A 115,343-nucleotide genomic window follows, 5' to 3' on the forward strand; every position below is an offset into this window, starting at 1 on the left:
GTGCCGCAGGCCGGGGCTAAAGCACCGCCGGCCCAATCACAGCCATCTATCAGGCGTCGGACGCAGCGTCCAGACAGCCTGCCAGCTGGAGTATCAGTGCAGCGTCTCGTCCAGATCGGGAGCCTGCCACATCTTTTCGATGTTGTAGAACTCACGAATTTCGGGACGGAAGACATGCACGATAACATCGCCGGTATCGATCAGGATCCAATCGCCGGCATCCTGGCCTTCGACCCGGGCGGAGCCGAAGCCCTCGTCCTTGAGGTCGCTGAGCAGGTGGTCGGCAATTGCCATGACATGGCGGCTCGAGCGGCCCGATACCACGACCATGAAGTCGCCGAGCGCCGATTTTCCGGCAATGTCGATGGAAACGATATCTTCAGCTTTGGAGTCCTCGAGGCTGACGAGGACGGTGTGCAGGGCGCGGGCAGCGGCATCAACGCCACGTTCCGGGCTCTTCGGGACAACGACTTTCGTGCTTCCCTTTGCGTGTACTGTTGTCAGTGCTTTCCCTTTCTCGGAATGACAAAGCATGCACATCACTGATTTGGCGAACCAAATCACGGTTAAGATAGGCACCGAACCATAAATGTTTCAAGACGCCCGCGATCACAAAGCATGAATGCCGGATTTGGCGCGGCAGCAACGGATGGCTCAGCCTCAAGTGCATCCTGCCGGGCTGTGTACAGTTGCCGTTGCCCTCAGTAAAGTGATGCTTCGTCCCAGTGCGAAGATTGCAAATGAAAAACACCTTAGAAAACACGCTTGTCCCGGTCCTTCGCATCAGCTTTCCGCATGAGGATCGCCTTGGGCACGGCAAGATGGAACTGCTGGAGCATATCAGAGAGACCGGCTCGATCTCCGCCGGCGGCCGCGCGATGGACATGTCCTACCGGCGCGCCTGGCTGCTAGTCAGCGAAATGAACCGGATGTTCAAGCATCCCGTCGTCGAATCCCAGCGCGGCGGCCAAAAGGGCGGCGGCGCGGCGCTCACGGCGTTCGGCGAGGAACTGCTCGCGCGTTTTCGGCAGATGGAGCAAACGATCCGGGTGACCCTGGCTGACGACCTCGCCTGGCTGGAGAGCAACCGCTTGCTCGATGGCACCGAGCCAACCGCTTAGGGCTCCAAAGCAACCGTCTTGATGATTGCGAACACCGGCATGCCCTCGCGCAGCGCCATGCGTTCCGCCGAGAAACTGGTGATCCGCGACAGGATCGCGTCACCAGCGCAATCGACCGTGACGTCTACGGTCGCATCGTCGGAAGGCGTCACTGCCAGGATCGTACCTTCAAGCACGTTGAGCGCGCTGAGACCGTTTGGCCGTTCAGTGGCAAGCATCACGTCGCGCGAGGGAATACGGACACGCACTGCCTTTCCCGGCGCAAGACCGGCATCTGGCACATGCAGTCGCACGGTCGTCATCGCAACGGTGGCCAGGCGATGCCGCTCGTCCACGGCCTCCACACGCCCCTGCAGCAAGGCACCCGCCTCGCGCCGATCAAGCGACGCAGCGGGCAGGCTGAGCACCTCGGTTGCCGCGCCCACGGCCTTCACCCGGCCGTCCTGCATGACGACGACCTGATCGGCAAGCCGCGCCACTTCGGCCACCGAATGGCTGACATAGACGATCGGAATATCCATCTCGTCGCGCAGACGCTCGAGGAACGGCATCACCTCCGCCTTGCGCGCTTCGTCGAGCGCGGCAAGCGGCTCATCCATCAAAAGCAGACGCGGCGACGACAAGAGCGCGCGGCCGATCGCCACCCGCTGCTTTTCACCGCCGGATAGATGCTCGGGGCTGCGGCCGAGCAGCCTCTCTATATCGAGCAGGCCGACGATCCGCTCAAAGCTCTCCCGTGGCGCCCCCTTCGGCGCGAACCAGCGACCATAGGTCAGGTTCTGCCGAACGGTCATATGCGGGAAGAGCCGTGCTTCCTGAAACACATAGCCGAACCGCCGCCGATGCTTGGCGACGAAAATGCGCTTGGCGGTATCCGTCAGTATCTCGCCATCGAGACTGATCCGTCCCTCGTCGGGCCGCGTCAGCCCGGCGATCATCCGGATCATCGAGGTCTTTCCCGAGCCCGAACGGCCGAACAGCGCGGTAATCCCACGCTCCGACGTGAACCCCGCCTCAAGCGAGAAGGCGTCAAACCGATGCTTTGCCTGAACAACGAGCGTCATTGTGGATCGATCCTCCGCCCGATGAGACGTGACAGAAACTCTGATGCCAGCAACGCAGCCATGGAAATAACCACGGCCACCAAGGTCAGCCGCAACGCACCCGCATCCCCGCCCGGAACCTGTGTAAAGGAATAAATCGCAGCCGACAGCGTCTGCGTCTCGCCGGGAATATTGGAAACGAAGGTGATCGTCGCACCGAACTCGCCCATCGCCTTGGCGAAGGCCAGGATCATGCCGGCGATGATGCCGGGTAGGGTGAGGGGAAGCGTCACCGTCAGGAAAACCCAGAATGGACTGGCGCCGAGCGTGCCGGCAGCCTCTTCAAGCTTTCGGTCGATCGCCTCAATCGAGAGCCTGATGCTACGCACCATCAACGGAAATGCCATCACGGCGCAGGCAAGAGCCGCGCCCGTCCACCGGAAGGAGAAGACGATGCCGAAGTATTCATCGAGAAAAGCGCCAATCACCCCGCGCCGACCAAAGAGCACCAGCAGGATGAAACCGGTAACGACGGGCGGCAGGATGAGCGGCAAATGCACGATGCCGTTGAGAATGGATTTGCCCCAGAAGCGTCCCCGCGCCAGAAGCAGCGCGACACCGATGCCGAAGGGCAGGCTTGCCAGCATCGCGACGACAGACACCCGCAGGCTGAGCATGATCGCCGTCCATTCGTCACTGCTCAGACCAAGTGCTTCCAAATGCGATGCTCCTGAAAAAACGAAGGCCCACCGTGGCGGGCCTTCAGACTAGGCAGCTGCGTATAAAACCGCAATTATTTCAGGATGGTGAAGCCCTGTTCGGTAAAGAAGTGCGCGGCCTTCTCCGACTTCAGGAAGTCGAGATAAGCGGCCGTATCGGCATTCTTGCTCCCGGAGAGGATCGCGATCGGGTAGGTGATCGCCGGGTGCGAGTCAGCGGGGAAGGTGCCGGCAACGGCAACGCCTGGATCCGCGTTCACGTCGGTCTGGTAGACGATGCCGAACGGCGCTTCGCCGCGCGAGACCAGCGCCAGCGCCGCACGTACGCTTTCTGCGCCTGCGACCTTGCCTTCGACCGACGACCAGACGCCGAGCTTTTCAAGCGCCGCCTTGCCGTACTTGCCTGCCGGTACCGACTTGACTTCGCCCATCGCGAGCTTCCCGTCGCCGAGCAGGCCGGCCAGATCGAAGCCCTGCTTGATGTCGACAGGCTTAACCTTGTCCTTGGCGGCGACGAGCACGATGCTGTTGCCGAGCAGGTTGGAGCGGGTGTCCGCCTTGATCAGGTTCTTCTTGGCGAGATAATCCATCCAGTCGAGGTCGGCCGAGATGAACACATCCGCCGGCGCGCCGCCTTCGATCTGCTTCGCAAGCGCGGAGCTCGCCGCATAGGAGACAACGGCTTCCTTGCCGCTTTCCTTGGCCCATTCGGCATTGGCCGCATCCAGCGCGTTCTTCATGCTCGCGGCTGCGAACACCGTAACCTTTTCAGCGGCGACGGCAGTGCCGGCGGTCGCGCCAAGCCAGATAGCGGAGACCGCGACGGCTGCGAATTTCACCCATTGACGACGATTCTGCATATTGCTTCCCCAACACTTCGAGATGTTTGGAGAGATATAACGGAAAGCTGCTCATTGGCCAGCGCTATATTCGTTGGAACGCATCGCGCGACATGGCGCCCGGCCAAAGCGACTTCACGTGTTGGTGAATGACCACATGGATGCCGTTACGGCACAGCATAGGTCAACGACACCCGCTGGTAACGATCGGCTAAGTGATGGACGAGGCAAGTGAATCTCCGGGTCGTTGCCAAGAAATTGAGCATCAGCGAGGGTGCGACACTTAAACACATGCTGAAAATGCATTGCTGCGATGCACCAATTCCTCTTTCCTTTCTGTGATACTCATCATACAACCTACCCATCGAACAGCGATCTCCTCCTCCCAAAGCTGTTCGATAACGGATCGGCAACACTCCTCCTCCCAGTTGCCGGTCGAGTTTTAAGCCCGACGGATCCTCCCCCGTCGGGCTTTTCATTTTCCAGCGTATTCTTGAGAGAAATGAGCTAGGCGCCGTTTTGCGCGCGGATCGCCGTCGAGCTCAGTCGCGATCTCGGACCATGGATGAATGTCCAGGCCGGCGCCGGCTTCTTCCAGAGCGACCTCGAATCGTCCTCATCGACACGTGCGAAATCGAAGGTCTTGGCCATCTTCGACGACAGGAATGACAGCGTCGCGCCCGGCCGGTCGATGACCGCGATCGGGAACATGCGCGCGATATCCTGCCACCGCTGCCAGCGATGAAACGTCTTCAGACTATCGGCGCCCATGATCCAGATGAAATGCACATGGGGATTGCTGATCTTGATTCGCGCCAGTGTTTCTGCGGTGAAGGTCGTACCGAATTTCTTTTCGAATGCGGTGACCTTGATCGCCGGATGCTTGGCAAGCTTTTCGCTGAGCCGCACCCGCTCCGCCAGAGGCAAAAGCTGGCTCGGATCCTTCAAGGGATTGCCGGGAGTGACCATCCACCACAGCTGATCGAGACCAAGCCGCTTGATGGCGATCTCCGCCACAAGGGCATGCCCCTGGTGCGGCGGATTGAAGGAACCGCCGAACAGACCGACCACCATGCCCCGCTCGGCATGCGGCACGCGAAGATAGCGTCGGTCCAATTCGTCGTTGATCACATCAGGTCCGGACTTGGCCGGTGCCATGCACGCGGTATTTGAACGAGGTCAACTGCTCGACGCCAACGGGGCCTCGCGCATGCATCTTGCCGGTCGCGATGCCGATCTCCGCACCCATGCCGAATTCACCACCGTCGGCAAACTGCGTCGATGCGTTGTGGAGCAGAATGGCGGAATCGACCTCGGTGAAGAAGCGCTCCACGACAGCTGGGTCTTCGGCGATCACGGCTTCGGTATGGTTCGACGAATAGGTCTGGATATGCTTGATCGCACCATCGATGCCATCGACGACAGCGACCGAAACGATCGCGTCGAGATATTCCGTCGACCAGTCTTCCTCGGTCGCCGCCTTCGTTCCCGGCGCCGCCTTCACGACGCTCGAGGAGCCGCGAACTTCGCAACCAGCATCCGAGAGAACCCCGAGCAACGGCACGAGATGCGTGTCGCTGACAGCACTATCGACCAGGATGGTCTCGACCGCACCGCAAATGCCCGTCCGGCGCATCTTCGCGTTGACGACGATCTCCTTCGCCATGTCGAGATCGGCGGATGCATCGACATAGATATGGCAGAGCCCTTCCAGATGCGCGAAGACGGGCACCCTGGCCTCGTTCTGCACTCGCGCGACAAGGCTTTTGCCGCCGCGCGGGATGATCACGTCGATCGCTCCATCCAAGCCGCGCAACATGGCGCCGACGGCCGCGCGATCCGTGGTCGGAACGAGCTGGATAGCATGCTCTGGGAGCCCGGCCGCCTTCAGGCCGCGTATCATGCATTCATAGATAGCCTGCGATGAACGGCGCGAATCCGAACCGCAGCGCAGGATGACGGCATTGCCCGCCTTGACGCAAAGTGCCCCGGCATCCGCCGTCACATTCGGTCGGCTTTCGAAGATCACGCCGATCACACCAAGCGGCGTGCGCACGCGCTCGATCTTCAGGCCGTTGGGCCGATCCCAGGCGCTGACCACCTCGCCGACAGGATCTTTCAAGGCAGCGATCGCGCGGATGCCATCGGCCATCTCCGCGACGCGCTTGTCTGTGAGCGTCAGCCGGTCGATGAAGGAGGGCAGCATGTCCGAGCCCGCGGCATCCTCGAGATCCCGCGCGTTCTCAGCGAGGATATGGTCCTTGTCCGCCAGGATCGCATCAGCCATGGCATTCAGGGCGGCGTTCTTGGCGTCGGTCGAGGCGAAGCCCAACGGTCGCGCGGCTGCCTTGGCCTTGCGGCCGATGTCATTCATCAGCGCGTCAATGTCAGGGCTTTGCACGACTGTATCAAGCATGGGCGGCGTCCTTCTTCTGCCTTTCCGATTTCGAATTGATTTGCGAGGTCATGACCATGTCGTCGCGATGGATCATCGCCGCACGCCCGGCATAGCCGAGAATGGCCTCGATCTCGCTCGACTTGCGGCCGGTGATCTGGCGCGCTTCCTCGGCGTCATAGCCCGCCAATCCGCGCGCGATTTCCCGGCCATTGGGCCCGATGATCGCCACCGTATCACCACGGCTGAACACGCCGACAACCTTGCGCACACCGGCGGGCAGCAGGCTCTTGCCACCGCCGAGCGCCATCACTGCGCCGTCATCGACATGAAGCTCACCGGCCGGCTGCAGCTGACCGGCAATCCAGGTCTTGCGCGCAGTCACGGGCGTACCCGAAGGCGCAAACCAGGAAGACCGCGCGCCGTTTTCGATCGCAGACAGCGGGCTGTCGGTCTTGCCGGATGCGATGATCATCGCGCAGCCAGAAGTCGTCGCGATCTTGCCGGCATCGATCTTGGTGCGCATGCCGCCACGCGACAGCTCGGACGCAGCGCCGCCGGCCATCGCCTCGATCTCAGGCGTTATCTCTGCGATCGTCTCCAGGAACTGTGCATCTGGATCGAGATGCGGCGGAGCGGTGTAGAGGCCGTCGATATCCGACAATAGGATCAAAAGATCCGCGCCCGCCATCGTCGCGACGCGCGCTGCCAGACGGTCATTGTCCCCATATCGGATTTCGCTGGTAGCAACCGTGTCGTTCTCGTTGATGATGGGAACAGCGCCTATCTTCAGGAGCTGGTTGATCGTCGCGCGCGCATTGAGATAGCGCCGGCGCTCTTCCGTATCGCCAAGCGTCAGCAGGATCTGGCCTGCAACAATCTTGTCCCGCGAGAGGCTCTCGGACCAATCGCGCGCAAGCGCGATCTGGCCAACAGCGGCCGCCGCCTGGCTCTCCTCGAGCTTCAACGCGCCCGAGGGCAGATCGAGAACCGAGCGTCCAAGCGCGATGGCGCCCGAAGACACCACGAGCACATCGACGCCCTTGTTTTTCAACTTCGCGATATCGGCGCACATCGCGTCCAGCCAGCTCTTCTTCAAGCCGGTTTTCCGATCGACGAGCAGCGCGGAGCCGATCTTGATAACGATGCGCCGGTAGCTACCAAGCGCCTTCTGCCTAGTCATTGGCCTCGTCCTCGTCGGCGATCACATCGCGATGACGCACCTTCAAAGCTTTGGCCGGCTTCTCGGCAATGTTGGCCTCTGCATTGGCCTCGACGATGATGTCGCGCAGCGCACGCAACACCTCGGTCATGCCCATGCCTGTTGCCGCCGAGATCTGGTAGGGCGTGCTGCCGCAGGCCTTGGCCAGTTCCTTGGTCTTCTTCGTCAGCGTCGCCTTGTCGAGAACATCAATCTGCGACAGCGCCACGATCTCCGGCTTGTCGCCGATCTCGTCGCTATAGGCCCTGAGCTCGTGCTTGACCGTCTTGTAGGCCTTGCCGACATTCTCTTCCTGCGCGGAAACGAGATGCAGGAGAACGCGCGTACGCTCGACATGGCCGAGGAACCGGTCGCCGATGCCGACGCCCTCATGCGCGCCTTCGATCAGGCCGGGAATGTCGGCGAGAATGAATTCGCGCTCATCGATCGTCGCAACACCGAGATTGGGGTGCAGCGTCGTGAACGGATAATTGGCGATCTTCGGGCGTGCGCGGGTAACCGCCGCGAGGAACGTCGACTTGCCGGCATTCGGCAGACCGACCAGACCGGCATCGGCGATCAGCTTCAGGCGTAGCCAGATCGTCTTTTCCTCGCCCTCAAGGCCAGGATTGGCCCAATCCGGCGCTTGGTTGACCGAGGTCTTGAAGTGCGCATTGCCGAAGCCGCCATTGCCACCGCGGGCGAGGCAATAGCGCTGCCCCTCTTCCGTCAGGTCGCAGATCAGCGTTTCCTGGTCTTCCTCGAAGATCTGGGTGCCGACGGGCACCTTCAGCGTCACGTGCTCGCCATTGGCGCCGGTACGGTTGCGGCCCATGCCGTGCGTGCCGATCGTCGCCTTGAAGTGCTGCTGGAAGCGGAAATCGATCAGCGTGTTAAGACCGTTGACGGTCTCCACCCACACGTCACCACCGCGTCCGCCGTCACCGCCGTCAGGCCCGCCGAACTCGATGAACTTCTCGCGCCGGAATGATACGGCACCCGCGCCGCCGCTACCGGATTTGATATAGACCTTTGCTTCGTCGAGAAATTTCATTTTACTTCCATCATTCGGTGTCATTGGACGCCCGTCTTGGCCTGATCGATATAGGCCGTTCAGCCGGAGGTCAAAGATTATCGTTAGGTTTGCGAGCTATAACATACAGTACGGCTTCGGTCTCGACGGCACGTACGATCTGAAACGAATCGCCGACAGCCTTGCCGGCGCCGACATCATCGCGCTCCAGGAAGTCACCCGCGGCTTCGCGCGAAACCGATATGCCGACATGGTGGCTGATCTCAGTGCCCTGTTTCCCGACCATTTCTGGGTCTACGGACCGGGCTGCGACCTGCATGTCGCCGAAATTGACGGCCGTCCGGCGCCGCGCGGCATGCGCATGCAGTTCGGCAACATGGTCTTGTCGCGCTGGCCGATCCTGTCGACTCGCACGCTGCTTCTGCCACGCAGCAGGACGCTGACCAAGCTCAACCTGCAACGCGGCGCCACCGAGGCCGTCATCGACCTTCCCGGCGGCGCGGTGCGCGTCTATTCCGTCCATCTCGATCACGTCTCCAGCGACGAGCGCATCCGCCAACTCGCTCACCTCAATGAGCGCATCAACACCTTCACCCACGAAGGCGGATCGCTGACAGGCGCCCGCGAGTTCGAGATCGAGGACCTGCCGCTGCCTGAAGACTACCTCGTCATGGGCGACTTCAACATGCTGCCGGAATCGCCCGAATACTGCGCTTTCGCGGGCCGAAAGGACGGATATTACGGACGTACGGCGCGCATCGGCACGCCTGTTGACGCCTTCGAAGCGCTCCGCGCCTATCAGCCCGACAGCTACAGCTGGATGGATCCTGCAAATCATGGCAAGCGCATGCATCTCGATTACGTCTTCGTCAGTTCTGGCCTCGAAAGCCGGCTAAGATCCGCACGGATCGACACCTCGGCCATGGGGTCCGATCACTTCCCCGTCTGGGTCGAGATCGACAATTGAAGAAGGCGCCCCGACGAGTGTGGGGCGCCTCCATGTTTCATCAGGCGCTCTTGCTCTGCTGCAACGCGCCGGGCTTCAGCATGGTTTCGACATACGTGACCATCGTGTTGCGGGCGAAGCTGAAGACCTCGCTGCAACCGGTCATGCGGAAGCCAATCTTTTCCTGCAGCCTCAGCGACGCCGGATTGTCGGCGAAGACACCGGAATGCACGACGGTCTCGGGCATGCGCCGCGAGAAACGCTCGAGCGTGGCGTAAACCGCCTCGCTCATATAGCCGCGCCGCCAGTAGTAGCGGTTCAGCCAGTAGCCGAGATGCCAGCGGCCGTGCCGGAGCTCGATCGACACCACGCCGATATGCGCGTCGTCGCCATTGGTGATCGCCATCTGCCAGTCCGGCAACCGGCCCGCCGTGACCGGCACCAGCCAGTCGAGCGCATCCTGCCGGTCATAGGGCGCGGGCACTCGTGCCAGCATCCGCGTTACCGCGAAATCGGATAGCGATTCCGCGATCGCATCGGCATCGCTCAGCCGGTGCGCCCGCAGCAAAAGCCGCTCGGTCTTGATGTCGGGCTGCGAGCCGGCGGTGGCAACCTGCGGTCTTGGCCTTTCGAGGCTGAGCGCGCTCATAATACGCTCCCCCAGCTTCTCAGCGACATCCAGGTCTTGCGGTCGAGCCTGTACCATTCGACCGGCACGTTGCTTCCAAGCGCCAGCGAGGCGGCAAGCCCCGATCCCTGGAACTGGAAACCGCACTTCTGGATGACCCGCCGCGAAGCGACGTTCATCACCCGGCAACGGGCGTCGATCTGGTCGACATCCTCACGGGTGCGGAACACCATGTCCACGAGCGCATGGCAGGCCTCGGTCATGAAGCCCTGGTTCCAGTAAGGCTCGCCCAGCCAGTAACCGATCTCGACGGTGCGACCGTCAAGATGCGGTTCGACACCGCAGCAACCGATAAAGGCGCCATTTTCGGCTTTGGTAATCGCATAGACGCACTTGCCAATCTCGCCATTTTTCGTGCGTCGCACGAAGTCGGCGGCATCATTGGCCGTATACGGGTGCGGCATGCGCGACACCATTGTGGCGACTTTGGCGTTGTTGGCGAGATGGGCAAGGGCGTCGATGTCTTCTTCGTGGGGCGCGCGCATGACGAGCCTTTCCGACAGTAAGACAGGGCAATCGGTCCTTAACCGCTCCGGCCGCAGCCGCTCTTCGGGAGACCTTTGGTCTCTCCGTAATAATTCGCCTTGCATGGTTCAGTCCTCCTTGAGGGTAAAGAAAAAGGGGAGATGGGTGGTGCCCCATCTCCCCTTTTTTCTTGACTGAACCTGATACGCTCAGCCGGGTCGATGAGACACCGGCTGCTATAAAGCGCTACCGGCTTATTCCGCTGCTTCCGCTTTCGGCATCACGGATACGTATACGCGGCCGTTGGCCTTCGTACGGTAGTTCACATTGCCGGCGGTGAGAGCAAAGATCGTGTGATCCTTGCCGAGGCCGACGTTGGAACCCGGGTGCCACTGCGTACCGCGCTGACGCACGATAATGTTGCCTGCGATGACGGCTTCGCCGCCGAACTTCTTCACGCCAAGGCGCTTGGATTCAGAATCGCGACCGTTGCGCGACGAACCGCCAGCTTTTTTGTGTGCCATTGGAGTTCTCCTTTAAACCTTAAGTCCCGTGATCTTACTTAGCAGCCACGATGTCCGTGATACGGACAACAGTGTGGTGCTGGCGATGGCCGCGCGAGCGCTTCGAGTTCTGACGACGGCGCTTCTTGAAGGCGATGACCTTCTTGCCGCGGTTGTGCTCGACGACTTCGGCCTTGACGGACGCGCCCTTGACGAAGGGAGCACCGATCGCGGCATCGGCGCCTTCGCCGATTACGAGGACTTCGGTGAATTCGATCGATTCGCCAGCGGTGACTTCAAGCTTCTCGATGGTCAGCACGTCGTTTGCTGCCACACGGTACTGCTTACCGCCGGTCTTGATGACTGCGAACATTTTTTATCCTTTCATGTTCGTTCCGGCTCGACCCGCATCAAACAGGTGGCCGTCTTTTTATCAGTCGATGTTAAGCAGGGATTTCAGGGCTTTTGCCCAGGAACTCTGGCTGCCGGTGATGCCCCACGCGGGCGCGGGGCGGACAAGGCGCGGACTTATCCACACCTATTGGGTTGCGCAGATACGCGAGCATAAAAAAACTGTCAAGGTAAAAGGATGACAAAAGGATGAAATGGCTTGAGATTACGACTTGCCAGCCCGCCAAACTCTCGCTATGAGACAGCCCGCGCCGAACAAGCGCCGACCAACGAAGCGGAGAGGTGGCTGAGTGGTCGAAAGCACCGCACTCGAAATGCGGCATACGGGCAACCGTATCGTGGGTTCGAATCCCACCCTCTCCGCCATATTCTCTTTTGTCCGACCCGGACACAAAGGTAACAATCCGTACCTAAGACATAGGTGACACCCTCGCGCCGAACGGGTTGTCCGTTGTTCGCAATGCCCTCTGTTCGAGGTCAATATTTCCAGAATCAAATCACAGGAAGCTGGCGATCCAAAGTCGACGTCATCGACCCCGCGTGCTTCATCAGCTCGTCGAGACCCTCGTCAAACTTCCAGCCTACGCTGTGCGGCGCTTGTCACCGAGCAACAAGCTCGATGCCCAGCGGCGCAGCGCCGCCGATGATATCAAGCAAGCGGTCGATGTTGGGATGGGCGCCGGGGCGGGTTTTGGCGTCGGCGGTGTGCTCGGCGAAGAGATCGAGGGCGTAGGTTGCGGCTTGCTTGTCGAGCATGCCGAAAGATTGCTGCAGATATTGATAGACTGCGAGCGATCCCTGTTTGCCCGGCTGGTTTTCGATCGTTGCGACAATGGCGCCGGCCGGGTCGGTCAGGTCTATGCGAGCAAGGCCTTCGACTGACGGCAGCAGTTGCAGATTGTCCTTGAACGAAGCCGTGGGCTGGATCATCGCGTATTCCTTTTCGCGTGGCGGATTGGCCTTGCGTCTAGCAGCTTCGGTTCCATGCCGCCATGCCCTCGGAGAGGCCCATGCCCCGCCCGCTTAACGCTTCAGCGCGCGTCCGCTGCGGCTTTGCGAGATCGCCCGCGACTGCGAGCGCTGCACGAGGGCCTGCTGCACCTCGGCCTGGAAAACCATCACCTGATGGCGAACTTCCGCCTCTGGCAGGCCGAGCGATTCGAGTTCGCTCGCCAGGCGCCGGCACTCGGTCTTCCAGTATTGAACGGCATCGGCACCATGCAGGCGCTCGAGTTCGGCGGCGCTGCGATCGATGTCGCCGGCGCGCGAGGCCACAGGAAAAAGGACGATTTCACTTGTGGTCATGGCCTTCAAACTCTTGCTTGTGTTTACCGACATCGATTCGTTCCGTTGTGTTCGACACCATTCCTACCGAAGCATGGTTAACGCTTTCCTCCACCATCTGGCGCGTTGTGCCGGGATGGTCGCGACTTGCTAGCGGTTGCGCGAAACCGGGGGCTTTTGATCCGCCTTAAACACGGCTACACATCTTATATGTGTCAGGTGGATGGGGGATCGATTTGGTACGGAAGATGATCGCGAGGCCGGTGGCGACGGCCATCGTTCTGTTTGCGCGCGCCATAACAGCCGTGCGCGCCATTTGGACAAGCGACGGCCCGACAACGGACACGTGCATCTATTTCGCCAATCATTCGAGCCATGGCGACTTCATTCTGGTCTGGGCCATTCTGCCGCCCCGCATGCGCCGGTCCACGCGCCCGGTGGCGGGCGCCGAATACTGGCTGAAATCAGCGATCACGCGCTTCATCGGCAGCGATGTGTTCGACGCCGTGCTGATCGAGCGCGAGCGCGACAAGCGGACAAGCGATCCGATCGAGGTGATGGCTAATGCGCTGGATGCCGGCTCGTCGCTCATTCTCTTTCCCGAGGGAACCCGCAATCTGACGGACGCATCGCTGCTGCCGTTCAAGAGCGGGCTTTTCCATCTCGCTTCAGCGCGTCCGGATATCCGCCTCGTTCCCGTCTGGATCAACAATCTCAACCGCGTCATGCCGAAGGGCGAGATCGTACCGATCCCGCTGATCTGCACCGTGACCTTCGGAGAGCCGATGCAGATGCTTGCAGGCGAAGACAAGCAGGCCTTTCTTGATCGGGCGCGGACAGCCCTTCTCGATCTCTCTCCAAAACAGCCAGGCGGTAGCGAATGAACACGGCCAATTCCGACCTCCTCACGCTCGTGCTCGGCATCCTCGCGGTGCTCGTCGTCGCATCCGCTGTCGGCTATGTGCTGCAGCGCCGCCTCTCGCCCGATGGCGCAAATGCCTCAATCGAGAACCTCAACGCGCGCATCAAGGCCTGGTGGGTGATGGCGATCCTGATCGGCATCGCCTTCATGATCGGCCGGGTCGGCATACTCATCCTCTTCGGCTTCTGCTCGTTTGCGGCGCTCCGCGAGTTCATCACGCTGACGCACACCAAGCGTGCCGATCACTGGGCGCTGGCGACCGCCTTCTTCGTCGTGCTGCCGCTGCAGTATTTCCTGCTCTGGACCAAGCAATACGGCATCTTCGCGATCTTCATTCCCGTCTATGCCTTCCTGCTGATGCCGATCATCTCGGTGCTGCGTGGCGATACCGAGCGCTTTCTCGACCGGATCGCGGAGGTGCAATGGGCGCTGATGATCTGTGTGTTCTGCGCCTCTCACGTGCCGGCGCTGCTGACGCTCGACATTCCGGGCTATGAGGGCCGCAATGTGCTGCTCATCGCCTTTCTCGTCATCATCGTGCAGCTGAGCGATGTGCTCCAATATGTCTGGGGCAAGCTCTTCGGCCGCACCAAGATCGCCCCCAAGCTCTCACCCTCCAAGACCGTCGAGGGCTTTGTCGGCGGCGTTGCCAGCGCCACGTTGATCGGCGCCGGTCTCTGGTGGATCACGCCGTTCACGCCCTTCCAGGCCGGGCTGCTGGCTTTCGTCATCACCATGATGGGCTTCTTCGGCGGATTGGTGATGTCGGCGATCAAGCGAGACCGCGGCGTCAAGGATTGGGGCAACCTGATCGAAGGCCATGGCGGCCTGATCGACCGACTTGATTCCGTCGTCTTTTCCGCACCGATCTTCTTCCATCTCGTCCGCTACTGGTGGTCGGCCACATGACGACCCGACTGCGGCGCATCGCGGGCAACAGCATCACCCATGTTGCGTTCGCCTTCTGCGCCATGGGCGGATGGGCGATGTTTGCAAACCGGGATTACCAGCCCGGCCGCTTTCTGCTTGCCGGCCTCGTCCAGGGCGCATTGTCCGCCTGCCTGACGCTGTTTCTCAAGACCGCGGTCGAGCAGCTGTCACGCCGGATGAATGGAACGCAGGCCCTCTGGGCGCCGCCGCTGATCGCCTGCCTAGCATCCAGCGCCATTCTGGCAACCATCCACGCGTTGAGCGGCACGCCCGAAATTCTGAAAACGATCGCGCTGCCGCTGGCGGTCTCGACCAGCTATGCGGCGATCTACAACTATTCACTGTACCGGAAGGGAGAGCGGGCATGACCGAAACAGGTGACCGCAGGCCGCTGGCGAGCCGCGACACACACTGGGCGCGCTCGACGGCGCAATGGCTGGCGTCGAAATCCGTCACGCCCAACCAGATCTCGCAGGCAAGCATGATCGCAGCCGCACTCGCCGGCGGCGCCTTCTTTTTGTCGGGACGGCAGGCGGGCTGGGCACAGGCTCCCTTTTTTGTCGCCGCCGCGCTCTTTTGCCAGCTGCGGCTGCTCTGCAATCTCTTCGATGGAATGGTCGCGGTCGAAGGCGGGAAGGGGGCGGCCGATGGGCCGTTCTGGAACGAGTTCCCGGACCGGGTTGCCGACATCCTGATCCTTGTTGGCGCAGGGACGGGCATCGGGGCGCCGGGGCTGGGCTGGGCGGCGGCGGCGTTTGCGGTGCTCACTGCCTATGTCCGCGAGCTCGGCCGCGCCACTGGCCAGCCGAGCGATTTCTCCGGCCCCATGGCCAAGCAGCATCGCATGGCAACGATAACGGGCGCCGCTATTCTATCGGTGTTTCAGCCGCTCTGGGGTGGCACCAATGAAATCTTGCTTGCCGCGCTATGGCTGATCGCAGTCGGCGCCGCATTCACCGCTTTCCGTCGCGGCCGCCGGCTTGTCACGGGTTTGAAGAGCGGCAGCAGCCGGTCCTGACACTCCCCCGCGACCATTTCGCCGGGCGTACCGAAATTCGCGAAACTGCGCTTGCGGAAAGTTAGCGCAGCAATAAAACAGCCGCGTCGCTTCTGTTTTCCCCGAAGCGACCTTGGACTAGCCTCGCTTCGGCGAGGCATTTTTCTTTCTATCGCCCACTGCCGCAAAGCCGGCTATCGATAGGCTCGCTCCGAAAACACGCTCATGCCGCTGCGCACCAAAAGCTGGTGCACGAGACGCCGGCGCATAGGGTTTTCAAGCCGCGCCGCCTTGGAGCCAAGAAACTCGGTTTCGACATGTTCGAACGCCGCGAGATCGGGAGAGGCGGCGATCGCTCTCGAATACTCGGCGTGAAATGCCCGGCGGCACACATAGGTCTTGTATTTGGTGATGCAGAAGACCGCGAACTCGCCCTGCTGCTCGCGCAGGAAATCGGCGACGCCAACCGTCACCTCGGGCCATGTCGGGTTGAACGTGTCGTCGAAGGCGATGATGCCATGATCGGCCAGCGTATCCGCCGCCAGATGCGTGTCGGACATCACGTGATGCAGCATGTGCCCGCCATCGATGCTGAAGAAGCGGACCGGCCCCACTTTCGCGAAGATATCGGCAGGCTTTAGAAGCGTGCTGTCACCCTTGATCACCAAATCTTCCAGGACAGGAAGGCCGAGCCGTCGGCCGTTCTCGACAAACTGCAGATATTGCGCGCTGCCCTTCGTTGTACTGTCGAGATCGAAAAGATCGATGGCGACGATTCGCTGCTCGTCACCGCATATGCGCCGAAAGAGGAAATAAGATCGGCCGTAATAGACGCCAATCTCCGCAATCGCCCCTTCAAAACCGGCCAGAGCCTGATGCTGGAGGATCGCCAGAAACACCAGCGCATCCGGAGGATCGATGTAACCCTCGATCGTTTGAAGATCATGAAAGATAAACTTGCGAATAGCTGAATCCATGCGCGATGTTTTTCCAGATATCTTTGAAGTCTAGTGAAACAGACATAACAAGACACAAAACATAGACCATGCATGAAAGCTAAAATAAGGCAGTATCATAGGTAGCAGTATTTTCTGTCGCTACCAGTAATTCCAGTGATATTGTCGGTCAGGCATGCGTTGATCATGCATCGCAGGCGAATAATCCTCATTCGACCGGTCTTGGATCTCGGCTAACGAAATTCGCTAATCGCGTTGGCCATAAGATGCGGCGAAAGCGGCGTGCAGCCCACTTCGTTCTTTTTATCGCCATGTCGTTGGCCTAACTCTGGTGCTGTCCGATTCCAAATCACAGAAGGTGGTGCATGGCAGGTGAAACAGTTCTGGTCGTTGGTGGTGCAGGCTATATCGGCTCCCACACATGTCTCGATCTCGCCAACAAGGGTTTCAAGCCCGTCGTTTACGACAACTTCTCCAACGGGCACCGCGAGTTCGTCAAATGGGGCCCGGCCGAAGAGGGCGATATCAGGGATCGCGCGCGCCTCGACGAGGTTCTGGCCAAGCACAAGCCCGCAGCCATCCTGCACTTCGCGGCCCTGATCGAGGTCGGCGAATCCGTCAAGGACCCGGTCGCCTTCTACGAAAACAACGTAATCGGCACGCTGACCTTGCTGGCGGCGGCCCAGGCGGCCGGCATCAAGGCTTTCGTTTTCTCCTCCACCTGCGCGACCTATGGCCTGCCGCAGAGCGTGCCGCTGGATGAAACCCACCGCCAGGTGCCGATCAATCCCTACGGCCAGACGAAATACATCGTCGAGCAGGCGCTTGCCGATTACGACAGGTACACCGGCTTCCGCTCGGTCGTGCTGCGTTACTTCAACGCCGCCGGCGCCGATTTCGAAGGCCGTATCGGCGAATGGCATCAGCCGGAAACCCACGCGATCCCGCTCGCGATTGACGCAGCACTCGGACGGCGCGACGGCTTCAAGGTGTTCGGCAGCGATTACGAGACCCGCGACGGCACCTGCGTGCGAGACTACATCCACGTGCTCGATCTTGCCGATGCGCATGTCCGCGCCGTCGAGCATCTGCTGCGCGGTGGTGAATCGGTTGCGCTCAATCTCGGCACCGGCACCGGCACGACGGTCAAGGAACTGCTCGGCGCGATCGAAGACGTCTCCGCCAAGCCGTTCCCCGTCGAATATGTCGGCCGCCGCGAAGGCGATTCGCATACGCTGGTCGCCAACAACGACAAGGCGCGCGAAGTGCTCGGCTGGGTGCCGCAGCATGATCTATCCCAGATCATTCGCTCGGCCTGGAACTGGCATTCGAAATCCAACCATCACTGAATGGCCGCATCAATGACGGGCAAACCGAACATTCTGCTGATCACCGCGGACCAGTGGCGCGGTGATTGCCTCTCGGCACGCAATCACGCCTGCATCAGGACACCGAATGTCGATGCGCTGGCGGCCGAAGGCACGCTGTTTGCCCGTCATTTTGCTGGTGCCGCGCCGTGTTCGCCGGCGCGCGCCACGCTCTATACCGGCCTCTACCAGATGAACCATCGGGTTTGCCGAAACGGCTCGCCGCTCGATGGCAGGTTCGACAATCTGGCGCTGGCAGCCCGGCGCGCCGGCTATGAGCCGACCTTGTTCGGCTACACGGATACGGCACCCGACCCTCGCGGCGTCGATGCCAACGACCCGCACCTGACGACGTATGAAGGACTGCTGCCCGGCTTCACCGCGCGGCAACTGCTCCCGGAACATGAGAGACAATGGCTATCCTGGCTGCGATCGCGCGGGCATGCGGAGGCGACGAGCCGCGATATTCATATCCCCTTGGGGGCCCACCCCGGCGAAATCTCCAACGCGCCGACTGCCTATTCGAAAGACGAGACGCAGACGGCCTTCCTAACCGGTGAGTTCATTCGCTGGCTGGGCGAACAGGATAGTCCGTGGTTCGCGCACATATCCTTCCTGCGCCCGCATCCGCCATTTTCCGCACCGGCGCCTTACAACGACATGTTTTCGCCTGGGGACGGGCCCGCCTTTTCCCGCGCGGCCGATCTAAAAAGCGAGCAGGCGTCCCACCCCTATCTCACCTACGCGATGCCGCGGAGCGACAAGGGCAGCTTCATCCACGGCGCGACCGGCCCGGTCGATGACTGGAACGCCGAGGACATCGCGGCCATTCGCGCCATCTACTATGGCATGATTGCCGAGGTGGACGCGCAGCTGGGCCGTATCTGGGCCGCGCTCAAGGATGTCGGCGCCTGGGAAAACACGGTGATCGTCTTCACGTCGGATCATGCGGAGATGGCCGGCGATCACTGGACCTTCGGCAAGGGCGGCTTCTTTGACGGGAGCTATCACATCCCTTTGGTCATTCGCGATCCGCGATCGACCAATCGCAGCGGAACGGTCGAGCACTTCACCAGCGCCGCCGATATCTTTCCGACGCTTTGCGAGCGCCTGGACGTCGAGCCGGAAAACGGACTGGACGGGCAGTCGCTGCTACCCTTTACCGAAGGGAAGGGCGTCGCGAACTGGCGGGATGCGGCCTTCTGGGAGTTCGATTTCCGCGACATCGCCCACCAACATGCCGAGCGGCACTTCGGCCTGCGATCGAACGAATGCAATCTCGCCGTCGTCAGGGACGAGAACTTCAAATATGTGCATTTCGCCGGCCTGGCGCCGTTGCTCTTCGATCTCAGGAACGACCCGATGGAGCTGCGAAATATCGCGGCCGATCCGGCGCACGCTTCGACACGGCTCGCCTACGCGGAAAAACTGCTGTCGCTGCGCGCCCGCCACCTCGACCAGACCCTGGCCTACACCGAGCTGACGGAGAAAGGGCCGGTTCGACACCGGCCCTGATTGATCGTCAAGAAAAGCGTCCGAGATAATCGAGCTTGCCGACCTGAGCGCCCTTGTTGCGCAGGATCGCGTGCGCCATCGAGATGTGGAAATAGAAGTTCGGCAGCGCGAAGCTCAAGACGTAGTCGTCGCCGCGGAAAACCGTTCTGTGGCCACCCGGAGAAATGACCACCTCGCGGGTTTCAGCACCATCGAGCGTATCCGGCGAAACGGTCGCGAGATAGGCTTCCGTTTTCGCAACACGCGCCCTGAGCTCGGCGATCGTCGTCTCGTTGTCCTCGAATTTCGGCGCGTCCGTACCCGTTAGCCGTGCAATCGCAAGCTTGGCGCTATCGGTGGCCCGCTGGTACTGACCAGAAAACGGCAGCATGTCCGGCGCCAGCCGCGTCGCGACCAGCTCCACGGGATCGATGCCCTTCTCGCTGGCGAAGGCCTCCGCCTTGTCGAGATAGTTGGTCAAGGTTGTCAGGCCGCGCTGAAATACAGGCACTGTCAGGCGATAGATTGAAATAGACATTGCGCTCTCCACCGGGGCCGACGACCGGCCACCGTTTCCGCGATAGGATATAGTCAGGCGGCATCTGATTTTCATCGGCCGGTGCAGCATTCTCCGCGTTTTTGCAGTGTCCTCTCGCGACGGCAATGCTGCACCTAACCATGGGTTGTCGCTCCAAAATAATCTCAAAAAAGGGGTGGCGTATTCCGCCAGCTTTTCTATTCTGCGCGCTTCGCATCGCCCACCCTGCCTCAGGGGAGCAGGGCTTACAGGAACTGACATGCAATTCGTATTCGACGGCCACAACGACGTTCTCCTCCGCCTTTGGACGCATGAGCGGGAGGGCGGCGACCCCGTCGCCGAGTTTGCGAACGGAACGGACACCGGCCACATCGACGCGCCGCGCGCCAAGGCAGGCGGCCTGGCCGGTGGCCTTTGCGCCATCTACATTCCCTCGGGCGATCTGGTCTTCGCCGATCCCGACAAGGACGGCCACTACGTCACCCCGCTCGCAGCGCCTCTCGATCCATTGCCATCGCTGCGGATCGCCAATGAAATGGCCGCGATCGCCCTGCGCCTCGATCGCGCCGGCGCCTGGCGTCTGTGCCGCACGGTCAAGGATATCCGCAAATCCATCGACGACGGTGTTTTCGCCGCTGTCATGCACATGGAAGGCTGTGAGGCGATCGGGTCGGATCTGGCCGCGCTGGAAGTCTTCTACGCCGCGGGCCTTCGCTCGCTGGGTCCCGTCTGGAGCCGGCACAACATCTTCGGCCACGGCGTTCCGTTTGCCTTCCCGATGTCGCCGGATACCGGCCTCGGCCTGACCGACGCCGGCTTCGAACTGGTTCGCGAGTGCAACCGCCTGGGCATCATGATCGATCTCGCCCACATTACAGAAAAGGGCTTCTGGGATGTCGCGAAGACGACGGACCAGCCGCTCGTTGCCAGCCACTCGAACGTCCATGCGCTTACACCGGTCGCCCGCAACCTGACGGACAGGCAGCTTGACGCGATCAAGGAAAGCCGCGGCCTCGTCGGCCTCAACTATGCAACCGCCATGCTGCGCGACGACGCCCGCTCGGACGGTGATACGCCGCTCAGCGACATGGTTCGCCATATCGACTACCTCGTCGAGCGTATCGGCATCGATTGCGTTGCGCTCGGATCGGACTTCGACGGCGCAACCATACCGGATGAAATCGGCGACGCCTCGGGCAACCAGAAGCTGATTGATGCGCTTCAGCGTGCTGGATATGGTGGCGAGGATTTGAAGAAAATGGCCAGCGAAAACTGGCTTCGGATTTTGTCTTCGGCATGGGGAGAAGAGGCTGCCTGAGACTGCTAACGTGCTTTGACTAAATTCAAAAATGAACAGGGGACGAAAATTATGATGATGACCAGATTGAACCGCAGCTTCCGTGTGCTTTCCGCCGGCGCCGCCCTCTCTATCCTGATGATGGCCGCGCCCGCCGCCTTCGCTGAGACCCCGAAGGATACCCTCGTCGAGGGCTTCGCGATCGACGACATCATCACCATGGATCCGGGCGAAGCATTCGAGCTTTCGACCGCCGAGATGACCAGCAACACCTACAGCCTGCTCGTGCGCCTCGACATGGCCGACACGTCCAAGGTCAAGGGCGACCTCGCCGAGAGCTGGACCGTTTCGGATGACGGCCTGACCTATACGTTCAAGCTGAAGCCCGGCATGAAGTTCGCCTCCGGCAACCCGATCACCGCCGAAGACGTTGCATGGTCCTTCGAGCGCGCCGTCAAGCTCGACAAGAGCCCCGCCTTCATCATCACCCAGTTCGGCATCACGGGTGACAACGTCACCGAGAAAGCCAAGGCGACCGACGAAAACACCTTCACCTTCACGGTCGACAAGCCCTACGCGCCGAGCTTCGTCCTGAACTGCCTCACGGCAACGGTTGCTTCCGTCGTCGACAAGAAGCTGGTTCTCGACCACGTCAAGCCGGTTACCCCGTCGGCCGACTACAAGTACGACAACGACTTCGGCAATGAGTGGCTGAAGACCGGCTATGCTGGCTCCGGCGCCTTCAAGCTGCGCGAATGGCGCGCCAACGAAGTGGTCGTGCTCGAGCGCAACGACAACTACTATGGCGAAAAGGCCAAGCTCGCCCGCGTCATCTATCGCTTCATGAAGGAAAGCTCGGCGCAGCGCCTGGCGCTCGAGGCCGGTGACATCGACATCGCCCGCAACCTGGAGCCCGGCGACCTCGACGCTGTTGCAAAGAACACCGATCTCGCCAGCGAAAGCGCGCCCAAGGGCACCGTCTACTTCATCAGCCTCAACTCCAAGAACGAGAACCTGAAGAAGCCGGAAGTCCAGGAAGCCTTCAAGTACCTGGTCGACTACGACGCGATTGGCGCCACCCTGATCAAGGGCATCGGCGAAATCCACCAGACCTTCCTGCCGAAGGGCCAGCTCGGCGCGCTTGACGAGAACCCATACAAGTTCGACGTCGCCAAGGCCAAGGAACTGCTCGCCAAGGCAGGCCTGAAGGACGGCTTCTCGGTCACCATCGACGTGCGCAATACGCAGCCGGTAACCGGTATCGCCGAATCCATCCAGCAGTCGGTCGCCCAGGCCGGCATCAAGATGGAAATCATCCCGGGTGACGGCAAGCAGACGCTGACCAAGTTCCGCGCCCGCACGCACGACATCTACATCGGCCAGTGGGGCTCGGATTACTTCGACCCGAACTCCAACGCCGATACCTTCACCAGCAACCCGGATAACTCCGACGCCGGCACCGTGAAGACGCTCGCTTGGCGCAACACGTTTGAAGCGCCTGAACTGGACAAGGAAGCCAAGGCTGCCCTGCTCGAACGCGACAACGACAAGCGCGCGGCGATGTATCAGGACATCCAGAAGAAGTACCTGGCCAACAGCCCGTTCGTCTTCATCTTCCAGCAGACCGAAGTCGCGGGTTACCGCAGGGGCGTGACGAACTTCAAACTCGGCCCGAGCTTCGACACCAACTATGTCGGCATGATCGGCAAGGAATGATCCGGCAGGATTGATAGATTGAGCATCGTCGAAACAAAGACGGAAGCACGGCCGAAACCCGGCCGTGCTCTTCCTTTTGCGAAGGCTGTGGGCCGTTTTCTGGTCGCCGCCGTCACCACCTATCTCGGCCTTCTGGCCGTGACCTTCTTCATCGGCCGCGTCGTGCCCATCGATCCGGTGCTCGCCATTCTCGGCGACCGCGCGCCCGCCCATGTGGTTGAGCGCGTACGGCGCGAAATGGGCTTCGACCTGCCGCTCTACCAGCAGTTCTATATCTACCTCAAAGGGATCCTGGCCGGCGATTTCGGCACTTCGGTGCTGACGACCAATCCCGTCATGGTCGATATCAAGCGCGTTTTCCCGGCGACGATCGAACTCGCCACGCTCGGCACCATCATCGGCTCGGTGATCGGCGTCCCGCTCGGCGTCCTCGCCGCCGTCAAGCGCGGCAGCTTCGCCGACCAGATCGTTCGCGTCATCGGCCTGATCGGCTATTCCGTGCCGATCTTCTGGCTGTCGCTGATCTCGCTGGTGATCTTCTACGCCAAGCTGCGCTGGGTCGCTTTCCCCGGCCGCATCGATATCGTCTTCGAATACAGCTTCACGCCGGTCACCGGCTTCTATCTGCTCGACAGCGCCATGCAGGGACAGTGGGATGTCTTCTACGACGTCTTCCGCCACATCATCCTGCCAGCCTCGCTGCTCGGCTATTTCTCGCTCGCCTATATCAGCCGCATGACCCGAAGCTTCATGCTGAACGAACTCAGCCAGGAATATGTCGTTGCCGCGCGCGCCAAGGGCCTGTCGGAAACCCGGGTGATCTGGGGCCACGCGTTGCGGAACGCCGCGGTGCCGCTCGTCACCGTCATCGCGCTCTCCTATGCCGGACTGCTCGAAGGTTCGGTCCTGACCGAGACGGTCTTCTCCTGGCCCGGCATCGGCCTCTACATCACCAATTCGCTGCAGAATGCCGACATGAACGCCGTGCTTGGCGGCACCATCGTCATCGGCACCGTCTTCATCGGCATCAACCTCTTGTCTGATCTTCTTTATCGGACCCTCGATCCCAGGACCCGAACCCGATGAGCATGCAAGCAAACAACACCGCAACCAATGTCAGACCGATGACCCGCCGCGAGTGGCTGCTCTCCGACCGGCCGCAATCGCGCACCCAGGCCCGTCTCGGCCGCGCTTACGTCACCTGGCGGCAGTTTACCGCCAACCGCCTGGCGGTTGTTGGCCTCTTCATCATCATCGCGCTGCTCGTGATGGCCGCCTTTGCCGATGTGCTGGCCACGCACTCGCCCGTCGTCGGCGATCTCCGCAACGCTCGCCTTCTGCCGCCCGGCGCCGAGGGCTATCTTCTCGGTACCGACGACCAGGGTCGCGATATCTATTCGCGCCTGATCTACGGTTCCCGCCTGACGCTGATGGTCGTCGTCCTCGTCGCCATCATCTCGGCGCCGATCGGCCTCCTGGTCGGCACCGTGTCCGGCTATGCCGGCGGCTGGGTCGATGCCATCCTGATGCGCATCACCGACATCTTCCTTGCCTTCCCGAAGCTTGTCTTGGCGCTCGCCTTCGTCGCAGCGCTCGGTCCGGGCATCCAGAACGCCATCATCGCCATCGCCATCACCTCCTGGCCGCCGTACGCCCGTATCGCGCGCGCGGAGACCCTGACGGTACGGCGCTCCGATTACATCTCGGCTGTCCGCCTCATGGGCGCGTCGCCGCTGCGTATCGTCGTGCGCCATGTGATGCCGCTCTGCATCTCCTCGCTGATCGTGCGCGTCACGCTCGATATGGCGGGCATCATCCTTACGGCAGCCGGCCTCGGCTTCCTCGGCCTCGGCGCCCAGCCGCCGCTGCCGGAGTGGGGCGCGATGATCGCCTCGGGCCGCCGCTTCATCCTCGACCAATGGTGGGTCGCCGCCATGCCGGGGATCGCCATCCTCGTTGTCAGCCTCGGCTTCAACCTGCTTGGAGACGGCCTGCGCGACGCGCTGGATCCGAAGGAGAGCGGCCAATGAGTACGCTCCTCACCGTCAAGAACCTCAAGGTCAGCTACCCCACGCGCACCGGCGTCATCGAGGCCGTGCGCGGCGTCTCCTTCACACTCGGCAAGGAACGCCTGGGCATCGTCGGCGAATCCGGCTCTGGCAAGTCGCAGACGGGCCGCGCCATCATGGGGCTGACGCCGCCGCATGGTATCGTCACGGCCGATACGCTCGACTTCAACGGCATCGACCTTCTGTCGGCCTCAGCCAAGGAGCGTCGGCAACTGCGCGGCAAGCGTATCGCCATGGTGCTGCAGGATCCGAAATATTCGCTCGATCCGGTCATGACGATAGGCAAGCAGATCTGCGAGACGCTGAGAACACACGAGAAGATTGGCAAGGGCGAAGCACGCGATCGCGCAATTGCCATGCTGGAAGCCGTGCAGATCCGCGAACCGCAGCGCGTCTTCAATCTCTATCCGCATGAAGTATCCGGCGGCATGGGCCAGCGCGCCATGATCGCCATGATGCTGATCGCCGACCCCGAACTGCTGATCGCCGACGAGCCGACGTCGGCGCTCGACGTAACCGTGCAGCTCGATGTCCTCAGGATCATGGACCGCCTGGTGTCCGAGCGCGGTATGGGTCTGATCTTCGTGTCCCACGACCTGCGCCTCGTCTCCTCCTTCTGCGACCGCGTCATCGTCATGTACGCCGGCAAGGTGGTCGAGGAGCTGAAGGCCTCCGAGCTCAAGAACGCCCACCATCCCTATACGCAAGGACTTTTGAACTGCATGCCCCAGATCGGCGAAAACAGGCATCCTCTGCCGGTGCTGGACCGCAAGCCGGAGTGGGCCGCATGACAGCAGCCCTTTCCGTCGACAATGTCACCGTCATCTACGACCATTTCCATGCGCTGAAGGATGTCAGCGTCGAGATCGCCGAAGGTCAGTCCTTCGGTCTCGTCGGTGAATCCGGCTCTGGAAAATCCACCCTGCTACGCGCCGTCGCGGGCCTTGCTCCCGTCAAGAACGGAACGATCAGGATCCACGGCGAGCAGCTCTCGGGTTCCAAGCGCAGCAAGGCCTTCTATCGCAAGGTCCAGATGGTGTTCCAGGACCCCTACGGTTCGCTGCATCCGCGCCAGACGATCGATCGGCTGCTGCTCGAGCCGCTGGCGATCCATGGCATCTCGGACAGCGATATGCGCATCGCTCGCGCGCTCGATGAAGTCGGCCTCGGCAACGGCTTCCGGTTCCGCTATCCGCATCAGCTCTCCGGCGGCCAACGCCAGCGCGTCGCCATCGCCCGCGCCCTGATCGTCGAACCGTCGATCCTGCTGCTCGACGAGCCGACTTCGGCGCTGGACGCCTCCGTGCAGGCCGAAGTGCTGAACCTTCTGGAGCAGGTCAGGCGCGACCGGAAACTGACCTTCGTCATGGTCAGCCACGATCTCGGCGTCATCACCCACATGTGCGAAAACCTCGCCGTGATGCGCGGTGGCACCGTGGTCGAACGTCTGACGGCCGATCAGCTCGCCAAGGCCGAAGTTCACGAAGACTACACGAAAAGTTTGATGGTCGCGAGCAAGGGCTTCGTGAAAGTCTGAAGCCCAATCTTTTCAAGTAATTGAAATTTTTAACAATCGGCGGACCGTTAAGAATAACGGTCCGTTAAAACACGACCAATCGACTAGACTATTGACAGCTGCCTTGCTTCTGTCATGATTGCGTTAACGGCTGTTAGCTTTCGTGATCATGGAGATAAAGATGTTCTTTCTCGGCGGCATGACCATGGGTTACTTCGCACCTCCAGCCAAGGCTGCCAAGCGGGCGGCTCCGCTGTTCAAGACGGCAAAGCGGGATCGAAAGATTGTTGCGAAGAAGAAGAGCTCCTACAAGGACAGCGCGGTGGAGCGCTCCCTGATCTGGGCCTGGCACACCATCTGTTAGACCGTCCCTTTTAGGCCGTCCAAGACAAGACGGATTTTCTCAGCAAGCGACATCTGGTGGAATTTTATCTCTACCATTCAGATAGACTATATAAGAAACTGAGCTCTCAATAAGAGCTAGAAACAGGCGGAGGCAACACATGGCAAACTTGGGTATGTCGCATACTCACGCGGACCACTATCGTTCCGGACGCTCCAAGAAGCCGGCAACGGCGCGTGGTCGTTTGCATCTGGCAGCCAATGCGGCGCTGGTCGTGGCCGCATTCACCTTTCTCGCAGCCGTGGTCTGCGGCGTTATCGGTTAGAGCACCGAAAACAAACCCTTTTTCACCAAGCAGGGAACCAAAAAGGCACACCATCGTTATCTGGTCAGCAACGACTAAATGGAGATGGCAATGCTTTACTACGCACTCGTATTTCTTGTTGTAGCCCTGATCGCCGGCGTTCTGGGGTTCGGCGGCATCGCAGGCGCGTCAGCATCGATTGCCCAGGTACTGTTCTTCATATTCCTGGTGCTGTTTGTTGTATCGCTTGTCGCGCGGCTCATGCGCCGCGTCTAAATCCAGCATAATCAACGAAATCCGGCGTCCAAAAGGCGCCGGATTTTTCGTGCGTTCGCCACTTGCCGAAACCTCTTGACTTGAATTGTCGCAATAGTGTCCAACTTTCCCGATTGGCTTGGCGGGGAGGCGTCGTTCAATCTCACCCACCTCTTTGCCCGGCTGGTCGCAAGATCAAATCTAAATCGATTCGCATTGCCGTTCGATTGCACCTGCCAATGTTTTCAGTGTGGCCGCAAAAGACCGGTATTGTTCATGCGGCAGTCATATTTGGCAGTGCACAAGGCAAACCCTACCGACCATAACTTTGTTTGGATCCAGAACCGAACCCATGTCTATTTCCCCCACGTCTCCGAGCCCGTCCCGCGAGTCCGAAACCAAGCAGATCGATCACAACGACTCGATCCGCGCGACCTATATGTCGATCGAAGACATCAGGGCGATGGGTGCATCCGCAGCCACCTCAGGTGTCAATTCGCTGGTCGCTTTCGCACCCTTCGACTTCTTCGCCCGGCATAAGGAGAACGAGAAGGAAATCCTGCGCGTCTACCGCACGACGGCAGCGGATGTGGAGGCCGGCGAGACGATTACCCCGGCCGCAGAGTGGCTTCTGGACAACCACTACATCGTCGAGGAAGCAATCCAGGAAGTCCGCCGCGACTTCCCCAAGCGCTTCTACCGCGAACTGCCGACGATCGATGTGAATGGCACCAAGATCCCGCGCACACTGGCGCTGGCCTGGCTCTATGTAGCGCACACGCACAGCACCATTTCGCAGGAAAGCCTCACCGCTCTGGTCGATGGCTTCCAGGAACATGAAACACTGCGGATCGGCGAGCTCTGGGCGCTGCCTTCGCTGGTGCGCTACGTTCTGGTCGAAAACCTGCGCCGCATCTCGATCCGCGTTGAGCGCAGCCGCCGCATGCGCCGCCGCGCCAATGAGGCCGCCGACGAATTGGTGCGCCTGACCGATCCGGCAAAGGCAGCCGAGTATCTGAAGACGCTTGAGCCGCTTGCCGAGGACAATACGTTCTCGACGCAGTTCCTCTACCGCATGCGCGACGGCTCGCAGACCTCGAGCCTTGCCATCACCTGGCTGGATGAGCGCCTCGAGGCACTCGGCCGCGACACCGAAGCGACGACGATGGCCGAACACAGCCGTCTCTCCTCCGGCAACGTCACCATGGGCAACATCATTCGCAGCCTGCGCGAGATCGACGACACCGAATGGTCCGTCTGGGTCGAGCAGGTCAGCCACGTCGACAAGCTGCTCTGGGACAACTCCGACTACGGCCTTCTCGATTCCGGCTCGCGCAACAAGTACCGCAAGCAGATCGAAAAGCTCGCCAAGCGCTCCACCATGACCGAAATGGAGATCGCGCAACTCGCGCTCGACATGACGACGGAGGCGAAGGAATCGGGCGAAGACGATCCGCACGAGCCCAATGTCGGCAGCTTCCTCGCCGGCGCGCAGCGTCCGAAGCTGGAAGCGAGAGCGACCTACAGCCCGACGCTGGTGCAGCATTTCGTTCGCGCAGTACGCCGGTTCAACTGGCTGTCGATCGCGGTACCGGTGCTGCTCCTGACCATTCTTGCGATGGTCATCGTCGGCCATTTCATGGCAAGCGCCGGCATGGCGCCGGTGGCCATCATCCTGCTCCTGATCATGTTCTCGCTGCCGGCATCGGAAGGCGCAACGGGTCTCTTCAACACCGTGCTCTCCTTCTTCGTCACGCCGGCGCGCCTCGTCGGCTATGAGTTCAAGGAAGGCATTCCGGAAGACGCACGCACGCTTCTGGTCGTGCCCTGCCTGATCTCCAACCGCGACAGCGTCGACGAACTCGTCCGCAACATCGAGGTTCACTATCTCGCCAACCCGCGTGGCGAAATCTACTTCGCACTGCTGAGCGACTGGCCAGACAGCCAGGTCGAGGAGACGGCCGCCGATCTCGAAGTTCTCGACTACGCTCGCCGCGAAGTCGCAAACCTCTCTGCACGCTATGCCTATGACGGCAAGACCCGCTTCTATCTCCTGCACCGCCGCCGCCTCTACAATCCGTCGGAAGGCGCGTGGATGGGCTGGGAGCGCAAGCGTGGCAAGCTGCATGAGCTGAACCTGCTCCTGCGCGGTGACCGTGACACGACCTATCTGCCGGGCGCCAATATCGTCCCTGAAAACGTACAGTACGTGATGACGCTCGACGCCGATACGCGTCTGATGCGCGACGCCGTCACCAAGCTCGTCGGCAAGCTGTATCACCCGACCAACCGCCCAGTGATCAACCCGGAAACCGGCCGCGTCGAGAGCGGCTATGGCGTCCTGCAGCCGCGCGTGACGCCGTCTCTGACGACTGGCAAGGACGCATCCGTCTTCCAGCGCGTCTTCTCGATCAACCGCGGTCTGGACCCCTATGTCTTCACCGTCTCCGACGTCTATCAGGACCTCGCGGGCGAGGGCACCTTCACCGGCAAGGGCCTCTACCACGTCGATGCCTTCGAAGCTGCCCTGAAGGGACGCATCGAGGAAAACTCGGTTCTCAGCCACGACCTGCTCGAGGGCTCGATGGCGCGTTGCGCGCTCGTGACCGACCTCGAACTCGTCGAGGACTTCCCGACCCGTTACGAAGTCGAGACGTCGCGCCAGCATCGCTGGGCGCGTGGCGACTGGCAGCTGCTGCCTTACATGTTCAGCACCAAGCACGGCGTCACCGCGCTCGGCCGCTGGAAAATGTTCGACAACCTGCGTCGCTCGCTGACCCCGATCGCCTGGTTCTTCGCCTCCGTGCTCGGCTGGTACTTCATGGATCCGCTCGGCGCCCTGATCTGGCAGATCGTCCTGATCTTCTGCCTGTTCGTCGCTCCGACGCTGTCGCTTATCAACGGCATCATTCCGCGCACCAGCGATATCGTCGCGCGCGCCCACCTCTATACCGTCTGGTCCGATATCCGCGCCGCCAACGCGCAGGTGGCGCTCCGCATCGTATTCATCGCAGACGGCGCCTGCATGATGGCTGACGCCATCGGCCGCTCGCTCTACCGCCTCTTCGTCAGCCACAAGCTGATGCTGCAATGGAAAACCGCGGCAAGCGTCCAGGCTGGCAAGCAGGGCACGATCTGGTCCTATTACAAGGCCATGTGGCATGCACCGGTGCTTGCACTGCTCGGCCTCGCCTTCGCCGTCGTCTCCGGCGACAAGGCCTACCTCGTCGGTATCCCCTTCGTTGCGCTCTGGATTCTCTCCCCGCTGGTCGCCTATTACGTCAGCCAGTCGGCGGAAACCGAAGATCGCCTCGAAGTCGCCGAATCTGTCTCCAACGATCTGCGCAAGATCGCACGCCGCACCTGGCGCTATTTCGACACCTTCACGACGGCAGAACAGAACTACCTGCCGCCGGACAACGTCCAGGAGACGCCGCACGTCATCGTCGCGACCCGCACGTCTCCGACCAACATCGGCGTCTACCTCCTGTCCGTGGTCTCCGGCCGCCAGTTCGGCTGGTTCTCCTTCGAGGAAACGATCGAGCGCCTCGAGCAGACGATCGCCACCATCGACAGGATGGAGAAATTCCGCGGCCACCTGTTCAACTGGTACCACACCGATACGCTGGAAACGCTTGGACCGCGCTACGTCTCGGCCGTCGACAGCGGCAACCTCGCCGGTCACCTGATCGCGATCTCGTCCGCCTGCCGCAACTGGGCCGAAGCCCCGTCCGCGCACATGCAGGGCAGCCTCGATGGCGTCGGCGACACGGCGGGCATCCTGGCCGAAGTGCTGGCCGACCTGCCGGATGACCGCAAGACCGTGCGTCCGCTGCGCCGCCGTCTGGAGGAACGTATCATCGGCTTCCAGAACGCGCTCGCCGCCGTCAAGCGCGAGCACGAATTCGCGTCGATCCGCATCATCAACCTCTCGGTTCTTGCCCGCGACATCCAGAAGCTCGCGGCCAACCTCGATCACGAAGTGAAGTCGGCGCTGAGCGCCGAGGTCACCCAGTGGGCCGAGGCGCTGGTAAAGGTCTGCGAAGCCCATATCTCCGACAGCACCTTCGACCTCGCCAACATCGACGCTCTGCGTCCGCGCCTGATTGCGCTGCGCGACAAGGCCCGCGATCTGGCATTCTCGATGGACTTCGGCTTCCTCTTCCGTCCGGAGCGTCGTCTTCTGTCTATCGGTTACCGCGTCGAAAGCGGCGAGCTCGATCAGGCCTGCTACGACCTTCTGGCATCGGAATGCCGCCTCACCAGTCTCTTCGGCATCGCCAAGGGCGACCTGCCAACCGAACACTGGTACCGCCTCGGCCGCCAGGTCGTGCCGGTCGGCTCGCGCGGCGCGCTGGTCTCCTGGTCCGGCTCTATGTTCGAATATCTGATGCCGCCTCTCGTCATGCAGGAGCGTGGCGGCGGTATCCTCAACCAGACCAACAATCTGGTCGTGGTCGAGCAGATGAATTACGCCCGCAAGCTGGGCATTCCGTGGGGCATCTCGGAAGCGGCCTTCAACGCCCGCGACCATAACCTCAACTACCAGTACACGAACTTCGGCGTGCCGACGCTCGGCCTGAAGCGTGGTCTCGGCCACAACGCGGTCATCGCCCCTTACGCCTCGATCCTCGCCAGCCAGTACAATCCGCCGGCGGCCATCGAGAACCTCGAACGCCTGCGCAAGCTCGGCGCGCTCGGCAAATACGGCTTCCACGATGCCGTGGACTTCACGCCGACCCGCGTACCTGAGGGCAAGACCTGCGCTGTCGTCTACAACTACTATGCCCACCACCATGGCATGTCGATCGCGGCCGTCGCCAACGTCGCCTTCAACGGCCATCTGCGCGAACTCTTCCACTCCGATCCCGTCATCGAAGCGGCTGAGCTGATGCTGCAGGAAAAGGCGCCGCGCGACATTCCCGTCATGAGCGGCAAGCACGAGTCCGACACCCCCGCCAGCATCCAGGACGACCTGCTGCGTCCGGAAATCCGCAAGATCTACGATCCTGCGGCCCGTGATCGCGAACTGGTCTTCCTCTCCAACGGCCACTACTCGATGATGCTGACCGCCACTGGCGCCGGCTACTCGCGCTGGAACGGCCAGTCCGTATCCCGCTGGAAGCCCGATCCGACCGAGGATCGCTGGGGCACCTTCATCTTCCTGCGCGACACCGCTACCAACGAATGGTGGTCGGCGACCGCGGAACCGAAGAGCATCGAAGGCGAACAGGTCAAGGTTCTCTTCGCGGATGAAAAGGCCGAGTTCACCAAAACCGTCGGCGAGCTCACCAGCGAAGTCGAGGTGATCGTTGCCACCGAGCACGATGCCGAAGGCCGCCGCCTTACGCTGCTCAACACCAGCACGGAAGATCGCTTCATCGAAGTGACATCCTATCTCGAACCGGTCTTGACCAACGACGACACCGACAACGCTCATCCGGCCTTCGCCCGCATGTTCGTGAAGACGGAGATCGGCAAGCGCGGCGACGTCATTCGCGTCGAGCGCAACAAGCGCGACGGCAACGAGCCGAATATCGCGGTCGCGCATCTGATCGTCGATAACGCCGGCGCGACGCGCCACACCGAGTTCGAAACCGACCGCCGCAAGTTCCTCGGCCGCGGCCGCAGCCTCGCAAACGCTGCCGCCTTCGACCAGGGTGCGACGCTCTCGGGTACCGACGGTTTCACGCTCGATCCGGTGCTCTCGCTGCGCCGCACAGTCCGTGTTCCTGCCGGCAAGAAGGTCAGCGTCATTTTCTGGACCATCGCGGCGCCATCGCGCAACGAAGTGGACCAGGCAGTCGATCGCTACCGCCACGCCGATGCCTTCAACCACGAGCTCGTACAGGCATGGACGCGCACGCAGGTGCAGATGCGCCATGTCGGCGTCACCTCGCAGCAGGCATCCGCCTTCCAGCATCTCGGCCGCCACCTCGTCTACCCCGACATGTATCTGCGTGCGGATACCGCAGCGGTGCAGGCGGGCATGCAGTCGCAGTCCTCGCTATGGCCGCTGGCGATTTCGGGCGATTTCCCGATCTTCACCCTGCGCATCAACGACGACATGGATCTGGATATCGCAAGGGAAGCCCTGCTGGCACAGGAATACCTGCGCTCGCGCGGCGTCACCGCAGATCTGGTGATCATGAACGAGCGTGCCTCTTCGTATGCGCAGGACATGCAGCACGCCGTCGACCAGATGGCCGAGAACGTTCGTCGTCTCGGCCAGGCAGACGGCCTGCGCCAGCACATCTTCACGGTCCGCAAGGATCTGATGGAGGAGGCGACCTACCACGCGCTGATCTCGGCATCCCGCGTCACCTTCCATGCCAAGAACGGCAAGATCATCGATCAGATCAATCGTGCCGTGGCGCTGTTTGCGCCGACCAAGGAAGAGCAGCAGGAACTCGAGAAGGTCAACGCCACGAAGTCGCGCGCCAAGCGCACGGCACCGGCCGCCAAGGCACAGGTCCCGGCGCTGGTTGTCGAAGAGCATGGCGATCTGAACTTCTGGAACGGTATCGGCGGCTTCTCCGGCGACGGACGCGAATATGTCGTCCGCATCCCGGGCGGCCATGCCACCCCTCAGCCGTGGATCAACGTGATCTCGAACGAGAAGTTCGGTTTCCACGTCGCGGCCGAAGGCGCTGGTTTCACCTGGAGCACCAATTCGCGTGACTACCAGCTGACCCCTTGGACCAACGACGCGGTCATCAACCGTCCGGGCGAAGCGATCTATGTGATGGATCGGGACAGCGGAACCGTGATGACACCGTTTGCCGCCTTGTCCGACCGTCAGGATATCCAGTTCGAAGCCCGTCATGGCCTCGGCTACTCGGTCTTCTCCAGCGTCCAGAACGACGTTTCTTTGGAGCTGACGCAGACGGTCGATCGCGAGCGGCCGGTGAAGCTGCAGCGCTTGCGCCTGCGCAACAACGGCAGCAGCCAGCGCAAGCTGCGTCTCTACGGCTATGTCGAGTGGGTGCTCGGCAACAATCCACAGAAGACGGCACCGTTCATTCTCTCCGAACACGACGCCGAGACCGGCGCCCTGTTTGCGAGCAACAACTACAGCATCGACTACTCCTCACGTGTGGCCTTCTTTGCCGCCAGCGAGCAACTGTCGGGCTACACGGCAAGCCGCCGCGAGTTCATCGGCAAGGCGGGCACCATCAAGGCTCCAGCAGCCTTGAATCCGGCTACCGTTTTGTCGAGCAACATCGATCTGGATGGTGATCCGGCAGCGGCTCTCGCAATCGACATCGATCTCGCCGCCGGCGAAGAGCGTGACGTCATCCTTTATCTCGGCGATACCGCGACGAAGGAAGAAGCCCGCGCACTGATCGCCGATATCCGCAAGGCATCCTTCGACGGCGCGGTTCAGGCAAATCGGGACTTCTGGCACGCCTTCACTGGCAAGCTGCAGATCTCGACCCCCGATCAGGGCATGAACACCCTGATCAACACATGGCTCCCCTACCAGAGCCTCGGCTGCCGCATCATGGCACGCACGGCCTTCTATCAGGCCAGCGGCGCCTTCGGCTTCCGCGACCAGCTGCAGGATACGCTGGCCTTCGTGCTGCACGAGCCATCGATCGCCCGCAAGCAGATCGTCAACGCCGCCTCGCGCCAGTTCCGCGAGGGCGACGTCCAGCATTGGTGGTTGCCTGGAACGGGTGCAGGCGTTCGTACGCTGATCTCCGACGACGTGGTCTGGCTGGCCTATGCAATTCACCACTATTGCACGGTGACTGGCGACAAGAGCGTTCTCGACGACGAGCTTGCCTTCATCGAAGGCCCGGCGCTTCTGCAGGGACAGCACGATTCGTTCTACCGCCCGGAAAAATCCGAGGACAAGGTGAGCGTCTACGAGCATGCCGCCATCGCGCTCGATCTCGCCATTGCCCGCAAGGGAGCCAACGGCCTGCCGCTCTTCCTCGGCGGCGACTGGAACGACGGCATGAACCGCGTCGGCATCGGCGGCAAGGGCACGAGCGTATGGCTCGGCTGGTTCCTCGCAGGCGCGCTGCGCTCCTTCAGCGCCTTCGCAGCCGAACGTGGCGACACCGCCCGCGTCGAACGCTGGGGCAAGCATCTCACCGAACTCAAGGCAGCGCTTGAAACCGCCGCCTGGGATGGCGCCCACTACCGCCGAGGCACTTTCGATGACGGCAGCCTGCTTGGTTCGAAGGAAAGCCTGGAATGCCAGATCGATTCGATCGCGCAGTCCTGGAGCGTTCTGTCAGGTGAGGGCGATCCGGCCCATGCCGCCAAGGCCATGGATTCGGTACTCGCCAAGCTCGTCGACATGGACGCGCGCATCATCCGCCTGTTCACGCCGCCCTTTGCCAACTCGGCCAAGGATCCCGGTTACATCAAGGCCTATCCGCCCGGCGTTCGCGAAAACGGCGGCCAGTACACCCACGCGGCTACCTGGGTCGTCATGGCGCTGGCCGAACTCAATCGCGGCGACGACGCACTGCGTTGCTTCGACCTCCTGAACCCGATCAGCCACACCAAGGACCCAGCCTCCGCTGAGCACTACCGAGTGGAACCCTATGTCATTGCCGCCGACGTCTATGGCGACGGCGCCTTGACCGGTCGTGGTGGCTGGACCTGGTACACCGGTTCCGCCGGTTGGCTCTACCGCGCTGCCGTCGAGGGCATCCTCGGAATCCGGCTTAAGAACGGCCGTATCCATGTGAAGCCGTCGCTGCCGACAACGTGGGAAGGCTTCTCTGCGGAAATCGAGCACGCAGGAGCTAAATACCTCATTTCGGTCTCAAAATCGTCCCATCCAAGGGGCTACGATTTGACCATCAACGGACGTCAAGTCACCGATCCCGATGAGGGATATCCGGTCGGATAACCGCACTTTTCATGCAAACCATCCGGCGATTCGTTGAGGCCAAAAGGGAAACCTTTTGGCCTCAACCGCGTTTGCAAAATGGAAGCATGGAGAGGTCAATGGTAACGACGCCCGAAAACACGTTCGGTGCAGGACGCAGAATCGCGACCGCGGCGCCATCGAAACGAGACACGCGCTTGGACGTTCTGCGCGGCCTCGCGCTGATCACGATCTTTATCAATCACGTGCCCGGCCAGATCTTCGAACATCTGACCACCAAGAATTACGGCTTCTCGGATGCCGCCGAAGCATTCGTGCTGATCTCGGGCATCGCCGTGGGCATTGCCTACGGCTCACGCTTCAAGGTGGGTGCCTGGTTCGAAACGGCCAAGAAGTCGACGAAGCGCGCCTTCACGCTTTACCTCGCCCACATGATCACGACATTCATGACACTCGCGCTGTTCATCGCGGGCGCCTGGCTATTCCACCGTCCGGGCCTTCTTTGCGAAATCAATATCCTTCCCGTGCTCACCAATCCGCAGGCCGGCATTCCGTCGCTGATGGGGCTTGGCCACCAGATCGGCTACAACAACATCCTGCCGATGTATGGCGCGCTGATGTTGATGATCCCCCTCATCCTCCTGCTGGAAAGCAAGAGCCCCCTGCTCGCGTTGACGGTTTCTGGTTCGGTCTGGCTTTTCTCCGGGATTTACGAAATAGCGCCGCACAACACGCTGCTTGAGGGCTACTGGTTCCTCAATCCGCTGTCCTGGCAGTTCCTGTTCACGATCGGCATCGTCGGCATGATGCACGTGCGCCGTGGTGGCAAGCTACCGCACCACCCGATGCTGATGGCCCTGGCCGCCGGCTATGTCGCCTTGTCCTTCGTGTGGGTCGTCGGCCAGCTCTGGGGCATCGGCAACGCGCTGGCCTCGCTTGGCCTGCCGCCAGTCATCACCGGCTTCGACAAGACCTTCCTGTCCCTGCCGCGCCTGCTGCACGTTCTCGCGCTCACCTATCTGGTGCTCAACATTAGCGCACTCTCCAACCTGCTGCGCCGCCCCGAGGACAATCCGCTGGTCATCTTCGGCCGCCATTCGCTGAACATCTTCGTCGCCGGCACGATCCTGGCGATGATCGGCCAGGTACTGCTTTACATCAACAACGGTGACCAGGTCGTCGGCCCGATCTTCGTGGTTCTCGGTATCGTGATCCAGTTCGTCTACGCCTATCATCTGGAGCGCAAGAGAAAGCTGGGTCGCGCCGCTTCCGCCAAGCTGAAGGCGCCCCAGGGCCGGTCACTCCAGACAGTCTCCGTACGCTCCGATAACGGCCGTGGCATCAATCGGAAGTGACACCGCAAGGGCCGCGCCAGCGCTATCAGCACAGCGCGGCCCCTAGCAAAAACCTTGACTCCTGTGGAAAACCTTTTAAGAGCAGCGGTGGAAAAGGAATATCCATGGTTCGCCAAGAACACGCCATTGCTGCACGCAGTGACCGGGCACGAGTTGCCGGGATGGTTATGATTTTTCCGGTTTCTTCCAAAACCAAGGCCAAAACGACGACGAAAACCGTCTGACGTCTCTGGCCTGCCGCTCTCTCCCCGGCTCGGCTGGGGACAGAAAGCCGCAATCGTTGCGCGCTTTCCCCCTCACCGAACAAGAGGAGAGATGAGAAAGAGAGCTTGAAAATGGGTTTTAAAGTTGCAGTTGCGGGAGCCACCGGAAATGTCGGCCGGGAGATGCTCAACATCCTTTCCGAACGCGGTTTTCCCGCTGACGAAGTCGTAGCGCTCGCCTCCGCGCGCTCGCAGGGTCTTGAAGTGTCTTACGGCGACAAGACGCTGAAGGTCATGAACCTCGAAAACTACGATTTTTCCGACACCGATATCTGCCTGATGTCTGCCGGCGGCGACGTCTCGAAGAAGTGGTCGCCGAAGATCGGCGCGCAGGGCTGCGTCGTCATCGACAACTCGTCGGCATGGCGCTACGACCAGGACGTTCCGCTGATCGTGCCGGAAGTGAACCCTGACGCCATCGAGCAGTTCACCAAGCGCAACATCATCGCCAACCCGAATTGCTCGACCGCCCAGCTCGTCGTGGCTCTGAAGCCGCTTCACGAAGCCGCCACCATCAAGCGCGTCGTCGTCTCGACCTACCAGTCCGTTTCCGGCGCCGGCAAGGACGGCATGGACGAACTCTTCAATCAGACGCGCGCGGTCTTCGTCGCCGATCCGATCGAGAACAAGAAGTTCACCAAGCGCATCGCCTTCAACGTCATTCCGCACATCGATAGCTTCATGGAAGATGGCTACACGAAGGAAGAGTGGAAGGTTCTGGCTGAAACCAAGAAGATGCTCGACCCGAAGATCAAGGTGACCTGCACGGCCGTGCGCGTTCCGGTCTTCATCGGCCACTCGGAATCGGTCAACATCGAGTTCGAGAAGGAAATCACTGCCGATCAGGCTCGCGATATCCTGCGCGATGCGCCGGGCTGCCAGGTGATCGACAAGCACGAGAACGGCGGCTACATCACGCCTTACGAATCCGCTGGTGAAGACGCGACCTTCATCTCGCGCATCCGCGAGGACGCAACCGTCGAGAACGGCCTCAACATGTGGGTGGTTTCCGACAACCTGCGCAAGGGCGCAGCACTGAACGCGATCCAGATCGCCGAGCTGCTGGTCAATCGCGGACTTGTGAAGCCGCGCAAGCAGGCCGCTTGAATATTTTCTTAACCATGTCTTGTTAAGCCCGTTACTTAAGTTAAGGCTTATTCTCAAAGGCGCGGGGTGCCGAAAGGCTTCCCGCGCTTAATCAACGGATGGTCGGGACAATATCGCCGATAGCGGGCTGCAGCCCGGCTGAAGGCTAGGCTGATCGGGATCGGGGTATTCGATGCGCAAGACAAGACTTTTGCTGGCAGCGGCGGCAGTGTTCGCCATGTTCCAGGCACTTCCGGCAACGGCTGAAGCGGCACCACAGTGCAGCAACACCAGCGCGGGCTTCGACCAGTGGGTAGTTGCCTTCAAGCAGGAAGCAGCGGCCAACGGCGTCAGCCGTTCCGTTCTCGACAAGGCATTCGCCAACGTCGTCTACAACAGACCCACCATCTCCGCCGACCGTGGCCAGAAGAGCTTCAAGCTCTCCTTCGACGCCTTCATGCAGAAGCGCGGCGGCCAGGCCATCATCTCGCGCGGCAAGGGCATGAAGCGCTCCAACGCAGCGCTCTTTGCCAACATCGAACGCAAGTACGGCGTTCCGGCCGGCCCGCTGATCGCGATCTGGGGTATGGAAACAGGCTTCGGCAGCTACATGGGCACCCAGCACACCATGTCCGCCGTCTCCACGCTCGCCTTCGATTGCCGCCGCACCGCCTATTTTACTGACCAGCTCTACGCCGCGCTTCAGCTCGTCGGCGAAGGTTTCCTCAGCCCGCAGGCGCGCGGCGCCGCCCACGGCGAAATCGGTCAGACACAGTTTCTCCCGCGCAACGTCGTGCTCTACGGTGCGGATGGCGATGGTGACGGCCGGGTCGACATGGTCGGCTCACGCGCCGATGCGCTGGCCTCGACCGCAAACTTCCTGAAGGGCCACGGCTGGCGTCCGGGCGCCGGCTACCAGCCCGGAGAGCCGAACTTCGCAGCCATCTCCGGCTGGAACGCGGCAACGGTCTACCAGCAGGCAATCGCCTACATCGGTCAGCAGATCGACGCGAACTGATTCAGACCTGATGATGAAACGAAAAAGGCGCCGCGGGAAACCGCGGCGCCTTTTTCTTGTCTCGGATTATGGTGTCAGACGTCAGGGCGAATGAAGTCGCGTGTCTCTGCGTCCATAACCCAGAGCTCGCCGGTCGAAATATCGAACCAGGCGCCATGAAGCTGTATGTCACCAGCCTCTTCGCGCGCCTTGATCTCCGGAAATGTGCGGAGATTGTCGATCGAGTTGCGGATCGACACGCGCTCCAGCGCCGTCTGGCGTTCGCCGGGTGTCATCACGTCGTTGCTCTGGATCTGCTCTGCCGCCGGCCGCACCAGCGACATCCAGCGACCGATGAAGTCACCGGGCGACAATGGCTCGGCATCGGGATCGAGCGCCGCGCGGATACCGCCGCAGCGACCATGCCCCATGACGACGATATCGGTAACCTTCAGGGCCAGAACCGCGAACTCGAGCGCAGCCGAGGTCGCATGGAAATTGCTGTCAGGCTCGTAGGGCGGCACCATGTTGGCGACGTTGCGGACGACGAAGAGCTCGCCGGGCCCGGAATCGAAGATGAGTTCCGGCGCTGCGCGAGAGTCCGAACAGGCGATGACCAGCGTGCTCGGGCTCTGCCCGTGCTCCGCCAACGTCCTGTACCGGTCACGTGCGTCGGCATAACGCCCGCTCATGAAGTTGCGATAGCCGTCGAGAAGTGTATCTGGAAAACGCTGCATGATCTTCGATTACAGCGTGAGCGATGCAAGATCAATATCGCAGCGCCAAATGCGTTAACGGCGCGGCCGCTAGCTCTTTCGCCGCTGCGCCGGGTGCATCAGATGCCGCATCTGCACCATCGCCATCGGCGTCGACAGGCTGGAGGCGTCGTTTGCGAGCGTCAGCTCGTCGCTGCCGCGCTTCACCGCCCGTGCCAGCACCTCGTAGACGCTGGCCGTCGCCAGCTGCAGCGCCTTCTCATCTTCCATGTCGGACTGTAGTCGCGACAGGAAAAGCGCGGCAAGAAGATCGCCCAACCCGTTTGGCGGATTGTCGATCAGCCGGTGCTCGGCAAGCAGCGCGTGGCGCCCGGAGAGATAGAGGTTGCCCGTTCCACCAGCCATCATCGGCACCGCCGAGGTCACCAGCATGCGCGCGGGACCGAGCGCGAGCGCCGCCTCCATGATCTCGGTGTTGCTCTCCAGCGGCGCGCCGGAGAGCCAGGCAAGTTCATAACGATTTGGGGTTGCCAACGATGCCAGCGGGATCAGATTGTCCCGGATAGCTTCAGCGGTCGCCTCGGGAACATAGAGCCCACCGAGATCACCCATGACGGGATCGCAAACGTAAAACAGATCGGGATTCTGCTCCCTGAGCGCGGTGATCAGCCGGCCGACGGAGCGGGCCTGCGCTGCATTGCCGAAATAGCCCGAAAGCACCGCCTTGACCTCGCCGATCCACGGCGCGCGAATGAGATCGTCGATCGCCGCGTCGAAATCGGCCTCCGCGAAGGTCAGCCGCGTCGAACGACCGTGGCCCGGATGCCAGGGCAGAACGATGGTCGGCAGCGCCCATACCTGGTGGCCGAGCGTCTCGAGCGCGAAAACCGCCGCCCGATTGCCGACCGATCCACGAACGACGTGGCTCGATATGACGATGACCGTGCCTGCTGCATTCTGCGACATGTTTATCCGATCCGGGTTCCGATCCTCAGTTGATCGTCTTTTTGCTGCGCGACTGTCAACAACTCTTCATTCGGACGTGATCAAAGTTCTGGCGAAGAAAATCATATTCGGATCACTTTTTACAGAATTGACGACATGCCGGCTAAATTCGCACGAAAACTGCGATCGACGTCCCTATTTTAGCAATTTTTCTGTCAAACCTTCTGCTAACCTGCGCGCAATCGAGAAAATGGGGGACACAGTCAATGGCTGCTCGAAACAATCCGAAACGGGAAAAGCAGATCGAGAGCGCGAACAAGATCGCGACGGCGATGGGCGAGCACTATCTCGCGCCGGATATCCTCTTCGGACGCGCCAGCGGCGACGACCTCGAATCCTACACGCCTGAAATGCTGGCGATTTCCGCCGTCCACTGCGCGGCCGAGCTCGCCGCCTGGACCGGCAACGCGCCGCGCGTCACCATCACCTCGCTCGACAACGTCGAGCCGGATGGCGTGGCGGTATCGGTCCTGTCGGTGACCGATCACAACATGCCTTTCCTCTACGAATCGGTCATGGGAGAGGTGACGAGCAGCTACCGCGATCTCTTCATGGCGGTTCATCCCATTCTCGTCATGCAGCCAGGTCGCCCGCCGGAACTCTATTCGCCGGATATGCCGGGCGAGCCGGCAAACCGCGTCAGCCACATTCAGCTTCACCTCGCGCCGCTCACCCCGGCGCAGTCCGCAGACCTGATCGAGCGGATCGAGATCGTCCTCGAACAGGTGCGCCTGTCAGTCTCCGACTGGAAGCCGATGCTGGACAAGCTCGGCACCGCCATCGACGAACTGTCGTCGCGCAATGTCGGCCGCCGCAAGGCGGATCGCGACGAAGCGGTCGCGTTCCTCACATGGCTGCGCGATGCCAATTTCACCCTTCTGGGGATGCGCGAATATGTCTATTCCGGCAAGGGCTCGGATGCGAAGGTCGAGCGCGACAAGGGCACGGGGCTCGGCATCCTTTCCAACCCGGATGTCCTGGTGCTCCGGACCGGCCGCGATGCCGTCACCACGACGCCGGAAATCCTCGCCTTCCTCGACGGCCCGGAGTTCCTGATCGTCACCAAGGCCAACGTCAAATCGGTCGTCCACCGCCGCGCCTACATGGACTATGTCGGCGTGAAACGCTTCGACGAGAACGGCAATGTCACCGGCGAGCTGCGCATCGTCGGCCTCTTCACCTCGACCGCCTACACGTCGCTCGCAACGGATATTCCGCTGCTGCGTTCGAAGGTGGAGAAGGTGAAGGAGCATTTCGGCTTCGATCCGATGAGCCATTCCGGCCGCATGCTCGACAATACGCTTGAATCCTACCCGCGCGACGATCTCTTCCAGATCGACACCGCCCTGCTTGCCACCTTCGCCGAGCAGATCAACGATCTGACCGACAGGCCCCGCGTACGGGTGCTGCCGCGCATCGATCACTTCGATCGTTTCGTCTCCGTTATCGTCTATGTGCCGCGCGAGGAATATGATTCGATCGTCCGCGAGAAGATCGGCACCTATCTCAAGACCATCTATGATGGCCGCGTCTCGGCCTATTACCCGGCTTTCCCCGAAGGCGGCGTCGCCCGCGTCCATTTCATCATCGGCCGCTCCGGCGGAAAGACCCCGCGTATCCCTCAGGCAAAGCTCGAAGAAGCAATCCGAGCGATCACGGCCCGCTGGGACGACCGCTTCGAAATGCTTGCCGGTCCGAAGGCGCCCAAGATCAAGGTCAGCAACGCCTACCAGGATCTCTTCCCGCCGGAAGAAACCTTCGCCGACTTCGCCGACATCGTCGCCTGCGCGACGGGCGAGCAGATCCGCATCGAATTCTACACACGCATTAAGGATGGCGTGTCGCTGCTCTGCCTGAAAATCTTCCACTTCAATGGCCAGCTCGCGCTCTCCCGCCGCGTGCCTCTGCTAGAGAATCTCGGCTTCAGCGTCATCAGCGAAGGTACCTTCGACATCAACGTGACGCTGGCTGACGGCAGCGAGAAGCTGGTGGTACTGCATGACATGGAACTCGAAGCCCAAAGCGGCGCCGAGATCGATCTGCAGCAGCATGGAGCCGCACTTGAAGAAGCTTTCCTTTTCGCCTTTGCCGGTGTCATCGACAACGACAACTTCAACCGCCTGATCATTTCGGCCGGGCTGTCGGCCCGCGAGACGAGCGTGTTGCGCGCCTACTCGCGCTATCTGCGCCAAGCCGGCATCGCCTATTCGCAGGATTACATCGCGACGACGCTGGATAAATACCCGGCTATCTCGTCGCTCATCTTCCGCCTGTTCCACGATGGCCTCGACCCGAAGCTGACGGAGAAGAACAGGATCAAGAAGGCGACCGATCTTCACGCCAAGATCGAGACCGCGCTGTCGGACGTTCCAAGCCTTGATGACGACCGTATCCTGCGCCGTTACGTCAACGTGGTCGACTCGACGCTGCGCACCAACTACTTCCAGCGCAATCCCGATGGTTCCGCAAAGGCGATGCTGGCCTTCAAGCTCGATCCGCATCTGATCGACGGCCTGCCGGCGCCGAAGCCGTTCCGCGAGATGTTCGTCTATGGCGTCGAGGTCGAGGGCGTCCACCTGCGCTTCGGCCGGGTGGCGCGCGGCGGGCTTCGCTGGTCGGATCGCGCCGAGGATTATCGCACCGAGGTGCTGGGTCTGGTGAAGGCACAACAGGTCAAGAACGCCGTGATCGTACCCGTCGGCGCCAAGGGCGGCTTCTATCCGAAGAAGCTTCCTGTCGGCGGCAATCGCGACGAGATCTTCAATGCCGGACGCGAAGCCTACAAGACCTACATCCGCACGCTGCTCTCGATCACCGACAACATTTCCGGCACCGAAATCATTCCCCCTGAAAACACCGTGCGGCTTGATGGCGACGACCCCTATTTCGTTGTCGCCGCCGACAAGGGGACGGCAACCTTCTCCGACACCGCAAATGCGCTGGCGCAGGAAGCCGGCTTCTGGCTCGACGACGCCTTCGCATCGGGCGGCTCCGCCGGCTACGATCACAAGAAGATGGGCATCACCGCACGCGGCGCCTGGGAGACGGTGAAGCGCCATTTCCGCGAAATGGACATCGACATCCAGACGACACCGTTCACGGTCGCGGGCGTTGGCGATATGTCGGGCGACGTCTTCGGCAATGGCATGCTCTTGTCACCGAAGATCCGGCTTTTGGCCGCCTTCGACCACCGCGACATCTTCATCGATCCCGACCCTGACATGGCCAAGACCCTGGCGGAACGTCAGCGGCTGTTCAATCTGCCGCGCTCAAGCTGGCAGGACTTCGACAAGAATCTGCTTTCGAAGGGCGGCATGATCATCTCGCGCTCGGCGAAATCGGTGACGCTGACCGCGCAAGCCGCAGCCGCGATCGGCATGGACAAGACGGTCGCGACACCGTTCGAAGTCATAACCGCGATCCTGAAAAGCCCTGTCGACCTGCTCTGGTTCGGCGGCATCGGCACCTATGTGAAGGCGACATCGGAAACCGATACCGATGTCGGCGACCGCGCCAACGATCCGATCCGCGTCAGCGCCGACGAGGTACGCGCCAAGGTGATCGGCGAGGGCGCGAACCTCGGCGTCACACAGCGCGGCCGCATCGCCTACGGCCTGAAGGGCGGTCGCTGCAATTCCGACGCGATCGACAACTCCGCCGGCGTCAACACCTCCGACGTCGAAGTAAACATCAAGATCGCGCTTGCGGCGGCCATGCATGACGACCGTCTGACGCGACAGAAGCGCGACCAGCTGCTGTCCTCGATGACCGATGAAGTCAGCAAGCTGGTGCTGCGCAACAACTACCTGCAGTCGCTCGCCATCTCGCTGACCGAGCGCAAGGGCACCGCGAACGGCCTCGAGCTCACCCGCTTCATGGGCGTGCTGGAGACCGCCAAGCAGCTCAACCGCAAGGTCGAGACGCTCCCCGACGATACCGCCATGGCCGAACGCTACGCCGCCAACAGACCGCTGACGCGGCCGGAGATCGGGGTTCTGCTGTCCTACGCCAAGATCGTTCTCTTCGACGCGCTCGCGGCCAGCGACCTGCCGGATGATCCCTATTTCGAGGCGACGCTTTCGCAATACTTCCCGGCCAAGATGCGCAAGTCCAACGCGTCGGATATAGCCAACCACCGCCTGAAGCGCGAGATCGTGGCGACCGTGTTGGCCAACGAGGCCATCAACCGCGGCGGCCCGAGCTTTGCCGTCAGCATGATGGACGCGACGGCCGCATCGGCGCCCGAAGTGGTGCGCGCCGCCATCATCGCCCGCGACGGCTTCGATCTGAGCCGGCTCTGGGGCGAGACCGATGCGCTTGACGGCCGGATTTCCGGCCAGATGCAGAACCGCATCTACGAGGAGATCAGCCATATCTTCACCGTGCTGACGCGTCTCCTGTTGAAGATGCAGATGGCCAAGGGTGACATCGCCGAGACTATCGACAGGCTTCGTGCGGCCTTCAAGAAGCTGCAGCCGGTCTTCGCCAACCAGGTCGTTCCCGAACTCGAGGCGCGCCAAGCTGAATATCAAGCCGCCGGCGTGCCGGACAAGCTTGCAGCCGAGATCGCGCATCTGATCGGCTTCGCGCTCGTGCCTGAGATCATGCAGATCGCGGAACGCACGGGCGAGCCGCTGATCCGCGCCGCCGAGAGCTATTTCGCGGTGAGCCAGACCTTCCGCATCGGCCGGCTGTTGGCAGCCGGTAGCCGCATCACCACTTCGGATCACTACGAAAACCTGGCCCTGGCGCGAAGCCTCGACCAGATCGCGACCGCGCGCCGCGATATCGTCAGCTCCGCGCTATCAAACAACGGCAAGGAAAAGCTGCCGGTGCAGGCATGGCATGCGAGCGACCGGATCCGGATCAACCGCATCGCCGAGGAACTGGCGGGTCTCAGCGAGGGTGGCGATCCGAATCTCGCCCGCATCACCGTCGCCGCCGGCCTGCTGACCGATCTTGCCAGAGACGGGACGAGGTGAGACAGTCCGCTCCCAAATCAGGAGCAGGCCGGTGAATCGCATTGACTGGACGGGAACACAGCCCCAGCGGGCGTCACGCAGGGGCATCTGGGGCTGGATGTTCTTCGACTGGGCGGCGCAACCGTTCTTCACCGTCGTCACCACCTTCATCTTCGGCCCCTACTTCGTGGCCAGGCTGACGGCCGATCCGGTCTCCGCGCAAACGCTCTGGAGCAACATGGCGACGATCTCCTCGGTGATCATCGCCATTCTCTCGCCGATTCTCGGCTCGATCGCCGACCAGTCCGGCGGACGAAAGCCATGGATCGGCTTCTTCGCCGTCATCAAGATCGCCAGCCTCTGCTGCCTCTGGTTCGCGGCGCCCGGTTCGCCAGTGATATACCCCGTGATCTTCATGATCCTGGCGTCGATCGCCGCGGAATTCTCGATCGTCTTCAACGATTCCATGATGCCGCGCCTCGTCGGAAAGGATGAAGTCGGCCGGCTGTCCAACACCGCCTGGGGCCTCGGCTATCTTGGCGGGATGATCGTGCTGATCGCGGTGGTGGCACTTCTTGCCGGAAGTCCCGAGACAGGCAAGACCATCCTGGGCCTCGACCCGCTCTTCGGCCTTGATCCGCACACCGGCGAGGATGCGCGCATCACCGGCCCGATCTCGGCCGTCTGGTATCTGATTTTTGTCTTGCCGATGTTTCTGTTCACGCCAGATGTAAAAGGCGGCCTTCCCTTCGCCGCCGCCGTGCGGTCCGGGCTGCGTGAAGTCAGGCACACGCTAGCGGAACTGAAGGAGCGCCGGCCGCTACTGCGCTTCCTCGTCGCCCGCATGATCTACCAGGACGGCGTCAACGGCCTGCTGATCCTCGGCGGCGCCTTTGCGGCCGGCATGTTCGGCTGGGCAACCATCGAGATCGGCATCTACGGTATCATTCTCAATGTGGTGGCGATTTTCGGCTGCATCATCGCCGGGCGGATCGATGCCCGCATCGGCTCAAAGGCGACGATTGTCATCAGCCTGACCATGCTGCTTCTCGCGACCTTCGGCATCGTATCCACCGAACCCGGCTATACGCTCTTCGGGCTCGTGCCACTTCCGACAGTGGATTCTGGCGGTCTGTTCGGCACGGCTGCGGAGAAAGCCTATATCGGCTACGGCCTGTTAATCGGCCTTGCCTTCGGCCCTGTGCAGGCCTCGTCGCGCTCTTATCTGGCGCGCAGCGTCAGCCTTGATGAGGCCGGCCGCTATTTCGGCATCTACGCTCTGTCAGGCCGGGCAACCAGCTTCATGGCGACGCTTCTCTTTTCGATCGTAACTTATGCGACAGGCTCGTCGCATCTCGGCATGGCCACGCTCGTCCTGTTTCTGGCCGGCGGGCTGGTCCTGTTGGTCCGGACGCCCTATCCGGCGGATAGGGCGTAGCCGTTTTCATCGATGTTTAGTGGCGGAAGTGGCGCATGCCGGTGAAGACCATCGCCACATTGTGCTCGTTCGCCGCGTCGATCACTTCCTGGTCGCGCATCGAGCCGCCCGGCTGAACAACAGCCGTGGCACCGGCGGCAATCGCCGATAGCAGCCCGTCCGCGAACGGGAAGAAGGCTTCCGACGCAACGGCGGATCCATTGGTCATCGGCTGGGCCCAGCCCATCGCCTTGGCGGCATCCTCGGCCTTCAGCGCGGCGATGCGGGCGGAATCGATGCGGCTCATCTGGCCGGCGCCTATACCCGCCGTCTGGCCGTCCTTGGCATAGACGATGGCGTTCGACTTGACGTGCTTGGCAACCGTATAGGCGAACTTCAGATCCACCAGTTCCTGCGCCGTCGGCTGGCGATTGGTGACGACCTTGAGCTCGATATCATCAATCATGCCGTTGTCGCGGCTCTGCACCAGCAGGCCACCGGCAACGGTCTTCGCCGTGATGCCACGCGAGCGCGGGTCGGGCAGGCCGCCGGTCACGAGCAGGCGCAGGTTCTTCTTGGCGGCGATAACCGCCTTGGCCTCTTCCGTCACCTCAGGCGCGATGATGACTTCGGTGAACAGCTTGACGATCTCTTCCGCCGTCTCGGCATCGAGCAGTTGGTTTAGCGCGATGATGCCGCCGAAAGCGGATGTGCTGTCGCAGGCGAGCGCCCGAAGATAGGCGTCCTTCAGCGTTGGGCCGGTGGCGACGCCGCACGGATTGGCATGCTTGATGATCGCGCAGGCCGGGCCGGTCTTCTCGGGCGAAAACTCGCCGATCAACTCGAAGGCGCCGTCCGTGTCGTTAATATTGTTGTAGGAGAGCTGCTTGCCCTGCAGAAGCGTAGCCGTGGCAACACCCGGGCGGTTCTCGCCGGTCACGTAGAAGCCGGCCGTCTGGTGCGGGTTTTCGCCGTAGCGCATCTCTTCCTTCAACACGCCGCCGATGACCCGGTGACGCGGCGTGTCGATCGACAGCGCCTCGGCGAACCAGTTGGAGATCATCGCGTCGTAGGCGGCCGTGCGCGCATAGGCCTTGGCGGCGAGGCGCTGGCGGAAGTCATAGCTGGTCTGGCCGGCATCGGCCGAAAGCTGCTCAAGAAGTTCCGGATAGTCAGCCGGATCGGTCAGGATGGCTACATAGGCGTGGTTCTTGGCCGATGCGCGGATCATCGCCGGGCCGCCGATATCGATATTCTCAACGGTCGTCGGATAATCGCCACCCGCCGCGCGCACATCCTCAAAGGGATAAAGATTGATGACCGCGAGATCGATGCCATCGATGCCATGCGCCTTCATCGCTTCCTGATGCTCGGCGTCGTCGCGGATCGCCAGCAGACCGCCGTGAACCCTCGGATGCAGCGTCTTCACGCGGCCGTCCATGATCTCCGGAAAGCCCGTGACGTCTGAAACGTCGGTGACATCGAGGCCGGCGGCGGCGATCGCCTTATGAGTGCCGCCGGTCGACAGCAGCCGGACGCCCTTTTCGGCAAGCGCACGCGCGAGGTCTACGATCCCGGTCTTGTCGGACACGGAGAGCAAGGCGGTCTTGACGGCAACCTTGTCGGGGGCGGGGATTTTCTTGGAAACAACGGCCATGTGGCTTCTCCGTTCGATCTTCGGGAGACATCCGGCGAGGTGCGCGGAATATGGCGCCGCGTTAGCACAGCTTTGCGCCGGCGAAAACAGCCGCTAGCTTCTACGAGACAAAAACCACCGTATTTCCGGCTTTTCCGGATATGCGAAGCTGATTTCCATCTGATCGGACGCGCAGATGCCGGAGGCATCGGCAAAGAACACGTCCTCGGCGATTTCGACCGTATTGCCCGGCGAGGAGAACAGCCAACTCTCGCCATCCGGCGCCGTCATCAGGATGGACTCCCGGTCCATCTGCTTCAGATTGATAGACGGATGGGCGTGAAAACGCGCGACAGCCCGCAGTTCGCCCTCGCCCTTGCGCTCCTCGGAAACGGCAAGGCGATCGAGCCCGGTCATGATCGACCCCGTGGCGTTCAACGTGAGCTCACGCTCGTGCAGGACGCCGAACTCTTTCAGATAGCCGTCGTGGCTGGCCTTGACGACATCGCGGCCATCATCCGCCACCACACGATCGACCTGCACCGTTTTCACCGGGTCGGTGATCAGATGGGCAAGGAAATCGGAAGACGCGAAACGGCTGGAGGACGTGTCGTTGAGCGTCACGGTCGTATGCGCCGCCGTGGTGCGCGCGACCTGCACATAACGGTTGCCGGCGAATTTCGGCGATCCCGAATTCACGATAAAGCGGTGCCGGCCTGATGACATCTCGAAGGACAGGCATCCGGCATGAACAGTACGCGAAAGGTTACCAGCAGGCGGAAGGCCGGTATCGGCGATAACGACGGTGCGCCCGGCCGCCAGACGTTGGTAACGCGAATGCGGCATCGCCTTGAACGGCTCGCCCGCAGTCTCGTCGTAGCGCAGTAGCGAAACGATTTCATTCGCCGAGGTCGAGGTCGCGCCGTTGAACAGAGCGAGATCGCCGTCCTGGTGGCGGAAGAAGCGCAGCGCCGGATACATGCGATCGATGCCGGATATCAACTTCTGCGGCAGATCGTGGCCGAGATTGATATAGGTCTGCCGTAAGGGCAACAGATCGAGCAGAAGCTCGAGCGCGACGCGCGGATTGCGCGACACGTGCCCGCCATCCGGCAGAATCTGGCTATCGAACTCGACATCGAGTGCTTCGGAGGATTTGCGGATCACGCTGGCGCGCACCGGCATCGAGATCGACGCCATGGCGAGCGCAAGGCGCACCCGAAAACGGACCTCGCCGGGCGGCGCATAGCGTGCCATGCGGCGCAGAAAGCGGACCTGAAACGCAAGCGAGCGCACGAAGCGGCGATAAAAGCCGCGATCGGCATTCTGCAGCACCACGGGCGAATGCGAGAGCCAGGCAATGACGCGCGTCGCCGTGACATCGATCTCCCAGGCAATGCCTTCCATCCGTCCACCGTGAATGGAAAGCCAGCTATTGACGATCGCGCGGGCGACGTTGGAATGCAGATCGTTCTTCTTGGAGCGCATGTGGCGCAGCCAGCCGAAGCCGTGCAGCCTGATGGCGAAGGAGCGCGAGGGGAGGCTCAGCGTGAACGGGGATTTTCCGCCCGTCTCCAGCATGCGGCCGGCAAGCGGGAAGCGACCGTTGATGATTTCCTCGGCGACATGCGAATCGACGGGCCTCAGATCCGTCGGCGCCACGATCAGCCGCTCGGGCACATAGACCGTGTGGCGAAACAACTTGAGGCGCAGAAGCTCAGCACGGCAAAGTACCCGCCGCCAAGCCTCCCGCAGGTAAAGACCTGAAAACCGTCCGGACCGCATTTCGATTGTCTATTGACCCATATCGTTAGGATTGGATGGACAAGTCCGGAAACGGCACTGACCGTCGATGATTCTGCAACAATGCTTAACTATGCCAGTTGCTCTTCGATCAGGCAACACGGCGCAACACGGCCGCATAAAAACCGTCAAGACCCGGCGCGAAACCTGATGGTAGCTTCAGCATGTCGGGTGTGGTGCGGAATTCTCCGAGTGGGCTGATCGCCTCTTCCAGCCCAGGCCAACGGCTCGGCTCGATCGCCACGCGCTCAAGCCCTGCTGTATCATTGAGCACCCGCGCCACGACCTCTTCACCCTCGCTCGGATCAAGCGAGCAGTTGGAAAACACGATCGTGCCTTCAGGCTTCAACAGCCGCAGCGCATGGCGTAACAGGCGCTCCTGCAGCGCGGCGAGCTTTGCAATGTCTTCCGGCCCCTTGGTCCAGAGCACGTCGGGATGCCGGCGCGTCGTGCCGGTGGAAGAGCAGGGCGCGTCGAGCAGGATAGCGTCGAAGAGCTCATCAGGGGTGAACTTGGTCAGATCCTGCGCTATCGTTTCCGCCGACAGCTGGAGACGATCAAGGTTCGAACGCAGGCGTTTGATGCGGTTTTCGGACTGCTCGACGGCGGTCACGTTGCCGCCCGCCAGGATCAGCTGCGCAGTCTTGCCACCGGGAGCGGCGCAGAGATCGGCGACGCGCTTACCAGACAGATCGCCGAAGAGCTGCGCCGGAATGCTCGCCGCCGCGTCCTGTACCCACCATAATCCCTCGTCGAAACCTTCCAGAGACGGAATGGAGCCATCGAATGCGGCAAGCCTGACGCCGCCGGTCGGCAGCACTACGCCATTGAGCTTTTCCGCCCAAGCCTGTGGATCCGATTTTACCGTCAGGTCGATGGCAGCGGGCTGCAGCTGGGAATCCGAAATCGCCCGCGCCGCTTCACGGCCGTAGGCTTTTTCCAACCGCTCGAGAAACCAAGCGGGCATCGAAGGAATGTCGTCGATCTCTCGAAGAATCTCTTCCTTCTCGCGCCCAAGGCGACGCAGCACAGCATTCACCAGCTTGGCGAAGCGCCGGTTTCTCGGGTCGAGATTGGCCTGCTCGACGGCAATGTCGACGGCGGCATGATCGGGAACATCGAGATAGAGGATCTGCGCCGCGGCGATCGAAAGCACGTGCTGCAGCGAGCGAGCGCCCTCGGGCAAGGGCGATTCCAGCAGGGAGGAGACGGCCGCCTCGATGCGGGGCAAGTGACGCAGCGTCGTGTTCAGGATAGCGCGGACGAGACCACGATCGTCGTCGGCCAACGCCTTGTAAGCCGGATTTCCATGTTCGTGGTCAAGCGCGCCATCAAGCGAGAGCTTGCGGTCGATAACGGCAGCCAAAATCTTGGAGGCCGCAGCACGCGCCTGAAGACCCGGCTTCGCGGAAGCGTACGATTCCGCCGACGCCGACGACTTCTGTTTGCGAAATGGCTTTTTCTTACCGTCTGAACTCAAGACCAGGGACCCTTTGGCGGTTGCGAGCCACCGCGGCCAAGGCCGGCATCCGGAACTGAGCGCGATTTGCGCACGGGATTAGCAGCACGAGCCGACGGCGTCGAGTTATTCATGCCGCCCCGTGCCATTTCCTGCAGCGCCGCGATACGGTTTTCCGTATTCGGGTGGGTCGAAAACAGGTTGTCCATGCCCGCACCCGTCAACGGATTGATGATGAACATGTGCGCTGTCGCCGGATTGCGCTCCGCATCGTAGTTCGGAATGTTCGAGGCGCCACGGGCGATCTTGCCGAGTGCGGAAGCCAGCCAAAGCGGGTTGCCGCAGATCTCGGCGCCGCGCCGGTCGGCGGAATACTCGCGCGTCCGGCTGATTGCCATTTGCACCAGCATGGCGGCCATCGGCGCGACGATCATCGCCAGCAGAACGCCAACGAAACCGAGTGGATTGTTGTTGTTCTCGCGGTTGCCGCCGAAGAAGAAGGCAAAATTGCCGAGCATCGAGATGGCGCCGGCAAGCGTCGCCGTGATCGTCATCGTCAGCGTGTCGCGGTTTTGGACGTGCGCGAGCTCATGCGCCATGACGCCGGCGACCTCTTCCGGCGATAGCGCGCTCAACAGACCCGTCGATGCCGCCACCGCGGCATTCTCCGGATTGCGGCCCGTCGCGAAAGCGTTCGGCTGCGGGCTATCATAGAGATAGACCTTCGGCATCGGCAGGCCCGCATTGTGCGAGAGATCGCGGATGATGTTGAAGAACTCCGGCGCGTTTCGCTCGTCGATCTCCTGCGCACGGTAGGCCGAAAGCACCATCCGATCGGAATTCCAGTAGGAGAAGAAGTTCATGCCGGCCGCAACCAGGAACGCGATCATCATGCCGCTGCGGCCACCGATCATGAACCCGACGACCATGAACAGTGCCGTCATGAAGGCAAGCAACATGGCAGTACGGACAAGGTTCATCATCATCTCCATTTCAGGCGAGCGCCGTTTGCGCTCAAAGGGTTTCAATCGCCGCGTCGGCGTCCTATAATCTGGTTATTCATCGGCCATTTTCAATATTTTCAAGCGGGCGTGCGTGATGCAGGAAGCGGACAACGACAATATCGAGGCTCTGGCCGAAGAAGGCACCGAGCGTCCGCGCAAGATGCTCTCGCCCGCCGCCAAGCGTGCGCTTGCCGAAGCCGAGGAGCGCCGCCGCAACGAACAGCCGAGCGACATGCCAACCGAGATCGGTGGGCGAGGGGGTGCCGATCCGGCCCGCTTCGGCGATTGGGAAATCAACGGTCGCGCGATCGATTTCTAAGTAAATATTCCTATTGACTTCACGTGAATATCGGAATTTATTCCTTGTATGTTCACGCGCGCCCTCATATCGCTAGCGATCCTTGCGGCAATTTCGATGCCTGCTTTCGCACGCGATGAGATCGCCGGACCCGTCTCGGCTGAAATCCTGCGTGTGATCGATGGAGACACCTTGCTGGTCGCGGCCCGTCCATGGCCGCAGCAGACCGTGGAGGTCTATGTCCGCATTCGCGGCATCGATACGCCTGAGATGCACTCGAAATGCGACGCAGTCAGGCGCGCGGCAATGGATGCCCGTCAAATGTTGGAAAACTTGACCGATGGTTCGCCTCAAGTGCAGCTGACCCGAATTTCCGGCGACAAATATTTCGGCCGCATCCTGGCCGACGTCACGCTCTCCGATGGACGGAATCCGGCTCAGTATATGCTGGGCGAGGGGATCGCCGTTGCCTATGACGGCGGTCGGAAGCCGAAGACGCCATGCCGCGATCAAGATTAAGGCCGCTTCGGTTTCCCGAAGCGGCCTCTCGTTAGCAGGCAGCCGGTATTAAGCAGCTGCCTTGTTCTGCCTGTTGGCGATCAGGTCATCGACGACAGCCGGATCGGCAAGCGTCGACGTATCGCCCAACGAGCCGAAATCATCTTCGGCAATCTTGCGCAGAATGCGGCGCATGATCTTGCCTGATCGGGTCTTCGGCAGCCCGGGCGAGAACTGGATCTTGTCGGGTGCTGCGATCGGGCCGATCTCGTTGCGAACATGCTTGATCAGCTGCTGGCGCAGCTCGTCCGAACCCTCATTGCCAGCCATCAGCGTCACATAGCAATAGATGCCCTGACCCTTGATCGCATGCGGATAGCCGACGACCGCCGCCTCGGAGACGAGGCTGTGCGACACCAGCGCCGATTCGACCTCGGCCGTGCCAAGGCGATGGCCGGAGACATTGAGCACGTCGTCGACGCGACCGGTAATCCAGTAATAGCCGTCCTCATCCCGCCGGCAGCCGTCGCCGGTGAAATACTTGCCCTTGTAGGTCGAGAAGTAGGTCTGGATGAAACGCTCGTGGTCGCCGTAGACCGTGCGCATCTGCCCCGGCCAGCTATCGGTGATGCAGAGATTTCCGTCCGCCGCGCCCTCGAGCACGTTACCTTCATTATCCACCAGCTGCGGCTTCACGCCGAAGAACGGTTTGGTCGCCGATCCCGGCTTCAGGTCGGTCGCACCAGGCAGCGGCGTGATCATGTGGCCGCCCGTCTCCGTTTGCCACCAGGTGTCGATGACAGGGCAACGCTTGTCGCCGACGACGTTATAGTACCATTCCCAGGCTTCGGGATTGATGGGCTCGCCTACCGTGCCGAGCAGACGCAGGCTGGACCGCGACGAACGTGTCACGAAATGATCGCCGGCGCCCATCAGCGAGCGGATGGCGGTCGGCGCGGTGTAGAAGATGTTGACCTTGTGCTTGTCGATCACCTCCCAGAAGCGGCCCTGATCCGGAAAGTTGGGAACGCCCTCGAACATCAGCGTCGTCGCGCAGTTCGCAAGCGGGCCATAGACGATATAGGAATGGCCGGTCACCCAGCCGACATCGGCCGTGCACCAGTAGATATCGCCGGGATGATAGTCGAACACATATTCGTGCGTCATCGCCGCGTAGACGAGGTAGCCGCCGGTGGTATGAAGCACCCCCTTCGGCTTGCCGGTCGAACCCGACGTGTAGAGAATGAAGAGCGGATCTTCCGCCTTCATCTTGGCGGGCGGGCACTCCGGCTTCACCGTCGCCATTTCCTGGTGATACCAGAGGTCGCGACCCGGCGCCCAGCCGGTCTTGCCGCCGGTGCGACGAACCACCAGAACCTTCTCCACGATCACATGCTGACGCGCGGCGATATGGATCGCCGTGTCGGTGTTCTCTTTCAGCGGAACCGGCTTGCCGCCGCGCACGCCCTCATCGCAGGTGATGACGAAGGTTGATTCGCAGTCGACAATCCGCCCCGCCAGTGCTTCCGGCGAAAAGCCGCCAAAGACGATCGAATGCACGGCGCCGATGCGGGCGCAGGCGAGCATCGCATAGGCTGCCTCCGGGATCATCGGCATATAGATGGTGACGCGATCGCCCTTCTTGACACCATGCTTCTTCAACACGTTCGCCATACGGCAGACATGCTCGTAGAGCTCGTTATAGGTGATCTTCTTGTCGATATAGGGGTTGTCGCCCTCGAAGATGATCGCAACCTGATTGCCGTTGGTCTTCAGGTGCCTGTCGATACAGTTGTAGGAGACGTTCGTCTGGCCGTCTTCGAACCACTTGATCTTCACATTGCCGGTGAAAGAGGTGTTCTTCACCTTCGTATAAGGCTTGAACCAGTCGATCCGCTTGCCATGCTTGCCCCAGAATTTATCCGGGTTTTCGACGCTCTCCTCGTACCATTTCTCGTACTTGGCCTTGTCGATCAGCGCATGGTTCTGAACCGGTTTTTGCACCGGGTAGATCTTCTCCGACATCGATTTCCTCCTCACTCGGACGCCGGCGGCAGGAGTACGCCACAGGCGGTTTTGTGCATTCATAACAGGTCAGATCGACCCGGCAATTAGACAAAGGTCATTTCATTCGTGATCAATTGCAATTATGCGTCACTCCGGTTATATAGCGACATAATTTCCCGGACATAGTGGTGACAACCCACGGACCGCGACACCGGCGCGGACGACAGAAGGACTATATCCATGGCTCAACAACTGCTTATGCCGAAGGCGACCGCTATTTGGCTCGTCGACAACACAGCTCTGTCTTTCGACCAGATCGCTCAGTTCTGCAAATTGCACCCTCTGGAAGTGAAGGCGATCGCTGACGGCGAAGCTGCTCAGGGCATCAAGGGCCTGGATCCGATCTCCACCGGTCAGCTGTCGCGCGACGAAATCGAACGCGCCGAGAAGAACCCGGCCCACAAGCTGAAGCTTTCCGAGCCGAAGGTACGTGTTCCTGAATCCAAGCGTCGTGGCCCGCGCTACACCCCGGTCTCCAAGCGCCAGGACCGCCCGAACGCCATCCTGTGGCTTGTTCGCAATCACCCGGAACTGAAGGACGCCCAGATCTCGCGTCTCGTCGGCACGACCAAGTCGACCATCGAACAGATCCGCGAGCGCACCCACTGGAACGCCGCCAACCTGACGCCGATGGATCCGGTTACGCTCGGCCTCTGCAGCCAAATCGACCTCGACATGGAAGTCGAAAAGGCAGCCAAGGGCCGTCCGCTGCCGACCGCTGCCGAACTCGGCGAAACGCTGCAGTCCGCGCACGAAACCGAACGCCTGGCTCCGAGCTACGAGCGTGAGGAAGAGAAGGAAATCGACGCCGACGCCGTCTTCGCGAAGCTGAAGTCGCTGAAGTCCTCGACGCCGGATGAGGACGAAGACGACCGCTACTAAGCGGTTGGACAGATTGATAAAACCTCGCTTCGGCGGGGTTTTTTATTGCCGGTTCGCAGTTGCGCCGTAACGCGGATCGCAAATGTTTCCCGTGAAACATTCACGCCGACCACGAGAGCAAGACACGGTGATTAGCGGGTGCCGAAAATGGCGGACCCCACCCGGACGCTAGTGGCGCCAAAGGCGACCGCAGTCTCGTAATCGCCCGACATGCCCATCGACAGCTTCTCGACACCGCAAGCCTTCGCCAGTTTCGCCAACAGGGCGAAATGCGGGCCCGGGTTTTCATCCGCCGGCGGAATGCACATCAACCCTTCGACGGAAAGACCGAGCTCATCACGGCAGAGCGCTACGAAGGCCGCCGTGTCATCAGGCGCAATGCCGGCCTTCTGCGGCTCAAGGCCTGTATTGACCTGAACGTAGAGACGAGGGGCCTTGCCCTGGCGCTTCATTTCATCGGCGAGCGCGCGTGCGATCTTCTCGCGATCGACCGTCTCGATGACATCGAAGAGCGCGACCGCTTCGCCAGCCTTATTCGACTGCAGCGGTCCGATCAGATGAAGCTCGATGCCAGCCGTCTCGCTCTTCAGCTCCGGCCACTTGCCTTGGCTCTCCTGCACGCGATTTTCACCGAACACGCGCTGACCAGCCTCGATGGCCGGGCGGATCTGATCCGCGTCGAATGTCTTGGACACGGCCACGAGCTGCACCGTGCCATCCGCTCTTCCCGTTTCGCGGGCCGCAGCCGCGATCCGGCCGCGAACCTCTTCCAGTCGCTCTTGAAGTTCCATGTTGCGCCTCGGTCCATCATCGAAAACAATGAAAATGCACTAAACACCCGATCTTGGCTTGCCAAGGTCCGAAGCCTCGAAATTATCGCAGCTAGGCGCCGATTGGCCCCAAACCATGTCGGCAAAACTTGACGCTACGGTGGTTTCATGGTGAAGGTCACCACCAACTTCCCTTGATTTTCCGGAAATACGAATACCATGGCTACCGAACGTTATAATCCGCGCGATGCCGAGCCTCGCTGGCAGAAAAAATGGAACGAAGCGAAGGTCTTCGAGACCGACAACGCTGATCCGCGCGAGAAATACTACGTGCTGGAGATGTTCCCGTATCCGTCCGGCCGCATCCACATGGGCCATGTCCGCAACTATGCGATGGGCGACGTCGTCGCGCGCTACAAGCGTGCCCGTGGCTACAACGTGCTGCACCCGATGGGCTGGGACGCTTTCGGCATGCCGGCTGAAAACGCCGCCATGGAGCGCAACGTTCATCCCGCGGCCTGGACCTACCAGAATATCGCATCGATGAAGTCGCAGCTGAAGGCCATGGGCCTGTCGCTCGACTGGAGCCGCGAATTCGCGACCTGCGATGTCGAATACTACCAGCACCAGCAGCATATGTTCGTGGACTTCCTGGAAAAGGGTCTCGTCTACCGCAAGCAGTCCAAGGTCAACTGGGACCCGGTTGATAACACCGTTCTCGCCAACGAGCAGGTTATCGACGGTCGCGGCTGGCGCTCCGGCGCGCTTGTCGAGCAGCGCGAGCTGACTCAGTGGTTCTTCAAGATCACCGACTTCAGCCAGGATCTGCTGGACGCCTTGGATGGCCTCGATCAGTGGCCTGAGAAGGTCCGCCTGATGCAGAAGAACTGGATCGGCCGCTCCGAAGGCATGACGATCCGCTGGGAAATCGTCGGCGAAACCGCGCCTGCCGGCGAGACCGAGGTTACGGTCTACACCACGCGCCCGGACACGCTGTTTGGCGCCTCCTTCCTCGCCATTTCCGCCGATCACCCGCTGGCCAAGGATGCGGCGGCCAAGAACGCCGAGATCGACGCCTTCTGCGAAGACGTCCGCCGCGCCGGCACGTCGCTGGCAGCGCTCGAAACCGCCGAAAAGCGGGGCATCGACACGGGCATCCGTGTCCGCCACCCGCTGGACCCTTCCTGGGAGTTGCCGGTCTACATCGCCAACTTCGTGCTGATGGACTACGGCACGGGCGCCATCTTCGGCTGCCCGGCAGGCGATCAGCGCGACCTCGATTTCGCCCGCAAATACGGCCTTCCGGTCATACCCGTTGTCATGCCGCGTGATGGTGACGTCGCGACCTTCGCTGTCGGCGACACCGCCTATGATGGCGACGGCATCATGATCAACTCACGCTTCCTGGACGGCAAGTCGACGGACGAAGCCTTCAATATCGTGGCCGACCGTCTGTCGTCCGCATCGTTGGGCAACGCGCCACAGGGCGAACGCAAGGTCAACTTCCGCCTGCGCGACTGGGGTATTTCCCGCCAGCGCTACTGGGGTTGCCCGATCCCGGTCATTCACTGCCAGGATTGCGGTGTCGTGCCGGTGCCGAAGAAGGATCTCCCGGTCAAGCTGCCGGAGGATGTTACCTTCGATCAGCCGGGCAATCCGCTCGACCGGCACCCGACCTGGCGCCACGTCGCCTGCCCGCATTGCGGCAAGGATGCTCGTCGCGAAACCGACACGATGGACACCTTCGTCGATTCCAGCTGGTATTTCACGCGCTTCACAGCGCCTTGGGAGAGCAAGCCGACGGATTTCGCGGCCGCCAATCGCTGGCTGCCTGTCGATCAGTATATCGGCGGTATCGAGCATGCGATCCTGCATCTGCTCTATTCGCGCTTCTTCACCCGCGCCATGCGCGAAACCGGCCATGTCGATGTAAAGGAGCCGTTCAAGGGCCTGTTCACGCAGGGCATGGTGGTGCACGAGACCTATAGCCGCGGCTCCGGTATGACCCGCGAATGGGTCGCACCGGCCGACATCAAGATCGAGGAACTGGATGGCAAACGCCGTGCTTTCCTGCTCTCCAACAACGAAGAGATTGCCATCGGCTCGATCGAGAAGATGTCGAAGTCGAAGAAGAACGTCGTCGATCCCGATGACATCATCGCTTCCTACGGCGCCGATACGGCCCGTTTCTTCGTTCTCTCGGACTCCCCGCCCGAGCGCGATGTGATCTGGTCGGAAGCAGGCGTCGAAGGCGCCCACCGCTTCACCCAACGCCTGTGGCGCCTCATCTCGGAAGCGGCAGAAGCGCTGAGTGACGTGACTGCGACTCCGGCTAAGGATGGAGAGGCCCTTGCCATCTCCCAGCTGGCACACAAGACGCTGAAGGCCGTTCAGAACGACTACGACAAGCTATGGTTCAACAAGGCCGTCGCGCGCATCTATGAGCTTGTGAACGCCATTGCCGGGCCGCTGACCACCGTTGCATCAGGCAAGGCCGATGCCGCCTATCGCGCCGCCGTGCGCGATGCAGCCGAAATCCTCGTGCAGCTAGTGGCACCGATGACGCCGCACCTGGCGGAAGAGTGCTGGTCGGTACTCGGTCACAACACGCTGCTCTCGCAGACGGCTTGGCCGAAGTACGACGACGCCCTCGTTGTCGAAAACGACGTCGTCCTGCCGGTGCAGATCAACGGCAAGAAGCGCGCCGAATTGACAATCTCGCGCGACGCAGATCAAACTACGGTCAGCGATGCCGCCCTTGCGTTGGAGGATGTCAAGCGCGTGCTCAACGGCCAGGCGCCGAAGAAGATTATCGTGGTTCCGCAAAGGATTGTGAACATTGTCGTTTAATATCGCTTCCAGGCTGGCCAGCCGCGCGGGGATTGCCGCGGTGCTGGCAACCACGGTTCTTCTCGCCTCGTGCCAGGTTCGGCCGCTCTATTCCGAAACGTCGGGCGTTGCCGGCAAGCTGTCATCCGTCGCCTTCTCCGAGGCCACATCGCGCGTCGAGCAGGAAGTTCGCAACCGGCTGATCTTCCTTGCCTCCCGTGGCGCCGGTGAGCCGGACAAAGCCGATTACAAGGTCGAGATGAACGCTCGTTCGAACGTCATCGATACCCTGCTGGTCGCTTCCTCGGATGAGTCACGCGCGGGCCGCGCCACCGTCAGCGTCGACTATACGCTGAAATCGAACAAGGACGGCCATGTGATCCGTGCCGGCCATCAGTCGGCAACGGCACTTGTCGACTTCCCGGCGCAGGAATTTGCCAAGCAGCGCGCCATTCGCGACGCTGAGGATCGCGCAGCACGCCAGGTGGCTGAATTCGTGGCCGCTGATATCGCTGCGGCGCTTGGCCGCTAAGGAGCGGCTAAGTGGCGGAGATAAAGTCGCATGAGTTCGAGGGGTTTCTGGAGAAATCCGCCCGCCACTACCAGCTCTTCGTCATCTATGGCCCGGATCGCGGGCTGGTGTCTGAGCGCGCCAGCCTGCTCGCCGGCAAGACCGGCGTCGATCTGACCGACCCGTTTTCCCTGATCAAACTTGACATTAGCGACCTGCAAAAAGACCAGGGACGTCTACTGGACGAGGCAGGCGCGATCGGCCTCTTCGGCGGTCAAAAACTGATCTGGATTCGCGGCGCGGCAAACGAGAAGTACCTCGTTGACGCTCTTCAGGTTCTGGCGCAGAAGCCTCCCGAGGCGACCTTCATCATCATCGAGGCCGGTGATCTCAAGAAGGGATCGCTGCTGCGCAAGACAAGCGAAGCCGCTCGCAGCGTCGCGACCATACCATGCTACGCAGACGACGCGCGTGCGCTTAATAGCCTGATAGACGCCGAACTCGCGGGCGCGGACCTACGCATCACGACTGGAGCGCGCCAGGCGCTGTTGGAGTTGATAGGGGGCGACCGGATAGCTTCACGCAACGAGGTGAGAAAACTCGCGCTTTACTGCCTCAATCTTGAGGTTATCGAGGAGCATCACGTCACGGAGATCATCGGTGACGCCAGCGCGATTTCCGTCGACGACGCCGTCGACGCGATCCTGACCGGAAATTCCGGAAACTTCCTGCATGCCATGCAGAAGATCACGGCGTCGAAGACGTCCGTCTTCCTGGTCATACAGGCATGCCTTCGGCAGTTTCAGCTAATGGATGCCATGCGCGCCGAGATGGACGAGAAGCGCACGCCGGCGTCTCAGGTGATGCAGACGCTCGGACGGCATCTTCATTTCAAGCGCAAGCCGATCATCGAGCAGGCCTTGAGAACATGGTCGGCGGACGCGCTGGCCCGTGAAACGAGCCGTTTGCAGGCGGCCATCCTGCAGACTAGGCGTCGCGCCTCTCTGGAGGACACGATCGCCATGCAGACACTTCTATCGACCACACTTCAGTCCGGCCGAAAATAAGGCCGGATCAGCGCCGTTCCAGAAGCCGGCAGATTTCTTCCAATTGATCCAATGACTTATAAGAAATCCGGATCTGCCCGCCATTTGCCTTGTGATTGATGACGACGTCCAATCCAAGCGTATCGGAGAGAGTACGCTCAAGCGCGATCGTATCGGAATCCTTCTGATCCCGCGGATTGACTGCTGGCTTCGGCTCAGATTGCGCCTTGATGTCGTTCTGCGCAAGCCGCTCCGCATCGCGCACTGACATGCCCTTGGAAACGATCGTTCGGGCCAGGACCGTTGGGTCCGACGTGGACACCAGCGCGCGCGCATGGCCGGCAGACAGACTGCCAGCGGCGAGCAAGTCGCGAACAGGCTCCGGCAATTTCAGAAGTCGCAGCGAGTTCGCGACGTGGCTGCGGCTCTTGCCAATGATCTCGCCGAGATCGTTCTGCGTGTAACCGTAGTCCGCAATCAACTGCTCGTAGCCGAGCGCTTCTTCCAACGCATTGAGATCAGATCGCTGAACGTTTTCGACGATCGCGATCTCCAGCGCGGTCTTGTCATCGACATCGCGCACGATGACAGGAATCTCAACCAGGCCTGCCAACTGCGCAGCCCGCCAACGTCTTTCGCCGGCTATGATTTCATATTGGCTTGTTGAAAGTGTACGTACAACAACCGGCTGCACAATACCATGCTGGCGGATTGAGCTTGCAAGATCATGAAGCTCGCCGTCATCGAAGAAGCGGCGAGGGTTGCGCGGATTACGCGTGATGAACTCGATCGGCACCAGACGATCGGCGCTGACCGCACGCTGGCCTGCATCGACGGGCGCAGGCTGGTCCATTTCGCCAATCAGCGCAGCAAGGCCGCGTCCCAGTCTTCTCTTCGAGACATCATCGTTCATATCGGTACTCACCACTTATTCGAGAGCTTGTTCAGGCAGCCAGACGCTGGCGCTCGCGCTGAATGACTTCGGACGCCAACTGCAGATAGGCCTGGCTTCCAGCACATTTAAGATCGTAGAGAATGGCAGGCTTGCCGTAAGAAGGCGCCTCGGACACCCGCACGTTGCGCGGAATTAACGTATGGTAAACCTTTTCACCGAGATGGGTGCGCACATCGTTCACGACCTGCTGCGCAAGATTGTTTCTCGAATCGAACATCGTCAGCACGATACCCTGGATATCGAGCTGCGGATTTACGCTCCTGCGAACCTGGTCGACAGTCTCCAGCAACTGGCTCAACCCCTCAAGCGCGAAGAACTCGCACTGCAAGGGAACCAGCACCGAATGCGCGGCCGCCATTGCATTCATCGTCAGCAGATTGAAGGACGGCGGGCAGTCGACGAGGATATAGGAAAACTGAAATGCATCGCGCTCGGCAAGCGCCTTCTTCAGCTTGAAGACACGATCGCTCTGCTGCGCGATCTCCATCTCGATCCCGAGAAGATCCATAGTGGAGGGGACAATATAAAGGTTGGGCACCGCGGTTTCCTGAACAACATCAAGAATGCCATGATCGCCGATCAAGAGGTCGTAGGAGGATCGGCTGCGGTTCTTGCGATCAATACCTAAGCCCGTGCTTGCGTTACCCTGAGGATCAAGATCTACGATAAGAACGCGCTCGCCGATCGCCGCTAGTGCGGTTGCCAGATTGATAGCCGTCGTCGTCTTGCCGACGCCACCCTTCTGATTTGCGATCGTGATAATCCGATTCCGTCCAGCAACCATTGTCGCAACGCCCGATTTGTTAGACCAAATGCCGTAAATTGGAAATTTCGAGAACGACTGAGTCCATCTCGACGGCACTCTTGTGTTCTACCAGATCAAATGCCCACCGACCATGTGCATTTGCCACCTCTGATCGGTAATCCCGGCCTTTATGGAAATACGCGCGGATTTTTTCGTTACGGATCGCGAATGGATCGACGAACTCCAGAAGTTTATCCAGGTCCGCAAGCGCCCTGGCGGACACGAAATCGCAGACGGGGAGGTCCGCAACCGCGTCCTCAATCCGCACGGGATGCACGGAACCACGGGCGCCCGTTTCCCTCAGCGCCGTGCGCAAGAAGGCAGCCTTCTTGTTGTTGCTCTCAACCAGATGCACCCAGCCGTCTTTGAGCTCCGCGAGGAAGATCGCTGTTACTACGCCGGGAAAGCCGCCGCCGCTACCGAGATCCACCCAGTTGCCCGCGTGCGGCTGAAGCTGGAAGATCTGTGCACTATCAGCAATATGCCTTTCCCACGCGTCCTTGAGAGTGGAGGGAGCGGAGAGGTTGATAGCCTTGCTCCATTTCTGAAATAGACCCAAAAAATGCTCAAGTCGTTCCTGTGTTTCACGTGAAACACGCCGGCCGTTCAATTCCATATGAGGACTCTCAAATAGTGTAGGTTGCAGTCTATGCCGCGACTTCGCCACGTCGCAAATGCACGAGCAAGAGCGAAATCGCCGCCGGCGTCATCCCATCAACTCGCGAAGCTTGCGCGACGTCATAGGGGCGAGCCTTCGCCAACTTCTGCTTGAGCTCGTTGGATAGGCCGGACAAGCGATCAAAATCAAAATCGGCAGGGATAAGACGCTCTTCATCTCGCTTGATATGGGCCACGTCAGCCTGCTGCCGGTCCATATAGACCGCATAGTTTGCCTCGATCTCCAGCGCGGCACCCGCCTTGGAGTCGATCGCATCCAACTCCGGCCACACCGGTCGAAGTGTCTCAAGATCGAAATCAGGGAACGCCAGCAACTCATAAGCCGTGCGGCGTTGGCCATCGAGGTTGAGCTTAAGCCCAAATCGACGCGCCTCGGTTGGCGTGACCGACAGGGACGTCAAAAGTGCCCGGCCCGCCTCGATCTCCGACGCATACTGCTCAAACCGATCAGAGCGGGCGTGAGATGAGATCCCCAGCGAGATCGCAAGCGGCGTAAGGCGAACATCCGCATTGTCTGCGCGGAGCGAAAGACGGTACTCAGCTCTCGACGTAAACATACGGTACGGCTCGGCCACACCGCGTGATGTGAGGTCATCGATCATCACGCCAATGTAGGAATCGGTCCGGCTGAAACGCACCGCGTCTTGCTGACCAGCCAGGCGCGCTGCATTGAGTCCGGCAACCAATCCCTGCGCCGCAGCTTCCTCGTATCCGGTCGTGCCATTGATCTGCCCCGCCAAGAACAATCCAGGCTGCTTCCTCACTTCGAGTGAAGGCTTGAGCTCTCGTGGATCGACGTGGTCGTATTCAATCGCATAGCCTGGTTGCAGAATGGTGACTTGCTCAAGGCCCGGTATCGTACGAATAAAGGCGTCTTGAACCTCGGCTGGAAGCGATGTCGAGATCCCGTTGGGATAGACGGTGTCATCATCAAGACCTTCAGGCTCCAGAAACACCTGGTGGCCATCTCTCTCGCCGAACTTGACCAGCTTATCCTCGATCGAGGGGCAATAGCGCGGGCCGACGCCTTCAATCTGGCCGGAATACATTGCCGACCGCTTGAGATTATCGACGATGATGCGATGTGTCGCTTCCGTTGTGCGCGTAACGCCGCAGTCGATCTGCGGGTTCGCGATGTGATCGGTCATGAAAGAGAAGGGGACCGCATCGTCATCCGCTCCCTGCCGGCCAACGCCGGCCCAATCGATGGTCTTTCCGTCCAGTCGAGCGGGGGTGCCGGTCTTCAAGCGACCGAGCTGTAAGCTCATACCCAACAAGGTCTTCGACAGTCCCATCGACGGCTCTTCACCGGCGCGGCCAGCCGGAATCTTCTTGTCGCCGATATGGATGAGGCCGCGCAGGAAGGTCCCCGTCGTCAACACCACCGCACCGGAATACAGAATCCGGCTATCTTTCATAATGACGCCAGAGACGCGGCCATCCTTGATCGACAGATCGAAGGCATCGCCCTCGACAATCGTGAGGTTGGGGATCGAAGATATCTCGGCATGCATCGCCTGGCGATAGAGCTTGCGATCTGCCTGCGTGCGAGGGCCGCGCACGGCCGGACCCTTCTTGCGATTGAGCATACGAAACTGGATACCCCCAGCATCAGCCACGCGTCCCATCAGCCCGTCCAACGCATCGATCTCGCGGACCAGATGACCCTTCCCGAGGCCACCGATTGCAGGATTGCACGACATCACGCCGATGGTCTCACGCTTATGCGTCACAAGCGCCGTCTTGGCACCAGCGCGCGCAGCCGCGGAAGCGGCTTCGCATCCAGCGTGCCCGCCACCAATGACGATGACATCGAACCGTGAGGTATTCATAACAATGCTCCTGAGATCGCTCGGTGATGCGGCAAGCCGTCCCGCGAGTCAAGACGTTTCACGTGAAACCACGTTTTTCAGCGTCGTCGCAGTGTTTCACGTGAATCATTTGCCAATACAGAATTCGCCGAAGATCACGTCGAGCAAATTCTCCACATCGACCCGACCGGTGATGCGGCCAAGCGCGACACCGGCCATGCGGAGCTCCTCCGCTCTAATGTCCAGGTCAACATGCTCGTTAGCGATGGCTCGCTCGATAGCTGCGATACATTCCGCTAACGAATCGTTGTGGCGCGTGCGGGTAGGGATAGCAAACAAATGCGGAGGTACCATCTCGCGCAACCGATCTCCGATCGCCTGCCGCAGTTGGTCCAAGCCGGCGCCGGTTTCCACAGAGATCCTCACATCGTATGGATTCGATGAGATGCTGGGCAAGTCCGCCTTCGTTCCAACGCGCAACGCAGACGACGGGGCAGTGCTGTCGTCTGAAAGAACGGACATGTCCTCTATATAGATAACGAGATCCGCGGCCTCCATTGCGGTGCGTGCGCGCCGAATGCCCTCCCGTTCGACGACCTCTTCTGTCTCACGCAATCCCGCAGTATCGTAGAGCTTGACGAGAAATCCATCGATATCGAGGTCGGTGGATAATACATCGCGCGTCGTTCCGGCGATATCCGTAACGATCGCAATGTCGCGCCTCACAAGTGCATTCATCAGGCTCGATTTTCCCGCATTGGGCAGTCCGGCGATAACAACCTTGAAGCCGTCTCTGATGATCTCGCCTGTCTTCGCCATACCAAGATGCTGACGAATCTTGTTGGCAAGCTCGGTCATGTCCGACCAGACCTGGTCCGACACCGAGCCAGGAACGTCGTCCTCGTCAGGAAAATCAAGTTCAGCCTCGATCAACGCACGGCCGCGCGTCAATCGCTGTGCCCAAGCTTCATAGACGGCCGAGAGTCCGCCGGAACTCTGTTCAAGAGCGAGGCGACGCTGCATCTCTGTCTCTGCGGAGATCAAATCCGCAAGACCTTCGATCTCCAGTAGGTCAAGCTTCCCGTTTTCGAAAGCACGTCGGGAGAACTCGCCAGCCAAGGCTTGTCGCAGCCCATCAAACGAGTTCAGCTCCCGATAAACCGCACTTACGACAGCGCGGCCGCCATGAAGGTGAAACTCGACGACGTCTTCCCCGGTAAAGGAGTTAGGTCCGGGGAAGAACAGCACAAGGCCATTGTCGAGTGCCTCACCGTTACGGGTTCGAATCGTTCGCAGGGAGGTGGTACGGGCAGGGACGGTACCTGAGACCATGCTACCCATCACATCCACGGCCCGTGGACCGCTTATACGGATGACGGCCAAGCCGGCGGGAACGGCGCCGCTGGAAAGCGCATAGATCGTCTCTGTGAATTCCGCCACGGACACACTCCAATTGATACGATACCGAATCGATCGTTTATCCGCCTGAGTGAGTGTCGTCGGTCTACTTCAGTCAGGCTCATAGAAACAGAAAAGCCGGCCAAGACAGCGGCCGGCTTTAGTTGATTGAATCCGGCTAAGGATAAATCAGGTGTTCATCGATTCGAAGAAATCGGAATTACTCTTCGTCTGCTTCAGCTTGTCGATGAGGAACTCGATCGCATCGGTCGTGCCCATCGGCGCCAGGATGCGGCGGAGAACGAAGATCTTCTGCAGATCCTGGCGTGGAACAAGCAGGTCTTCCTTACGCGTGCCGGACTTGAGAATGTCCATCGACGGGAAGATGCGCTTGTCGGCGACCTTGCGGTCGAGAACGATTTCCGAGTTACCGGTACCCTTGAACTCTTCGAAGATGACTTCGTCCATACGGCTGCCAGTATCGATCAGCGCGGTCGCGATAATGGTCAGCGAACCACCTTCTTCGATGTTACGCGCCGCGCCAAAGAAGCGCTTCGGGCGCTGCAGTGCGTTGGCATCAACACCACCGGTCAGAACCTTACCGGAAGAAGGAACAACCGTGTTGTAAGCGCGGCCGAGGCGCGTGATCGAATCGAGAAGGATCACGACATCGCGACCATGTTCGACAAGGCGCTTGGCCTTCTCGATGACCATCTCGGCGACTTGCACGTGGCGGGTTGCCGGCTCGTCGAATGTCGAAGAAACGACTTCACCCTTAACCGAGCGCTGCATGTCCGTCACTTCTTCGGGACGCTCGTCGATCAGGAGAACGATGAGATAGCATTCCGGGTGATTGGCAGTGATCGAGTGCGCGATGTTCTGCAGGAGAACCGTCTTACCCGTACGCGGCGGTGCGACGATCAGACCACGCTGGCCCTTACCAAGCGGCGCGACGAGATCGATCACGCGCGACGAGAGATCCTTGTTGGTGGGAATCTCAAGTTCCATCTTGAAGCGCTCGTTCGGATAGAGCGGCGTCAGGTTGTCGAAGTGAACCTTGTGACGGATCTTTTCCGGATCGTCGAAGTTGATCGTGTTGACCTTCAGCAGCGCGAAATAGCGCTCGCCTTCCTTCGGTCCGCGGATCGGGCCTTCAACCGTATCGCCAGTCTTCAGCGAGAAGCGGCGAATCTGGGAGGGGGAGATGTAGATGTCGTCGGGACCGGGGAGGTAGTTAGCGTTGGCAGACCGCAGGAAGCCGAAGCCGTCCTGCAGAACTTCGACCACGCCTTCGCCGATAATCTCGACGTCCTGGCTGGCAAGAACCTTGAGTATTGCGAACATCAGCTCCTGCTTGCGCATCGTGCTGGCATTCTCGACCTCGAGCGATTCGGCGAATGCCAGAAGATCGGTCGGGGATTTACTCTTAAGTTCCTGAAGCTTCATTTCAGACATGAAGTGTCCATTACTCTATAATTTTGAGGGGAAAGGCGATGTCGAGACAGTAACCGGTCCTGCGAGGAGCCCGCAGACGATCGAACTTTACATACATGCCACAAGGATGAGGTGGACGGAAAATAGCGAGTCAGTTCCCCCGCCGCAAGGGGGCTGCTTAAAATGAAGCAAATTTAACCCATCAGCCGGCTGCGTCAAAATGGCTTGACGACGACAAGGATGACGATAGCGATCATCAAAACGGTCGGCGCCTCGTTCATGAATCGCCAGTAGCGCGCCGAACGCCGGTTCTCGTCACGCTCGAATGCCTTTGCCGCACGGCTGAAAAACACGTGCACGCCGGTCAAGAGAACGACAAGCCCGATCTTCGCGTGCAGCCATCCGCCCTGGAACCCATAAACCGACCACGAGAGATACAGCCCGAAGATCCAGGTCAGCATCATCGCCGGGTTCATGATCACCTTCAGCAGACGGCGTTCCATGACCTTGAAGGTTTCCGACTGCACCGAGCCGGGCTCGGCATCGGTGTGGTAGATGAACAATCGCGGCATGTAGAACAGCCCGGCCATCCACGAGATCACGGCGATGATGTGAAGCGCCTTGATCCAGAGATAGAGCGTATCCGGATTCCAGACGAAGAGACCGACCGCCAGCGCCACGAAGAAGGCGATGGCGATAAAGGCGCGCCGGCGCGCATAGGAACCGGGTCTCTCGTCGATCTGGCGTTCCATGGTCAAACCCTTCCGCCGCGAACACGCTCGACAAGCAGCCGAACATTTTCAGGATCGGCCTGCGGGGTAATTCCATGCCCGAGGTTGAAGATCAGCGGACCGTTCCCCAGCCGCTGCAGGATATCATCGATACCCTCTTCAAGCGCGGCGCCGCCAGCAACCATCCGCATCGGATCGAGGTTACCCTGCACCGGACCATCCTTCTGCAGCTCGGCCGCGAAGTCGAGGGGGACGGACCAATCAAGGCCGATCGCATCCGCCTTCGTCTTCTGGCGATAGGTCTTCAAGAGATAGCCCGCGCCCTTAGCAAAAGCGATGATCTTGGCATTCGGTCGACGCGCCTTGATCAAGGCGATCATCCGCGCCACGGGTTTCACGGCAAATGCTTCGAACTCACGCTCGCCGAGCACGCTCGCCCAGGAATCGAAAATCTGCACGGCATCGGCGCCGGCATCGATCTGCGCGACGAGATAATCTGCCGAAACATCCGCCAGCAACATCAGTAGCTTTTCGAAAGCCTTCGGATGCCGATAGGCGAACAGACGGGCAGGGGCCTGGTCGGGGGTACCATGGCCGGCGATCATATAGGTCGCAACGGTCCAGGGAGCGCCACAGAAGCCGAGCAGCGTCGTTTCGGTTGGCAGATCACTCCTGAGACGTCGAACAGTCTCCAGCACAGGTTCCAGATGCTGCAGCATGCGGCTGCCATCCAGACCATCGATACCATCGACGTCAATCGGATCCATCTCCGGCCCATGCCCCTCGGTGAAACGCACATTGCGCTTCATCGCATCGGGAATGACGAGAATGTCGGAGAATAGAATGGCAGCATCAAAGCCATAGCGCCGGATCGGCTGCAGCGTGACCTCGACTGCGTGATCCGGGGTGTAACAGAGATCGAGGAAGCTTCCAGCCTTGGCTCGCACCTCTCGATACTCCGGCAGGTATCGCCCTGCCTGCCGCATCAGCCAGATGGGGGGAGGGCTCAATGTTTCCCCGTCCAGAACCCGCATGATCTTCCGGCGCATTTCACTCAAGCGCTTCTTCCCTATAAAAAATCAAAGATATTTATAAGGTTTCTATTTCTTAGAGTCGGTGACTATCAAGGATTAAAATCCATCCACGTCCGATACCAATTGTCACTGTTTCGCGAGCTGCTCGGGAAGAAAATCGCGCAATTCGATGTCAGAAACAGGATTGGCACGAAATCCGATACAATTTCAATGAGATATAGGCTTAGATGAAATTCGCCAAGCTGTGGACAAGCTGTGGCTATCCGACGAACAGCCGCAGACTTTCCACAAAACCAACAGCCCATCTTTCCCGGCCTCCAAAGAATCCGAAATGTGGAAAACCAGGCATGTTTTCCCTTGCCTAACCCCCGGCGCGTCTCGTAGCTCTCCGTCATCCAGTGTTTTCAACAGGCAGCGGAAAATAGCGTGGAGAACCGTACGAACTTCTTCCATCTGCATCTCATTTCTGACTCGACGGGCGAAACGCTGATTTCGGCCGGCCGCGCGGCATCGGCGCAATTCAAGTCGGCGCAGCCGATCGAGCATGTCTATCCGCTGATCCGCAATCGCAAGCAGTTGCTGACAGTCCTGCAGGCGATCGATGGTGAACCGGGCATCGTGCTCTACACGATCGTGGACCGCGAGCTCGCCACGTTGATCGACGAGCGTTGCCTCGAAATGGGCGTCGCCTCGGTCAATGTGCTCGAGCCCGTTCTCAATGCGTTTCAGATCTACCTCGGCGCACCGTCGCGCCGCCGGGTCGGCGCCCAGCATGTCATGAACGCCGGATACTTCGCGCGCATCGAAGCGCTGAACTTCACGATGGATCATGACGACGGCCAGATGCCGGACGATTATAATGACGCCGACGTCGTCATTATCGGCATCAGCCGTACATCGAAAACGCCGACCAGCATCTATCTCGCCAATCGCGGCATCAAGACCGCCAACATTCCGATCGTCTATGGCGTGCCCCTGCCGGAAAGCCTCTTCGAAGCGACCAAGCCCCTGATTGTCTGCCTGATCGCCACCACCGATCGCATCTCCCAGGTCCGCGAAAATCGCGACCTCGGCGCGACGCCCGGCTTTGATCGTGGCGACTACACTGATCGAGCCGCCATATCGGAAGAGCTGAAATATGCCCGCTCGCTTTGCGCCCGCCACAACTGGCCGCTCATCGACGTGACCCGCCGTTCCATCGAGGAGACGGCGGCGGCAATCGTTGCCCTGCGTCCCAAGCTGCGCTAAGCGCTGTCCCTAGCCAACCGCGCCGAGAGCAAAGATGATACCGAAACTCATACTCGCCTCCTCCAGCCCCTTCCGTCGCATGCTGATGGAAAATGCCGGCTTGTCCTTTGAGGCTCATCCCGCGAAGGTTGATGAGCGCGCCATCGAAGCGCCGCTCGAACGGGATGGCGCAACGCCTGACGCGATCGCGCTGGTCCTCGCCAAGGCCAAAGCCAGGGAGGTGAGTGATCGCTCGCCGGGCGCGATTGTGATCGGTTCAGATCAGACCATGTCGCTGGGGCAGCGCACATTTCACAAGCCGAAGAGCATGCAAGATGCGGTCAGCCATCTCACCGCGCTATCCGCGCAGACCCATCGGCTGAACAGTGGGGTCGCGCTCGCCTATAACGGCGACATCATCTGGGAGCATGTCTCGCGTGCCGAACTGACGATGCGTCCGCTCACCGATGATTTCATCAAACGGCACCTGAAGCGGGTCGGCGAGCGCGCCTTGAGCAGCGTCGGCGCCTACCAGCTCGAAGGGGAGGGCCTGCAGCTCTTCTCGAAAATCGATGGCGACTACTTCACCATCTTGGGGCTGCCGATGCTGCCGCTTCTGGAAAAACTGAGAGAATTGGGTGCGATCGATGGATGATTCACGTGAAACAATCGGCCCGCGCGCCTTCGTCACCGGCTTTCCCGTCAAGCATTCGCGCTCGCCGATCATCCATGGATATTGGCTGAAGTCGCTGTCGCTCGAGGGAAACTACCGCACCCATGAAGTCGCACCAGATGACTTTCCGGCTTTCATCCAATCTTTGAAATCAGGCGCTTCGGGTTTTGTCGGCGGCAACGTAACGATCCCGCATAAGGAAATCGCATTCAAGCTGGCTGACGAGCCGGACGATCTCTCGCGCGAGCTTGGCGCCTCCAACACGCTCTGGCTCGAGGACGGCAAGCTGAAGGCCACGAACACCGATGGCCGTGGCTTCACCGCAAATCTGGATGAACGCCATCCCGGCTGGGACAAGGTACGATCGGCGGTCATCCTGGGTGCCGGCGGCGCCAGCCGTGCCGTCATCCAGGCCGTTCGCGATCGCGGGATCAAGGAGATCCACCTCGTCAACCGTACCGTCACCCGCGCGGTCGAGCTCGCCGATCGTTTTGGAGAAGCCGTGCATCCGCATCCGATGACGGCTCTGTCCGAAGTAATGAAGGGTGCAGGCCTCTTTATCAACACCACCTCGCTCGGCATGGAAGGGGAGGCCGCGCCCGAAATCGACTTCTCGCCGTTGCAGCCGGACGCCGTTGTCACCGACATTGTCTACGTACCGCTGAAGACGCCCATTCTAGCGCAGGCTGAGGAACAGGGTTTCGCGACCGTCGATGGTTTGGGTATGTTGCTGCACCAGGCCGTACCCGGTTTCGAGAAATGGTTCGGCAAGCGGCCCGTTGTCGATGAAACGCTTCGCGCCCTGATCATCGCGGATATGGAAAAGCATTGATGCTGAAAATCGGACTGACCGGCTCGATCGGGATGGGCAAGTCGACCACGGCAAAGCTGTTTGCCGATGCCGGTCTGCCGGTCAATGATGCCGACGCCGTCGTCCATGATCTTTATGCCGGCGCCGCGGCACCGCTCATCGATGCGGCTTTTCCAGGCTCCGTGAAAACTGGCACGGTCGATCGCCAGGAATTGGGCCGGCAGCTTGCGTTGCGCCCAGAAGGCTTCAAGCAGCTGGAGCAGATCGTCCATCCTCTTGTCCGCGAGCGCGAGGCGATGTTCCTCGACGCGCAGCGCGGGCAGGGCACAATGATGGTCATTCTCGACATACCGCTGCTTTTCGAGACTGGCGCCGCCGATCGCGTCGATGTCGTCGTCGTCGTCAGCTGTGATCCACAGATTCAGCGTGAGCGGGTACTTGCGCGTCCGAACATGACGGAAGAGAAATTCAATATGATTCTCTCGCGCCAGACACCCGATGCTGAAAAGCGCCGGCGCGCGGATTATGTGATCGACACCGGTCACGGCATCGATGAGGCGCGCGAACGGGTTGGCGCCATCATCGCGGACTTGAGACAGCGGATAGCGAATGGAGATTTCCCGAATGCGTGAAATCATTTTCGATACGGAAACCACCGGGCTTGATAACCGCACCGATCGCATCATCGAAATCGGCGGCATCGAACTCTTTAATCACTTTCCGACCGGAAAGACGCTGCACATCTATATCAATCCGGGTGACCAGAAGGTCCATCCGGACGCGCTCGCCGTTCACGGGATCACCGACGAGTTCCTGAAGGACAAGCAGCCCTTCGCGGCGGTGGTCCAGGAAATTCTGGACTTCTTCGGCGAAGGAAAGTGGATCGCCCACAACGCCACCTTCGACATGGGCTTCATCAATGCCGAGTTGGCGCGGCTTTCGCTGCCGCCGATCTCTCCTGAAAATGTGATCGATACATTGTCGATGGCCCGGCGCAAGAATCCGATGGGCCCGAACTCGCTCGATGCGCTTTGCCGTCGCTATGGGATTGATAACTCACATCGCGCCAAACACGGCGCCTTGCTCGACTCCGAACTGCTTGCTGAAGTCTATATCGAGATGATCGGCGGTCGCCAGACGGCGCTTGGTCTTGGTGTGGCGCAGAACAACGGCGCCTCGGAACGCAATGACAGCGATGACGATATTGTTCTGGTCGCGCTAGAGCGGCCGCGGCCGCTTGCACCGCGCCTCAGCGTAACCGAAGCCGAGCAGCATGATGCGTTGATTGCCAAGCTCGGCCAGAAGGGCATCTGGGCCAAATACGATCGCCCAAACTAAAATGCCCGGGCGCTGGCCCGGGCATCTCGGTGGTCATTTTATCAGCAATTAGTTCGCCTGAACCTTTGCACGGGCCTGCTCTTCGGCAACGCGCTGGGCAAACATCTGCGAGAAATCGATCGGATCGATCATCAGCGGCGGGAAGCCACCGTTGCGGGTGACGTCCGCGATGATCTGGCGTGCGAACGGGAAGAGCATGCGCGGGCACTCGATGAAGAGAACCGGCAGCATGTGTTCCTGCGGGAAACCAGCGATCCGGAAAACGCCGCCATAGACGAGCTCCGTGTGGAATACCGTCTTGTCGCCTTCCTTGGCTTCGGCGTTCAACGAGAGAACGACGTCGAAGTCCGTGTCGGAAAGCGGGTTAGCGTTGACGTTGACATTGATGTTGATGGCCGGTGCCTTGTCGCGGGCCTGCAGCGAACGCGGTGCACCAGGATTTTCGAAGGAAAGGTCCTTGGTGTACTGTGCTAGAATGGTAAGGCTCGGGCTCGTTGCGCCGTTATTGCTGTTTTCGCTGTCCATTGGCTTTTCCTCGAGGGCATTGGATTTCGCCGCATCTATCATTTCGACGATGTCGTTACAACCCTAGGCCAGCCAGCGCTAATCTAGCAAGAGCCTCATTCGCCAAGGCTTTTACCGGACCAGGGCGACTTGCCGTTCGGGTCGCGCTGATAATCGTCCGCATCGAGATCGACGACGGTTGCGTTGTTGTCCCGATAAGGCGAGTGCGCCGACGTGCGGGACGGTCCGGATGCACCCACCACCACGAAACGGCGGCTCACATAATTCCACGCGAGATCCCGCACCGCGGGGATGAAGATGAGCAGCGCAACGATATCGCTGATGAAGCCTGGAATGATCAGGAGCAGCGCGGCGATGACGAACATTGCCGGCCGCAGCAGCTCGCGGCCGGGCACAGCGCCGGCCCGTCCTTCCATCGACATGCGCTGCAGGATGCCGATACCCTGCCGGCGCAAGAGCATCATGCCAGCCACGAAACTCAGCATGACCAGTCCGAGCGTTGCCCAAAGGCCGATCGCCTTGCCGACAATCACGAAGCCCGCGATCTCGGCCAAAGGCATGAGCAGCAGAAAACCAGGCAGCATTGTAAGGCGCATTATTTCTCTCCGGCTCTCACCGGTCTCCATTGAAATCGGCCCAACGTACCGGACCCATTTGAATCATCTGTATATGCAGACTATATGGGTATACAAATTCTAGATGTTAACAGATTGCGGCGGGATATGGGTTCAAACGACTTCATCACTTTGTTTTTTCTCGTGGCGGCGGTGCTGATATTTTTGCAGCTGCGCAATGTCCTTGGCCGACGCACGGGAAATGAGAAGCCGCCACGCGATCTCTATACGCCGCGCGATGCCGCCGGTCCCGAGACGCCGGATGCCGGAAAGGTCGTAACCCTGCCGCGCCGCGATGCGGCAGGCGAGGAAGAAGACCGCTTCGCGGCCATCGACGCCTTCGCGCCAGCCGGCACGCCGCTCAATGAATCGCTGCGGGAGATGAACAAGGCCGATCCTTCCTTCAACCCGAAGGAATTCGTCAACGGCGCCCGCATGGCTTATGAAATGATCGTGATGGCCTTTGCCGATGGCGATCGCAAGACGCTCAAGAATCTGCTGTCCAAGGAAGTCTACGAAGGCTTCGATGCGGCGATCGCAGATCGTGAGAGCAAGGGCGAGAAGGTCAAGTCCACCTTCGTCGGCATCGACAAGGCTGAAATCAAGAATGTCGAGGTCAATGGCAGCGAAGCGCAGATCACCTTGCGCATAATCAGCCAGATGATTTCCGCGACCTACGACAAGGCCGACGTACTCGTTGACGGTGACGCCGAAACCGTTGCGGAGATCAACGACCTCTGGACATTCGCGCGCGACACCCGCTCGCGCGATCCGAACTGGAAACTCGTGGCCACCGAATCGGAACATGAGTGATGATGAACGAGGCTTTGCCCTCGAGGCGATAGCATTTGACGATCTGGAGGGCTGGCGGGATGATGATCCCTCCAGCCTTTTCGAGGCTATGGAAGCCTGTCGTCAACATATCGAACAGACCAAGCCTTACCGCACCGGATTGCTAGGCCTGACCAGCGCCGATCTCCTGGATCTGTTGCAGGCCGCGCGCGATGTACGACCAACATCGGCGAGCGAGGCGCGCGCCTTCTTCGAAGCGCACTGTCGACCCTTCAGGATCAAGCGAACCGACGGCCGACCCGGTTTCGTCACCGCCTTTTACGAGCCCGAGATAACCGTCTCAGCCAGTCCCGACGACGAATACCGCTTCCCATTTTACCGCCGCCCCGACGATCTGATCGACCTCGACGATCACAACCGCCCCGCCGAATTGGACCCCAGCTACATGTTCGGCCGCCTGCGCGCAGGAACGATTGAGCCCTATCTCGACCGCGCCGCCATCGACAAAGGCGCGCTGGAGGGGCAGGGGCTGGAAATTTGCTGGGCAAAATCCAAGGTCGACGTCTTCTTCGTGCATGTCCAGGGCGCCGCACGCCTGCGCTATCCCGACGGGCGCACGGGGCGCATCACCTATGCCGCCAAGGCTGGCCATCCGTTTTCAGCGATCGGCAAACTGCTGATCGATCTCGGCGAGATCGACCGGGCGAACATCTCGATGCAATCGATCCGGCATTGGCTCGCGATCAATCCGGACCGTGTCGATGACATCCTCGCGCACAATCGCTCCTACATTTTCTTCCGCGAAGTCGAGATCGACAACGTGTCTGTCGGTCCCATCGCGGCCGCCAAGGTGCCGCTTATCGCAGGACGGTCGCTTGCCGTCGATCGCCTGATCCACACCTTCGGCTTTCCGTTCTACATCCACTCGCAAAGCCTGCTGCATCTGCAGGGTGGGAAGCCCTTCCAGCGCCTGATGCTGGCGCTCGATACCGGCTCGGCCATCGTTGGCCCGGCGCGGGGCGACATCTTCACCGGCTCCGGCGACGCGGCCGGCGAGCTTGCCGGCACCGTGCGCCATGACGCCGATTTCACCATCCTGATCCCGAATAATGCCGCCGTGAGGTTTGCGTGATGGCGAAGGATCGCAAGCTCAGCTCCGATGAACGCATCCTTTGGGGCAAGGTCGCGCGCAGCACGCGCCCCATGCCCGGCAACGCCGGCGCAATGAACGAGTTCGATGCCTTCCTGGTGGAGGCCGAAAAGGAAGCGGACGCCGCCAACCTGAAAACCGCTACCGCACCGAAATCGGTCGCCGGCGCCGGCGGCCAGCAGGAACCTGCAGCCTCGCCGAAGCCCACGGGCGGCATCCATCACCCGCTGGAGCGCCCGGTCAAGCGCAAGATCGCCAAGGGCCGCCTCGCGCTCGAGGCCCGCATCGATCTCCATGGCCTCGTTCAGAGCGAAGCGCACATCATGCTGCTTGAGTTCCTGATGCGGGCCCATGATCGCGGCATGCGCCATGTTCTCGTCATCACCGGCAAGGGCAGTTCGCTCGGCAGTGATGGCGCGTTGAAGCGCGCCGTGCCGATGTGGTTCTCCAAGCCCGAATTTCGCTATCTCATCTCGTCTTACGAGGCGGCGGCGCAGCACCATGGCGGCGAGGGCGCGCTCTACATCCGCTTGTCTCGTCGCGTGGGCGATCGGCTATGACGCCGTTCGGGGAGGCGATCCGCAAGCTGAGAGAGCGCAAGGGGGTGTCGCAGAAGCAGATGGCCGAGGCCTTGAACGTCTCTCCCGCCTATCTCTCGGCACTCGAACATGGAAAGCGCGGCGTCCCGACGTTCGATCTTCTGCAGCGCATCGCCGGCTACTTCAACATCATCTGGGATGAGGCTGACGATCTGTTCCTGATCGCGCGCTTTTCCGATCCGCGAATTGTCATAGATACGTCAGGTTTGGCGGCCGAATACACGACCTTCGCCAACCGTTTGGCGGGGTCTATTCGCCATCTGGATGAGGCGACCCTGGCAAAACTGTCGGAGGTTCTCGAAAATGCGGAAAACGCTGACGGAAAACGGTCATAATCCCCTGTTTTATGCGCTCTTGGCGACCGCTGGCATTGGGAACTTCATGCAAAAACCCTATATTCAACGTGATTAAGGCCGGTGATTCGCCCGCGTGTCACCACGGCATCGACAACAGGGAATTCTCGACAATATGACCGATACACCCGCGACGGAAAACGGCGTTAGCACCGAGTATGGCGCAGACTCGATCAAGGTCCTGAAAGGTCTTGACGCCGTGCGCAAGCGCCCCGGAATGTATATCGGTGATACCGATGACGGCTCCGGCCTACATCACATGGTCTACGAAGTCGTCGACAACGCCATCGACGAAGCCTTGGCCGGTCATGCCGACATCGTCACCGTCACGCTCAATGCCGATGGTTCGGTCACCGTGACCGACAACGGCCGTGGCATCCCGACGGACATTCACAGCGGCGAAGGCATTTCGGCTGCCGAAGTCATCATGACCCAGCTGCATGCCGGTGGTAAGTTCGACCAGAATTCCTACAAGGTCTCCGGCGGTCTGCACGGCGTCGGCGTTTCCGTCGTCAACGCGCTATCCGTCTGGCTGAAGCTGAAGATCCGCCGCCAGGGCAAGATCCACGAGATGAGCTTCACGCATGGCGTGTCGGATGCCCCGCTCAAGGAGACCGGCGATTCCGGTGGCCTGACCGGCACCGAAGTCAGCTTCATGCCGAGCTCCGAAACCTTCACGATGATCGAGTTCGATTTCAACACGCTCGAACACCGCCTGCGCGAACTTGCCTTCCTCAATTCCGGCGTTCGCATCCTCCTGACCGACAAGCGCCATTCCGACGTGCGCCAGGAAGAGCTGCTTTATGACGGCGGTCTCGAAGCCTTCGTCTCCTATCTCGATCGCGCCAAGAAGCCGCTGGTCGAGCGTCCGGTCGCCATTCGCGGCGACAAGGATGGGATCACCGTCGAAGTCGCGATGTGGTGGAACGACAGCTACCACGAGAACGTGCTCTGCTTCACCAACAACATCCCGCAGCGTGACGGCGGCACCCATATGGCCGGCTTCCGCGCCGCGCTGACCCGCCAGATCACCTCTTATGCCGATACCTCGGGCATCACCAAGAAAGAGAAGGTTTCTCTGACGGGTGACGATTGCCGCGAAGGCCTGACGGCTGTTCTCTCGGTCAAGGTGCCGGACCCCAAGTTCTCGTCGCAGACCAAGGACAAGCTCGTCTCGTCCGAAGTTCGCCCAGTTGTCGAAAATCTCGTCAGCGAAGCGCTGAGCACCTGGCTGGAAGAACATCCGGCTGACGCCAAGATCCTCGTCGGCAAGGTTGTCGAAGCCGCGGCCGCGCGCGAAGCCGCCCGCAAGGCGCGCGAACTGACGCGCCGCAAGGGCGCGCTCGATATCGCCTCGCTTCCCGGCAAGCTTGCTGATTGCTCCGAGCGCGATCCATCCAAGTCCGAAGTCTTCCTCGTCGAGGGTGACTCCGCAGGCGGTTCGGCCAAGCAGGGTCGCTCGCGCGAAAACCAGGCCATCCTGCCGCTGCGCGGTAAGATCCTGAACGTCGAGCGCGCGCGCTTCGATAAAATGCTGTCGAGCCAGGAAATAGGCACGCTGATCACCGCGCTCGGCGCCGGTATCGGTAAGGACGAATTCAACGCCGACAAGCTGCGCTATCACAAGATCATCATCATGACGGACGCTGACGTCGACGGCGCGCACATCAGAACGCTGCTCTTGACCTTCTTCTTCCGCCAGATGCCGGAACTGATCGAGCGCGGCCACATCTACATCGCCCAGCCGCCGCTCTATAAGGTGTCGCGCGGCAAGTCGATCCAGTATCTGAAGGACGAAAAGGCGCTCGAGGAATACCTCATCGCTCAGGGTCTCGATGACGCTGCGCTGACGCTCGGCAGCGGCGAAGTCCGCGTCGGTCAGGATCTGCGCGAAGTCATCGTCGATGCGCTGCGCCTGCGCGCGCTGCTCGATAATCTGCATTCGCGCTACAATCGTGCGGTCGTTGAACAGGCAGCCATCGCCGGCGCGCTCAACGCCGAAGCGATCAGCGATGGTGCCCGCGCCCAGGAACTGGTGGCCGAAGTTGCACGTCGCCTCGACGTGATCGCCGAGGAAACCGAGCGTGGCTGGGAAGGTGGCCTGACGAGCGAAGGCGGTCTGCGTCTCGAGCGCATGGTTCGCGGCGTAAAGGAAGTCGTGATCCTCGACATGGCGTTGATCGGTTCGCAGGATGCACGCCTGATCGACCAGATGTCGGCTCGGCTGAAAGAAATCTACCAGACGCCGCCGAAGCTGACGCGACGCGACGGAAACCTGGAACTGTCGGGTGCGCGCGAACTGCTGGAAGCCGTTTTCGCAAGCGGCCGCAAGGGCTTGACCATGCAGCGCTACAAGGGCCTTGGCGAAATGAACGCCGAGCAGCTTTGGGAAACCACGCTCGATCCGAACGTCCGCTCGCTGCTGCAGGTGCGAGTCAGCGATGCCACGGACGCCGATGGTCTCTTCGCCCGCCTGATGGGCGATGAGGTCGAGCCGCGCCGCGAATTTATCCAGGAAAACGCACTCAACGTCGCCAATCTCGACATCTGATCGCTGGCATTTATCGAAATAACGGCCCTGCAGCTCCAGCTGCCGGGCCGTTTTTTATTGCACCATTATCCGGCTACGAATTTACCCTTGAAGGCGACTTCGGCGAGCGGCTTGCGCTGGCTGGGGAATTCACGCTCCTGGTTGCGCTCAGAAAGCACACTCTTGTCGGCAAGGCGCCCAAAGGCAATGCCCGCCTCCACCCGGTAGCCTTCCGGGATGGCGAATGTGTCGCGGATCTCATCATGCTTGATGCCGCCCATCCCATGGGCATAAAAGCCTGAGAGCTTGGCCTGCAGCGCGAGATAGCCCCAGGCGGTGCCGGCGTCGAAGGAGTGCGTATAGCTCTTGCGCCCCTCGGAAAAGTCGCCGCTGAAGCCCTTTGACACGACGAAGATCAGCGCTGACGCATTCTTCGCCCATTCCTGATTGGACTCGACCAGCAGCGATACGAATGCGTCCCAGTCGTCGGAGCCCTTCAGCGTGTAGATGAAGCGCCACGGCTGCTGGTTGGCGGAGGAGGGCGCCCAATGCGCGGCGTCCAGCACGGTCATGAGATCGGCTTCGTCGATGATCTCGCCGGTAAAGGCGCGGGGCGACCAGCGGTCGAGAAAGATCGGCTCGATCGGGTATTGGGATTCGCGGCTGTTGCTCTTTGTCATGATCTTTCCGATGGTTGGTGGCGCGGTGCCGGGGTCTCCTCGGCAAACGCAGTCTTGTCACTCTTATGCGTCCGTCAAGATATGTGGGCACCACGCGCCGGAAAGACAGTGGCCCATCGCCCGGATTTTTGCCGGACTTTTAAACGAGCGTACCGCTCGCACGAAAAGCCGTAATGACACCGGTGAATAATTCGTTCATAGGTGATGGAAACATGGTTCACGCTGAGGAGGATATTCGATGAAGCTCATGCGCGTTGGAGAGATCGGCCAGGAAAAGCCGGCAATGCTGGATGCGGACGGCAAGATCAGGGATCTGTCCGGCCATGTATCCGATATCGCGGGCGCGTCGATCTCGCCTGAGGGCTTGGCCAAGCTGGCGGCGATCGACCCGAAAACCCTTCCCGAGCTTCAGCCCGGCCGCATCGGCGCCTGCGTCGCCGGCACCGGCAAGTTCATCTGCATCGGCCTCAATTTCTCCGACCACGCCGCCGAAACCGGCGCCGCTGTGCCGCCGGAACCCGTCATCTTCATGAAGGCTACCTCGGCCATCGTCGGCCCGAACGACAACGTTCTCATCCCGCGCGGCTCCGAGAAGACCGATTGGGAAGTCGAGCTTGGCGTCGTCATCGGCAAGACCGCGAAATATGTCAGTGAAGCCGACGCGCTCGACTATGTGGCGGGCTATTGCGTCTCGCATGACGTCTCCGAGCGCGCCTTCCAGACGGAGCGCGCCGGACAATGGACGAAGGGCAAGTCCTGCGACACCTTCGGCCCGATCGGCCCATGGCTGGTGACCAAGGACGAGATCGCCGATCCGCAGAACCTCGGCATGTGGCTGAAGGTCAATGGGGAGACGATGCAGAACGGCTCGTCGAAGACCATGGTCTATGGCGTCGCCTTCGTCGTTTCCTATCTTAGCCAGTTCATGTCGCTGCATCCCGGCGATGTCATCTCTACCGGCACCCCTCCCGGCGTTGGCATGGGCATGAAGCCGCCGCGTTTCTTGCGCGCAGGCGACGTTGTCGAGCTCGGCATCGACGGTCTCGGCACGCAGAAGCAGACATTTCAGGCCGATCTCTAGGCGTTTGATGAGTGTTAAGCATTTGAGCGCAGCATCATGCCGGGGAGAGAATCCCCGGCATTTCTTTATTGCGGTGCGGATCGCTCATGTTGCTGTGCAACAAAAACCTGTTACTGTGCGTTGAGATGCCAGCACATCGTTGGAAAGAGTCCGATGCCTTTCAGCAGGCGTCATCTTCCAGATGAAAGAAAGGTGATGCATCTCATGTTTTACCAGCTTTATGAAATGAACCATGCCGCGATGGCGCCTTACCGCGCCGTGGCCGATATCATGCGGCTTGCCTATGCCAACCCGCTCAATCCGCTGTCCCAAACCCCCTGGGGCCGGACAATGGCCGCAGCGCTCGAGATGTTCGAGCGCACGACGCGCCGCTACGGCAAGCCGTCCTTCGATCTGCCGGAGACCGTTGTCGGCGACAAGAAGGTCGCGGTTCGAGAAGAAGTCGTCTGGGCACGGCCCTTCTGCAATCTGCTGCATTTCTCGCGCAATCTGCCGGCCGCTCACGCTCCGGACCCGCGCATCCTGATCGTCGCCCCCATGTCCGGGCACTACGCGACATTGTTGCGCGGCACGGTCGAGGCACTGCTGCCGAGCGCGGATATCTACATCACCGATTGGATCGACGCCCGCATGGTGCCGATGACCGACGGGACCTTCGATTTCAACGATTATGTCGATTACGTCATCGAGATGCTGCACTTCCTCGGGCCGGACACGCACGTGATCGCGGTCTGTCAGCCCTCCGTGCCGGTACTCGCTGCCGCAGCCGTCATGGAAGAGGCCAACGATCCGCTGGCGCCGGCGTCGATGACGCTGATGGGCGGCCCGATCGATACCCGCATCAATCCGACCGCCGTCAACCAGCTGGCCAAGGACAAGCCGCTGGAATGGTTCGCCGAAAACGTGATCATGAACGTCCCCTGGCCGCAGCCGGGCTTCATGCGCCCGGTCTATCCGGGCTTCCTGCAGCTCTCCGGCTTCATGTCGATGAACCTCGATCGGCATCTTGTCGCCCACAAGGAGTTCTTCATGCATCTGGTGAAGAACGACGGCGAGCCGGCCGAAAAGCATCGCGACTTCTACGACGAATATCTCGCCGTCATGGATCTGACTGCCGAGTTCTACCTGCAGACCGTCGATCAGGTCTTCATCAGGCACGCGCTTCCGAAGGGTGAACTCGAACACCGCGGCAAGTTGGTCGACCCCACGGCGATCCGCAACGTGGCGCTTCTGACTGTCGAGGGCGAGAACGACGACATCTCGGGCGTCGGCCAGACCAAGGCCGCGCAGACCATCTGCACCAACATTCCCGACCACATGCGCATGCACTACCTGCAGCCGGATGTCGGCCACTACGGCGTCTTCAACGGCTCGCGTTTCCGCCGCGAAATCGCGCCGCGCATCGTCAATTTCGTCCGCGAGCATGGCCGCGCCGGAAAGCCGGCGGTCAAGCGCGTGATCAAGGGCGGCAAATCAACCTGATTTAGCATAAGCTGAATTAGTGTTTTGGTTTCAAGGCCTTGTCCGATTTGAGCGGAAATCGTCTTGAAGCGGTGTCAAACGGTAACCACATCGATTTCCAGCGTTCGGCATTTCGCCGGGCGCGGAAATGCGAGGACACCGTACGATGAACCAGTCAGCATTGCTTCGCCCGGATTGGACTCCGGCTACCATTGCCCTGATGATCCTCGGCTTCGTGGTTTTCTGGCCTCTGGGTCTCGCCATGCTCGCCTACATCATCTTCGGGGAGCGCCTGCGCGGCTTCAAGCGCGACGCCAATAGTGCCGCCGATGGATTCTTCGCCGGCTGCCGACGCTCTCATGGCCGCTATCGCCCGCACTTCACCACGGGCAACGTCGCCTTCGACGATTGGCGCAAGGCCGAGCTCGACAGGCTCGAGGAAGAACGCCGCAAGCTCGATGAAATGCGCGAGGACTTCGAAACCTATGTGCGCGAGCTCCGCCGCGCCAAGGACCAGGACGAGTTCGACCGCTACATGCGCGATCGCAAGAACACCAGGCGCGACGATAACGGCCCGGTTGCCGAATATCAGGCGCCGTAACCGCGATCGACATCAAAACATCAGCCGGCACCATCAGGTGCCGGTTTTTCTTTGACCGGAATTGCGACGAATCATATAGAAAATGCCGATGTTCCCGCTCTTGTCCAAGCCACGACGCAGTGTCCGCAAACCGGCTCCGCCGGAGACCCGTACGCTCGACGTTGCCGGACGACTGATGCCGCTGACGATCAAGCAGCACGAGCGCGCAACCCGCATCACGCTGCGCATCGAGCCCGGAGGTCGCGCCCTGAAGATGACGATCCCGAGCGGCCTGGCGCGACGCGACGTCGACGCCTTCCTCGACCGGCATCAGGGCTGGCTCATGACCAAGCTCGCGAAATTCTCGGCCGATACCGGCCTTCACGATGGCGGCACTATCCTGTTTCGCGGCGTGTCCCATCGCATCCAGCACACGGGCAGCTTGCGCGGGCTGACCGAGGCGACCACTGTTGATGGCAAGCCGGTGCTGCGGGTGAGCGGCATGCCGGAGCATCTCGGCCGCCGCATCGCGACATTTTTGAAGAAGGAAGCACGAGCCGATCTCGAGCGGCTCGCAAAGTTCCATGCGCATTCGATCCGGGCGCCGATCAAGTCGATCTCGATGAAGGACACCCGCAGCCGCTGGGGCTCCTGTTCGGCCGAGGGAAACCTCAGCTTCTCCTGGCGCATCATCATGGCGCCACCCGCTGTTGTCGATTATCTCGCCGCTCACGAAGTCGCCCATCTCAAGGAGATGAACCACGGTCCCCACTTCTGGGCGCTGTGCAAGAAGCTCTGCCCTGGCATGGAAGATGCGAAATCCTGGCTGAAGCGGCACGGCAGCCTGCTGCACGCGATCGACTTCGACTGATAAGCCCCCGCCAATAAACCATCGTCCAAAATATCGCAGCACTCGGAATTGGCTCGACTCACGGCCTTTTTCGTGTCACTTCGCTGCCATGAAACCGGATATCAAAATCTGCGGCCTGAAAACGGCCGAAGCGATCGATCGCGCGGTGACGCGCGGCGCGACCCATATCGGCTTCATCTTCTTCGAAAAGAGCCCGCGCTATATCGAGCCCGATGATGCCGCCAAGCTGGCCGATCGGGTGCGTGGCCGCGCCAAGATCGTTGCCGTGGTGGTCAATCCGACGAATGACGATCTCGACGAGATTGTCGCCACCTTGAGGCCGGATATCCTCCAGCTTCACGGTGACGAGAGCCCCGAGCGCGTTTTGACCATAAAGGCCGTGTACGCTTTGCCTGTTATGAAGGCGTTTTCGATCCGCACGGCCGATGATCTGAAGCGCGTAGAGGCCTATATTGGTATCGCTGATCGTTTCCTCTTCGATGCGAAGCCGCCGAAGGGATCGGAATTGCCCGGCGGCAATGGTGTTTCCTTTGACTGGACGTTGCTCAGCTGGCTTGACGGCACCGTGGATTACATGCTTTCCGGTGGCCTGAACAAGGACAACATCGCCGAAGCCCTTGCCATCACCAAGGCGCCGGGGCTCGATGCGTCCTCGGGCCTGGAAAGCGCGCCCGGCGTGAAAAGCGTCGCACTGATTGATGAGTTTTTCGATGCGGTCGAGCAGGCTTGCCGGCCTGAAATGGCCTCAGGGAGTTGATAGTGAACGAGACCCCAAAACCCAATTCATTCCGCTCTGGTCCCGATGAGGATGGCCGCTTCGGCATTTACGGCGGCCGCTTCGTCGCCGAAACGCTGATGCCGCTGATCCTGGAACTGCAGGACGAGTGGGACAAGGCCAAGACCGATCCGGAATTCCAGGCGGAGTTGAAGCATCTTGGCACGCATTATATCGGCCGCCCGAGCCCGCTCTATTTCGCCGAGCGCCTGACCGCCGAACTCGGCGGCGCCAAGATCTATTTCAAGCGCGAAGAGCTGAACCACACCGGTTCGCACAAGATCAACAACTGCATCGGCCAGATACTGCTGGCCAAGCGCATGGGCAAGACCCGCATCATCGCCGAAACCGGTGCCGGCCAGCACGGCGTTGCCTCGGCAACTGTTGCCGCCCGTTTCGGTCTTCCCTGCGTCGTCTACATGGGCGCGACCGATGTCGAGCGCCAGGCGCCGAACGTGTTCCGCATGAAGCTCCTGGGCGCCGAAGTGAAGCCGGTCACCGCCGGCCACGGCACGCTGAAGGACGCCATGAACGAGGCGCTGCGCGACTGGGTTACCAATGTCGACGACACCTATTACCTGATCGGCACGGCCGCCGGCCCGCATCCCTATCCCGAAATGGTCCGCGATTTCCAGGCCGTGATCGGCGCCGAAGCCAAGGAGCAGATGCTCGAAGCCGAAGGCCGTCTGCCGGATCTCGTGGTCGCGGCCGTCGGTGGCGGCTCGAATGCGATCGGTATCTTCCATTCGTTCCTGGATGACGCCAGCGTCAAGATCGTCGGCGTCGAAGCCGGCGGCAAGGGCCTTCAGGGCGACGAGCATTGCGCGTCGATCACCGCGGGCTCGCCCGGCGTTCTCCACGGCAACCGCACCTATCTGCTGCAGGATAGCGACGGCCAGATCAAGGAAGGCCATTCGATTTCGGCCGGTCTCGATTATCCCGGCATCGGCCCCGAGCACTCCTATCTGAACGATATCGGCCGCGTCGAATACGTGCCGATCATGGACCACGAAGCGCTCGAAGCCTTCCAGACGCTGACGCGCCTCGAGGGCATCATCCCGGCGCTCGAGCCCTCGCACGCGCTGGCTGAAGTCATCAAGCGCGCGCCGAAGATGGGCAAGGATGAGATCATCCTGATGAACCTGTCCGGTCGCGGCGACAAGGACATCTTCACCGTCGGCAAGATTCTGGGAATGGGTGCATAAGTCATGACCGCACGTATGGACAAACGCTTTGCCGCTCTGAAGGCAGAAGGCCGCCCGGCGCTGGTCACCTATTTCATGGGCGGTGATCCCGATTACGACACCTCGCTCGGCATCATGAAGGCGCTGCCCGAAGCAGGTTCCGATATCATCGAGCTCGGCATGCCCTTCTCCGATCCGATGGCCGATGGCCCGGCGATCCAGATGGCCGGTCAGCGCGCGCTGAAGGCCGGACAGACGCTGAAGAAGACGCTGCAGCTCGCAGCCGATTTCCGCAAGACCGACAACGATACGCCGATCGTTCTGATGGGTTACTACAACCCGATCTATGTGCACGGCGTCGAACAGTTTCTCGGCGACGCGCTGGAAGCAGGTATTGACGGCCTGATCGTGGTCGACCTGCCGCCGGAGATGGATGACGAGCTCTGCATCCCGGCGCTGCGCAAGGGCATCAATTTCATTCGGCTCGCCACCCCGACCACCGATGAAAAGCGTCTGCCGGTCGTTCTGAAGAACACCTCCGGCTTTGTCTATTATGTCTCGATGAACGGCATCACCGGCTCGGCGCTGCCGGATCCGACGCTGGTCGCCGGCGCCGTCAAGCGCATCAAGAACCACACCGATCTGCCTGTCTGCGTCGGCTTCGGCGTCAAGACGGCCGACCATGCGAAGGTCATCGGCGCGTCCGCCGATGGCGTCGTCGTCGGCACGGCAATCGTCAATCAGGTAGCCCTCAGCCTGACCAAGGACGGCAAGGCGACAGCCGATACCGTACAGGCTGTCGCAACGCTCGTTCGCGGGCTGTCATCGGGAACACGTTCGGCGCGCCTTGTTGCTGCCGAATAGTTTTCCCACATTGGCAAGAGTTAATCAGGAGTTTTCGACTTGAACTGGATCACCAACTACGTTCGCCCCCGCATCAATTCCATGCTGGGCCGCCGCGAAGTGCCGGAGAACCTCTGGATCAAGTGCCCGGAAACGGGCGAAATGGTCTTCCATAAGGATCTCGAAGACAACAAGTGGGTCATCCCTGCTTCCGGCTATCACATGAAGATGCCGGCCAAGGCTCGTCTCACCGATCTCTTCGACGACGGCGCCTATGAAGCGCTGATCCAGCCGAAGGTCGCCCAGGATCCGCTGAAGTTCCGCGATTCCAAGAAGTACACGGACCGCCTGCGCGATAGCCGCATCAAGACCGACCAGGAAGACACGATCGTTGCCGGCGTCGGCAAGGTTCGCGGCCTGAAGCTCGTCGCCGTCGTGCACGAGTTCAACTTCATGGGTGGCTCGCTCGGCATCGCCGCCGGCGAAGCGATCGTCAAGGCCTTCGAGCGTGCCATCGCCGAGAAGTGCCCGCTCGTCATGTTCCCGGCATCGGGCGGCGCCCGCATGCAGGAAGGCATTCTGTCGCTGATGCAGCTGCCGCGCACCACCGTTGCCGTTGACATGCTGAAGGAAGCCGGCCAGCCATACATCGTCGTGCTGACAAACCCGACGACCGGCGGCGTCACCGCCTCCTACGCCATGCTCGGCGATATCCACATGGCTGAGCCCGGCGCCGAAATCTGCTTTGCAGGCAAGCGCGTCATCGAGCAGACCATTCGCGAAAAGCTGCCGGAAGGCTTCCAGACGTCGGAATACCTGCTTGAGCACGGCATGGTCGACATGGTCGTCAAGCGCCATGACATTCCCGACACGCTCGCGCGTGTCCTGAAGATCCTGACGAAGAAGCCGGCTGCCGTTGCCAACGAAAACACCGGCACGCTTGCGATCGCCGCAAGCGCCTGACCGCAAACATCACAGGCGGGTTGAGCGATGATACCCAGAGGTCAGACCGCGGTGAGCGAAGCAGCACAGGAAATCGACAAGCTCATGGGGTTGCACCCCAAGGGCTTCGATCTGTCACTGGATCGCATTACCCGCCTGCTTGCCGTTCTCGGCGATCCGCAAAAGAAGCTGCCGCCGGTCATCCATGTGGCGGGCACCAACGGCAAGGGCTCCGTCACCGCCTTCTGCCGCGCGCTTCTGGAAGCGGGCGGCTATAGCGCCCACGTCCACACCTCGCCGCATCTCGTCAATTGGCACGAGCGCTACCGCATCGGCGTCGAAGGCGGCCGCGGAAAGCTCGTCGATGACGCGGTCTTTGCCGATGCGCTGCGCCGTGTCGCTGCCGCCAATGCGGGCCAGAAGATCACCGTCTTCGAAATCCTGACGGCGGTCACCTTCATCCTGTTCTCCGAGCATCCGGCCGACGCGGCCATCATCGAGGTCGGCCTTGGCGGCCGTTTCGATGCCACCAACGTCATTTCCGATCCCGCCGTCTCGGTCATCATGCCGATCTCGCTCGATCATCAGCCCTATCTTGGCGACAGCGTCGAACTGATCGCCGCCGAAAAGGCCGGCATCATGAAGCGCAAGCGCCCAGTCGTTATCGGCAAGCAGGAATATGATGCGGCACTCGACGTGCTGATCTCCACCGCCGAGCGTCTCGGTTGCCCGACCGCAGCATTTGGCCAGGATTTCATGGCGCATGAGGAATACGGCCGGCTTGTCTATCAGGACGAATTCGGCCTCGCCGACCTGCCGCTGCCGAGGCTCCCCGGCCGCCACCAATATGCCAATGCTGCAGCCGCCATCCGCGCCGTCAAGGCCGCGGGCTTCACCGTCACCGAAGCGATGATGGAAAAGGCGATGGCTTCGGTCGAGTGGCCGGGCCGTTTGCAGAAGCTGAGCGACGGCAATCTGATGGCAAGCGCGCCCTCAGGTGCGGAGATCTGGGTCGATGGCGGTCATAATCCCGGTGCCGGCGAAGTTATCGCCGAAGCCATGGCCAATTTCGAGGAAAAGCAGCCGCGCCCGCTCTTCCTCATTATCGGCATGATCAACACCAAGGACCCGATCGGCTATTTCAACGCCTTCAAGGGGCTGGCGGAAAAGGTTTATTGCGTGCCCATTCGCGGCAGCGATGCGATGATCGACCCCGTCATCCTCGCCAACGCCGCCTATGACGCCGGTCTTGTCGCCGAGCCAATGTCCACGGTCGGCGATGCACTGGAAGCGATCCGGGACACCGCCTTCGAGCGGGAACAGCCGCCACGCATCCTGATCGGCGGATCGCTCTATCTGGTTGGCGACGTGCTTGCCGACAATGGCACTCCGCCCAAATGAGACGCTGACCAAATTGGAAGCTGAAATGAAAAAAGCCCGGCATCGACCGGGCTTTCTTCATTCTATCGTCCTGAAAAATCAGGCTGCGCTGGAAATCCAGCTCGAAAGAGCGGTCTTTGGAGCAGCGCCAACCTTGATGTCGGCCACTTCGCCGGCCTTGAACATGGCAAGCGTCGGGATCGAGCGCACACCGAACTGGGCGGCCAGCTCGGGATTTTCGTCGATGTTGAGCTTGGCGACCTTTACCTTGCCCTGGAACTCGACGGCGAGTTCTTCGAGGCTCGGAGCGATCATCTTGCACGGGCCGCACCATTCAGCCCAGAAATCGACAACGACGGGTTCTGCGGATTCCAGAACTTCAGCCTGGAAATTATTGATATCGACTTTCACGGTAGCCATAAGGCCGCTCCTTTAAAGGATTCCTGTTGAAGCACATGTGATGGTGCGCCGGCGGGATTTCAATGACCGGTATTTCACTTTGTTTTGAGCTGTGCAAGCGCCAATGCCATGGCCTCGGGCGTCAGCGTGTGCACGGAGCCGTTCTCGGTATAGACGAGCACGCAATCGATCCGCTTGCCGGGATAGAGCGGCGCCATGATCGTCTCGTAGATGGCAAGCTGCGCCCGATGCGCGAAGGGAATGGCCGCAGCCGTCTCCGGCGGCACGCGATTGGTCTTGTAATCGAGGATGACCACCCGGTCGTCGAGCACCGCCAGCCGGTCGACGCGGCCCGAGACCGCGTAATCGCGCCCGTCGAGCGTAAGCGTCCCCATGATCGACACTTCGGCCTGTGCATGGGCCTCGAACACCGGCTGCAGATCCGGTACGTCCAATAGTTTCAGAACCGAATCGATCAGCCTGTCGCGCTCGTCCTGCGGCCAGAAGCGTGCGGCGCGCTCGGCATAGCGCCTTGCCGCGTCCGCGCGCTCCGCCAGCGGTATCTCGGGCAAGGTCTGCAGCATCCGGTGCAAAAGCCGGCCTTTTTGCAGCGCCCGATCGGATTTCGGCTTGTCTGTAAACAGCGGCGAGGCCACGAGAAGATTGTCTGCCTCCTCGTCGATGATCGTTCCGGCTCCGGAAGGGCTCAGCGGGCGAGGGAGCTTCTTTTGTGGTGGCAGCGGGCGATTGAGGTCGAACGGCAGCGCGTCGCGGGCAGCAGCCTGCTCGACATGGTCGGCGCGCTCGAACATCCGCTCCATCGTCGGCACGCGCCATTCGACACCCTGCCAGTCGCCATCGGGCCCGGAGAAGGTGGCGGCTTCGACATGCGGATGGCTGTCGTCCATCGCAGCCGTTATCATCGCATGCCAGGTATCGGTATTGAGCCGCACGCCCCTGTAGCCGCAGACGATCAGCTGATCGGCCGCGCGCGTCATCGCCACGTAGAGAAGCCGGCGATATTCCTCTTCCGCCAGCACCTGGATACGCGCGGCGTCGGCCTGCGTCAGCGAATTGCTGAGATCGCCGAGCGGCACCCAGACCGGCAGCGGCGGTCGCTCGCCGCTTTGCTCCAGCAGCCGCAGTTTCGGCATATGCGAAGACGTGAACGCTTTCGAGCCGCCATCGACCAGAAACACGATCGGCGCCTCAAGCCCCTTCGAGGCGTGCACGGTCATGATCCGAACTTCGTTGCGGCCCTTGTCCTGCTCGCGCTTGACGACCGGAGCCTCGAGCTCGAGCGTCGAGATGAAGGACTGCAGGCCGGGCAGGGCGGCGGTCTCGTGGTCGAGCGTGAAGGTGAGAAACTCGTCCAGAATATCGCTCGCCTCGGTCCCCAGCCGCGCCAGAAACTGTCGCCGACCACCATGGACCCCAAGCACCCGGGCATAGAAGTCGTGAACCGGAAGGCTTTTCGATTCCTCGAGAAACAGCCGCAGTCGCTGCACCACCGCGCCAAGGCGTTCATTGCCATCCGCCGCATAGGCCTGCAGATGCGCCCACACGCTTTGGCCGTCGCCACGCATCGCCGCCACGGCGAAGATGTCGTCTTCGTTGAGATCAAAGAGCGGGCTCTTCATCACGGCGGCCAGCGAAAGGTCGTCTTCCGGCAAGAGCAGAAAGCGACCCAGCGCAACCAGATCCTGGATCGCGATATGGCTGGTCAGCCGCAGACGGTCGGCGCCCGCAACGGGAATATTACCGCGCCGTTTCAAAGCGCGCGTGAGCGCATTAACGAAGGCATCGCGCTTGCGCACGAGGACCAGAATATCGCCGGCCTCGATCAGCCGCTCCTTGCCCTTCTCGATGATCGTCTTCTTGCCGACCATCATGTCGATCGTATGCGCCATGCGCCGCGCCAGAATGGCGGCGGGTGCGCTTTCCGGCGTCGCGTCGAACGGCGCCGTCCAGTCCTCGTCCTTGATCGCGACTTCAGGCGCAATCATCTCCCACAGGTCGACGGCGCCGGGGTGGCCGATACGGTTGGAGCGATGCACCACCGGCTCTCCACCGGCGCTCAAGCCGCGCGCATTGTCTGGCGGCGTGAAGATGTGGTCGACGGCGGCAAGCACGTCGGAGGTCGACCGGAACGAGAGCGGCAATCGAACCGAGGAGAAATCCCGACCGCTCCGCGATACACGCTGCCGCGTGCGCCGGCTTTCTTCCGAGAAACGTTCGGGCCGCGCACCCTGAAACGAATAGATCGACTGCTTCTCGTCGCCCACCGCAAACAGCGTGCGCACCACGTCGCGCGCGCTTTCGCCGGAGAAGAAATCCTCCGCCAGCGATTGGATCACGCTCCACTGGATCGGGCTGGTATCCTGCGCCTCGTCGACGAGAATGTGGTCGATACCCTGATCCAGCTTGTAGTGGATCCATGGCCCGACATCGCTTTTGTTCAGAAGATCGGCGGTGCGGGTAATCAGATCCTCGAAGTCGAGCTGGCTACGCTGCTTCTTGAGATCGTCGTAGTCCCGATTGAGTCTGTCGGCGAGCACAAGGGCAGCGCGTGTGGCGTCGAACATCCGCACGATCTTAAGCCGGTCCCGGCAGGCGATCACATGCGCGCGTGCCGCGGCAATGGCGTCGGTAAGCTCCGGCGCCTGGGCGAGCATCGCCTTCACGGTGAACTGCCCATCCGCTTTCGGTTCGCCCGTGGCGGTGAGAAAGATCTTTTCCAGTGTCGGAATCCGGCGAAGGATGTCCGTTTCCCGCACCACGTTCTTCAGCGCTGAAGCGACTTCCTGCGCCTTGGCCCCGCCCTTGCTGTCCGCGAGCTCCAGATAGAGGCTGAGCGTACCGCCAGCCAAGCCGGGCAGCGGCCAGTATTGCCCGGCGATCGCAAGCTCGGTGTCGTCTTCTGCAAGCCCGAGCTCCGCCCGCAAGACGTTGTCGAGGCCGCCATTCCGGTCGGCGGCCTGGGTGAAAGCCTTGATCGCATTGCGGTTTGCAACGATCTCGCCAAGCAGCGTTTCCAGCCCGGATTCGTCGCCGAGGTTGAGGACATAGGAGAAGGCGTCCGCCAGCGCCTTGTCTTCCTCGGGCGTCGTCGCCGTCAGCAGCGAGCGCCGCGCGTCGGCAAGCAGCGTCGCGGCTGCCCGGTCGTCGAGCACGGAAAAGTGCCCGGCCACGTTCGCTTCCAGCGGAAACTGATGCAGCAGCGCTTCGCAAAAGGCGTGGATGGTCTGGATCTTCAGCCCGCCCGGGGTCTCCAGCGCCTTGGCAAAAAGCCTGCGCGCCTCCGCGAGCTTGAGGAAGTCAGGCGGCGTTCCCTCGATCTGGGCAATGCGGCGGCTGAGTTCCTCGTCCGAAAGCACAGCCCATTCGGCCAGCCGATCGAACACGCGGTTCGACATCTCGGAGGCCGCCGCCTTCGTATAGGTCAGGCACAGGATCGCCGAGGGCCGCGCACCTGATAGCAGCAGCCGGATCACCCGTTGCGTCAGGACGTGCGTCTTTCCCGATCCGGCATTGGCCGAAACCCAGGCCGATCGACGCGGATCGGATGCGATCGATTGCTGCACCGTCGTCCAGCTGGTCCAGTCGTGGGGGTCGTCGCCCTCGGGCAGTGCCGTTTCGTCACTCATCATTGCTGGCCTCATCGCTTTCGGCCGTCGACCATTCCGAGACGCGGGCAAGGTGATCGTAATCGCCGCCGAACTCGAATTGCTGGGCGGGAATGAGCCGCGAAGTGAAACCCTTCTCGCCGGATTGCAGCAGCGCCACGAATTTCACCAGCTGATCGATGGAATCGCCGGCAAGTTCGATCGCTGATTTCGCCTTGTCGCTGCGTGCCGAGAATTCGTTGTTGACGGTGTCGACCTGGAACCGGCTTCCCGGCCGTAGCCGCACATAAAGCAGGTCCTGCGGCACCAGCTTGCCGGTATCCATGAATCCACCGGCCTTGAGCACCTCGGCCTCCAGCGCCAGCTGCGGATCGAGCAGCGCGCGTGCCTGCGCGGGCGAGGGGTTGTAGCCCGTCTTATAGTCGATCAGATCGGCGGAGTGCGGCCCGGTGATATCGATCCGGTCGGCAACGCCGCTAAGCCGGATATCGACCTGCTCGAGCTGCATGGCGCCGCGGACTTCAGTGAGCGTGCGCTGGAGCCCCGGCCGCCGCTCCGCTTCCCAGGCGAGGAACGAGCGCGCCACTTCGCGGAAGCGCGGCCGCCAGACGGCATCGATATGCGCCGGCAGCTGCTCCATGTCGAACAGTTCGGTGAGGATGCGCTCCATCGCCGCCGTGCCGTCGGGCGTTCCGGCGATGTTGCCCTCGCGCACGAACCTGTCGATGATCTTGTGATAGAGCGTCCCGCGCTCGGCAGCCCCGGGGTCGCGGTTGAAGGCATCGACGGCGTCGAGCTTCAGAACGCGCCGCGCATAGATCGCATAGGGGTCGCGCCGGAGCCGGCCGACCTCGCTGAACGAGTAGGATTTCGGCTGCACCTCGCGCGGTGGCGTCGGGCTCGGTCGCTGCGCCGGCGCTTGCCGTTGCCCCTCGTCGAGCAGGCTGGCCCAGTGTACGAACTGCTCACCCCGATCCTTCAGCGTCGCTTCGAAACTCTTCCCGCAAAAGGCCATCAGCCGCTGCAGCCAGCGCGAGGCGACGGTGGGTGTCGAGCCCTTGCGGAGTGCGCGCGTGTAGACGAGATGCCGCGTCCCGTTGGCCATCTCGAAGTCGTGCGCCAGCTGCCCGATACGGCGCTCCGGGGGCTCCAACCCGATCTCGGTCTTCATCGATCGCGAGATGAAGGGATTGTTGGCCGTCTGGCCCGGCCACGAACCCTCGTTCAAGCCGCCGAGGATCAGCGTATCGACGCTCTGCAGGCGGGCTTCCAGCGTACCGAAGATGAACAGCCGCGGATGGCTGAGCGCTTGCGGCTTCACCGCCTGTCCGGCCGAGAGCGCTGCCATGATATCGATCCACTGCGCCCCATCCGCCTCGATCTGGCCGTCAGTCCCGATCACCTCGCCAAGCAAGGTCGCCAGCGTGTCGCCTGCCTCGCCAGACCACAGCCCGGAGAGATCACCCTTCTCGTCGCGCGCGACCGCCTCGATGGCGCGGCCGGTGCGATCGGCCCAGTCGGAGAGTGTGAAGCGCGTGGTCAGTCCGCGACTACCCGTTTCGTGGCGCACGAGCGCGGAAGCGAGCGGCTCGGTTGCTTCACCCACCCGGCGGGCGAGATCGCGTGCCAGATCGATCGCGTGGACGGGAAGCGCCTTGCGCCAATGCGGTGTATGTCGGTCGAGCGCCTGTTCGGAAAGCTGGTGTTCGAGCAGCGGCCCAAGCGCGCTGATATCGACCTCCGCGACGCCGCCGCGCAAGGCCAGCAATTCGAGCGCGGCCACCGCCTCGGAAAGCGCGCCGCGCTCCAGCCCGAAGCGTGCCAAGGGGTGCTTGAGAAGGCTGACTATCGCCACTGGATCGCCCGGTCGCAGCGCCGCTTCGAGCAGGAGTTGCAGCAGAGTTCCCTGCGGCATCGCTGCAAGCGGCGTACCGGCCGAATCGTCGGCAATGATGCCGAAGCGCGAAAGCTCCGCCATCACGCGGCGGGCAAGGTTGCGGTCCGGCGTAATCAGCGCCGCGCGGCTTTCGCCGTCCTTGCCTGGCTGCTCCAATGCCAACCGAAGCGCGATTGCGATCGCGGTCGCCTCTTCGCGCTCATTGCCGGCTTCTATCAGCGATACATCGGCAAAGGCCGCTGCGATATCGCTCTCCGGAAGCGTCGTCTTCCACCGGCTCCAGTTGCTGGTCGCCTCGGATGGTGACAGCGCATGCGAGAGGATTTGTGCGCGGACGGCAAGCGCGTCGGGTGCGCTAGCAAGTGTCGAAACATCGTCGCGCGTCAGGCTCAGGCGCTTCAAAAGCTGCGCCAGGCCATATTGCGAGTGGCTGCGGCTTGCGGCATCGGCCATATCGGGGGCGACCATCCGCCAGTGCTCATCGGGCATGCCGACATCGAGACCCGGCAGAACGATGACGCCCTCGCGCCGCGCTGCCACCGCCGCGATCAGATCGGCCGTTGCCGGCACCGAACCGGTCGATCCGGCGATGATGATCGGTCCGCTTTCCGGCATGGTCGCGATGCGGTTGGCCTCGGCTCTCAGGATCGCGTTGCGGTGCCGCGCCGGCGAGGATTTGCCGAGCTCGTTCAGGCGTTCCGGCCAGAAGGCGCTGGCGATCTGCAGAAACTCCGCCGTCAGCTGCCACCACAGCGCATGATCCCTCGCGCTCAGCGTCGCAAGTTCGCTCCAGTCACGATCCTCGGTCTCGATGGAATCGATCAGTTCGGCCAGGTTTCTGGCAAGCCAGATCGCGTCCGCCGGGCTGGCGGGCGCGACGAGCGGCGAATCGGAATGGATGCTGCGCACGATCTCGGGCAGCTTGTTACGCCAGGCGAGGATCAGCCGCGCCAGCTCCAGCAGCCGCGCGGTGTTGGAAAGCGGTTGCGCGAGATCGAGCGTTGCCGGCAGCGCTTCATCGAAATAGCCGCTATCGTCATCCGTCTCACCAAGCGGCCGGATGATCGGCAGGATCGCGGAGCGCCCGCCGAGCAGATCGACGAACTCCGAACGCAGCACGCGCACCGCGCGCCGCGTCGGCAGATAGATCGTCACCTTGGAGAGCGACAACGGATCGGCTGGGTCATGGCGAAACAGCGGCGTCAGCCGTCCGTCGCAGAGCGTCTCGGCCAAGGTCGCGAGAAAGGGCAGCCCTGCCGGTATTGTCAGAACCCTGGGCTGGTGCCGCTCGCTCATGGCCTATCCCAACGCCCGGTAACGCCGGATCGTCTCTTCCGCGTCGCCGATCGCCTCGGGCGTGCCGACGGTCAGCCAATGTCCCTCGAGCATCATGCCGTAGAGCCGGCCGCGCGCGATCGCCTTGTCGAAATAGATGTTGAGATTGAAGGCGTCGGCAGGCGCGTCGTCGAGAAATGCGGTCTGCATGGCAATCGCCCCGGCATAGACCACCGGGTCGGGACCATCGGCGCGAACGCGGCTCAGCCGGCCGGCCTCATCGCGGTTGAAGTCGTTCTTGCCGTTATGCCCGGTCGTGTCGTCGAGATTGACGCAGAGCATCGCCATGTCCATCCGATCCGCATCGAAGAATCCGGCTAAGCGCCGCAGATTGCTCGGGCGATCCGGCCGCTCGCCGATCCAGAAGAGATCGGCATTGGTGACGAAAACAGGGCCGCGATCGAGCAGCTTCAAGCCCTTCGCCAGGCCGCCGCCGTTGTTCATCAGCCCAGCGCGCTCGTCGGAGATGATGATCTCGAGCGCCTTGTAGCGGCTGAGATGGTCGAGCATCTGGTCGGCGTGATGGTGGACGTTGACCACCGCCTTCTCGACGCCCGCTTCGGCGAGCGAATCCAGCGCATAGTCGATCATCGCCTTGCCGTCGATTTTCACCAGCGGCTTGGGGATCGTATCGGTAATCGGGCGCATGCGGGTGCCGAGACCGGCAGCCAGCACCATGGCTTGTTTGATGGTCATATCGTCCGAAACTTATGATTCGCTGGTGACTATTCCAGTCCTTACGCACCACTCGCGCAAGGGGGCAAGCGTTTCATGCTGAAGCGCCACGCTCAAATAGGAGAGCGTGCGCGGCATGTGCTTCATATAGCCAGGTTTTCCGTCGCGCCGCATCAGCCGAACCCATAGGCCGGCCAGCTTGCAATTGCGCTGCGCTGACATGATCGCCCAGCTTTTCAGGAAGCCGGCCTCGTCGAAGCCGCCTTGCGCGCGGCGCAGCGACAGGTAGTGCCCCATCAGCCGGTCGAAGAGATCGGGCTCGATGGTCACGCGCGCATCCTGGGCGATCGAGGCGAGATCGTAGGCCGTCGGCCCGATCATCGCATCCTGGAAGTCGATCAGGCCGACCCGCTTTACGCCGTTCTCGGCTTCCCGCCAGATGATATTGGGCGAGTGAAAATCGCGCAGCAGCAGGTTCTTCTCGGCCGCATCAAGCTGGTCGATCAGCGCGTCCCAGATCGCGAGGTATTCGTTGCGCTCCGCATCGGTCACCGGCGCCCCATCGCGTTTCCACGGCAGATGCCAGTCAAGCACGAGGCGCACTTCCATCTTCATGGCGGTGCGGTCGAAATCCGGGATGTGGTGCACGTGGCTGTCGGTGACGCGGATATCCTGCGGGATCGCCTGCGCATGCAAGGCCGCCAGGCAGGCGATGCTTTCGAGGTAGCGCTCGGCGATCGGCTGGCCGTTCTCATCGAGAACCCCATCGCTGCCGAGATCTTCGATCAGCAGGATTCCCTGTTCGTAATCGACCTTATGGATCAGCGGCGTCGCGAAGCCGCGATCGCGCAACACGTCGGCGATGGCGACGAACGGATAGGCGTTCTCGGCAATATGCGCCACCTTCGGATAGGGCTTGCCGTCAAGCACTGGCGGCCCTTCCGGCAGCGGCGGCCAGTCCATCAGGATGCGGCGCACACCGTCGTCTGGATAGATTGCCTCATAGGCCCTAAGCGACGCGTCGCCCGTGAGAAACCGGCGCTTGGCAAGCGGGTAGCCGGCCTCTGCCAGAAAGGCGCGAATGGCGAGCACGCGGTTGATCCGCGCCGCCTGCTTCTCGGGCGCCGCAATCGTCGCCCGGCGACCGGCGCCCTCATGCGTCAGCGTCAGCACGATCCGGTCATCAGGCAGCTCGCTCTCGGCCATCTCCGGCCATTCGACCAGACAGATGCCGTTCTGCAGCGCCTCGTCGAAGCCGAGCTCGGTCAGTTCGGCGGCATCGCCGAGCCGGTAGAGATCGAAATGCGCAACGGGAATGCGCAGCTCGTAGGACTGCACAAGCGTGAAGGTCGGGCTCGGCACTTCGAGCTCAGCGTCGTCGGCAATCGCGCGGATCAGCGCCCGCGACAGCGAGGATTTTCCGGCGCCAAGATCACCCGACAGCGCCAGGCAGTCGCCCGGCTTCAGCGCCAGCGCCAAATCTTCGCCGAGACGGTCGGTAGCTGCCTCGTCTTCCAGGAAAAGCGAGATGACAGGCGCGCTTGTCGTCATTCGGCGGCGGCGTAGGAGGGGAGGTTGGCCGAAGGAATCCGGCAAATGACCGTCGTTCCCTTGCCCGGCTGGCTGTCGATGACGACCTGGCCGTTATGAAGGTTGACGAAGCTGTCGACGATCGACAGGCCAAGGCCTGCACCACCGCGCTTGCCGCTTTTCGCGCCCGTCGCGAAGCGATCGAAGACGGTCGAGATCATCTCTTGCGAGATGCCCGGGCCTTGATCGGTCACGCTGAAGACGAAGTCCGTTCCCTCGCGCTGGCAGGCCAGCGCTATCGAGGCGCCCTCCGGCGAGAAATTCGCGGCATTGGACAAAAGCTTGACTAGGATCTGCTTCAGCCGCTGCGGGTCGGCGATGATCGATCCGAGCCGTGCCGGCGCGGTGATCTCCAGCGTCACGCCGCTTTCCTGCAGCCGGTCGGCGATCTGGATCGAGACGTCGTCGAGCAGGTCGCCGAGGTCGATCTCCGAATAGTTCAGCCGCATGATGCCGGCATCGACGGTCGCAAGGTCGAGAATGTCGTTCACCAGCGTCAGCAGGACCGACGAGGAGGTGGAGATGTGGTCGATATACTCCGCCTGTCGTTCGTTGAGATCGCCAAGCCCCGGCGTGCGCAACAGGTCGGTAAAGCCGATGATGTTGGTCAGCGGCGAGCGCAGCTCGTAGGACACGTGCTGGACGAAATCGTTCTTCAGCTCGTCGGCCTTGCGTAGCGCGTCGTTCTTTTCCGTCAGTGCGCGTTCGGCGCGAACGCTGTCCGTCATGTTGACGAAGGTCAGCATCGTCTGCGCGTTCGGCAGCGGAATGACGGCGTAGTCGAGCACGAGGCCAGAGAACAGCTCCAGCGTCCCCTGGCTCGAGCGACGCTCGTCATCGAAGCTGGTGATCAGCTCGGCGAAGGTCTTCCAGCCATCGGGCCTGTCGTAGGACGGCGCGCATGCGTCGCCCAGCGCCCGGATATGCGTACCCGGCTTGGCTTCCGCTTCGGTAATGCCCCAGAGCGCGCGGAACGCAGGGTTCGACAGGCGAATGCGGCCATCCGGACCGAACACTGCCACACCTTCGGAAAGATGGTCGATAGTTTCGCCCTGAACCTTCACCAGCGTGTTGTAACGCGTTTCGAGATCGACCTGTTCGGTCAGGTTCTCGAACACCCAGGTGGCGCCGCCCTGTGGATGCGCGGTCGCGAAGACGCGCAGTGTCTGGCCGTTAGGCAGGTGCCAGAGGTCGGATTGCGTATCGAGCGCCCGGTAGACTGAAAGCGCCGTCTCTTTCCAGGTCTTCCAGTTCAGCTGGTCCGGCAGCTTCTTGGCGGCGCGCAGGCGCTCCAGAAGCTCGGCATTGTCAGGCTTGCTCTCAAGGAATGCGATATCGAGCTGCCACAGCGTCACGAAAGCCTGGTTGTAGAACTGCAGGCGCTGGTCGCCGTCGAAGATCGCGACCGGCGTCGCCAGGTGGTCGAGCGTCTCGGCGTGGCTCTTCAGCGTGCGCTCCAACTCGGCGCGAACGGTCTCGACGCCGGAGACGTCGACCGCGATGCCGGCCGAACCGCTCGGAACCTTCACGTCGACAACGTCGAGGAAGGTGCGGTTGCCGTGGATGACGGTCGAGATCTTGTCGTGAAACGGTGATTCCGGCGTTGCGACGGCGCGGATGCGCTCGCGCGCGATGGTCGTCAGAATTTCACGGCCCTCAGAGATCGCCTCGTCGGGTGATGCAGCGTCGACGGCCGCGCCATAGGCGTGGTTCACCCAGGTTAGCCGGCCTTCGGTGTCGCGCTGCCAAGCCGGCAGGTCGATGGAGTCAAGCAGGCCCTGGAACGCCGAGATCGACGACATCAGCCGGTCGCGCTCGATCTTCAGTTCGGCAAGCTCGGCGCGCAGATTGTTAAGCGCCACGAAGCGAACGAAGGCGCGGCCGCCGGAAACCCGACCCTGCGCTTCCAGCACCTCTTCGCGGTGGGTCTCGACGACGATGTCGAAGCTCTTGGCCGACTGCCGCAAGCCGTCGATGGCGCGGTCGAGTTCCGATGCAGAGCGTGGCTTCAGCCAGAGGCCGAACGCCAGAAATTCATTGTCCTGCGGTGCGCCCGTCTCGGCCGGCAGCTGTCCCAGCAGTTCGGGGCGCTCATCGCCGTCCCAGATCACGATGCGCCGGTTCTTGTCTGCGATCAGCGCTTGGTATTGCGAAATGCGCTGCTGCGCATCCGATAGAGCGGAGCGGATCTCGCGGCCTTCGCTCTCGAGATTGCCGCGCTGGCGCACGACCCAAAGCGTGGAGAGAAGGGCTGCCGAGATGACGCCGATCACGACGGAGAAACCGACGACCTGCGTGGAGGTGAAAAGATGCGGAGACGCGGCAGCCTCTGCCGCTGCCTGTGCGAAAACCGGCTCGGCGATCGACGCCATTGCAGTCCCCGCGGCAAATATCCTTGCCACCTGAGCCAACAAGCCTGATCGCTGTGTCGAAGCCTTGGGGGCATCGACCGGTTTTCCATTGCCCGGGTGACCAGTGCAGCAAGACGGGTAAACGCCGTCTTCTGCCTGTTTGACCAGGCGGTGCATCATTTCCGACATGCGCGGTATGTCTCCGTCCTTTTGTGCCGCATTACGACAAGACATCCCATTTTCGAAGCAAACGGACGCGTCCGTCTCCACGAATCGAGTGTTAAAACAATACTTCGGATAGGATTCGTCGGGAAGATGTGTGCCAAAAAATAAGGGTGCGGCATTTGTCAATGCCGCACCCTCTAGATGTTGTGGATATCAAATCCGCTATTAGTATCTGTAGTGGTCAGCCTTGAACGGACCCTGCGGCGTGACGCCGATGTAGGATGCCTGTTCTTCCGAAAGCTGCGTCAGCTTGACGCCGAGCTTGGCGAGATGCAGGCGCGCGACCTTCTCGTCGAGGTGCTTCGGCAGGATGTAGACCTGGTTCTGGTACTGGCCGGGCTTGGTGAAGAGCTCGATCTGCGCCAGCGTCTGGTTCGTGAACGAAGCCGACATAACGAAGGACGGATGGCCCGTTGCGTTGCCGAGGTTCAGCAGGCGGCCTTCCGAGAGCAGGATGATGCGGTTGCCCTTCGGGAATTCGATCAGGTCGACCTGCGGCTTGATGTTGGTCCACTTCAGGTTACGCAGCGCGGCAACTTCGATTTCGTTGTCGAAGTGGCCGATGTTGCCGACGATCGCCATGTCCTTCATCGCGCGCATGTGGTCGATGCGGATGACGTCCTTGTTGCCGGTCGTGGTGATGAAGATGTCGGCGGTCGAGACGACGTCTTCGAGCGTGACGACTTCGAAGCCGTCCATGGCGGCCTGCAGGGCGCAGATAGGGTCGACTTCCGTGACCTTGACGCGTGCGCCGGCGCCGAGCAGCGAAGCAGCCGAGCCCTTGCCGACATCGCCGTAACCGCAGACGACGGCAACCTTGCCGGCCATCATCACGTCGGTGCCGCGGCGGATGCCGTCAACCAGCGATTCTTTGCAGCCGTACTTGTTGTCGAACTTCGACTTGGTGACCGAGTCGTTGACGTTGATGGCAGGGAAGGGCAGCAGGCCCTTCTGGGAGAGCTGGTACAGACGGTTGACACCAGTGGTGGTTTCTTCGGTGACACCCTTGATCGCGTCGCGCTGCTTGGTGAACCAGCCGGGCGTTGCGGCGAGGCGCTTCTTGATCTGCGCGAAGAGGATCTCTTCTTCTTCCGAATGCGGGTTGGACAGGACGTCTTCGCCGGCTTCGGCGCGGGCGCCGAGCAGGATGTACATGGTGGCGTCGCCGCCGTCATCGAGGATCATGTTGGAGAGGCCGCCATCGGCCCACTGGAAAATCTGGTCGGTGTAGACCCAGTAGTCGTGCAGTGACTCGCCCTTGACGGCGAAGACAGGAACGCCCGAAGCGGCGATCGCGGCAGCGGCGTGGTCCTGCGTCGAGAAGATGTTGCACGATGCCCAGCGCACTTCGGCGCCGAGAGCGACCAGCGTCTCGATGAGCACCGCCGTCTGGATCGTCATGTGCAGCGAGCCGGTGATCCGTGCGCCCTTGAGCGGCTTCGATGCGCCGAACTCTTCGCGGCAGGACATCAGGCCCGGCATTTCGGTTTCAGCGATCGTGATTTCCTTGCGGCCGAAGTCTGCGAGGCCGATATCGGCGACGACGTAATCTTTTTCAGTGCTCATTGGGTTCTCCATGCTGAAAGCGTCTCAGATGCGAAGGCGCGAAACGAGGTCGCGCGACGAAAAGCTCCGCGCAGGCGCGGTCATGCCAGCCGTTTAGCAGGCTTCTATGACGAAGGCAATAATGATATAAAGAAGTCTTTATATGTTTATATGGTCCGACGGACCGTTACATATCTTCGCCGAACTTGTTCTGGATCAGCTGGTCCAGCGCGTCGAGCGCCTGTTCGGCCTGGTTGCCGCTGGCCGAAACCAGAACGCACGAGCCCGGGCTTGCTGCCAGCATCATCAACCCCATGATCGAGTTGCCGCCAACGGTCATCCCATCCTTCGAGACTGTGATCGAAGCGTCGAAGGTTTCGACCGTCTGCACGAATTTCGCCGAAGCGCGCGCATGCAGGCCACGCTTGTTGATGATGAGAATTTCGCGGGAGAGCTGGACGGTCATCTGGGGCTCGTTATTTGCCGCTCAAGACGCGGCTGGCGACATTGATGTATTTGCGGCCGGCTTCGGATGCCTCGGCGAGCGCCTTTTCCATGTTGTCTTCGCCGCGCACGCCGGCGAGCTTGATCAGCATTGGCAGGTTCATGCCGGCGATCACTTCGGTATGTCCGCTGCTCATCACGGAGATCGCCAGATTGGAAGGAGTGCCACCGAACATGTCGGTCAGGATGACCACGCCATGGCCGTCATCGGCGTTTGCAACAGCGCCCAGAATATCCTGGCGTCGCTGATCCATGTCGTCTTCGGGGCCGATACAGACCGTCTCGATGAATTTCTGAGGACCGACAACATGTTCGACCGCATGACGAAACTCTTCAGCCAGCTTGCCGTGAGTGACAAGCACAAGTCCGATCATGATACTACTGCTCCCAATGGCGTATGCAAACGGTAGGCCCAATATCGCAATGCAGCAATCGCGTCCACCGTGGGGGCACATCTTGGCTATGAAAAGCCGAATGGCAAGACAAAAATGCACGGTTTCGCGCGCCAGCTGCCGGTTTCGTGGGCATTAGCGCCCGATTTCAGGTGCTTTGGCCATCAATACCGCCAGTGGAAGCGGCACATTAGCCAGCAACCGAATGACGGGCAGCGTAATACCCTGCGAAACCACGGTCGTCTCACCCTCCGGCGGCACCCTGTCTTCCCCAGAAACATGGCCGGGGAGCACCGCATAATGCATGGGGGCTTCCTGGATAAAGGGGAGGCGAACGATTCCGGTTCCGCGCAGCTCGAGCATCCCTTGTATGGAGGGCGGGCAGGCCGCGATCGCGATGTTGTCCCGAACTGAGATCATCACTTGATCGTCGGCGACCAAGGCGGCATCGAGCCCGATCCTCTTCGCCTCGGTAAGACACGCAAAGGCGAGCATCGATTTGCCCCAGCCCGACGGCCCCATAAAAAGAAGCCCGGTCTTGCCGACGACGATCGCCGTCGCGTGAATATTGACCGGGGCCGCGGTCATGCGTTGGGATCTGCTGGAAGCGCAAGCGTGAAGCGGGCGCCGACCACCTCTTCGGTCTCGGCGTCGATGATGTTTTCGGCCCGCAGCGAGCCGCCATGCGCTTCAGCGATCTGCCGGCTGATGGAAAGGCCGAGGCCGGAATTCTGCCCAAAGCCTTCGGACTCAGGCCTGTCGGTATAAAAGCGCTCGAAGATGCGGTCGATGTTCTCCGCCTGAATGCCGGGGCCGTTATCCTCGATATAGACGATACAGCGCGAGCGGGTGCGCACCAGACGAACGGTGATTTTCCCGTCCTGGTCGGAGACGAAGGAGCGTGCGTTTTCGATCAGGTTGGTCACGATCTGGCCGATGCGCAGGTCGTGGCCGTTGACGAGGAAGCGCGTCTTCACGCCGGGCTTTCGCTCGATCGCGAATTCGATCTGTACTTCCTTCTTGCGGTTGCGGATCTGCCGCGAGATTTCCACGAGGTCACGAAGCAGAACCTCCAGATCCACCGATCCCGCATCGACGCGGGCAAGCTCGGCATCGAGGCGCGAGGCGTCGGAGATATCGCTGATCAGGCGGTCGAGACGGCGCACGTCATGCTGGATGACATCCATAAGCCGCTTCTTGGAATCGTCGGATTTCGCCAGCGGCAGCGTCTCGACGGCGCTGCGCAGCGAGGTCAGCGGGTTCTTCAATTCGTGGCTGACGTCGGCCGCGAAACTCTCGATCGCGTCGATCCGGTCATAAAGCGCGGTCGTCATGTCGCGCAGCGCGATGGAGAGGTTGCCGATCTCGTCCTGGCGAACGGAGAAATCAGGGATCTCCTCACGCTCCTTGGAGCCGCGGCGCACGCGGATCGCCGCAGCCGAAAGGCGGCGCAGTGGATTGGCGATCGTCGACGACAGCACCAGCGACAGGAGCACGTTGACCAGCGTCGCGACGCCGAAGACGCGCATGATGCCAAGGCGCTCGGCATGAACGATGTTGTCGATGTCGCCGGCCTGCGTCGATAGCAGCAGCACGCCGAGCACAGCACGAAAACGCTGGATCGGCACCGCGACGGAAACGATCAGCTCGCCCTTTTCCGTGGTGCGGACGACAGCGCCGCGCACACCGGTCAGCGCGTTCATGACTTCAGGGTAGATCGAGCCGTCGCCGCCGGGCGCTTCCTTGTAAAGCGGCAGGTTGCCCGGCTGCAGAACCTTGTTGAAGATCGTCGTAAACCACTCGCCCCAGGTCTGCTCCTCATCGGCAACCGGCGGAAGGTCGAAGCGCAGCACCTGGCCGCGCGAGTAGAGATGGCGCGAATCGAGCAGCAGATTTGCGTCGGCATCGAAGATGCGCGCGCGCGTGCGGGTCGGCGAGATCAGGCGACGCAGAACCGGCGCGACCTTTTCCGGATCGATGGGAAACTCCAGGTCCTCGTCGTTCGGGACCGGCGTGATGCTCTGACCGGCCTGCAGCTCCAAGAGCTTTTCGGGATCGATGGTGATCGAGTTGGTATCGACCGAGGCCGAAGCCGAGACGGCGCCGGCGATGATCTCGCCCTGCGTCAACAGGCTCTCGACACGGGCGTCGATCAGCCCCTCGCGAAACTGGTTGAGGTAGAGAATGCCGCCGACGAGAACGACGAGCGCTGCGAGATTGAAGAAGAGGATGCGACGCGTCAGGCTGGAAAAGACGGCGTTGCCGAAGATACGGCGAATGATCGTGAAAGGATGCGACCAGCGTCGTCCCCTGACGCGTCGGCCTACGCCGTCTGCGTCATCCAGATCCTTCTCCTGCACCAACTGTGCCAACGACAGCCCTTTCGAAGAGCGGGCCGCGTCCGCGGCGCCGGCTCTCATATATTCCTATCCGCCGCGCCCTTAGGCGTCAGGCTGCTTCGCGGAAGCGGTATCCCACTCCGTAGAGCGTTTCAATCATATCAAAGTCGTTGTCGACCATCTTGAATTTCTTGCGCAGCCGCTTGATGTGGCTGTCGATGGTGCGGTCGTCGACATAGACCTGCTCGTCATAGGCCGCATCCATCAGCGCGTCACGGCTTTTCACGACGCCGGGGCGCTGCGCCAGCGAGTGCAGGATCAGGAATTCGGTGACGGTCAGCGTCACAGGTTCGCTCTTCCAGGTGCAGGTGTGGCGTTCCTGGTCCATCACAAGCTGGCCGCGCTCAAGCGAGCGCGCGAGCTGTGCGGCACCGGGCTTGGGTGCTGCACCCGTCGCGGCAGCTGCCGCGGCTTCACGGCCGGCGGCGCGGCGCAGGACGGCGCGAACGCGCTCGACCAGCAGTCGCTGTGAGAACGGCTTGGTGATGAAGTCGTCGGCGCCCATCTTCAGGCCGAAAAGTTCGTCGATCTCTTCATCCTTGGAGGTAAGGAAAATCACCGGCATGTCGGATTTCTGGCGCAGACGGCGCAGCAGTTCCATTCCGTCCATGCGCGGCATCTTGATATCGAAGATCGCCAGATGCGGCGGGCGGGCGAGAAGACCGTCAAGGGCCGAGGCGCCATCCGTATAGGTCTCGACCTTGTATCCTTCGGCCTCAAGCGCGATCGACACCGAGGTCAGGATGTTACGGTCGTCATCAACGAGCGCGATTGTCGGCATTGTATTCGTCTCCGTCATCTAATGCGCGTCTCCAGGTTTTTTGAAGGTCCCCAGGCGGCCATATGAACCGGATGCGCTTATGGGGATAAAGGTGGAACAAATTGTGGCAAAGATAAAGGGTGGGGCGATCGGTAATTTTTGAAAACAACCGAAAGTCGTGCAGTGAAATCGACTACGCCAAGCCAGTTCAAACGATTTAAAATAAAAGCCAGAAATTTAAATCGATTAAATAACTGATATCATTAAATAATATCGATTTATGCCACTTGCGTTTTAAAAATCCTGTCCGTAGGTTCGCGCTCAGTTCTTAACGGCGTTGAGCCCCAAGGGAAGGAAATGACCATGGAGCAGTTCGGTACACACAACCCAGCGATAGAGCTGGCGACGGCAGGTTTCGCAGGCGCGAAGAGCGTTCGCTATAACTTCACCGCTGCCTCCCTCTATGAAGACTCGATTCGCCGGGGAGAAGCCGAACTCACCGCTCACGGCGCCTTGCGGGCATTGACCGGCCAGCACACCGGCCGCTCGCCCAAGGACAAGTTCGTCGTGCGTGACGCGAATACCGATGGCCAGATCTGGTGGGACAACAACAAGCCCATGTCGCCCGAGCATTTCGCGCTTATGAAGCAGGACATGCTGGCGCACGCCGCCGGCAAGGAGCTCTTCGTGCAGGACCTGATCGGCGGCGCCGATGAGGCGAATGCGCTGCCGACCCGCGTCGTCACCGAGCTTGCCTGGCATTCGCTGTTCATCCGCAACCTGCTGATCCGGCCGGAACGTTCCACGCTGGAGAGCTTTGCGCCGAAGCTGACGATCATCGACCTGCCGACTTTCAAGGCCGATCCGGAACGCTACGGCTGCCGCACCGAAACCGTCATCGCCTGCGACCTGACGAACGGCGAAATCCTGATCGCCGGCACCTTCTACGCCGGCGAGATGAAGAAGTCGGTTTTCACGGCGCTGAACTACCTGTTGCCGGCCAAGGGCGTCATGCCCATGCACTGCTCGGCCAACGTCGGCCCGGATGGCGATGCCGCGGTCTTCTTCGGCCTGTCGGGCACCGGCAAGACGACGCTTTCGGCAGATCCGGCCCGCACGCTCATCGGCGACGACGAGCACGGTTGGGGCGAGGACGGCATCTTCAATTTCGAGGGTGGCTGCTACGCCAAGACCATCCGCCTCTCGGCCGAAGCGGAGCCGGAGATCTACGCAACGACGCAGCGCTTCGGCACCGTGCTCGAAAACGTCGTGCTCGATGAAAACCGCGTTCCCGATTTCAACGATGGTTCGCTCACGGAAAACACCCGTTGCGCCTATCCGCTCGATTTCATCCCGAACGCTTCGGAAACCGGCCGCGCCGGCCATCCGAAGACGATCATCATGCTGACGGCCGATGCCTTCGGCGTCATGCCGCCGATCGCCAAGCTGACTCCGGATCAGGCCATGTACCACTTCCTGTCCGGCTACACCGCCAAGGTCGCCGGCACGGAGCGCGGCGTGACCGAGCCGGAAGCAACCTTCTCGACCTGCTTCGGCGCCCCGTTCATGCCCCGGCACCCGTCGGAATACGGCAATCTGCTGAAGGAGCTGATCGGCCGCCACGGCGTCGAATGCTGGCTCGTCAACACTGGCTGGACCGGCGGCGCCTATGGCACCGGCAAGCGCATGCCGATCAAGGCGACGCGTGCGTTGCTCGCAGCCGCGCTTTCGGGCGAACTCAGCAAGTCCGATTTCCGCGCCGATCCGAACTTCGGCTTCGCCGTTCCGGTTGCGGTTGCGGGCGTTGAAAGCGGCATTCTCGATCCGCGCTCGACCTGGGCCGATGCTGCCGCCTATGACGCGCAGGCGAACAAGCTGGTGACCATGTTCATCGACAATTTCGCCAAGTTCGAAGGTCACGTCGACGGCGGAGTGCGCGATGCGGCCCCGGGTTTTCGGGTAGCCGCTGAGTAAATCAGCGACAACTGATTGATGATTCACGTGAAACCCGGTCTTGAATGGCCGGGTTTTGCGCGTTTTGAAGCGCCTTTCCAAGCGGGAGGCGATGTGAGATAGACATCACATGGCCAGCGACCCGCTCTATATCAACGACAGGATCACCATCTCAGGATGGGAACTGACGGAACAGTTCGTTCTGGCGGGCGGTCCCGGCGGGCAGAACGTCAACAAGGTCTCGACATCAGTCCAGCTGTTCTTCAACATCCAGAATTCGCCGGCGCTGAACGAGCGTGTGAAGATCAACGCCGTGAAACTGGCAGGCCGTCGCATGTCCAAGGAAGGCGTGCTGATGATCGAGGCCAGCCGCTTCCGCAGCCAGGAACGCAACCGCGAGGATGCGCGCGAACGGCTGAAGGAACTGATCCTTGAGGCCGCCAAGCCGCCGCCGCCGCCACGCAAGAAGACCAAGCCGACCAAGGGCTCCGTGGAACGCCGGCTGAAGGCCAAGTCCGGCCGCTCCGACGTTAAGAAGATGCGCAGCCGCCCGAGCGGCGAGTAAGCCAGAGGAGGGCGCGATGCTGCAGCTGCCGAACGGCATTCGCCACAGCCCGGATTATCTGAGCCGCCCCCGCCAGGAAGCTCTGGTCGACATCATCCGCTCTGTCGTTGCCGAAGCGCCGCTCTACACACCCGTCATGCCCGGCACCGGCAAGCCCATGTCGGTGCGCATGACCAATTGCGGCTCGCTCGGCTGGGTCACCGATAGGGAACGCGGCTACCGCTACCAGCCGACCCATCCGGCCACGGGAAAACCATGGCCGGCAATCCCCGGCGAATTGCTTGATATTTGGAATGATGTCTCGGGCTACGGCAAGCCACCCGAGGCCTGCCTCGTCAACTTCTACGCGGACGACGCTAAAATGGGCCTACACCAGGACAAAGACGAGCAGGACCTTTCGGCGCCCGTCGTGTCGATCTCGCTCGGCAACACCTGCCTGTTTCGCGTCGGTGGCTTGGAGCGAACGGAAAAGACCACGTCCTTCAAGCTCTCCAGCGGCGATGTCGTCATTCTCGGCGGGCAGGGGCGTCTGTGCTTCCACGGCGTCGACCGCATTTACCCGTCGACATCCACGCTTCTGAAAAATGGCGGCCGCATCAACCTCACGCTTCGGCGCGTGACGCCTTAAAGCTTGCGGAGCGCCACCTGCTCGATCAGGTGGTTCTGCCCCTTGCGCAGGATCAGATCAGCGCGCGGGCGCGTCGGCAGGATGTTCTCGCGCAGGTTCTTCAGGTTGATGTTCTGCCAGAGCCCCTCGGCGATCGACAGCGCTTCCTCCTCGCTGATCGAGGCGTAGCGGTGGAAGAACGAGTTGGGATCGCGGAAGGCGGTCTCGCGCAGGCCCATGAAACGAGTCACGTACCAGTCGTGAATCCGGCTTTCATCCGCGTCGATATAGATCGAGAAGTCGAAGAAATCCGAGACCATCGGCACAATCTTGCCGCCCGCCGGCAGGTCGCGCGATTGCAGCACGTTGATGCCTTCGAAGATCAGGATGTCGGGCCGGTCGATGATCTTGTATTCGTTCGGCAGCACGTCATAGACAAGGTGCGAGTAGGAGGGCGCCTTGACGTCGGGCTGCCCGGCCTTGATCGCCGCCAGAAACCGCAGGATCGCACCCGTGTCATAGCTCTCCGGGAAACCCTTGCGCTGCATCAGGTTTTCCCGCTGCAGCACGGCGTTCGGGTAGAGAAAGCCATCCGTGGTCACGAGATCCACCTTCGGGCTCGACGGCCAGCGGCGCAGAAGCTCTTTCAGAATACGCGCGGTGGTCGACTTCCCCACCGCCACGGAGCCGGCGATCCCGATCACGAACGGCGTCTTCGCCACGTTCGACAGGCTGAGGAACCGGTTGCGCTGCTTGAATAGGAGCAGCGACGATTCCACATGCGCCGAAAGCAGGCGCGACACCGAGAGATAGATGCGCCGGACTTCGTCGAGATCGATCGGGTCGCCCATCGAGCGCAGTCGCTTGACTTCGTCGGAGGTCAGCGTCATCGGCGTATCCGCCCTGAACTTCGCCCATTCCTCGGATGAAAAGAAGTGATAGGGCGAATAGGCATTCGCCTGGAAATGATCGTGCGCCTCGGGCGCACCGGTGATCTGTCTTGCGATACCCATCAGCTTTGCCGACTGGCCTTCTCCCTGAGGCCGGATTGAGCGGTACGGCGCTCAAGTTCCGCCATGACATCTTGTAGCGGAATACCGGCGATCTTCAATACGACCAAGAGATGATAGAGCACGTCGGCCGCCTCGTAGGTGAGGTTTTCGCGGTCGTCGGTGACGGCTGCCATCACGGCTTCGATCGCTTCCTCGCCAAGCTTCTTCGCCGCCTTCGGCTGGCCCGCCGCAACGAGCTTCGCCGTCCAGGATTCGTCGGGCGCGGCCTTCGACCGCGCGTCGACGATCTTTTCGAGGTCGCTGAGTGTGAATTCGCTCATCATATCGCTTTCAGTCTCAGTCGAGACGCATGTCGATGCCGCAGGAAGACATATAGCGCTTCGCTTCGCCGACGGAATAGGTGCCGAAGTGGAAGATCGATGCGGCGAGAACCGCCGTCGCATGGCCTTCCTTCACGCCGGCCACGAGATCGTCGAGATCGCCCACACCGCCGGACGCAATGACGGGAACGCGCACCGCGTCCGCGATCGCCCGCGTCAGCGCCAGATCGTAGCCGGCTTTCGTTCCGTCGCGGTCCATCGAGGTCACCAGCAATTCACCGGCCCCGCGCTCGACCATCCGGCGCGCGAAATCCACCGCATCGATGCCCGTCGCGTTGCGTCCGCCATGGGTGTAGATCTCCCAGGCGCTGGCCTCGCCATCGGCAGGCGTCTGCCGGCGCTTGGCGTCGATCGAGACGACGATGCACTGGTCGCCGAACTTGTCGGCCGCTTCCGCCACGAAATCCGGATTGCTGACGGCCGCCGAATTGATCGAGACCTTGTCGGCGCCGCAAAGCAAAAGCTTGCGGATATCGGCGATCGTGCGAACGCCGCCGCCCACGGTAACCGGCATGAAGCACTGGTCGGCCGTGCGCGACACAACATCGAAGATCGTTTCGCGGTTGTCGGAGGAGGCGGTGATGTCGAGGAAGCAGAGTTCGTCGGCGCCGGCCGCATCATAGGCCTTGGCGGCCTCGACGGGATCACCGGCATCGACGAGGTTGAGGAAGTTGACGCCCTTGACGACACGGCCGTCCTTGACGTCGAGGCAGGGAATGACGCGAGCCTTCAGGGTCATTGCGCAGTCTCCTTCGCGCGCGACGCCGCAATCAGCGCCAGCGCTTCCGTGGGATCGATACGGCCGTCATAAAGCGCCCGTCCCGAAATCGCGCCCTCGAGCTTCGCGGCATCCGGCTTCAGCATCCGCTTGATGTCGTCGATCGAGGCCAGTCCGCCCGACGCGATGACGGGGATCGAGACGGCCTCCGCCAGTTCCAGCGTCGAATCCCAATTGATCCCGGTCAGGATGCCGTCACGGTCGATGTCTGTATAGATGATCGCCGCGACGCCCGCGCCCTCGAACTTCTTGGCGAGCTCGATGATGCCGAGCTCGGACGCCTCAGCC

At 61.2% G+C, this 115,343-nt stretch carries 103 protein-coding genes and 1 tRNA gene (1 of these 104 running past the window's edge); 53 read left to right on the top strand and 51 right to left on the bottom strand.

All coding sequences use genetic code 11. The features are described 5' to 3' along the window. Positions 1-93: 93 nt before the first annotated feature. Positions 94-534: a ribosome silencing factor gene (rsfS, locus tag ACIQUB_RS23650; RefSeq protein WP_037112036.1), complete on the bottom strand. Its 441-nt coding sequence runs from the start codon at positions 532-534 to the stop codon at positions 94-96. 206 nt (positions 535-740) lie between these two features. Here rsfS and ACIQUB_RS23655 point away from each other — a divergent pair, with 206 nt between their 5' ends. Then, the gene (locus tag ACIQUB_RS23655; RefSeq protein ID WP_113238195.1) at positions 741-1,121 is read left to right on the top strand and encodes a winged helix-turn-helix domain-containing protein; all 381 of its coding nucleotides are present in this window, start codon (positions 741-743) and stop codon (positions 1,119-1,121) included. Here ACIQUB_RS23655 and modC read toward each other — a convergent pair. From modC to obgE, 7 genes are all read right to left on the bottom strand, one after another. Beyond that, the gene (modC, locus tag ACIQUB_RS23660) at positions 1,118-2,185 is read right to left on the bottom strand and encodes a molybdenum ABC transporter ATP-binding protein (protein WP_113238196.1); all 1,068 of its coding nucleotides are present in this window, start codon (positions 2,183-2,185) and stop codon (positions 1,118-1,120) included. The two genes, ACIQUB_RS23655 and modC, sit on opposite strands and share 4 nt — an antisense overlap. Continuing rightward, positions 2,182-2,883, bottom strand: coding sequence for a molybdate ABC transporter permease subunit (gene modB, locus ACIQUB_RS23665; protein ID WP_113238197.1), 702 nt, complete (start codon positions 2,881-2,883; stop codon positions 2,182-2,184). The genes modC and modB overlap by 4 nt, the downstream gene beginning before the upstream one ends. Before the next feature lie 74 nt (positions 2,884-2,957). After that, the gene (modA, locus tag ACIQUB_RS23670; RefSeq protein WP_113238198.1) at positions 2,958-3,743 is read right to left on the bottom strand and encodes a molybdate ABC transporter substrate-binding protein; all 786 of its coding nucleotides are present in this window, start codon (positions 3,741-3,743) and stop codon (positions 2,958-2,960) included. A 486-nt stretch (positions 3,744-4,229) separates the two neighbouring features. Next, the gene (locus ACIQUB_RS23675) at positions 4,230-4,880 is read right to left on the bottom strand and encodes a nicotinate-nucleotide adenylyltransferase (protein ID WP_113238199.1); all 651 of its coding nucleotides are present in this window, start codon (positions 4,878-4,880) and stop codon (positions 4,230-4,232) included. Next, entirely contained in the window at positions 4,855-6,138 is a 1,284-nt protein-coding gene (locus ACIQUB_RS23680) for a glutamate-5-semialdehyde dehydrogenase (protein WP_113238200.1), read from the bottom strand. The genes ACIQUB_RS23675 and ACIQUB_RS23680 overlap by 26 nt, the downstream gene beginning before the upstream one ends. Further along, on the bottom strand, positions 6,131-7,300 hold the full coding sequence (proB, locus tag ACIQUB_RS23685; protein WP_113238201.1) for a glutamate 5-kinase: 1,170 nt from the start codon (positions 7,298-7,300) through the stop codon (positions 6,131-6,133). The genes ACIQUB_RS23680 and proB overlap by 8 nt, the downstream gene beginning before the upstream one ends. Beyond that, positions 7,293-8,372, bottom strand: coding sequence for a GTPase ObgE (gene obgE / locus ACIQUB_RS23690; RefSeq protein ID WP_018901066.1), 1,080 nt, complete (start codon positions 8,370-8,372; stop codon positions 7,293-7,295). Before obgE ends, proB begins: the two co-directional genes overlap by 8 nt. Before the next feature lie 79 nt (positions 8,373-8,451). Here obgE and ACIQUB_RS23695 point away from each other — a divergent pair, with 79 nt between their 5' ends. Further along, complete coding sequence (locus ACIQUB_RS23695) at positions 8,452-9,318, top strand: endonuclease/exonuclease/phosphatase family protein (RefSeq protein ID WP_113238202.1); 867 nt, start codon at positions 8,452-8,454, stop codon at positions 9,316-9,318. A gap of 40 nt (positions 9,319-9,358) precedes the next feature. Here ACIQUB_RS23695 and ACIQUB_RS23700 read toward each other — a convergent pair whose 3' ends face one another. The 4 genes from ACIQUB_RS23700 to rplU all read right to left on the bottom strand — a co-directional run bounded on the left by ACIQUB_RS23700 (position 9,359) and on the right by rplU (position 11,326). Then, positions 9,359-9,946, bottom strand: a complete 588-nt coding sequence (locus ACIQUB_RS23700; protein ID WP_113238203.1) for a GNAT family N-acetyltransferase — start codon at positions 9,944-9,946, stop codon at positions 9,359-9,361. Beyond that, positions 9,943-10,575, bottom strand: a complete 633-nt coding sequence (locus ACIQUB_RS23705; RefSeq protein ID WP_047509049.1) for a GNAT family N-acetyltransferase — start codon at positions 10,573-10,575, stop codon at positions 9,943-9,945. Before ACIQUB_RS23705 ends, ACIQUB_RS23700 begins: the two co-directional genes overlap by 4 nt. A 129-nt stretch (positions 10,576-10,704) precedes the next feature. After that, the gene (gene rpmA / locus ACIQUB_RS23710) at positions 10,705-10,974 is read right to left on the bottom strand and encodes a 50S ribosomal protein L27 (RefSeq protein ID WP_004127267.1); all 270 of its coding nucleotides are present in this window, start codon (positions 10,972-10,974) and stop codon (positions 10,705-10,707) included. Between the two features lie 34 nt (positions 10,975-11,008). Continuing rightward, entirely contained in the window at positions 11,009-11,326 is a 318-nt protein-coding gene (gene rplU / locus ACIQUB_RS23715) for a 50S ribosomal protein L21 (protein ID WP_018901071.1), read from the bottom strand. A gap of 314 nt (positions 11,327-11,640) precedes the next feature. Between rplU and ACIQUB_RS23720 the strand changes: the two genes are divergently transcribed. Next, positions 11,641-11,730 (top strand) — tRNA-Ser (locus tag ACIQUB_RS23720). 234 nt (positions 11,731-11,964) lie between these two features. Here the strand turns inward: ACIQUB_RS23720 and ACIQUB_RS23725 are convergent. Both ACIQUB_RS23725 and ACIQUB_RS23730 read right to left on the bottom strand, forming a co-directional pair. Next, complete coding sequence (locus ACIQUB_RS23725; protein ID WP_113238204.1) at positions 11,965-12,294, bottom strand: DUF2322 family protein; 330 nt, start codon at positions 12,292-12,294, stop codon at positions 11,965-11,967. Positions 12,295-12,387: 93 nt separating this feature from the next. Continuing rightward, the gene (locus ACIQUB_RS23730; protein ID WP_018901073.1) at positions 12,388-12,702 is read right to left on the bottom strand and encodes a DUF6074 family protein; all 315 of its coding nucleotides are present in this window, start codon (positions 12,700-12,702) and stop codon (positions 12,388-12,390) included. A gap of 194 nt (positions 12,703-12,896) precedes the next feature. On the opposite strand from ACIQUB_RS23730, the gene ACIQUB_RS23735 reads away from it, so the two are divergent. The 4 genes from ACIQUB_RS23735 to ACIQUB_RS23750 are packed head-to-tail and all read left to right on the top strand — an operon-like array spanning position 12,897 to position 15,518. Next, entirely contained in the window at positions 12,897-13,532 is a 636-nt protein-coding gene (locus ACIQUB_RS23735; protein WP_113238205.1) for a lysophospholipid acyltransferase family protein, read from the top strand. After that, complete coding sequence (locus ACIQUB_RS23740; protein WP_113238206.1) at positions 13,529-14,479, top strand: phosphatidate cytidylyltransferase; 951 nt, start codon at positions 13,529-13,531, stop codon at positions 14,477-14,479. Before ACIQUB_RS23735 ends, ACIQUB_RS23740 begins: the two co-directional genes overlap by 4 nt. After that, on the top strand, positions 14,476-14,868 hold the full coding sequence (locus ACIQUB_RS23745) for a hypothetical protein (protein WP_113238269.1): 393 nt from the start codon (positions 14,476-14,478) through the stop codon (positions 14,866-14,868). Before ACIQUB_RS23740 ends, ACIQUB_RS23745 begins: the two co-directional genes overlap by 4 nt. Next, a complete protein-coding gene (locus ACIQUB_RS23750; RefSeq protein WP_113238207.1) occupies positions 14,865-15,518 on the top strand; it encodes a CDP-alcohol phosphatidyltransferase family protein in 654 nt (217 codons plus the stop codon). Before ACIQUB_RS23745 ends, ACIQUB_RS23750 begins: the two co-directional genes overlap by 4 nt. A 173-nt stretch (positions 15,519-15,691) precedes the next feature. Here ACIQUB_RS23750 and ACIQUB_RS23755 read toward each other — a convergent pair whose 3' ends face one another. Next, positions 15,692-16,474: a class I SAM-dependent methyltransferase gene (locus ACIQUB_RS23755; RefSeq protein WP_113238208.1), complete on the bottom strand. Its 783-nt coding sequence runs from the start codon at positions 16,472-16,474 to the stop codon at positions 15,692-15,694. 344 nt (positions 16,475-16,818) lie between these two features. Between ACIQUB_RS23755 and galE the strand changes: the two genes are divergently transcribed. Next, entirely contained in the window at positions 16,819-17,802 is a 984-nt protein-coding gene (galE, locus tag ACIQUB_RS23760) for a UDP-glucose 4-epimerase GalE (RefSeq protein ID WP_113238209.1), read from the top strand. Between the two features lie 12 nt (positions 17,803-17,814). After that, the gene (locus ACIQUB_RS23765; RefSeq protein WP_402932812.1) at positions 17,815-19,335 is read left to right on the top strand and encodes an alkaline phosphatase family protein; all 1,521 of its coding nucleotides are present in this window, start codon (positions 17,815-17,817) and stop codon (positions 19,333-19,335) included. Positions 19,336-19,342: 7 nt separating this feature from the next. On the opposite strand, the gene ACIQUB_RS23770 is transcribed toward ACIQUB_RS23765, so the two are convergent. Further along, entirely contained in the window at positions 19,343-19,852 is a 510-nt protein-coding gene (locus ACIQUB_RS23770) for a DUF1993 domain-containing protein (RefSeq protein WP_113238211.1), read from the bottom strand. Positions 19,853-20,111: 259 nt separating this feature from the next. Between ACIQUB_RS23770 and ACIQUB_RS23775 the strand changes: the two genes are divergently transcribed. From ACIQUB_RS23775 to ACIQUB_RS23840, 14 genes are all read left to right on the top strand, one after another. After that, complete coding sequence (locus tag ACIQUB_RS23775) at positions 20,112-21,170, top strand: dipeptidase (protein ID WP_113238212.1); 1,059 nt, start codon at positions 20,112-20,114, stop codon at positions 21,168-21,170. A 51-nt stretch (positions 21,171-21,221) separates the two neighbouring features. Then, positions 21,222-22,865 carry an ABC transporter substrate-binding protein gene (locus tag ACIQUB_RS23780; RefSeq protein WP_113238213.1) on the top strand — a complete coding sequence of 548 codons (1,644 nt, stop codon included), beginning with the start codon at positions 21,222-21,224 and terminating at the stop codon, positions 22,863-22,865. An 18-nt stretch (positions 22,866-22,883) separates the two neighbouring features. Beyond that, a complete protein-coding gene (locus ACIQUB_RS23785; protein ID WP_018901084.1) occupies positions 22,884-23,951 on the top strand; it encodes an ABC transporter permease in 1,068 nt (355 codons plus the stop codon). Further along, positions 23,948-24,895 (top strand): ABC transporter permease, encoded by a 948-nt coding sequence (locus tag ACIQUB_RS23790; protein ID WP_289730388.1) that lies wholly within the window; start codon positions 23,948-23,950, stop codon positions 24,893-24,895. The genes ACIQUB_RS23785 and ACIQUB_RS23790 overlap by 4 nt, the downstream gene beginning before the upstream one ends. Further along, positions 24,892-25,725 (top strand): ABC transporter ATP-binding protein, encoded by an 834-nt coding sequence (locus ACIQUB_RS23795; protein WP_402932819.1) that lies wholly within the window; start codon positions 24,892-24,894, stop codon positions 25,723-25,725. Before ACIQUB_RS23790 ends, ACIQUB_RS23795 begins: the two co-directional genes overlap by 4 nt. Further along, entirely contained in the window at positions 25,722-26,471 is a 750-nt protein-coding gene (locus ACIQUB_RS23800; protein WP_113238215.1) for an ABC transporter ATP-binding protein, read from the top strand. The genes ACIQUB_RS23795 and ACIQUB_RS23800 overlap by 4 nt, the downstream gene beginning before the upstream one ends. Before the next feature lie 160 nt (positions 26,472-26,631). Next, complete coding sequence (locus ACIQUB_RS23805) at positions 26,632-26,814, top strand: hypothetical protein (RefSeq protein WP_018901088.1); 183 nt, start codon at positions 26,632-26,634, stop codon at positions 26,812-26,814. Positions 26,815-26,953: 139 nt separating this feature from the next. Then, positions 26,954-27,118 (top strand): hypothetical protein, encoded by a 165-nt coding sequence (locus ACIQUB_RS23810; protein ID WP_402932824.1) that lies wholly within the window; start codon positions 26,954-26,956, stop codon positions 27,116-27,118. A gap of 90 nt (positions 27,119-27,208) precedes the next feature. After that, entirely contained in the window at positions 27,209-27,373 is a 165-nt protein-coding gene (locus ACIQUB_RS23815; RefSeq protein WP_018901089.1) for a DUF1328 domain-containing protein, read from the top strand. A gap of 331 nt (positions 27,374-27,704) precedes the next feature. Further along, positions 27,705-36,224, top strand: a complete 8,520-nt coding sequence (locus tag ACIQUB_RS23820; protein ID WP_113238216.1) for a GH36-type glycosyl hydrolase domain-containing protein — start codon at positions 27,705-27,707, stop codon at positions 36,222-36,224. A gap of 98 nt (positions 36,225-36,322) precedes the next feature. After that, positions 36,323-37,558, top strand: a complete 1,236-nt coding sequence (locus ACIQUB_RS23825) for an OpgC domain-containing protein (protein ID WP_113238217.1) — start codon at positions 36,323-36,325, stop codon at positions 37,556-37,558. After that, positions 37,555-37,782 carry a hypothetical protein gene (locus tag ACIQUB_RS23830; protein WP_113238218.1) on the top strand — a complete coding sequence of 76 codons (228 nt, stop codon included), beginning with the start codon at positions 37,555-37,557 and terminating at the stop codon, positions 37,780-37,782. The genes ACIQUB_RS23825 and ACIQUB_RS23830 overlap by 4 nt, the downstream gene beginning before the upstream one ends. Positions 37,783-37,893: 111 nt before the next feature. Next, positions 37,894-38,928: an aspartate-semialdehyde dehydrogenase gene (locus ACIQUB_RS23835; RefSeq protein WP_026283462.1), complete on the top strand. Its 1,035-nt coding sequence runs from the start codon at positions 37,894-37,896 to the stop codon at positions 38,926-38,928. 172 nt (positions 38,929-39,100) lie between these two features. Next, positions 39,101-39,925, top strand: a complete 825-nt coding sequence (locus tag ACIQUB_RS23840) for a lytic transglycosylase domain-containing protein (protein WP_112942639.1) — start codon at positions 39,101-39,103, stop codon at positions 39,923-39,925. Between the two features lie 74 nt (positions 39,926-39,999). On the opposite strand, the gene ACIQUB_RS23845 is transcribed toward ACIQUB_RS23840, so the two are convergent. Both ACIQUB_RS23845 and pdxY read right to left on the bottom strand, forming a co-directional pair. Then, complete coding sequence (locus ACIQUB_RS23845; protein WP_018901094.1) at positions 40,000-40,641, bottom strand: carbonic anhydrase; 642 nt, start codon at positions 40,639-40,641, stop codon at positions 40,000-40,002. 69 nt (positions 40,642-40,710) lie between these two features. Continuing rightward, positions 40,711-41,586, bottom strand: a complete 876-nt coding sequence (pdxY, locus tag ACIQUB_RS23850) for a pyridoxal kinase PdxY (protein WP_113238219.1) — start codon at positions 41,584-41,586, stop codon at positions 40,711-40,713. A 245-nt stretch (positions 41,587-41,831) separates the two neighbouring features. Between pdxY and ACIQUB_RS23855 the strand changes: the two genes are divergently transcribed. Together ACIQUB_RS23855 and ACIQUB_RS23860 are read left to right on the top strand one after the other, a co-directional pair. Continuing rightward, entirely contained in the window at positions 41,832-46,607 is a 4,776-nt protein-coding gene (locus tag ACIQUB_RS23855; protein WP_402932832.1) for an NAD-glutamate dehydrogenase, read from the top strand. A gap of 31 nt (positions 46,608-46,638) precedes the next feature. Next, entirely contained in the window at positions 46,639-48,024 is a 1,386-nt protein-coding gene (locus ACIQUB_RS23860) for an MFS transporter (protein ID WP_113238221.1), read from the top strand. 16 nt (positions 48,025-48,040) lie between these two features. Here the strand turns inward: ACIQUB_RS23860 and purH are convergent, their stop codons facing one another. The 4 genes from purH to htpX form a co-directional block, all read right to left on the bottom strand. Further along, the gene (gene purH / locus ACIQUB_RS23865; RefSeq protein WP_113238222.1) at positions 48,041-49,660 is read right to left on the bottom strand and encodes a bifunctional phosphoribosylaminoimidazolecarboxamide formyltransferase/IMP cyclohydrolase; all 1,620 of its coding nucleotides are present in this window, start codon (positions 49,658-49,660) and stop codon (positions 48,041-48,043) included. Positions 49,661-49,753: 93 nt separating this feature from the next. Continuing rightward, positions 49,754-51,424: a heparinase II/III family protein gene (locus tag ACIQUB_RS23870; RefSeq protein ID WP_113238223.1), complete on the bottom strand. Its 1,671-nt coding sequence runs from the start codon at positions 51,422-51,424 to the stop codon at positions 49,754-49,756. 109 nt (positions 51,425-51,533) lie between these two features. After that, entirely contained in the window at positions 51,534-52,922 is a 1,389-nt protein-coding gene (locus ACIQUB_RS23875; RefSeq protein WP_113238224.1) for an RsmB/NOP family class I SAM-dependent RNA methyltransferase, read from the bottom strand. Next, positions 52,919-53,881, bottom strand: coding sequence for a zinc metalloprotease HtpX (htpX, locus tag ACIQUB_RS23880; RefSeq protein WP_026283465.1), 963 nt, complete (start codon positions 53,879-53,881; stop codon positions 52,919-52,921). The genes ACIQUB_RS23875 and htpX overlap by 4 nt, the downstream gene beginning before the upstream one ends. Positions 53,882-53,999: 118 nt before the next feature. Here htpX and ACIQUB_RS23885 point away from each other — a divergent pair, with 118 nt between their 5' ends. Together ACIQUB_RS23885 and ACIQUB_RS23890 are read left to right on the top strand one after the other, a co-directional pair. Continuing rightward, positions 54,000-54,224 (top strand): DUF1674 domain-containing protein, encoded by a 225-nt coding sequence (locus ACIQUB_RS23885; protein ID WP_113199334.1) that lies wholly within the window; start codon positions 54,000-54,002, stop codon positions 54,222-54,224. A 96-nt stretch (positions 54,225-54,320) separates the two neighbouring features. Beyond that, positions 54,321-54,722, top strand: a complete 402-nt coding sequence (locus ACIQUB_RS23890) for a thermonuclease family protein (protein WP_402932839.1) — start codon at positions 54,321-54,323, stop codon at positions 54,720-54,722. A 48-nt stretch (positions 54,723-54,770) separates the two neighbouring features. Here the strand turns inward: ACIQUB_RS23890 and acs are convergent, their stop codons facing one another. Then, entirely contained in the window at positions 54,771-56,726 is a 1,956-nt protein-coding gene (gene acs / locus ACIQUB_RS23895) for an acetate--CoA ligase (RefSeq protein WP_112980303.1), read from the bottom strand. A 222-nt stretch (positions 56,727-56,948) separates the two neighbouring features. Between acs and ACIQUB_RS23900 the strand changes: the two genes are divergently transcribed. Then, a complete protein-coding gene (locus ACIQUB_RS23900) occupies positions 56,949-57,650 on the top strand; it encodes a DUF1013 domain-containing protein (protein WP_026283466.1) in 702 nt (233 codons plus the stop codon). Between the two features lie 131 nt (positions 57,651-57,781). On the opposite strand, the gene ACIQUB_RS23905 is transcribed toward ACIQUB_RS23900, so the two are convergent. Beyond that, positions 57,782-58,441: a YggS family pyridoxal phosphate-dependent enzyme gene (locus ACIQUB_RS23905; protein WP_113238226.1), complete on the bottom strand. Its 660-nt coding sequence runs from the start codon at positions 58,439-58,441 to the stop codon at positions 57,782-57,784. 198 nt (positions 58,442-58,639) lie between these two features. On the opposite strand from ACIQUB_RS23905, the gene leuS reads away from it, so the two are divergent. Genes leuS through holA form a run of 3 tightly spaced genes read left to right on the top strand, consistent with a single transcriptional unit; the run spans position 58,640 to position 62,827 of the window. Next, positions 58,640-61,270 carry a leucine--tRNA ligase gene (leuS, locus tag ACIQUB_RS23910; RefSeq protein ID WP_113238227.1) on the top strand — a complete coding sequence of 877 codons (2,631 nt, stop codon included), beginning with the start codon at positions 58,640-58,642 and terminating at the stop codon, positions 61,268-61,270. After that, a complete protein-coding gene (lptE, locus tag ACIQUB_RS23915) occupies positions 61,260-61,781 on the top strand; it encodes an LPS assembly lipoprotein LptE (protein WP_402932845.1) in 522 nt (173 codons plus the stop codon). The genes leuS and lptE overlap by 11 nt, the downstream gene beginning before the upstream one ends. Before the next feature lie 11 nt (positions 61,782-61,792). Then, complete coding sequence (holA, locus tag ACIQUB_RS23920) at positions 61,793-62,827, top strand: DNA polymerase III subunit delta (RefSeq protein WP_113238229.1); 1,035 nt, start codon at positions 61,793-61,795, stop codon at positions 62,825-62,827. Positions 62,828-62,834: 7 nt separating this feature from the next. On the opposite strand, the gene ACIQUB_RS23925 is transcribed toward holA, so the two are convergent. From ACIQUB_RS23925 to hemE, 8 genes are all read right to left on the bottom strand, one after another. Further along, on the bottom strand, positions 62,835-63,719 hold the full coding sequence (locus ACIQUB_RS23925) for a ParB/RepB/Spo0J family partition protein (protein WP_112942624.1): 885 nt from the start codon (positions 63,717-63,719) through the stop codon (positions 62,835-62,837). Positions 63,720-63,750: 31 nt separating this feature from the next. Next, a complete protein-coding gene (locus ACIQUB_RS23930; RefSeq protein ID WP_113238230.1) occupies positions 63,751-64,545 on the bottom strand; it encodes a ParA family protein in 795 nt (264 codons plus the stop codon). Positions 64,546-64,564: 19 nt separating this feature from the next. Then, on the bottom strand, positions 64,565-65,182 hold the full coding sequence (gene rsmG, locus ACIQUB_RS23935; RefSeq protein ID WP_113238231.1) for a 16S rRNA (guanine(527)-N(7))-methyltransferase RsmG: 618 nt from the start codon (positions 65,180-65,182) through the stop codon (positions 64,565-64,567). A 31-nt stretch (positions 65,183-65,213) separates the two neighbouring features. Then, positions 65,214-67,076, bottom strand: a complete 1,863-nt coding sequence (gene mnmG, locus ACIQUB_RS23940) for a tRNA uridine-5-carboxymethylaminomethyl(34) synthesis enzyme MnmG (protein WP_402932850.1) — start codon at positions 67,074-67,076, stop codon at positions 65,214-65,216. A 105-nt stretch (positions 67,077-67,181) separates the two neighbouring features. Further along, positions 67,182-68,495: a tRNA uridine-5-carboxymethylaminomethyl(34) synthesis GTPase MnmE gene (mnmE, locus tag ACIQUB_RS23945; protein WP_402932853.1), complete on the bottom strand. Its 1,314-nt coding sequence runs from the start codon at positions 68,493-68,495 to the stop codon at positions 67,182-67,184. A gap of 147 nt (positions 68,496-68,642) precedes the next feature. Further along, positions 68,643-69,908: a transcription termination factor Rho gene (rho, locus tag ACIQUB_RS23950; protein ID WP_018901115.1), complete on the bottom strand. Its 1,266-nt coding sequence runs from the start codon at positions 69,906-69,908 to the stop codon at positions 68,643-68,645. A gap of 194 nt (positions 69,909-70,102) precedes the next feature. Continuing rightward, positions 70,103-70,639, bottom strand: coding sequence for a protoporphyrinogen oxidase HemJ (gene hemJ, locus ACIQUB_RS23955; RefSeq protein WP_018901116.1), 537 nt, complete (start codon positions 70,637-70,639; stop codon positions 70,103-70,105). A gap of 2 nt (positions 70,640-70,641) precedes the next feature. Beyond that, entirely contained in the window at positions 70,642-71,676 is a 1,035-nt protein-coding gene (hemE, locus tag ACIQUB_RS23960) for a uroporphyrinogen decarboxylase (RefSeq protein WP_402932857.1), read from the bottom strand. Between the two features lie 402 nt (positions 71,677-72,078). Between hemE and ACIQUB_RS23965 the strand changes: the two genes are divergently transcribed. Genes ACIQUB_RS23965 through dnaQ form a run of 5 tightly spaced genes read left to right on the top strand, consistent with a single transcriptional unit; the run spans position 72,079 to position 75,701 of the window. Further along, the gene (locus tag ACIQUB_RS23965) at positions 72,079-72,900 is read left to right on the top strand and encodes a pyruvate, water dikinase regulatory protein (protein WP_047509125.1); all 822 of its coding nucleotides are present in this window, start codon (positions 72,079-72,081) and stop codon (positions 72,898-72,900) included. Between the two features lie 34 nt (positions 72,901-72,934). After that, positions 72,935-73,534 carry a Maf-like protein gene (locus ACIQUB_RS23970; RefSeq protein WP_113238235.1) on the top strand — a complete coding sequence of 200 codons (600 nt, stop codon included), beginning with the start codon at positions 72,935-72,937 and terminating at the stop codon, positions 73,532-73,534. Next, complete coding sequence (locus ACIQUB_RS23975; protein WP_113238236.1) at positions 73,527-74,384, top strand: shikimate dehydrogenase; 858 nt, start codon at positions 73,527-73,529, stop codon at positions 74,382-74,384. The genes ACIQUB_RS23970 and ACIQUB_RS23975 overlap by 8 nt, the downstream gene beginning before the upstream one ends. After that, a complete protein-coding gene (gene coaE, locus ACIQUB_RS23980) occupies positions 74,384-74,995 on the top strand; it encodes a dephospho-CoA kinase (RefSeq protein ID WP_113238237.1) in 612 nt (203 codons plus the stop codon). The genes ACIQUB_RS23975 and coaE overlap by 1 nt, the downstream gene beginning before the upstream one ends. After that, positions 74,988-75,701 (top strand): DNA polymerase III subunit epsilon, encoded by a 714-nt coding sequence (dnaQ, locus tag ACIQUB_RS23985; RefSeq protein WP_113238238.1) that lies wholly within the window; start codon positions 74,988-74,990, stop codon positions 75,699-75,701. The genes coaE and dnaQ overlap by 8 nt, the downstream gene beginning before the upstream one ends. 48 nt (positions 75,702-75,749) lie before the next feature. Here the strand turns inward: dnaQ and secB are convergent, their stop codons facing one another. Together secB and ACIQUB_RS23995 are read right to left on the bottom strand one after the other, a co-directional pair. Then, positions 75,750-76,226 carry a protein-export chaperone SecB gene (gene secB / locus ACIQUB_RS23990; protein WP_018901123.1) on the bottom strand — a complete coding sequence of 159 codons (477 nt, stop codon included), beginning with the start codon at positions 76,224-76,226 and terminating at the stop codon, positions 75,750-75,752. 95 nt (positions 76,227-76,321) lie between these two features. Further along, positions 76,322-76,822 (bottom strand): FxsA family protein, encoded by a 501-nt coding sequence (locus tag ACIQUB_RS23995; RefSeq protein WP_112973941.1) that lies wholly within the window; start codon positions 76,820-76,822, stop codon positions 76,322-76,324. Positions 76,823-76,948: 126 nt separating this feature from the next. Here ACIQUB_RS23995 and ACIQUB_RS24000 point away from each other — a divergent pair, with 126 nt between their 5' ends. The 5 genes from ACIQUB_RS24000 to gyrB all read left to right on the top strand — a co-directional run bounded on the left by ACIQUB_RS24000 (position 76,949) and on the right by gyrB (position 82,285). Beyond that, positions 76,949-77,653 (top strand): Tim44/TimA family putative adaptor protein, encoded by a 705-nt coding sequence (locus ACIQUB_RS24000; RefSeq protein WP_018901125.1) that lies wholly within the window; start codon positions 76,949-76,951, stop codon positions 77,651-77,653. Then, positions 77,646-78,764 (top strand): murein transglycosylase A, encoded by a 1,119-nt coding sequence (locus ACIQUB_RS24005; RefSeq protein WP_402932865.1) that lies wholly within the window; start codon positions 77,646-77,648, stop codon positions 78,762-78,764. Before ACIQUB_RS24000 ends, ACIQUB_RS24005 begins: the two co-directional genes overlap by 8 nt. After that, positions 78,764-79,342, top strand: coding sequence for a Smr/MutS family protein (locus ACIQUB_RS24010; RefSeq protein ID WP_113238241.1), 579 nt, complete (start codon positions 78,764-78,766; stop codon positions 79,340-79,342). Before ACIQUB_RS24005 ends, ACIQUB_RS24010 begins: the two co-directional genes overlap by 1 nt. Next, entirely contained in the window at positions 79,339-79,716 is a 378-nt protein-coding gene (locus ACIQUB_RS24015) for a helix-turn-helix domain-containing protein (RefSeq protein ID WP_018901128.1), read from the top strand. The genes ACIQUB_RS24010 and ACIQUB_RS24015 overlap by 4 nt, the downstream gene beginning before the upstream one ends. Before the next feature lie 133 nt (positions 79,717-79,849). After that, the gene (gene gyrB / locus ACIQUB_RS24020) at positions 79,850-82,285 is read left to right on the top strand and encodes a DNA topoisomerase (ATP-hydrolyzing) subunit B (protein WP_402932869.1); all 2,436 of its coding nucleotides are present in this window, start codon (positions 79,850-79,852) and stop codon (positions 82,283-82,285) included. Positions 82,286-82,350: 65 nt separating this feature from the next. On the opposite strand, the gene ACIQUB_RS24025 is transcribed toward gyrB, so the two are convergent. After that, the gene (locus ACIQUB_RS24025) at positions 82,351-82,944 is read right to left on the bottom strand and encodes a nitroreductase family protein (protein WP_113238243.1); all 594 of its coding nucleotides are present in this window, start codon (positions 82,942-82,944) and stop codon (positions 82,351-82,353) included. Positions 82,945-83,182: 238 nt separating this feature from the next. On the opposite strand from ACIQUB_RS24025, the gene ACIQUB_RS24030 reads away from it, so the two are divergent. The 9 genes from ACIQUB_RS24030 (at position 83,183) to ACIQUB_RS24070 (ending at position 92,082) form a co-directional block, all read left to right on the top strand. After that, positions 83,183-84,025: a fumarylacetoacetate hydrolase family protein gene (locus tag ACIQUB_RS24030; protein WP_113238244.1), complete on the top strand. Its 843-nt coding sequence runs from the start codon at positions 83,183-83,185 to the stop codon at positions 84,023-84,025. 204 nt (positions 84,026-84,229) lie between these two features. Continuing rightward, the gene (locus tag ACIQUB_RS24035) at positions 84,230-85,507 is read left to right on the top strand and encodes a polyhydroxyalkanoate depolymerase (RefSeq protein WP_113238271.1); all 1,278 of its coding nucleotides are present in this window, start codon (positions 84,230-84,232) and stop codon (positions 85,505-85,507) included. Between the two features lie 145 nt (positions 85,508-85,652). Continuing rightward, complete coding sequence (locus ACIQUB_RS24040) at positions 85,653-86,087, top strand: DUF2852 domain-containing protein (protein ID WP_112942608.1); 435 nt, start codon at positions 85,653-85,655, stop codon at positions 86,085-86,087. 88 nt (positions 86,088-86,175) lie between these two features. Continuing rightward, positions 86,176-86,937, top strand: coding sequence for a M48 family metallopeptidase (locus tag ACIQUB_RS24045; protein ID WP_113238272.1), 762 nt, complete (start codon positions 86,176-86,178; stop codon positions 86,935-86,937). An 88-nt stretch (positions 86,938-87,025) separates the two neighbouring features. Further along, complete coding sequence (locus tag ACIQUB_RS24050) at positions 87,026-87,694, top strand: phosphoribosylanthranilate isomerase (protein ID WP_018901135.1); 669 nt, start codon at positions 87,026-87,028, stop codon at positions 87,692-87,694. Positions 87,695-87,696: 2 nt separating this feature from the next. Further along, positions 87,697-88,917 carry a tryptophan synthase subunit beta gene (trpB, locus tag ACIQUB_RS24055; RefSeq protein ID WP_113238245.1) on the top strand — a complete coding sequence of 407 codons (1,221 nt, stop codon included), beginning with the start codon at positions 87,697-87,699 and terminating at the stop codon, positions 88,915-88,917. Between the two features lie 3 nt (positions 88,918-88,920). Further along, positions 88,921-89,760, top strand: a complete 840-nt coding sequence (trpA, locus tag ACIQUB_RS24060; RefSeq protein ID WP_113238246.1) for a tryptophan synthase subunit alpha — start codon at positions 88,921-88,923, stop codon at positions 89,758-89,760. A gap of 39 nt (positions 89,761-89,799) precedes the next feature. Beyond that, on the top strand, positions 89,800-90,702 hold the full coding sequence (gene accD, locus ACIQUB_RS24065; RefSeq protein WP_047509149.1) for an acetyl-CoA carboxylase, carboxyltransferase subunit beta: 903 nt from the start codon (positions 89,800-89,802) through the stop codon (positions 90,700-90,702). Positions 90,703-90,729: 27 nt separating this feature from the next. Continuing rightward, positions 90,730-92,082, top strand: a complete 1,353-nt coding sequence (locus tag ACIQUB_RS24070; protein ID WP_113238247.1) for a folylpolyglutamate synthase/dihydrofolate synthase family protein — start codon at positions 90,730-90,732, stop codon at positions 92,080-92,082. Between the two features lie 78 nt (positions 92,083-92,160). Here ACIQUB_RS24070 and trxA read toward each other — a convergent pair whose 3' ends face one another. The 12 genes from trxA to ACIQUB_RS24130 all read right to left on the bottom strand — a co-directional run bounded on the left by trxA (position 92,161) and on the right by ACIQUB_RS24130 (position 109,780). Continuing rightward, positions 92,161-92,481 carry a thioredoxin gene (gene trxA / locus ACIQUB_RS24075; protein ID WP_018901140.1) on the bottom strand — a complete coding sequence of 107 codons (321 nt, stop codon included), beginning with the start codon at positions 92,479-92,481 and terminating at the stop codon, positions 92,161-92,163. A 74-nt stretch (positions 92,482-92,555) separates the two neighbouring features. After that, positions 92,556-96,107 carry a double-strand break repair helicase AddA gene (gene addA / locus ACIQUB_RS24080; RefSeq protein WP_402932879.1) on the bottom strand — a complete coding sequence of 1,184 codons (3,552 nt, stop codon included), beginning with the start codon at positions 96,105-96,107 and terminating at the stop codon, positions 92,556-92,558. Next, entirely contained in the window at positions 96,100-99,279 is a 3,180-nt protein-coding gene (gene addB / locus ACIQUB_RS24085) for a double-strand break repair protein AddB (RefSeq protein ID WP_402932882.1), read from the bottom strand. Before addB ends, addA begins: the two co-directional genes overlap by 8 nt. Positions 99,280-99,282: 3 nt before the next feature. Next, on the bottom strand, positions 99,283-100,014 hold the full coding sequence (locus ACIQUB_RS24090; RefSeq protein ID WP_113238249.1) for a nucleotidyltransferase family protein: 732 nt from the start codon (positions 100,012-100,014) through the stop codon (positions 99,283-99,285). Between the two features lie 12 nt (positions 100,015-100,026). Further along, positions 100,027-101,544 (bottom strand): tRNA (adenosine(37)-N6)-threonylcarbamoyltransferase complex ATPase subunit type 1 TsaE, encoded by a 1,518-nt coding sequence (tsaE, locus tag ACIQUB_RS24095; RefSeq protein ID WP_113238250.1) that lies wholly within the window; start codon positions 101,542-101,544, stop codon positions 100,027-100,029. Continuing rightward, a complete protein-coding gene (locus ACIQUB_RS24100; RefSeq protein WP_402932885.1) occupies positions 101,541-103,955 on the bottom strand; it encodes an ATP-binding protein in 2,415 nt (804 codons plus the stop codon). The genes tsaE and ACIQUB_RS24100 overlap by 4 nt, the downstream gene beginning before the upstream one ends. A gap of 369 nt (positions 103,956-104,324) precedes the next feature. Further along, positions 104,325-105,725 (bottom strand): adenosylhomocysteinase, encoded by a 1,401-nt coding sequence (gene ahcY, locus ACIQUB_RS24105; RefSeq protein ID WP_018901146.1) that lies wholly within the window; start codon positions 105,723-105,725, stop codon positions 104,325-104,327. Positions 105,726-105,891: 166 nt separating this feature from the next. After that, a complete protein-coding gene (locus ACIQUB_RS24110) occupies positions 105,892-106,170 on the bottom strand; it encodes an HPr family phosphocarrier protein (RefSeq protein WP_402932887.1) in 279 nt (92 codons plus the stop codon). 10 nt (positions 106,171-106,180) lie between these two features. Continuing rightward, on the bottom strand, positions 106,181-106,582 hold the full coding sequence (locus ACIQUB_RS24115) for a PTS sugar transporter subunit IIA (RefSeq protein ID WP_018901148.1): 402 nt from the start codon (positions 106,580-106,582) through the stop codon (positions 106,181-106,183). Between the two features lie 153 nt (positions 106,583-106,735). Beyond that, the gene (locus ACIQUB_RS24120) at positions 106,736-107,188 is read right to left on the bottom strand and encodes a serine/threonine protein kinase (protein WP_113238252.1); all 453 of its coding nucleotides are present in this window, start codon (positions 107,186-107,188) and stop codon (positions 106,736-106,738) included. Next, a complete protein-coding gene (locus ACIQUB_RS24125; protein ID WP_026283476.1) occupies positions 107,185-108,972 on the bottom strand; it encodes a sensor histidine kinase in 1,788 nt (595 codons plus the stop codon). Before ACIQUB_RS24125 ends, ACIQUB_RS24120 begins: the two co-directional genes overlap by 4 nt. A 76-nt stretch (positions 108,973-109,048) precedes the next feature. After that, positions 109,049-109,780, bottom strand: coding sequence for a response regulator transcription factor (locus tag ACIQUB_RS24130; RefSeq protein WP_196809369.1), 732 nt, complete (start codon positions 109,778-109,780; stop codon positions 109,049-109,051). A 342-nt stretch (positions 109,781-110,122) separates the two neighbouring features. Between ACIQUB_RS24130 and ACIQUB_RS24135 the strand changes: the two genes are divergently transcribed. The 3 genes from ACIQUB_RS24135 to ACIQUB_RS24145 all read left to right on the top strand — a co-directional run bounded on the left by ACIQUB_RS24135 (position 110,123) and on the right by ACIQUB_RS24145 (position 112,905). Continuing rightward, positions 110,123-111,733, top strand: coding sequence for a phosphoenolpyruvate carboxykinase (locus ACIQUB_RS24135; protein ID WP_113238253.1), 1,611 nt, complete (start codon positions 110,123-110,125; stop codon positions 111,731-111,733). Between the two features lie 109 nt (positions 111,734-111,842). Continuing rightward, a complete protein-coding gene (gene arfB, locus ACIQUB_RS24140; protein WP_018901153.1) occupies positions 111,843-112,277 on the top strand; it encodes an alternative ribosome rescue aminoacyl-tRNA hydrolase ArfB in 435 nt (144 codons plus the stop codon). Positions 112,278-112,293: 16 nt separating this feature from the next. Continuing rightward, positions 112,294-112,905 carry an alpha-ketoglutarate-dependent dioxygenase AlkB gene (locus ACIQUB_RS24145; RefSeq protein ID WP_113238254.1) on the top strand — a complete coding sequence of 204 codons (612 nt, stop codon included), beginning with the start codon at positions 112,294-112,296 and terminating at the stop codon, positions 112,903-112,905. Here the strand turns inward: ACIQUB_RS24145 and coaA are convergent. The 4 genes in view from coaA to hisA are tightly spaced (at most 16 nt apart) and all read right to left on the bottom strand, a layout consistent with a single transcriptional unit that may run on beyond the window. After that, positions 112,902-113,897, bottom strand: coding sequence for a type I pantothenate kinase (coaA, locus tag ACIQUB_RS24150; protein ID WP_112533133.1), 996 nt, complete (start codon positions 113,895-113,897; stop codon positions 112,902-112,904). The two genes, ACIQUB_RS24145 and coaA, sit on opposite strands and share 4 nt — an antisense overlap. Then, the gene (locus tag ACIQUB_RS24155) at positions 113,897-114,217 is read right to left on the bottom strand and encodes a phosphoribosyl-ATP diphosphatase (RefSeq protein WP_113238274.1); all 321 of its coding nucleotides are present in this window, start codon (positions 114,215-114,217) and stop codon (positions 113,897-113,899) included. The genes coaA and ACIQUB_RS24155 overlap by 1 nt, the downstream gene beginning before the upstream one ends. A 16-nt stretch (positions 114,218-114,233) precedes the next feature. After that, a complete protein-coding gene (gene hisF, locus ACIQUB_RS24160) occupies positions 114,234-115,016 on the bottom strand; it encodes an imidazole glycerol phosphate synthase subunit HisF (RefSeq protein WP_047509167.1) in 783 nt (260 codons plus the stop codon). Further along, positions 115,013-115,343 carry the end of a 1-(5-phosphoribosyl)-5-[(5-phosphoribosylamino)methylideneamino]imidazole-4-carboxamide isomerase gene (gene hisA / locus ACIQUB_RS24165; RefSeq protein ID WP_113238255.1) on the bottom strand. 419 nt of this gene lie beyond the right edge of the window, so the window shows 331 of its 750 coding nt (coding positions 420-750); its start codon lies off the right edge, out of view — the gene reads right to left on this strand; the stop codon is at positions 115,013-115,015. Before hisA ends, hisF begins: the two co-directional genes overlap by 4 nt.

The sequence above is a fragment of the Rhizobium sp. NPDC090275 genome, assembly GCF_044772225.1.
Taxonomy (GTDB): Bacteria; Pseudomonadota; Alphaproteobacteria; order Rhizobiales; family Rhizobiaceae; genus Rhizobium.

Coding starts and splice junctions, on each gene's coding strand:
- rsfS (WP_037112036.1), bottom strand. CDS start 534: ATGCTTTGTCATTCCGAGAAAGGGAAAGCACTGACAACAGTACACGCA.
- ACIQUB_RS23655 (WP_113238195.1), top strand. CDS start 741: ATGAAAAACACCTTAGAAAACACGCTTGTCCCGGTCCTTCGCATCAGC.
- modC (WP_113238196.1), bottom strand. CDS start 2,185: ATGACGCTCGTTGTTCAGGCAAAGCATCGGTTTGACGCCTTCTCGCTT.
- modA (WP_113238198.1), bottom strand. CDS start 3,743: ATGCAGAATCGTCGTCAATGGGTGAAATTCGCAGCCGTCGCGGTCTCC.
- ACIQUB_RS23675 (WP_113238199.1), bottom strand. CDS start 4,880: ATGGCACCGGCCAAGTCCGGACCTGATGTGATCAACGACGAATTGGAC.
- ACIQUB_RS23680 (WP_113238200.1), bottom strand. CDS start 6,138: ATGCTTGATACAGTCGTGCAAAGCCCTGACATTGACGCGCTGATGAAT.
- proB (WP_113238201.1), bottom strand. CDS start 7,300: ATGACTAGGCAGAAGGCGCTTGGTAGCTACCGGCGCATCGTTATCAAG.
- obgE (WP_018901066.1), bottom strand. CDS start 8,372: ATGAAATTTCTCGACGAAGCAAAGGTCTATATCAAATCCGGTAGCGGC.
- ACIQUB_RS23700 (WP_113238203.1), bottom strand. CDS start 9,946: ATGAGCGCGCTCAGCCTCGAAAGGCCAAGACCGCAGGTTGCCACCGCC.
- ACIQUB_RS23705 (WP_047509049.1), bottom strand. CDS start 10,575: ATGCAAGGCGAATTATTACGGAGAGACCAAAGGTCTCCCGAAGAGCGG.
- rpmA (WP_004127267.1), bottom strand. CDS start 10,974: ATGGCACACAAAAAAGCTGGCGGTTCGTCGCGCAACGGTCGCGATTCT.
- rplU (WP_018901071.1), bottom strand. CDS start 11,326: ATGTTCGCAGTCATCAAGACCGGCGGTAAGCAGTACCGTGTGGCAGCA.
- ACIQUB_RS23725 (WP_113238204.1), bottom strand. CDS start 12,294: ATGATCCAGCCCACGGCTTCGTTCAAGGACAATCTGCAACTGCTGCCG.
- ACIQUB_RS23730 (WP_018901073.1), bottom strand. CDS start 12,702: ATGTCGGTAAACACAAGCAAGAGTTTGAAGGCCATGACCACAAGTGAA.
- ACIQUB_RS23735 (WP_113238205.1), top strand. CDS start 12,897: ATGATCGCGAGGCCGGTGGCGACGGCCATCGTTCTGTTTGCGCGCGCC.
- ACIQUB_RS23740 (WP_113238206.1), top strand. CDS start 13,529: ATGAACACGGCCAATTCCGACCTCCTCACGCTCGTGCTCGGCATCCTC.
- ACIQUB_RS23745 (WP_113238269.1), top strand. CDS start 14,476: ATGACGACCCGACTGCGGCGCATCGCGGGCAACAGCATCACCCATGTT.
- ACIQUB_RS23750 (WP_113238207.1), top strand. CDS start 14,865: ATGACCGAAACAGGTGACCGCAGGCCGCTGGCGAGCCGCGACACACAC.
- ACIQUB_RS23755 (WP_113238208.1), bottom strand. CDS start 16,474: ATGGATTCAGCTATTCGCAAGTTTATCTTTCATGATCTTCAAACGATC.
- galE (WP_113238209.1), top strand. CDS start 16,819: ATGGCAGGTGAAACAGTTCTGGTCGTTGGTGGTGCAGGCTATATCGGC.
- ACIQUB_RS23765 (WP_402932812.1), top strand. CDS start 17,815: ATGACGGGCAAACCGAACATTCTGCTGATCACCGCGGACCAGTGGCGC.
- ACIQUB_RS23770 (WP_113238211.1), bottom strand. CDS start 19,852: ATGTCTATTTCAATCTATCGCCTGACAGTGCCTGTATTTCAGCGCGGC.
- ACIQUB_RS23775 (WP_113238212.1), top strand. CDS start 20,112: ATGCAATTCGTATTCGACGGCCACAACGACGTTCTCCTCCGCCTTTGG.
- ACIQUB_RS23780 (WP_113238213.1), top strand. CDS start 21,222: ATGATGATGACCAGATTGAACCGCAGCTTCCGTGTGCTTTCCGCCGGC.
- ACIQUB_RS23790 (WP_289730388.1), top strand. CDS start 23,948: ATGAGCATGCAAGCAAACAACACCGCAACCAATGTCAGACCGATGACC.
- ACIQUB_RS23795 (WP_402932819.1), top strand. CDS start 24,892: ATGAGTACGCTCCTCACCGTCAAGAACCTCAAGGTCAGCTACCCCACG.
- ACIQUB_RS23800 (WP_113238215.1), top strand. CDS start 25,722: ATGACAGCAGCCCTTTCCGTCGACAATGTCACCGTCATCTACGACCAT.
- ACIQUB_RS23805 (WP_018901088.1), top strand. CDS start 26,632: ATGTTCTTTCTCGGCGGCATGACCATGGGTTACTTCGCACCTCCAGCC.
- ACIQUB_RS23810 (WP_402932824.1), top strand. CDS start 26,954: ATGGCAAACTTGGGTATGTCGCATACTCACGCGGACCACTATCGTTCC.
- ACIQUB_RS23815 (WP_018901089.1), top strand. CDS start 27,209: ATGCTTTACTACGCACTCGTATTTCTTGTTGTAGCCCTGATCGCCGGC.
- ACIQUB_RS23820 (WP_113238216.1), top strand. CDS start 27,705: ATGTCTATTTCCCCCACGTCTCCGAGCCCGTCCCGCGAGTCCGAAACC.
- ACIQUB_RS23825 (WP_113238217.1), top strand. CDS start 36,323: ATGGTAACGACGCCCGAAAACACGTTCGGTGCAGGACGCAGAATCGCG.
- ACIQUB_RS23835 (WP_026283462.1), top strand. CDS start 37,894: ATGGGTTTTAAAGTTGCAGTTGCGGGAGCCACCGGAAATGTCGGCCGG.
- ACIQUB_RS23840 (WP_112942639.1), top strand. CDS start 39,101: ATGCGCAAGACAAGACTTTTGCTGGCAGCGGCGGCAGTGTTCGCCATG.
- ACIQUB_RS23845 (WP_018901094.1), bottom strand. CDS start 40,641: ATGCAGCGTTTTCCAGATACACTTCTCGACGGCTATCGCAACTTCATG.
- pdxY (WP_113238219.1), bottom strand. CDS start 41,586: ATGTCGCAGAATGCAGCAGGCACGGTCATCGTCATATCGAGCCACGTC.
- ACIQUB_RS23855 (WP_402932832.1), top strand. CDS start 41,832: ATGGCTGCTCGAAACAATCCGAAACGGGAAAAGCAGATCGAGAGCGCG.
- purH (WP_113238222.1), bottom strand. CDS start 49,660: ATGGCCGTTGTTTCCAAGAAAATCCCCGCCCCCGACAAGGTTGCCGTC.
- ACIQUB_RS23870 (WP_113238223.1), bottom strand. CDS start 51,424: ATGCGGTCCGGACGGTTTTCAGGTCTTTACCTGCGGGAGGCTTGGCGG.
- htpX (WP_026283465.1), bottom strand. CDS start 53,881: ATGAACCTTGTCCGTACTGCCATGTTGCTTGCCTTCATGACGGCACTG.
- ACIQUB_RS23885 (WP_113199334.1), top strand. CDS start 54,000: ATGCAGGAAGCGGACAACGACAATATCGAGGCTCTGGCCGAAGAAGGC.
- ACIQUB_RS23890 (WP_402932839.1), top strand. CDS start 54,321: ATGCCTGCTTTCGCACGCGATGAGATCGCCGGACCCGTCTCGGCTGAA.
- acs (WP_112980303.1), bottom strand. CDS start 56,726: ATGTCGGAGAAGATCTACCCGGTGCAAAAACCGGTTCAGAACCATGCG.
- ACIQUB_RS23900 (WP_026283466.1), top strand. CDS start 56,949: ATGGCTCAACAACTGCTTATGCCGAAGGCGACCGCTATTTGGCTCGTC.
- ACIQUB_RS23905 (WP_113238226.1), bottom strand. CDS start 58,441: ATGGAACTTCAAGAGCGACTGGAAGAGGTTCGCGGCCGGATCGCGGCT.
- leuS (WP_113238227.1), top strand. CDS start 58,640: ATGGCTACCGAACGTTATAATCCGCGCGATGCCGAGCCTCGCTGGCAG.
- ACIQUB_RS23925 (WP_112942624.1), bottom strand. CDS start 63,719: ATGAACGATGATGTCTCGAAGAGAAGACTGGGACGCGGCCTTGCTGCG.
- ACIQUB_RS23930 (WP_113238230.1), bottom strand. CDS start 64,545: ATGGTTGCTGGACGGAATCGGATTATCACGATCGCAAATCAGAAGGGT.
- rsmG (WP_113238231.1), bottom strand. CDS start 65,182: ATGGAATTGAACGGCCGGCGTGTTTCACGTGAAACACAGGAACGACTT.
- mnmG (WP_402932850.1), bottom strand. CDS start 67,076: ATGAATACCTCACGGTTCGATGTCATCGTCATTGGTGGCGGGCACGCT.
- rho (WP_018901115.1), bottom strand. CDS start 69,908: ATGTCTGAAATGAAGCTTCAGGAACTTAAGAGTAAATCCCCGACCGAT.
- hemJ (WP_018901116.1), bottom strand. CDS start 70,639: ATGGAACGCCAGATCGACGAGAGACCCGGTTCCTATGCGCGCCGGCGC.
- ACIQUB_RS23970 (WP_113238235.1), top strand. CDS start 72,935: ATGATACCGAAACTCATACTCGCCTCCTCCAGCCCCTTCCGTCGCATG.
- ACIQUB_RS23975 (WP_113238236.1), top strand. CDS start 73,527: ATGGATGATTCACGTGAAACAATCGGCCCGCGCGCCTTCGTCACCGGC.
- coaE (WP_113238237.1), top strand. CDS start 74,384: ATGCTGAAAATCGGACTGACCGGCTCGATCGGGATGGGCAAGTCGACC.
- dnaQ (WP_113238238.1), top strand. CDS start 74,988: ATGCGTGAAATCATTTTCGATACGGAAACCACCGGGCTTGATAACCGC.
- secB (WP_018901123.1), bottom strand. CDS start 76,226: ATGGACAGCGAAAACAGCAATAACGGCGCAACGAGCCCGAGCCTTACC.
- ACIQUB_RS23995 (WP_112973941.1), bottom strand. CDS start 76,822: ATGCGCCTTACAATGCTGCCTGGTTTTCTGCTGCTCATGCCTTTGGCC.
- ACIQUB_RS24000 (WP_018901125.1), top strand. CDS start 76,949: ATGGGTTCAAACGACTTCATCACTTTGTTTTTTCTCGTGGCGGCGGTG.
- ACIQUB_RS24005 (WP_402932865.1), top strand. CDS start 77,646: ATGAGTGATGATGAACGAGGCTTTGCCCTCGAGGCGATAGCATTTGAC.
- ACIQUB_RS24010 (WP_113238241.1), top strand. CDS start 78,764: ATGGCGAAGGATCGCAAGCTCAGCTCCGATGAACGCATCCTTTGGGGC.
- ACIQUB_RS24015 (WP_018901128.1), top strand. CDS start 79,339: ATGACGCCGTTCGGGGAGGCGATCCGCAAGCTGAGAGAGCGCAAGGGG.
- gyrB (WP_402932869.1), top strand. CDS start 79,850: ATGACCGATACACCCGCGACGGAAAACGGCGTTAGCACCGAGTATGGC.
- ACIQUB_RS24025 (WP_113238243.1), bottom strand. CDS start 82,944: ATGACAAAGAGCAACAGCCGCGAATCCCAATACCCGATCGAGCCGATC.
- ACIQUB_RS24030 (WP_113238244.1), top strand. CDS start 83,183: ATGAAGCTCATGCGCGTTGGAGAGATCGGCCAGGAAAAGCCGGCAATG.
- ACIQUB_RS24035 (WP_113238271.1), top strand. CDS start 84,230: ATGTTTTACCAGCTTTATGAAATGAACCATGCCGCGATGGCGCCTTAC.
- ACIQUB_RS24040 (WP_112942608.1), top strand. CDS start 85,653: ATGAACCAGTCAGCATTGCTTCGCCCGGATTGGACTCCGGCTACCATT.
- ACIQUB_RS24045 (WP_113238272.1), top strand. CDS start 86,176: ATGTTCCCGCTCTTGTCCAAGCCACGACGCAGTGTCCGCAAACCGGCT.
- ACIQUB_RS24050 (WP_018901135.1), top strand. CDS start 87,026: ATGAAACCGGATATCAAAATCTGCGGCCTGAAAACGGCCGAAGCGATC.
- trpA (WP_113238246.1), top strand. CDS start 88,921: ATGACCGCACGTATGGACAAACGCTTTGCCGCTCTGAAGGCAGAAGGC.
- ACIQUB_RS24070 (WP_113238247.1), top strand. CDS start 90,730: ATGATACCCAGAGGTCAGACCGCGGTGAGCGAAGCAGCACAGGAAATC.
- trxA (WP_018901140.1), bottom strand. CDS start 92,481: ATGGCTACCGTGAAAGTCGATATCAATAATTTCCAGGCTGAAGTTCTG.
- addA (WP_402932879.1), bottom strand. CDS start 96,107: ATGAGTGACGAAACGGCACTGCCCGAGGGCGACGACCCCCACGACTGG.
- addB (WP_402932882.1), bottom strand. CDS start 99,279: ATGAGCGAGCGGCACCAGCCCAGGGTTCTGACAATACCGGCAGGGCTG.
- ACIQUB_RS24090 (WP_113238249.1), bottom strand. CDS start 100,014: ATGACCATCAAACAAGCCATGGTGCTGGCTGCCGGTCTCGGCACCCGC.
- tsaE (WP_113238250.1), bottom strand. CDS start 101,544: ATGACGACAAGCGCGCCTGTCATCTCGCTTTTCCTGGAAGACGAGGCA.
- ACIQUB_RS24100 (WP_402932885.1), bottom strand. CDS start 103,955: ATGGCGTCGATCGCCGAGCCGGTTTTCGCACAGGCAGCGGCAGAGGCT.
- ahcY (WP_018901146.1), bottom strand. CDS start 105,725: ATGAGCACTGAAAAAGATTACGTCGTCGCCGATATCGGCCTCGCAGAC.
- ACIQUB_RS24110 (WP_402932887.1), bottom strand. CDS start 106,170: ATGACCGTCCAGCTCTCCCGCGAAATTCTCATCATCAACAAGCGTGGC.
- ACIQUB_RS24115 (WP_018901148.1), bottom strand. CDS start 106,582: ATGATCGGACTTGTGCTTGTCACTCACGGCAAGCTGGCTGAAGAGTTT.
- ACIQUB_RS24120 (WP_113238252.1), bottom strand. CDS start 107,188: ATGACCGCGGCCCCGGTCAATATTCACGCGACGGCGATCGTCGTCGGC.
- ACIQUB_RS24130 (WP_196809369.1), bottom strand. CDS start 109,780: ATGCCGACAATCGCGCTCGTTGATGACGACCGTAACATCCTGACCTCG.
- ACIQUB_RS24135 (WP_113238253.1), top strand. CDS start 110,123: ATGGAGCAGTTCGGTACACACAACCCAGCGATAGAGCTGGCGACGGCA.
- arfB (WP_018901153.1), top strand. CDS start 111,843: ATGGCCAGCGACCCGCTCTATATCAACGACAGGATCACCATCTCAGGA.
- ACIQUB_RS24145 (WP_113238254.1), top strand. CDS start 112,294: ATGCTGCAGCTGCCGAACGGCATTCGCCACAGCCCGGATTATCTGAGC.
- coaA (WP_112533133.1), bottom strand. CDS start 113,897: ATGGGTATCGCAAGACAGATCACCGGTGCGCCCGAGGCGCACGATCAT.
- ACIQUB_RS24155 (WP_113238274.1), bottom strand. CDS start 114,217: ATGAGCGAATTCACACTCAGCGACCTCGAAAAGATCGTCGACGCGCGG.
- hisF (WP_047509167.1), bottom strand. CDS start 115,016: ATGACCCTGAAGGCTCGCGTCATTCCCTGCCTCGACGTCAAGGACGGC.